This window comes from Natrinema sp. H-ect4 (assembly GCF_041894845.1).
Lineage (GTDB): Archaea > Halobacteriota > Halobacteria > Halobacteriales > Natrialbaceae > Natrinema.
Genome location: NZ_JBHDYC010000018.1, coordinates 1 through 83,484 on the forward strand (window position 1 = coordinate 1; position 83,484 = coordinate 83,484).

An 83,484-nucleotide genomic window follows, 5' to 3' on the forward strand; every position below is an offset into this window, starting at 1 on the left:
CCGCCCGCGCGTCCCATCCCACTCGGTCTCGTACTCGAGGTCGATCCGCCGATCCATGTGCGGTCCGTCCACAACCAGCGTCTCGAACTCGCCGCCCTCTCCCAGAATGTGGACGCCGTACTCTTCGTGGAGATCCTCGAGATCGGCGATCGCCTCGCGGTCGAGTGTTCGACCCAGCCACGACTCGTCGAGTCCGTGGGCCGCGACCTGAATGATCGCAATTTCGAAGCCCGCCTCGAGCATCGCGTCGGCCAGTTCGCGGGGATCTTCCTGCCACAGCGGTGCGAAGAGGTCGCAGTCGAGGCGGTCGCACATCCCCCGAATGCGGCTCGTCTGGTACTCGCTCTCGACGGCTCCTGCCGTGACGCCGGCGATGCCGTCCGCGAGTTCGCGGTCGAGTTGCTCGAGGGCGGCCTCGAGGGGTTCGAGTTCGTCGTCGCCCTGCACGCTCGAGTCGGTCGCCGCGTCGGCCGCGAAGTCGTCGGGTTCGACATCGACCAGTTCGATCCCGATGCTTTCCGCCGCCTGCGCGGCAAGCTCCGTCGCGGGGACGTGATACATGTACGAGTCGCCCGCGGGATGGACGGTGACGAGCCGTTCGACGGGTAAGTCGTCCTCGAGGGCCCGATACAGCGCCCACGAGGAGTCTTTGCCGCCGGAGAAGAGGCTCACCCACGCGCCGTCTGCGTCGCTCATGGTCGGTGATGGGCAAGAGCGGGTAAATGAATACCGAGTCCGGACGATCAGGGGTCCCGACCGCCGGCGTCGGATCCCGTACTCGGGTCAGTACCGGCATCGGGACTCGCGTTCGAGTCGGCCCCGCCGTCGGTGCGCTCGGGATCGAACCGCTCCGGCGTCGGATCGGCCTCGCGATCGGCGATCGCCTCGGTACCGGCCGGCGCGTCGTACTCGGGACCGTCCGGCGACGGTGGGTCACCGTCCGCGGGTTCCGTCTCTGGACCGCCGTCGCCGCGTTCGGCGTCCTCGCGCGAGCCGCTGACGGACGAGGCGATCCGTGCCCCGACGAGGCTGATCACGATCGCGGTGACGACGAACAGCGCGAGCCGTTCCCCGGCTACCATCACGAACTGCTCGTTCGAGAAGATCCCGAACTCGTTTTCGGGGACGACGAACGGATCGATCACGTCCTGTTCCTCGAGGAAGTACGCGGAGAAGCCCCGAACCACCAGCCCAACGGCGACGACGATAAACGGCAGGTTGAGAAAGGACCGGCGGATCGGATCCTCGCCGATCGCCTCGTCGAGCAGTCGGCCGGCGCTGGCGGTCAGTGCGGCCATCGCTAGCCAGGGGACGCTGTCGAACGCGAAGCGCGTTGCCGGGATGACTACCCCTGGCGTGTCTCCGAGATTCGAGACGCCGAGCGCACCGACGAACAGACCGATGAACGTCAGTCCGGCCGCAACCACGTAGGTGACGACCGACACCTGGCCGGAGTACAGTGACTCTCGCGTCTGGTGGGCGAATCTCGCCAGAATCTCGTCGACGTTGAACCCCTTGTAGAGCAAGAAGAGTCCGATGACGGTGGTGATCGCGGCCGCTCCCTCCGCGGGACCGACGGTGGTCGCGAGCAGCGGAAAGACGAGCAGGGTCAACCCGATCGGAACGAGGACGGTCTGGCGCAGTTCCTCGTCCGCGAGGAACTGCTTGAGCAGGTAGTACGTCGACTCGATGTCGCGGGCCTGCCGGACGACGACACGGTCGACGGAGTCGACCCGAACGCGGCTCTCGACGATCGGAATCAGCCGTTCGTCGTCCGCGCTGTCGGTCACCACGACCGCCGAGTCAGGGTCGTAGTCGGCGATGAGATCGTCGAGTTGCTCGGCGACCGCCCGATCGGCCGACACCATCGACTCGCGGTCGCCCGAGACGACCGCGACGACGACCTCTTCGTTCTCGTCGCGCAGGTCCTGGGCGACCCGCAGCGACTCGAGCAAGGTATTCACTCCCGAGTCCTCCGGATCCGCGAGGCCGACGTCGGTCACGAGCGCGCGGACTGCCTCCCAGCCGACGACGGGCGAGCGGAGGCCAGTCTTCCGGCCGACATCGTCGGTCCGGTCGAGGCAGACGACCAGCGTTGTCACGGTAGGCGATGCATTCCGTGCAACGATAAAACCACTTACTCGTTCGAGCGCGGCCACGCCGCCGTCGCGCGAGGCGACCCCGCTGTGGGCGGTTGCAGTACCAGTTCTGGGCTGGACTGCCGCCCAAACACGCAGCGGTGACCGGCAGTCACCGTCGCTCCGCAACGGAGACCGACTACCGCCTCAGCTTCGCAGCCGGAACCCGCGCCCATCACCGAGGCCTGCGATCCCGGCACCGAAGGCGTACGCGACCTGCTGCGCTCCCGCGCCGACGCGGGCCATCAGCGGCCGATCGGGTTCGAACTCCTCGACGGTCACTTCGTCCGTGTCGAGGCGGTCTGCCAGTTCGGTCTCGATTTCGCGCCGCGTGCCGAGGTGATCGACCAGGTCGAGGTCGTGCGCCTGCTCGCCGAGGTAGATCCGTGCTTCCGTGTCGCGGACGAACTCGGGCTCGAGGTCCCGCCCGTCGCTGACCCGCTCGACGAAGGTGTCGTAGTAGTCGTCGATTATTCCCTGCAAGTACTCGCGTTCCTCGTCCTCGAGGTCCTTCAGCGGGGTGCCGGCGTCCTTGTAGTCGCCGGCGGCAAATCGCTCGTAAGAGAGGCCGACCTTCTCGGCGAGGGCGCTGGCGTTGACCCGCGAGCCGATGACACCGATCGAGCCGACGATGGAGCCCTCTCGTGCCCAGAGCTCGTCGCAGCCGCTGGCGATCCAGTAGCCGCCGCTGGCACAGACGTCCGTCGCGTAGGCGACCGTGGGTCCGTCGAACCGCTCGGCCGCGAGGCGGATGTCGTCACTCGGCACCACTTCGCCGCCGGGCGTGTTCAGCTTCAGGAGCAGCGCCCGAACGTTGTCGTCGTCGTTCGCGCGGTCGATCTGGTCGACGACGTCGTCTGCCGGTGTCGCGCCCGGACTCGTGGGAAGCGGGCCGCCACCGCCGTCCCGGCTGATCGGCCCCTCGACGGCGACCTCGGCGACATCGTAGGCCGGAAACAGCGAGCCGGCGATATTGCTCGCGAACCGTAACCCGACGAGAACGGACGCGAGAGCGACCAACACGCCGAACAGATCCGTCAGCGTCTCCGGATAGACGACGAACAGGGCGACTGCGACGGCGGCGGACGCGAGTCCGCCGAGAGCGACCGTCGCGAGTCGATCGATCCCGCCACTACTGACCACGGACAGCACCTCGAGTCATACCGATATCTGGGGGCGGTTCCCGTTAAGCGTTGGCGGTCATCACCGACGGCCGGACCCACGCCAATCGGGGCTACGGCCGCCGGGAGTCGGATGGCGACCCGCCGTCAGTCTGGGCCGACCGCGTCGAGTCCCCCTCCGCGGTCGGACTCGTGTCGGCTGACTCCGTCCCGTCTTCGTCCGCGAGTTCGGTCTCGATGCTCGCCTCGGTCTCTGCGGGCGGCTCCGCGTCGGACCGACTGTCGAGCCACGCCCGGACGAGGTTCACGCCGTCCTGAAAGAACGGCACCGGATCGTCGGGGACCGCGTAATCGAATCGAGGGTGGCGAACGAGCGACGTGGCGACCTCGCGCGCGGCCGTCCGGAGCGACGGGCGTTCGACGAGCGGGTATTCTTCGGTCACCACGCTGTGGAGATAGCTGAGTTCGCCCCGGAGGAGGTGGCCGCCCATCCCGACCTCGTAGGTCGGCTCCGACGCGATCGGCTCGTCGTGCGCCAGCTGCCAGTAGTAGTAGGGGAAATCCGCGCCCGCCCGGACCGAAAAGGGCAGCGACGACCAGAACCGCGGGTTGATCTCCATCAGCTTGAACTCGCCGTCCGCGGGGTCGCGCAGGAACTCGACCATCGCGAGCCCGTGCCACTCGAGTTCGTCGAGCAGGGCGCGGCCGGCAGTCTCGAGTTCGGGAATGTGGACCGACTCCCGGTACGCGCTGGGGCCGCCGCAGTACTTCCAGGCCCGCCGCTGACAGTGCTGGAAGGTCGCGACCGGCTCGCCGTGATCGTAGAGCGCGAAGAAGCCGAACTCGCGGACGTTAGGGATCCGCTCCTGGACGATCGGGATGTGGCCGCGTCGCTCGAGTTCGGCCTGCGGGTCCGGTCGTGTGCCCGGTTGCTGGAACTCCGTCGAGCCGATATCCGCGTCGTCAAACCGCGCGCCGAGATAGTCGGACGAAGCGACGGTGTAGCGCGGTTTCACGATCGTCTCCCGGTCCCAGTCGTCCCACTGATCGAGGAGCGCGGTGTCGGGAGCTGCAACGCCGGCCTTGGCGGCGGCCGCGAACAGTTCGACGCGATCCTGTACCTGTCGGAGGGTTTCGAAGTCCGGCCACGGGGTCGCGACCTCGTCGGCGAACGCATCCTTGCGCTCGGCGAGCACGTACACATCCTCCTCGCGGACCGGAACGATCGTCTCGACATCCGAGCGCTCGGCAAGCGAGAGAAGGGCGTCTCCGTACGCAGCGAGATCCGAGTTCGGGTCCGGCAGGCCGACGAACTCGTCGCGGTACGCCGAGGCGGCCGCCGGGGTCGACCGCGACTCGGAACCGACGATCGTGCGGACGCCGCGCGGTCGGAGCGAGCGGAGACAGGCGACGGTACTCGGGGCATCGATCCCCGGCACGACCACGCCTGCGTCGTCCACGATATCCCTATATCGTTGCATGAGCAGTGACTGTGGGTCCCGTTCCATTGTTATGGATTGTATACTTCATCCCGCAGTGGGACACGCCGCGTTAGCCCCCGCAGGCCAGTGTTAGGCATCGAATACCCGTTGCTCGAGGGCGGTATCCCTGTAGGCGGTACACGTCCGTATCCGTCCGTCGTCCAGGTCGAATACGTGGGCGAACGCGACGTCGAAATTCCGCCCGTCGATCGTGCCGACATAGGCACCCGTTACGACCGTCGTTTCGTCCGCCTCGATGACCCGTTCCGGCAGCGCCTGGAGGTGATCGGCCCGCCGGCCCGGCCCCTCGATTACGTTCTCGAGGACGGCCTCGATTCCCGTATAGGTTCGATCGGCGTGACTGCCGGTCGTGGCGTCGGTCCAGCAAACGTCGTCCGCCAGCGTTGTGGCTAACTCGTCCGTTTCCCCGCTGTTCGCCGCGGCGTGATTGAACCCGGCGTAGAACTCGGTCACCCGTTCTCGAGCGGTCGGACTTGCGACCGACCGGTGCTCGTTCGATGTCATGACTCTGCTAGCTTCTGGTGAAAACGTGCGCGGACAAAAGAACAGTACCTGCGTCACACGTTCTGAGAACGTCACATCAGCTGGTACGGTGCTCGTGAGGACTACCGTGCGATGTCGACCGATTCCGAGAGTCGCTACTGGTGCGTTCCGGTTCGGAACTGATCGCTACTGGAAGCGTACAGCCCAGCGGCGGTTGCCACGAAGGTGGAGCAGTCGGACAGTCACGGACGTCGTCCTGTCGGAACGAAAAACGAGTCAAAACCGCTCGAGAGATCCGAAAATCGGGAGAGAGATCGCGGTAGACGGAATCGACTTAGAGCAGTCCCGTCTTCTGGAGTTTCATCAGGTCCTCGGTGTCGAGGGTCTCGCCTTCCTTGAACTTCTGATAGATTTCCTCGGCCTCCTCCTTGGCCTCCTCTTTCTTCTTGTCGCGCTCGGACTTGCGCTCCTCTTCTTCCTCCTTGTCCAGTTCGCGCAGGCGCTTCTGGACGCGGACGAAGTCCTCGTGGTGCTGGTCGGCAGCCTCCTGAGCCTCGACGAACTTCTCGTGCATCTCGTCGGCCTCGTCACGGATGTCGTCAGCCTCGCGATAGGCCTCGATCATCTGGTTGTGGTGTTCCTGGGCCTTGTCCGCCAGCTCCGTCACTTTCTGGTGGTGCTGGGAGGCGTCCGATCGCACTTCCTCGGCCTCATCGACGAGTTCCTCGAGGTCCTCGTTCTGATCGAGCTTCTGCTTGCGCTCCTCGTACTCCTCGCGCTTTCCCTCGATCTTCTCGATGAGCTCCTTTTCCTCCTCGCTCGAGAGGACCTCGGTCTGCTGTTTGAACTCGAGTTGCTCGATCTCTTCTTCGAGTTCGTCGAGATCCTTCCCCTCGTTGAGCTCCATATCCGATTTGAGCTGCTCGACCTTGTCGAACAGCTCGTTGGCTTCGGCGTTGAGCTCGTTGCGGCTTTCCTTGTGTTCTTGGACCTGTTCGTTGAGCTCGTCGCGCTGCTCGCGGTGCTCTTGGGCTTCGTCGACCTTCTCGCGAGTCTTCGCGTTGAGATCGTCGCGTTTGGAAGCGCGCTCGGAAGCCATCTGGTTCAGCTCGTTTCGCCGGTCTCGCAGTTGACCGGCCATCTTGATGAGCTGCCCTTTCGATTTGTTTGCTAGGTCGTCCTCTGTCAGTTCGATGTTTTTCGATTCGTCTACCATGTTACTCAAACCTCTGTGCCATACCCGCACCGGAGAACCGGTCTGACGGCCGCCTGAGCCGTTCGCCGACGATTCGGCGAGTGACTCAGCAGTGGCCGTCTCCCTGTTCGAAGCGACTGCTCACGATCTGCGAAACCTCGGTGAATAAGATTTCCTGTCATCGATCGTCGAGCGATACGCGCCCCGGTGGCGTTCTGGTATCTGTGAATACTGGCCCTTGTAATTTAAATGTACCGGTCACAACACCCCTGGAAACCGTTAGCAGGGCCCTCGTTCCGCCGTGTTAGACGGTACCATTGAGTGAGCCCCGTACTTATATCCGATACCCGTTTCGAACCGTCTGATTACCGACGGCGATTTCGAGGTCGACCCGGTCTGCCTCCGGCGGAATCCGCGCCGATCCGGCGGACGTCGTCTCGAGCGGCCCGACGCTGACCCGTTCCGTCTCCGTGCGGTCGCCGGCCCGCCAGCCGACGATCGGCTCGAGTGCCTCGTGCGTGTCGTTACAGATGGTAATGCCGACCGTCCCGGGAGCTGGTGGTCTATCGAGGACGGCCTGGACGGGCTCGTAGGACTGCGCGATCGCCTCGGCGGCCCGCTTCGGGTCGCCGTCGACGGTATGGACCCCCATCCCACCGCCTGGCGCGCTATCCCGGAGCGTCGACGCGGCGACGACGCCACAGCCCCGCCGCCGGAGCGCCTCCGCGACCGTCTTCAGCGTTCGTGCCTGCTCGCGCTGTGACCCCTCGACGCCGGTCGCGCCGCGCTCGAGCAGCGCCGACTCGAGGCCCGGAACCGCAGTCGGATCGGCGTCGTCGTCCGCCAGTGCGCCCGCGCCGAACCCGCCGACGATCTCGCCGAGTTCGGGATAGGTCTCGCAGAGCCAGTCGATATCCGCGGCCTCGAGGTACTGCCAGCCGGGAAAGAGGTGGGCTGCGTCGGGATCGGTTCCCGGCGGCCCCGTCACGGGAACGACCGGCAGCCCGTCGGGGAGGGCCGCGGCGATCTCGGTCGCGGAACCGTGATCAACCGCCGTCCGCCACGCCCGATACCGAACGGCGAGTTTCGCGAGTAGTCCGCTTCCCAGCGGCGGTTCGTACGGATCCGTCGGCTGATCGTGCACGCCGACCATCGCGAGGCTCGGATGGTGCCCGTACGTCTCGACGAGCGCGGACGCCAGCTCTGTCCCCCGGTCAACGGGAAGCTCGGCTCCGCTGGCGGGCAGATCCTGCCAGACGAGAACCCCGGCCTCGTCGCAGGCCTCGTAGAACGATTGTCGCGGGACGTGCGCGCGAGCACGAAGCAGCGTCGCGTTCGCGTCGACGGCCCGGCGGACGTCCTCGCGCGGGTCACCGCCGGGGAGTCGCGTGAACCCGCGGGCGCGGACGTGCCTCCCGTTGACCAGCAGGCCGTCGTCGTCGCGTTTGACGTGGCGGAGCCCGACGGTCCGTTCGACGGCGTCACCGCCCAGTTTCGCCCGCACCGTGTACCGGTGTTGCGGGCCGTATCCGCGGGGCCACCACAGCGACGGCTCCCGGATCGACAGCGTCCTGGAGACCGTCGTTCGCTCGCCCGCCTCGGTCTCGATCGGAATTCGCTCCATCGACGCACCCCCGCGAAACCCCTCCGGTCGCAGCGACAGCGTCACCGCGTCGTCGATCGTCACGTCGGTATCGACCGCGAATGAGACATCGATCGCCGCGCCACCGCCGTCAGTGGTTGCGTTCGTGACCCCGGTCGCGGCGGCCTCCGCGCTCGCGGACGCTTCCCGAGCCGCGCCCAGTCGCGGTCGCGCCTCGAACTGCCGGAGAATCGTCCGGGGCCGCGATTCGACCTCGAGGCCCCACCAGATACCGGGCGTTCCGAGCCGGTCGGGAACCGCGTCGGTCCCGTAGATGCCCGCGAACGACTCGGGGCGCTCGCAGACGACGATCAGTTCGTTTGCGGGTCGGGGATCGAACTCGAGGCTGGCTGGCACGAAGTGGGGCTCGTGAGTGGCCAAACGCGTGCCGTTCAGCCAGATTTCCGCGCGGTCGTAGGCTCCGCGGAGTTCGAGCATCGCGCGTTCGGTCTCGTCGTCTCGAGGGTCCGGAAACCGCGTTCGATAGGCGATTGGTCCCGCTCCGGCGAACGACGGGGGTCGTCCGGGGACCAAAACCGGTTCCCACTCCGCGACGGTCGGCGGGCCGTCACCACCGCGGTCCGTGACGATCCCGCCGGTCCACTCCTCGGTCATTGTGACTGTCAGTGAACCCGAAGTAAAAAGCCCTTCCGACGGTTCAGAACCGTCTAGAAGAGGTTCTCGAGCCGATCGTCGGCGAACTGATCGGCGTGGTCCGTCGATTCCGTCTCCTGGGCTTCCGTCGCCTCCCGGGCCCGTTCCATGAACGCCTCGATTCGATCGGATCGCTCCGCGCCGCCGAGTAAGACCAGCGCGCCGAGGCGATCGCTGTCAAGCGGGAAGTCCCCGCCGCGGACCTGCATGCTGCCGGTCTCGTCCTCGAGCCAGCGCCGGGACTTCTCGACGCCCTTGCGGGGGATCGCGTCGGGGCGACCCGCGATGACGAGCAGTGCCGAGTCGGCCGTCGTCGCGTCCGGCAGGCTCGTCCCCGTCAACAGCGCCTGTCTCGAGACGCTCATCGCGGTGGTGATGTTCTCGCCGCTGTCCTCGCTCGCGATCTCGGTCGCGTAGCCGAGCACCGCGACGCCGCCCGCGCGGAGGGTGTTGATGACCTCGCTCGAGTCGACGACGCTTTCGCCGACTCCTTCGACGGCCTCGCCGGAGGCGAAGAGCAGGCCGACCCGCTGGGCGATCTTCTCGTTGATCGTCTCGAAGGCACCCTCGACGCTCTCGCCCTGTTCGTGCCACGAGTCGTTGTCGATCAGCAGCGTCGAATCGGCCTCTCGGAGGAGGGTCTTCAGCGAGCGGCCCGCGTTGGCCTGGTAGAGCGCCCCTTCGTTGCGTCCGGGCAGAACGCCGAGCGCGTAGATCGGGACGTCGTAGACCTGCTGGAGGTGGTGGACGAGCACGGGCGCGCCGCCGCTTCCGGTGCCCCCGCCGAGGCCGGCGACCACGAAGATCGCTTCCGCCGTCGAGGTGACGCGGCCGTCGAGCGAGCCCAGCACCTGCTGGATGTCCGACTGCATGACTTCCGTGCCGAGTTCGTTGTCACCGCCGACGCCGTGGCCGTTGACGCGGTCGGCACCGATCAGTTGCGTGTCGACGATGTCGAGCGACTGGAGGTCTGCGTCCGCGGAGTTGATGGCCAGCGCACCCTGAACGGCTCCAAAACCCATGTCCGCGTCGAACCGGGCGAGCCGTTCGGTGATCTTCCCACCGGCCTGACCGACTCCGATCAGGGCAACTTTCATATCACTCTCATGAGAGTGAGTCCTGTTGAACGTTCCGGTCAGTCTAGGTGTCGGTCATATCGACTCGCTCGAGCGGGCGGCCGACCGTCGACCACCGACCGCCGACTGCCGACCACCGACCGCCGATTTCCGAGCGAAGACGAGAGGACCCCCCGCACCGATCAGTGGAGGTCACAACACCTTTTTGCCGTATTCCCGTCGTGTTCGGTATGTTCTACGAACAGCGGATGACCGTCCCCGACTCGGCCGCCGAGCTCCGGGCCGAGTACGAGGACGACCTCGCAGCGATCGTCGACGATCGCGGCCCCGCGGCCGTCGCGAGCGAAACCAGCCTCGAGGCAGAGACGCTCGAGGCGCTGACCGCCGGCAAATCGCCCGAACTGACCCTCGAGGAAGCGGCCGAGATTCAGTCCCTCGCCGAGGGGACGCCGGATCCGGAGACGATCGTCACGATGGCGCTCGAGCACCTTCTACTGGGGATGTCGACAGCGGTGCTCGACGTGGACGCGGTGGAGAGTCACCTCGATATCGAACTGGACGCAAAGGAGGTCCACCAGAAGATCGAGGGGCGAGCGCCGATGTCGTTCGGCGAGTTCGTCCACATCCAGTACGTGATCGCGGACGGTGCGTCGTAGGCGAGTTCGGCACGACCTGTCTCGATATCGGGAGCGCCACCGATTCCTGTGTGAATCGGCAACACCACACAGATTTATCGCAGTCGATGATGTGGGACGGCCATGTCGAATTCGGAGCGGAGCGAGAACCGTCGACGGGAGGTCGACGCAATCTTGAATCGGAAACCCGGCACCGAGGCCGTCACCGATCTCGAGGACCGGTATCGGGTCGTCGGCGCGGCCGATCGATCGACGTACGCGAACTGGCTCACGCCGATCGAGGACCACTACGTCTGCCACCGCAACGAGACGCTGGACCCAGCGGCCGACGAATGGACGATCGCGCTCGAAGGGGGCCTCGAGCGCGAGGCCGAACTGGGGATGGCCGAGCTTCGGGAGGACTACCCCACGGTCGCGGTCGCGCACACGATGGAGTGTGCGGGCAACGGCCGGGGCTACTTCGACCCCGAGACGGGGAGCGTCCAGTGGGAGTACGGAGCCGTCAGCACCGCGATCTGGACGGGTGCGCCGCTGAGCGCGATTCTGGCAGACCACGGTGCGACGACCGACGACGGACTGTGGCTCACCGCAGTCGGCGGCGACCACCCCGAAGTCGACGGCGAGAACGACCGGTTCGCCCGCTCGATCCCGATGGAAAAGGCGCTCGAGGACTGTATCCTCGCCTACGAGGTAAACGGCGAGGCGCTGCCGCCCGAACACGGCCATCCCATCAGATTGCTCGTTCCCGGCTGGTACGGCGTCAACAGCGTCAAGTGGGTCACCGAGCTCCACGTCACGGAGACGATGGTCCACGGCGAGGAGTGGGCCGACCGCGACGGCGACGATTTTACCCAGTGGCAGCAGTCGTCCTACCGGATCCATCCCGAGGGCGTCGAGCCCGAGTCCAACGCGACGATCTCGACGTTCGACACCTGGGACCAACTCGAGTCCGACGAGATCGACCACCCCTACACCTTCGACGAGAACGTCAAGTCCACGATCGGTCGTCCCGCGGACGGCGCGACCGTCACCCCGCGCGAGGACGGGGTCGTCGAGATCGTCGGCGTCGCCTGGGCCGGCGACGACGAGGTGACGGCGATCGAGGTCTCGACCGACGGCGGCGACAGCTGGCGGGAGGGGGAGTTTGTCGGCCCGAACTACGACTGCGCGTGGCGGCTGTTTCGCGACGCGTGGGAGCCGTCGCCCGGCACGTATGAACTCGTCTCTCGAGCCACGGACGAACGCGGCCGCCGCCAACCCGCGCGGATCGCCGGGCCGGACGAGGACGCCGACGGCGAATATCCGTGGAACGAGGGCGGCTACGCCGAAAACGCGTCGCTTCCCCACGCGGTCGAAGTCACCGTCGAGTGAGTGACAACCCGCCGCTGACCTCGAGTGGCCGATTGAAAAGGCGCGGAAATAGCGGTGCAATCGACCGGAACCCCGCGCTCGAGCGGTGAAATTATGTGCAGTCGGCCACGAGTCCGGCTATGAAGGTCGCAATTCTGGGTTGCGGACACGTCGGCATCGAGCTGGGTCGACAGCTCGCGGCTCGAGACCATGAGCCGATCGGCGTTCGCCGGTCGGACGAGGGCCTCGAGCGGATCGAATCGGCCGGGTTCGAGGGGGTGCAGGCAGACATTACCGACCGCGAGGCGCTCGCAGCGGTGCCGGACGTCGACGCGATCGTCTTCGCCGCCAGCAGCGGGGGTCGCGGTGCCGAGGCCGCCCGCGAGGTGTACGTCGACGGATTGCGGACGGCGATCGAGGAGTTCGGCGAGCGCGAGCACGCCCCCGAGCGACTGGTCTACACCTCGTCGACGGGGGTCCACGGCGACCACGACGGCGACTGGGTCAACGAGGAGACGCCGCTCGAGCCCACCACCGACAAGACCGAGGTGCTCGCCGAGGCCGAGCGGATCGCACTCGAGCACCCACCGGAGTACGGCTACGAGGGCACCGTCGCGCGCTACGCCGGCCTCTACGGGCCCGACCGGTACCGGCTCGAGCGCTACCTCGAGGGGCCCGTCACCGAGGGCTACCTGAACATGATCCACCGGGACGACGCCGCTGGGGCGGTCCGCTACCTGCTCGAGGAAGACCTCGCGCGCGGCGAGGTCGTGCAGGTAGTCGACAACGAGCCGGCGTCCAAGTGGGCGTTCGCCGACTGGCTGGCCGGCGAATGCGGCGTCGAAACCCCGCCGAAGCGAACGAAGGCCGAGCGGCTCGCGGACGACGACGTCTCCGCGGCGGGCCGCCGGCGAATCCTGACGAGCAAGCGCTGCTCGAACGAGAAGCTGCGCGATCTCGGCTACGAGTTCGTCTATCCGACCTTTCGAGAGGGATATCGCGACGCGATCGAGCGCTATCGGGCTGACGATACTGACTGCTATAGTAGCCACTGAAACGATTTACACGCTGATCGTAACGTACTCGTGCGATCAGGTGTGCAACGACTTTCAGTGGCTACTATAGTCCATATGACCCAGGGCCAGCCGTACCGAGGCCGAGGCCACTGACTCGCTCGAGACCGACTGAGACGGATCCATCGGTAACAATGTACTCCGAATCGGGAGAAATCGGGGGAAATTTCATGGTGGTTCGATCTGAGTTTCTGATATGAGCTTACGGAGCGCCCCGACAGCCGCGACGTTCGTCGGGGCGAACCCGCTGGTGTCCGAGTCGGTCGGCGACTCGATCCGGTCCCTCGATCCGCTCGTTCTTTCGTTGCTGGTTCTGGCCGTCGTTGCGCTCGTCCTGGGTGGCTGGTGGGTGATTCGGTGGTTTCGGCGACCGCCGGGCGTTCGGCTCCAGCGCGTGTTAGCGACGCACGACGACGTGACAGTCCTGATGCATCCAAACCCCGATCCCGACGCCATGTCCTGTGCGATGGGCGTCGCGAAGATCGCCGAGTCGGTCGACACCGACGCAGCCCTGCAGTTCTCCGGCGAGATCCGCCACCAGGAAAACCGCGCGTTCCGGACCGTCCTCGATCTGGACATCGAGTCCGTCGACGCGAGTTCGCAACTCGAGTCGGACGCGGTGGTGCTGGTCGATCACAACACGCCGCGGGGATTTACCGGTGCCCAGACCGTCGAACCGGTCGCGGTCGTCGACCACCATCCCGGCAACGGGGCCGGCACGAAGTTCACCGACGTGCGGACGGACTACGGTGCGGCGTCGACGATCCTCGTCGAGTACCTACACGACATCGGCGCGACGATGGCCGACGAGGAGGACTCGAGCGAGTTCGAGATCTCGCCGGAGCTGGCGACCGGACTACTCTACGGTATCCTGTCCGATACGAACCACCTGACGAACGGCTGTTCGCGGGCGGAGTTCGACGCCTGCGCCGCCCTGTTTTCCGGGATCGACGAGGACCTGCTCGACCGGGTCGCTAACCCGCAGGTCAGCGACGACGTGTTGCAGGTCAAGGCGACGGCGATTACCCAAAAGCGCGTCGAGGGCCCCTTCGCCGTCTGCGACGTCGGCGAGATCGGCAACGTCGACGCGATTCCCCAGGCCGCGGACGAACTCATGCATCTCGAGGGAGTCACGGCGGTCGTCGTCTACGGTGAACACGACGGGACGCTCCACCTCTCCGGCCGATCGCGAGACGACCGGGTCCACATGGGCGAGACGCTGCGCCACGCCATCAGCGACATTCCGATGGCCAGCGCGGGCGGCCACGCGCGGATGGGCGGCGGGCAGCTCTCGGTCGACCACATGAACGGAATCGGCCCCTCCGACGGGATCAGTCGCGACGAGTTCGAGGAACGGCTCTTTTCCGCGATGTCGGGCGAACGATAGCGTCAGCGGTCGGCGCGTTCGCACACCGAACGCAGCGCTCCCGGATCGGCGGTCTCACCGGTCGCGACGAAGTGTGCCGCACACGCGTTTCCCAGTGCCAAGGCCGTCTCGAGGGGCCATTCGCGGGCCAGTGCGCAGGCCAGACCGGCCGAAAACCGGTCGCCAGCGCCGGTCGTTCGCCGCGGGTCGCCGAGGTCGACCATCTCGACGGCGGCAGCATCGTCGCGTGTCGTCCCGACGGCCGCGTCCGACCCATGAGAGACGACCGCGGTGATGTCGATCGCCGAGCGCAGCGCCGCGGTCCGACTTCGGATCCGCGCGTCGCTCGTCTCGTCAGCGCCGCGAGTGCGAGCCGACGCGTCGGCGGTCCTCACGGCGGCCGCGAGTTCCGTCGGGTTGACGCTCAGAACTACCTCGAGTGACGCGGCGGCCGAGTCAGCTCGCGAGAGGGCGTTGAACAGCCCCTCGAGCGCCGCCGGATCGACGGTGTCGATCGGACCAGGGTCGACCACAATCGGGAGCCGCGTATCGGGGGAGGCCGTCGCCAGCCGATCGAAGACCGATGTCAGTCCCCGCACGGAGATCCAGTTCGTGCAACAGAGCGCGTCCGCGCCGACGATTCGATCCCAGTCGATGACCGCGAGGAGATCCTCGAGTCGCCAGTTCTCGGTCGGCCCCGGCTCCGAAAACTGGATTTCGTCGGGGCCGACGTCGACCACGCGAACCGTGGCCGGCGTCCCCATCGAGCGCGTTTCGAAGGGGAGGTCTGCGAGTACCGGATGGTCGAGGTGACCGACGAGCGTCGCCGTCTCGCCGAGCGCGTGAACCTGCGTCGCCGCGTTGACCGCCTGCCCGCCGGGCCGGACGTCGATCGGCTCGAGCGCGAACGAGCGAGTCCCCGAGGCGAGTTGGTCGGTAAACGCGTCGATCTCCTCGAGGCGATCGCCGCCCGCCCCTGCGATCGCGTACCAGCGGTCGACGCTACCGTCGGGGAGCGCGACGATACGGCAGGTGTCGCCAGTTTCGAGGCGATCGAGCCGATCGCAAAGCTCGTCGTAGCTCACGGTCGAAACTGTGTCGCTCGGGGGCAAAACGGTACGGCCGGCACGTCGGTACGGCCGGCACGTCGGTACGGCCGACACATCGGTACGGCCGGCACGTCGGTACGCCTGGCGTGTCGACCGGCCGGTCTGTCGACCGCCCGCAAACTGGTCTCGAGTCGACGATACCACTGCAACCGTTGGTGGCCACTCGCTGGGGTGGCGCGCCGCGATCCGAGTGGACGGGTCGGCTGCCGGTCCCTATCGAATCTCCTTCCACTCCGCCTCGCAGTCGGGGCAGATCCGGACCGTCTTGATCTCGTCCGGGTCGTTTTCGGTCTTCAGCGGCTTCTCGCACTCGGCGCAGACGAGCCGATCGTAGGTGTCCTTCTCGAGTTCGTCTTCGCGGAGAGCCTTCCGGACTGATTTCATATTCGGCCTGTAAGCAGGAGGGGAAGAAAAAGACCGGTGCTCTTTCGGACCCCGAGTCGGTCCTCGTTCCCGAAGCAGACGGCCGTCAGCGAGAGCGTTTCGGCCGCCCTCGAGACCGCTCTCGGCCCCGTCCGTAATCGCGTCTCTCCCATGATCGTTCCCGGGTACCGATTCGGCGGTGCCCCTTCGTATACTCACCGGGCTGATATGTCTGCTGACAGCCGACAGTATATCTGGCCGGAGTCGTGGCCGTTTTACCGGCTCGCCCGAACAACTCACCGATGGAGTACGTCCAGGAGCGGATCGCGACGCTCCACGAGTTCGGCGAGGGCGACGGGATGAGTGATGCCCTCGCCCGCGACGCCGCGACCGCGGTCGGCGAGACGGCCATCGTCGTCCCGATGACCGCCCGCGAGTACGAGAGCCCCGCCGCCGAACGCGTCCTCGGCGAACTCGAGCGCCTCGAGCCGGCGCCAGCGGCGGTCTTCGTTCCCGTCCGCGCCGACGACGACGAGATCGGGGCGTTCCGCGAGTGGCTCGATTCCTTCGCGCTGCCGACGCGCGTCCTCTGGTGCAACTCGCCCGGCGTCGACGCACTGCTCGCCGAGGCGGGACTGGCGGGCGACTTCGGAAAGGGCCGTGATGTCTGGCTCGCACTTGGACCCGCCGCCAATGAAGGCGACACCGTCGTCGTCCACGACGCCGACGCTCGAAGTTACGAGGCCGAGCACGTCCGCCGGCTGCTCGCGCCGCTGACGATGGACTATGAGTTTTCGAAGGGGTACTACGCTCGCGTCGAACGCGACCGGCTCTACGGTCGGCTCTTCCGCCTGTTTTACGAACCGCTCGTTCGAACGCTCGCGGACGCCCACGACGCGCCGATCGTCGACTACCTCGGCGCGTTCCGGTACGCGCTGGCCGGCGAGTTCGCCGCGACCGACGAGCTCGCCCGACGGCTCCGCCCACCGCGCGCGTGGGGCCTCGAGGTCGGCACGCTCGGCGACGCCTACGAGATCGCCGGCTTCGGCGGGACCGCCCAGGTCGACCTCGGCCGCCACGAGCACGACCACCGCGCGGTCGCCGGCGACGCCGGTCTCGAGGGAATGAGCCGCGAAGTCGCCGCCGCGCTCTTGCGGGTGCTCGAGGAACACGGGGTTGACCCAGACTACGAGACGCTGCCGGAGCGGTATCGCGCCGTCGGCGGCGAGCTGATCGAGGGCTATCGCGCCGACGCGGCGTTCAACGGCCTCGAGTACGATCCCGCGGACGAACGAGACCAGCTGGCACGCTACGCTGGATCGATCGCACCACCGGAATCGGACGCGCGCCTGCCGCGGTGGACCGAGGCCCCGTTCGCGCCGTCCGACGTGCTCGCGACGGCCCGGCCGTGGCGGGATCGGCGCATCGGCTCGCGCTCGCAAGACTAATCCACTCACCGGCCGTTGGATCGTGTATGGATGCGACCGCCGACGAACTGGCCGGCGTGGTCGATCTCTTTGGCGGGCTGACCCGCGAGGAACTGGCGCGGGCGCTCGCCGAAGCGGCCTACCGCGCCGACGGGCAGTCCGTCGACGATGGGGCCCTCGAGACGGCGATCGACGAGGCGCTCGAGTCGTTCGCGCTCGTTCGGTACGAGCTCGCCGGTCGGGACGAGACGTCGACGACCGCGGACGACGAAGCGCTATTGGTTCCCGGTCCGACGGCGTTTCCGACGGTGCCGGAGCACGCGGAAGATCTCCCACACATTCTCGACGTCGAGCGGCGTCGGCCCGCTCGCGAGCCGCTGGGTGAAGCGGCCCGGGAGCGCTTCGTTGCGGCCGCCGACGAGGCCGTCACCGAGGGGGACGCAGCGCGACTCCGAACCCTGCTCGACGTCAGCTACGACATCGAGGCGTGGGCCCCCGTCGATCTCGCGGACGAACGGACGCGACTGGAGGACACCCTCGAGGAATGACGACGAGACTGACCCTCGATCCGATCGCGGCGTACGAGCCCACCGAGATCACCGATCAGGAGTACGACGCAGCCGTCCTCGCGCCAATCGTCGACCGCGACGGCGAGGACCACCTGCTCTTCACCCGCCGGGCCGACCACCTCGGCGAACACCCCGGACAGATGAGTTTTCCCGGCGGCGGGGCCGAGTCGATCGACGAGACGATTCTCGAGACGGCGCTCAGAGAGGCCAACGAGGAGATCGGCCTCGAGCGCAGCGAAGCCGAGGTCGTCGGCCAGCTCGACGACATCCGGACGGTCACCGAGTACGCCGTGACGCCCTTCGTCGCGCACGTGCCCGATCGGGAGTACGTCCGCGAAGAGAGTGAGGTCGCCGAAATCGTCGTCCTCCCCCTCTCGGGGCTGCTCGATCCGGACAACTACGAGTACGAGCGCCGGAGCCACCCCTACTACGGCGAGATAGTGATTCACTACTTCCACGTGAACGGCTACACCGTCTGGGGTGCGACGGGCCGGATTCTGGTGCAGTTGCTCGAGTTGGCGACGGCGTTCGAAGCGCCCGAGAAAGTCGATCGGTCTGATTTCTAATAGAAATACATTGTCTACTGTTCTTACTAGAGGCGGAGTGTATCAGCAACAATCAGATCCGCTCGAGATCACGTTCGAGGTCCGCAATCGTGTATCCCGTATCGATAGCGTCATCGGCGGCGAGCGAAAGCATCTCGACAGACGGTATATCAGCGATTTCTGCTGCTTTTCGTAACATCGCCTCACGATTTCGAAAGGCTTCGAGTCCTGTTTCCGTCCGATCCATCGCTGTACTATTCGATATGTGATCGAGACATAGCTTCGTTCTGCCCGCAGGCAATCTGTCAATGGGTACCGATAATGAGTACGAAGGTATCGAAGAACAGAGTACGGCAGCCGGCTGCTTACAGCCCCTCGAGCGACCGAAGCTTCTGTTCGATATCCGGCGGGGCGGCGCTGGGACCGTCGCGCACACGATGATCCGGAATGAGGAGCGGGGCAGGATTCTCGTCGAGGGCAGTTCGGACGAGAATAATGTCGTCGTCGTTCTCGTGATCGAGGCCCGATGTCATCCGCGCGAGCGTCTCGACGGTGACCTGATCGCCGTAGGGGATCTCCTGAACTCCCTCGAGGACCGCCCGCTGATCGGTCGGCATGGTCATCGCGACCTGCACGTCGTCGAAGGTGATTGGCTCGAGGCCGTCGAGGTACTCGAAGATCCGATCGAGAACGGCGTGGTCGTCCTCGGCACCGTCGTCGGGAATCTCCGGGAACGAGACGCTCAGGACTCGCCCGCTGGCGGCTCCAATCTGGACGTACCGATCGAGGTACGGCGATTCCCGCGCGTAGATTCCAGCGTCCGTAACGTCCTCCATACCCGCCGGTAAGCGATCCGGACATGAATAGCCGCCGGTCCTCGCGTTTCGGCCGCGGCCGGTATCGGAACCGTCTCGGCCAGCGGCCGACGGGGTCGCTCACGCAAGGCTCACTCGACGGCCCGTCTCGGCCGACTCGTAGGCGGCCTCGATGGCGCGAAGATCGGCAAGTCCGTCTTCGCCGTCGGGTTCGGGATCGGTCCCGGTGAGCACGCAGTAGCCGAAGTAGTCGAACTCCTCGCGGACCTCGTCGACCGACGGACCGGTGTACTCCATGCGCATATCGCCGCTCTCGATGACCATCTCCTGGAGGACGCGGCCGCCGAACGGCGACTCGATGTCGATCATCCCCCCGGTGCCGACCAGTTCGAGGGCACTCCGGGCGTGAGCGTCGAAACTCGCCGTACACGAGGCCGTCGCGCCGGATTCGTACTCGAGTTGAAACGCGACGTGTTCGTCGACGTCCGCGAAGGGGCCGCCCTCCGAGCGGGTCGTTGCGTAGACGCTGTTGAGTTCGGATTCGAGGATGAATCGGATCGTATTGAGCGAGTAGATACCGAGATCGACCAGCGCGCCGCCGCCGGCGACCTCGGGATCGAGCCGCCACGTATCGGGGTCCACGGTGGCCAACAGCGGATGCGAGAAGCCGCCGTGAACTTGCACGACATCGCCGATGACGCCTTCGCGGACGAGTTCCCGGGTGCGACGAACGGTCGGCTCGGTCTGGAGTCGGTAGGCCGTCATCAGCGTGACGCCGGCGTCGTTGCAGGCGTCGACGACCGCTTGGGCGCGGTCGACGGTGATCTCGAGGGGTTTCTCACAGAGGACGTGTTTTCCGAACTCAGCGGCTGTAGTCGCATACTCTCCGTGGACGTCGTTCGGTGCCGCGACGTAGATCGCGTCGTAGGCGTCGACGCACTCGCCCGCGAGGAAGTCGTCGTAGTCGACGATATGGTCGACGCCGTACGTCTCTGCGATGTCGGTCACGCGTTCGGGCGGCCTGGCCACCAGCACCGTCGTTTCGCAGCGATTGCTGTCGGCGATCCCCGGAAGCGCCCGCTGTCGTGCGAAGCCGCCGACCCCGATGACGGCGAGGCGAACCGTTCCCGCCGTTGATTCGCATTCCCAGTCCCGTCGCGTGAAGTTCGCGAACGCGTCCTCGAGTGCCATACATGACGTACGCACGCCGCCGAAAAGGACCTCAGTGACCGAACTGCCGACAGTCACCGCTTCCGATCGGTCAATGGCGACGAACAACCGACGAATGGATTTCTATCGCCGTACCCGTCGGTGGTATTCCGTCAGTAGGTTGTATCGAAGGAAAAAGTTATTCAATAGCGCCCACTGAGTTGTAATCACTCACAGGTGACGGAAGATGACTAAAATGGAAACGGCGGAGCTGGAGACCGACCTGAGTCTGTTCAAATACGACAACCTCGAGCAGTTGCCACCCCAGTACCGGGATCTCGAGGAATCGGAACGAACGGACCGCATCGAGGCGGCGCTCGAAGAACTCGGCGACGACGTGGTGATCCTTGGGCACAACTACCAGCGACGCGAGATCGTCGAGCACGCGGACTTCATCGGGGACTCCTACCAGCTCTCGAAGGAGGCGGCGAACGCTGACGCCGAGTACGTGATCTTCGGCGGCGTGACGTTCATGGCCGAGAGCGCGGACATCATCACGGACGACGACCAGTCGGTGATCCTTCCGAGCATGGAGGCGTCGTGTCCGATGGCAGGGATGGCCGAGGCCCTGCAGGTCGACAGCGCGTGGGCCGAGATCACGGCCGCCGCGCCCGACGCAAACATCATCCCGATCACGTACATGAACTCCTACGCGGATCTGAAGGCCTTCTGTGCGAGTCATGGCGGGCTCGTCTGCACCTCATCGAACGCACACGAGGCGTTCGAATACGCCTTCGAACGGGGCGACAAGGTGCTGTTCCTCCCCGACAAGCACCTCGGAGAGAACACCGCCCACCGGCTCGGCATGGAAGACGAAATCGCCGAGTGGGACCCGTGGGATCCCGAAGGGAAAGATGCCGAGGAAGTCGCGGAGAGCGATATCATCCTCTGGGACGGCTACTGCCAGGTCCACGAGCGGTTCCGCGAGGACCATATCGAACAGGTCCGCGAGGAAAATCCCGGTGCGAAGGTCATCGTTCACCCCGAGTGTCGCCGCGAGGTCGTCGAAGCCGCGGACGTGGCCGGCTCGACGGCGACGATCTGCGAGACCGTCGCGAACGCCGATCCCGGCGACACGTGGGCCATCGGCACCGAAATCCACCTCACGAATCACCTCCAGCGCTGGCACCCCGAGGTGAACGTCCTCCCGCTCTGTGGCGACGCCTGCATGGACTGCAACGCCATGCGCCAGATCGACCCCAACTACCTCGCGTGGGTGCTCGAGGAACTCGTCGAGGGTCGCGAACACAACGTGATCGAGGTCGCGCCCGAGGAGAAGGAACTCGCGGGCGTCGCGCTCGATCGGATGCTCGAGATCTGATCATGACCGAGACGAACACCGGGACGGAGACGACGACCGACGGCGAGACCGCGGACGTGCTCGTCGTCGGCAGCGGCATCGCTGGTTGTTCGGCCGCACTCGCGGCCGCACGCGAGGGCGCGGAGGTCCTTCTCCTGACGAAAGCGACGAAACCCGACGGCGCCAGTACCGACTGGGCACAGGGCGGTATCTCGACGACTCGAGGGGATCCCGAGAGCCTCAAACGGGACATCATCGACGCCAGCGACGGCACCGCCGATCCCGACGCCGTCGATGTACTCGTCGAAGCCGCCGACGACGCCGTCGAGGACGTGCTCGTCGACACCCTCGAGGTGGGGTTCGACGAGAGCGACGACGGGTCGTTCGACTACACGCGCGAGGCCGCCCACTCCGACTACCGCATCCTCCACGTCGACGCCGCGACGGGCACGCACATCCTGCGGCCGTTCCTGAACCATCTCGACGACCACGAGCGAATCGAGGTGCGCCAGGACACCGCCGCGCTCGAGTTGATCACCGCCGAGGGGCGCGTCCACGGCGTCGTCAGTGACGCGGAATCCGACGGGCACCCGATCTACGCGGGTGCGACCGTCCTCGCGACCGGTGGCATCGGCGCGCTCTACGGTCGGTCGACCAACCCCGACGACGCGACTGGCGACGGCATCGCGATGGCCGCGCTCGCCGGCGCTGACGTCGAGGACATGGAGTACGTGCAGTTCCATCCGACGGCCTATGCAGGCGAGGATCCGTTCTTGCTCTCCGAAGCGCTGCGGGGCGAGGGCGCGGTGTTGCGAAACGGCGACGGCGAACGGTTCATGGACGAGTACCATCCGCAGGGCGACCTCGCGCCGCGGGACGTCGTCGCCCGCGCCGTCGAGACCGAACGCGCGGAAACTGGCGAGGTCGTCCTCGACGTGGGGCCGCTCGAGTTCGAAGCCGACTACCCCGGTATCGCGGCAAAGTGTCGCGACCGCGGCATCGAGGGCGAGGAAATTCCCATCGCTCCGTGCGAACACTTCCTGTGTGGCGGCGTCAATGTCGACAAGGAGGGCCGAACCTCGCTCGATCGGCTCTACGCCGTCGGCGAGTGCGCTCGCACCGGCGTCCACGGCGCGAACCGGCTGGCGAGTACCAGCTTGCTCGAGGGGCTGGTCTGGGGCCTGCGGGCCGGCGAAGATGCGACCGGATTCGATCCGGAGCCGGTCGAAGCGCCCGAACTCCGGAACCGGGATCCCGACCTCCCCGAGCGCTTCGCTGCCGAGAAGTTCACGCGGCTTACGCAGACGATGGACGAGTATCTTGGCCTCGAGCGCGATCCCGAAGAGATCGCCCGCGCGAGCGCCGTCCTCCGGCGGCTCAAAGGAGAGGTCGACGCCTACATCCGGACCCGAACGGCGCGGGACCTCTACGAACTCCGGAATGCCAGTATCACCGCGCTGTTGATCGCGCGGGCGGCTGGCGAAAATACGGAATCGACGGGCTGTCACTACGTCGCGACCGACCCCGACGAGTCAACAGCCGAACCGCCGGTGGACGACTGAGAGACTCATGATCACCGACGCACAAATCGAACGCTGGCTGCGCGAGGACGTCGGCCACCACGACGTGACGAATCAGGTCCCCGGCGAGACGACCGGTCGTCTCGTCGCGAAAGAGTCCGGCGTCGCCGCCGGCCTCGAGGCAGCAGCGGCCGTCTTCGACTACCTCGACGTGGCAGTGACCGATCGGCTCGAGGACGGAACCGAGGTCGAATCCGGCGACGAACTGCTCCAAGTCGAGGGGGCCGCACGCGAGGTGCTCCGCGGCGAGCGGGTCGCCGTCAATCTCGCGGGCCACGCGTCGGGAATCGCGACGCGGACGCGCGAGGCGGTCGAACGCGCTCGAACCGAGGCCGAAGCGGTGGCGATCGCCGCGACCCGCAAGACGACGCCCGGCCTGCGCGGCCTCGAGAAACGCGCCGTCGTCGCGGGCGGCGGCGACACCCACCGCCTCGACCTCTCGCACATGGTGATGGTCAAGGACAACCACATCGCCGAGATGGGGCTCGAGGAGGCGGTGGCGCACTTTCAGGCACGGACCTCGTTCGCGACGAAGATCGACGTCGAGGTCGAGACCGTCGACGACGCGCCCCGTGCGGCCGACGCGGGGGCAGACATCGTCTTACTCGATAACATGACGCCGGCGGAGACGCGGACGGCCGTCGAGACGCTCGCCGATCACGAGGGCGTGCTCGCCGAGGCCAGCGGCGGGATCACCCTCGCAGACGTGCCCGATTACGCCGCGACGGGCGTCGACGTGATCTCGATGGGATCGCTTACCCACTCGGCGTCGTCGCTGGACCTGTCGTTCCGAACGAGAGGGTAGCTCCCGCCGCCGATCACTCCGCGCTCCACTGTCGAACGTCCACCTCCTCGAGGAACAGGGACGGATCGTCGTGGGAGAAACTTACCCACCCGACCTCGGGGTCCGCCGTCACGTGAATCAGTAACTGCTCCTCGACGAGCGCCGTCTCGAAGACCGATCTGCAGTCTTCGATGTCGTAGGAGAGGGGGACGAAGATGGCCGTCTCGCTCTCCTCGTCGCGCTCGACGGCGAGTGCGACTCGCCGGTCGCTTTCCGCCGCCAGCGGTCGGTAATAGACGTCGGCCGCGGAAATCGTGACGTCCCCGTCCTCGATGAGTTCCGCGACGAGTTCGTACTCCTCGGCGGTGACGTCGACGTCGAGCCCGGTTCGCTCGGCCTCCTCGACCGGGAATGTCCCGACCGGCTCGAGGACAATAGCGTCCCAGCCGTCCTCGCGGTACTCCTCGGCGATAGCTCGCGCGTCCTCGAGCAGGTCGTTCCACAGGGGATCTGCCGAATTCGACCCGTTGGTGGCCGTCGAACGGGTCGATGGTTCCGAATCGTCCCCCGTCATCTGCTTCCCTCCGGTCGCGGTCGGTTCGTCATGTTCGACTCCGACGACCGCGAGGGGAAAAACGTTACCTGACGCGGGCTCGCGTCGGGGCGGCGCAGCGCAGAATTCACAGGAAAAATTATTTTTGATCGCGCGATTACCCCTGGGTATGAGCGAGGAGCCACTCGACGATCTCGACAGGACCATCATCTACTGTCTGCAGGAGGACGCGCGCAAGACGTCGGCGAGCGAGATCGCGGACAAAGCGGGCGTCTCGGCCAGCACGGTCCGCAACCGGATACGGAACCTCGAGGAGAGTGGCATCCTCACCGGCTACCGACCGGAGGTGAACTACGAGGCGGCCAGCTATCAGCTGCAGACGCTCATCGTCTGTACCGCGCCGATCCCCGACCGAGAGGCACTCGCGCAGAAGGCCCTGGAAGTGCCCGGCGTCGTCGCCGTCAGGGAGGTTATGACCGGCACCGAGAACGTCCACGTCGAAGCGATCGGGTCGGACAGCGACGACCTCAGTCGGATCGGCCGAGACCTCGACGAACTCGGCCTCGAGGTCGTCGACGAGGACCTCATCCGGAACGAGTACGAGCGCGCCTTCCACGGGTTCGACGTGGATGAGTTGTCGTAGCGGTCCCGCTTGTCAGTCGTCAGTTTGAGCGCGGTCGTCCAGACGACGAGCAACGGGTTCGCGTCGTCCTGCCCTTCCGCTCTCTTGCTCGCTTGTACACCTTCTCTCCGGACGGGTCCGCAACACGACGTGGTACTGATTGCCGAATCCCGAATTTATCGGCGCTTTTATGCGGATCCGGAGGTCACACACCGATACAGAACCAAATATGCGTCAGAGCACACCCCCATCCCCCCATCTCCTGTTGGTCGGCAGCACACGGGCCTCGAGCCCCGTACCGACGCGGTCGCCGAACGACTGACGGACTTCCTATCCAATGCCAAAAGAACTCGAACGAGACCTCGGCTTATTTGCGGTCGTCGCGATCAGTATCGGCGCGATGGTCGGCAGTGGAATCTTCATCCTTCCCGGCCTCGCCCTGAAGACGGCGGGCCCGGCGGTTATTCTGGCCTACTTACTCGCGGGCGTACTCGTCTTACCGGCCGCCCTGAGCAAGGCCGAAATGGCGACTGCGATGCCGGAGGCCGGTGGCACGTACATCTACATCGAGCGCGGCATGGGACCGCTACTCGGAACGATCGCCGGCGTCGGAACCTGGTTTTCGCTGTCGTTCAAGGGCGCGCTGGCGCTGGTCGGTGGCGTCCCGTACGTGCTGTATCTGTTCGACCTGCCGGTGAAGCCGGTCGCGCTCGCGCTGGCGGTCGTGCTCGTCCTCGTCAATCTCGTCGGCGCGAAACAGACTGGTCGCCTGCAGGTCGCCATCGTCGCGGTGATGCTCGCGGCGATGGTGTGGTTCGTCGTCGGGGGGCTCCCGTCGACGGACAGCACCTACTACGGCGGATTCTTCGACGAGGGATCCGGCGGTCTCCTCGCCGCGACCGGCCTCGTGTTCGTCTCGTACGCCGGCGTGACCAAGATCGCGAGCGTGGCCGAAGAGGTGGAGAACCCGGATCGGAACATCCCGCTCGGTATCCTCGGATCGCTCTGTTTCACGACGCTCCTCTACGTCCTCATCGTCGTCGTCATGGTCGGCGTGACGCCGCCCGATCTGTTGAGCGACTCCGCGGTGCCGATGATCCACGCGGCCGAGGCGACGCTCGGCCGATTGGGCGTGATCGCCATCATTATCGCGGCCGTCCTCGCGCTGATCAGTACCGCTAACGCCGGGATCCTGTCGTCGTCCCGATATCCCTTTGCGATGGCTCGAGACCAGCTCGCGCCGCCGTCCCTGACGGAGATCCACGACAAGTGGGGAACGCCCGTGCGGGCGATCACACTCACCGGTGCCGTTATGTTGGTACTCATCGCGTTCGTCCCGATCCTCCAGATCGCGAAACTGGCGAGCGCGTTCCAGATCATCGTCTTCGCACTGGTCAACGGCGCGGTCATCGCCTTTCGCGAGGGGGACGTCGGGGAGTACGACCCGAGTTTCGAGTCGCCGCTCTACCCGTGGACCCAGCTCGTCGGCATCGCCGGCGGCTTCCTGCTCATCGGCTACATGGGAACGATACCGCTCGTCGGCGCCGTCGTCATCACGGCGGCGTCAGTGCTGTGGTATCTCTACTACGCGCGCGGCCGCGTCCAGCGCGAGGGCGCTGCCACGGACGTCGTCAGGCGGAGCGTCGGTCGCAAGGCTGTCGAACAGACGAAAGCGACCGTCGAGACGGTCGACGGCTACGAGGTACTCGTCGCGATTACCGAGGAGACGAGCGAGCAACGTGAGCAAACGTTGGTTCGAATCGCCGCCGATGTCGCCCGCGAGAACGACGGCAGCGTCACCGTCGTTCAGTTCGACGAGGTGGCCGATCAGGTGCCGCTCCAGCAGGCGTCGGAAACGCAGTCACCGGCGGACGTCGAGTTCGAGGAGCGGACGGAGCCGCTGACCGAGGCGTTCGACGTGCCGGTCACCTACGGCGAGATCGTCAGCCACGACACGAAGCGGGCGATCGCTAACTTCGCCGCCCACGAGGACGCGGACTTCCTCTTGCTCGAGCGAAGCGACGATCCGCTGTACGCGCCGATATTCGGGACAACCGTCGAGTGGATCACCCGCAAGGCACCGTGTGACGTCTTGCTCGTCGAGGACCGCGACCTGGAACGGATCGACTCCGTCACGGTCGTCACCGATCGCGGCCCCTTCGATCCGCAGAAGATTACCGTCGCGAACGCGCTGGCGACCGAGGCCGGGGGCAGTATCACCTTGCTGTACCCGCTCGATGACGCGGCGACCGAGACGCAACGCGAGACGATAGACGAGTACCTCGCGGAACTCGAGTCGCTGTGTTCGGTTCCCGTAAATCGTTCGATCATCGAGACCGACGACCCCGAACGGGATTTCGTTTCGGTGACGAACGCGGGCGACATCCTCGTCATCGGGACGGACGGCGGACGGATACGTGGGTCCCTGTTCGGCCGGCCGGCCGACAGAATCATCGACAGCGTCGACTGCACGGCGGTTCAGGTGAAATCGAAGCGAGGCACGTCCGGCCCGGTTCGTCGACTCGTCGAGCGCATGGTGTTCTAACGGCTCGGCTCCACTGCTCCGATTTTCCCCGCCGCGGGTCTCGTTCGGAGCGGCAGCGTCGGATCCCGAGTGACTCGCGGTGTTCCAGCGCGCGCCACCGCTCACGCTGCGAAGTTCTTTCCGACACCACAACGTGAGGTGCGACTGTTCGACCGACGATGCCACCCGACTCAGACGCCAATCCGTCCGTCGAGATCCGCCGCGCGACCCACGACGATTACGAGGCCGTCGCCGACTTCACGAGCGACATCTGGCCCGAACGCGGCGGCGACTATATCCCGCGGATCTATCACGACTGGCTCGAGGACGACGACGAGACCGACAGGAAGACCTTCCTCGCGGAAATCGACGGTGAGGCCGCGGGGATCGTCCAGGCCGTTATGCTCTCGCCCGACGAGGCCTGGTTTCAGGGAATGCGCGTGGCGGCAGACTATCGCCGGCGGGGCGTGAGCCACCGGCTGAACGAGACGACTTTCGAGTGGGCCCGCGAGCGGGGCGCGACCGTCGGGCGAGTCATGGTCTTCTCGTGGAACGCGGTCTCGCTCGGCGCGGCGCGGGCCAGCGGGTACGAGCCGATCACCGAGTTTCGGTTCGCGCATCCCGAGCCCAATCCGGCGGCCGAGGGTCCGTTTCGCGTCTCGCACGATCCGACGGCGGCCTGGCGCTACTGGACCCACAGCGATGCGCGCGAACACCTGACGGGACTCGGCCTCGCACCGGGGGAGTCGTGGGCCGTCCGAGAACTCACGCGCGATGATTTCGAGCGATTGGCCAACGAGACCGCCGTTTTCGCGGTCGAGGGCGAGAACGCACTCGCCGGAGTGGCCTATCGATCGCGAACGTACGACCGCCCAGTCGAGAGCGACGGGTCGGCCGACTCGAGCGATGTAGACCCCACTACCGAGATGTGGGCCGAATACGGCCTCGGCGCGTGGGAAAATATCGACGCCGCGCGATCGCTGTTCGCCGCGATCGCCCGCGACGCCGCCGACTGCGGTGCCGACGAGACGCGCATTCTGATTCCCGAAACTGCCCGGTACGTCACGGACGCCGCCGCGACGGGGGTCGATATCTCCGAGGAACCGGACTTCGTATTGGGGATCGACCTGACGACCGACTGAGCGGCGCAGTTGCCGAGAGTAGCCGCCGCTGTGGCGTCGCCAGCGACCTACCCGCCGCTGACCGGCGGGAACAGCGCCAGTTCGTCGCCCTCTTCGAGGACCGTCTCCAGCCCGTCCTCTTCGACCAGCACGTTCGTACCGTTGCGAAGCACGTTGATCTGCGATCGCAGGTCGCCGTCCTCGAGCACGCGGCTCTCGAGTTCGGGCGCCTTCGCGAGCAGCGCCTCGAGTGCGTCCCCGACGGTGTCGCCGGCCGCGGTATCGACGGTCACGTGTTTGTCGCCCGCGCGTTCGGCGAGATCAGCGAACAGTTTCCACTCCGTGGGCATACGTGGCGCTATCGGTGCCGGCGGCAAGTAGCTACCGCTCTGACGGCCGTTCCTGTGCCCGCTCGGTCGCGGCGTCCGGGCTCCGGGCTGCGTCGTCCTCGTGCCCCCGGTCTCGGTCTGTCGATGGAGCCACCGTTCGCTCGGTCACCCGCCGGAGCGCGTCCGGACGGCCGAGGACGTAGGCGACGTCCCCGGCCGCGAGTCGAACGTCGCCGGTCGGGAGCGGGAGGTGCTCGTCCTCGTCCCCGGTCTCGCGATCGAGCACCAGTACCAGCACTGGCAGCGAGCCGATCCGGACGCCCGCGAGCGGGTCGTCCGACCCGACGGAGACGGTCGTCACCGTCTCGTCGGCCGCCCGGAGCAGGGAGACGAGGTCCCGTTCGGCATCGGGGCTGCCCGGCAGGGTCACGAGTCGATAGGACCGATCGGGCTCGAGGTCAGGGGCATCCTCGGCGTCGAGAGCGACGGTCGCGACGTCGTCGGCGGTCGCGCGCAACTCGCCGCCGGCGACGCGCCGAGCGGCGCCGCCGTCGTCGTCACGGGTCCAGATCCGGACGGCGTCGCCCGGGCTGGCGTCGGCCGCGGGATCGCCGGCCAGTGCGACGGCGACGGTCCCCGGCGCGAGCGTCGGGCCGATTCCCGCGGGTCGGCTCCCGACCGCGAGGTAGTCGACCGTCCCGTCCGCGGTGAGGTCGACGTCGACGTGGCCGATCCCGAAGTCGCGCTCGAGGCGGGCGATCAGCCGCTCGCGGAGCTGGTCGACGGTGAGGCGGCGCGGAAAGAGGAGCGTCTGTCCCGCGAGTTCGTCCTTGCTCGTCTCCTCGACGGGGTCGTAGCCGTCGATATCGCCGATCTCCTCGGGCAGTTCGACCGTGACGACGCGACCGGCCGAGCGAACGAGCTGCGTGACTTCGGTGATCGTCCGCGGCGTCGCGACCATGAACACGTCCCGTGCGAGGTAGTCGCCCAGCCGTCGCCCGGCGTCGGCGGCGATCGCGCTGGCGACGAACGCGGCGACGGTGTAGATCGCGGTTCCGGGCTCGAGCAGCCCCGTGTTACCGATGATCGCCTGGGACAGCGCGGTCTGGGTGTTCAGCCAGAGCGCGACGAGCGCGACGCCGACGAGGACCGCGACGCCCTCGGGAATTTCGTCGGCGCTGTACCAGCGGTAGGTAAACGCCACGCCGGCTCCCGCTCCGGCCGCGAGCAGGGCGAAGCCGAGGATGCGAACGAGCGCTTCCACGAGCGTCTCGGTGGGGACCGCCTGGGCGACGACGGGATCAATCACGACCGGTCACCGCCGTCATGACCGTCGCCGTCGGTCGGGAAACGGCGCTCGGTCGCGGGAGGGCGCTCGGTCGGGCCAACGGGACGCCGAATCATCGGGCGATCGCCTCCACGAACGCCTCGGTCGCGTCGTCCGGCCCCGCGACGAACGCCTCGTCGCCGGCCTCGAGTCGCCGTTCGATGCCGGGGCCGAAGACCCAGCCGTGGCGACGACCGCCGGTCTCGCTGCCCTGTCGTCGCACCGCCAGAATCGTCACGTCCGCCGTTGACGCGGTCGTGTCGAAATCGGTAGCCTCGTCGTCCGAGCCGGTCGCACCGACCGTGAACCGTCGGATGGCGTACCCCTCGCGTTTGACCAGCGCGAGCGCCTCGAACTCGCGGCTCGTTCCCCGCGACCGTACGACGAGTCGGGGCGACTCGACCTCGAGAATTGGTTTCACGTCCCGTCGAGCAACGGCGATGGTCACCCGTCCCGGGCCGCCGGCGGCCGACGCGTTCGGTTTCGGATCGGCTATCGCGGACTCGGCGTCTTCCCCGCCGTCGGTCGCCACCTCATCGAGAGGGGTATCGAGCGCGGCGCCCGCGGCGCGTTCATCGTCGATCTCGGACCGAGCGCTCAGTACCGTGCCGGTGATCGAGCGCTCGCCGGCGCGAACGGTCACTTCGTCGCCTCGAGCGATCCCCGTCGGGACGAGCGTCGCGATCGAGACGGCGCGTTGGCCCGCCGGCACGCGTCGCGAGAGGCTTCCGGACGGCGGTGCCGCGACGATCGTCGCCCGGGCCTGTTCGTCCATGGTGACGTCGACGTCCGCGAGGTCGTGGTCCGTTCGCAGCCGTTCCTCGATCCGGGCCTCGAGCTCCGAGAGGGGAAGATCGGCCGGGAGTTTCCACGAGCCGGCTTTGAGGGACTGTCGGAGGGCGGGCGACAGCGGTGGGTAGCCTTCCATGTCGCGGATCTCCCCGGTGGGGCGGACCGACACCTGACCGACCGAGCCGACGAGTTCGACGACATCGGCCGAGAGTGTTCGCTGTCGAAGGCGGGTAAAGGAGAGCCGGCGCGGGAGTTCCGCGCCGAGTTTGTCGCCCTGGTTGTGGGCGTAGAGCGCGAGCATGAGGACGACCAGCACGGCTATCAGCAGCCGCGGTGACTGGGCGATAGTCGGTTCGACGAGTCCCAGCAGGCCGCCCTGCACGCTGGCGATCGAGAGCGCGAGGACGACGACACCGAACCCGGGCAGGGTCACACCGGTAAAATACCGCACGAGAAAGCCGAGCGAGCCGGCGACGAACGCGGGGACGATGCCGGTCAGGAGACCGAGGTAGAGACCGAGCAGCACTTCGACCAGCAGATTGCTCGGAATCGATTGCATTGTGGGGGAGTGGGACGGGATCGTTAAATTTGCACCGACAGGAGCATCCGTATCCGTTTCGGGTTCGGTACACGGCCCTGGCCGGACGTGAGACGGGGACGTTTAACTAACACCACCGCCGACCGGTGTGTATGGTCGACGGCTGGTCGCCTCGAGCGCGACTCCCCGAAAACTGGCGGCGAGTCTTCACGACGCGGGCAACCGTGGGTCTCGTCTTGCTGATCGCGCTGCTCTCTGTCGCAACCGCAGTCGTCAACATCGGGACCACGGACGTGAGCGGGCCGCTCGAGACGTACGTCCCCGCCGCCGTTCAGGCGGCTGCCGGCTTTACTGGCGCACTCACCGGATTCCTGATGGTCGGCAGCGCACTCGCACTCCGGCGCGGACTCCGGTCTGGCTGGTGGGCGACGCTGTTTCTCCTGCCGCTGACCGCGGCGCAGGGACTGCTCCAGTCGAGCAAGTACTCGTTCCCGCTGATCGTCCTCTCGCTGGTCGCGATTCCGATCCTCCTGCTGACTCGGAGGCGATTCACCAAACCGCTCTCGCTCTCGACGACGCAGATCGCGGCCGGCTCGGCGCTCGTCGGCGTTCAGCTGTACGGGACCATCGGCGGCTACGCACTCCGGGAGCACTTCGACGGTATCAGCAACATCCTCGACGCGTTCTACTTCACGCTGATCACCTCGAGTACGGTCGGCTACGGCGACGTGACACCGCAACCGGAGTCGGTTCAGGGGATGCTGTTTACGATGTCCGTACTCGTCCTCGGCGTCTCCAGTTTCGGTATCGCGATTGGGGCGCTGGTCGGCCCGCTCATTCAGGACCGCATCTCGAAGACACTTGGAAAAATGACCGAATCACAACTCCAACTACTCGACAAGCACATCCTCGTGCTCGGCTACGGCGAACTGACGGAACCGATCGTCGACGAACTCGCGGACAACGGCCGGCAGTTCGTCGTCGTCACCAGCGACCGGGAGGTCGCGACGGCGCTCACTGACCGAAACATTCCGGTGGTCAACGGCGACCCCAGCGACGAGGAACCGCTCCAGCGTGCGAAGATCGACCGTGCGGCCGCGATCCTCGTCGCCACGAACCACGACGCCGAGGACGCGCTGACCGTCCTCACCGCCCGCGAACTTGCCCCGAACACCCGCATCGTCGCCGCCGCGACCGACCGCGAGAACGTCAAGAAACTCGAGCGCGCCGGCGCGGACGCCGTGATCAGTCCCTCGCAACTCGGCGGCCACCTACTGGTGCGCTCGGCGCTGGGAAGCGACGAGAGCGGACTGATTGACCGGATTCTCGAGCGGGAGTGAGCACCCACAAGAGAGCCGAACGAGGGTCCTTCGGAGTGAATCGTACGGGAGACGTTCAGTACAGGGGAGAGACGTGTCACTCCGGACTAGGCACCGACACGCGGTGGCGCGCGCCGTGCCGCGGTGAATGTCAATGAACCGCGGCCCGAAATCGTGCGAGGTCTTCGCGAGCTTTGTGAGTGACGGCTTGGAAGACGCTCGCGTCTTCCAGTGGATGAGCGAGGGAAGCATGACCGAGCGTTAGCGCGGAACCGGAGGTTCCGCGAACCATGCGAACGGGCAGTGCGCGGCGCGTTGCGCCGCGACTGTCGGGACGGTGAAACCGTCCCGCAGCGCCCGTGAGCAGAAATCGGCTGGGGAGGGTGTGGCGATTCCCTGCTGCCACGATAGCAGGACGCTTCGTCTCACGCAATTCTATCGCAACTCATGCAATTCCTTCAGAATACAGTAGTACAGACGCAAACGTCTGCTAGCGGTGGCGTCCGCGGTGGACGATCGCCACGTCCGCCTCGAGATCACTGAGTTTTCGAAACGTCGGCGGCGAGACGAACCGCGAGGCGGCCGACCGGTCGGTGCTCGAGCCGACGAAACAGACGTCATACCGGGGCGCGACCCGGGTCAGGTAGGACTCGACCGACGCGTTGGCGACGTGGGTCTCGAAGCGGCCCGAGAACGCGTCGACGAGGTCCGCGAGCGTTCCCTCGGCCGCGCGGCGGCGCGACTCGCGGTCGATGCAGGTGCAGACGCTGATCGGTCGGCCGGACCCGGTCACCCGGATCGCGAAGTCCAGCATCGCTCGAGCGGTGTCGCCGGCACCGCGGACCGCGACCAGACTGTTCTCCCACCGCCGTCGCGGGGTACCGTTCGAGCGGAACGCGATCACGTCGATCTCGCTGTCGAACAGGCCCGTGAGAAACGACGAGAGCCCCCCGCTCTCGCGTTCGGCGTACGGTGCGACGATGAGATCGCAGTTCTGCTGGCGGGCGGTCTGCAGGGTAAGCCCGGCGGACTGCCCGCCCCCGGCCGCGACGACCACCTCGCAGGGGACGTCGTACGCGTCCGCGAGCTCGGTCGCGAACGACTCGAGGCGCTGCCCGGCGTCGCTGGCCGCGCGTTCGGCCGGGGCCAGTTCCTCGCTCCCGTCGGTCCCGGCGGCCTCGGTGCCGACGGGATCGTCGCGCTGCTCGGCGTCCTCGTCGACCACGTCGAAGAGGACCACCTTCCCCGCGTCGTGTGCGCCGGCGATCGACGCGGCGAAGCGGGCGACCGTCTCCCCGCCGTCAGCCATCGGAACGAGGACGTGATCGTCGCCGCTGGTCGTCCCGTAGAGGTACTGCGCACGCTGCTCGTAGAAGTGACTCCGCCAGAGGACGAACGCACTCGCGACGAACGCACTCGAGACGACGATGCCCAGCACGTAGGCGAACTGCGCGTTTCCGGTCACGAGCACGAGCAGCGCGGTCGAAAACGCCGTCGGTTCCTCGAGGTCGAGCCCCCACGTACAGAGCCCGGTGAAGAAGATGGCGAGGGCGGCACCGGCCGCGCTGACACCGCCGCCGGTCAGTCCAGCCGCGGCCGTGAGTTCGATCGCGAGCCAGCCACAGAGCGCCCCGACGGTCATCCCACCGACGAACTTCCACGGCGTGGCGTACTTCCCCTCCGGATCGGCGAAGAGCGTGTACGTGCCGGACGCCAGCGGCGGAAACAGCAGGAAGGAGATCACCGCCGTCATGTTCGTCAGCCACGTCACCGCCGCGATCAACAGCGGGACGAACACCAGTACCGAGAGGTGGAGGAGGTTCCCGGTGTGCTCGATCCACCGGACGAAGGAATCGAGTTCGCGTCGCTCCAGCCGTCGCAATCGACTCGCGAGCGCGTGCAGTCGCGCTCGCACCCCCTCGAGCATAGGAATCCGTTGCTCGCGGATCGACCAAAACTGTTCGGCTTCGCTCGGGAGTGACACCGTGTTCGAGGGTTCCTCGGTGATCGGTACACGGATCCCGAACTCCGTTCGTCGGGTGAGGACCGCGCTTCGTGTCTCGGCTACTCCGGCGCGCCCTCGAGAATCTCGACCCCGCTCGAGGCCCCGATGCGTTCGGCGCCGGCCTCGAGCATCGCCACGGCCTCGTCGTAGCTACCGATACCGCCGCTGGCCTTGACGGGGAGGAACTCGCTCATGAGTTCGACATCGTCGATGGTGGCACCGGCGCTCACAGCTTCGCCGTTCGCACGTTGCTTCTCCGACGCAACGCTCGCGAAGCCGGTCGAGGTTTTCACCATCGCCGCGTCGGCCGCTCGAGCGGCCTCGCAGGCCCGACGTTTCTCCGCGTCGGAGAGGAGCGCGGTCTCGAGGATCACCTTGACCGGGATCGGCACCGCAGCGACCAGTTCCGCGAGTTCGGCCTCGACGGCCTCGTCGTCGCCGGCCCGCAAGCGACCGACGTTGACGACGACGTCGAGTTCATCGGCTCCGTCCTGCCAGGCCGTCACGCCCTCGCGTCGTTTCACGTCGGGCGCGTGCTGGCCATGGGGGAAGCCGACCACCGTCGCGAGGGTGACGTTCGGGGCGTACTCGGCGGCCAACTCGACGGCGTAAGGCGGGATACAGGCGTTCATGCCGTGCTCCCGAGCGTCATCGAGGACGGCTCGAACGTCGGCGGGCGTCGTCTCGGGACCAAGGATGGTGTGGTCGATCAGGGGGGCGAGCTCGCTGCGATCCATAGGTGGGTCGACTCGTCGGACCGGCAAAAAGGCGTCCGATTACGCAGTCGACCGCCGTCCGGCGCATAGCGTCACTGTCCCGCGGCCGACAGTATCCTTTTTAGCCGCGATATGCAACTGACTCGCATGGCCGACGCAGATCCCAGCACCGTTCCGGCCGTCGAATCCACCGCCGACGACATCGCCGCGATGCGGATCCGCGGCGCGGCGACCATCGCCGACGCGGCCGCCGCGGCGCTGGCGACGCAGGCCGAACGCTCCGCGGCCGAGAGCCCCGCGGAATTCCGGAGACAGCTCCGGACCGCCGCGCGGACGCTCTACGAGACGCGGCCGACGGCGGTCAGCCTCCCGAACGCCCTCCGGTACGTGCTTCGGGGGATGACCGGCGACACCGTCGCCGACCTCCGAGAATCGACGATTACCTGCGCCGAGGCCTTCCAACGCGACCTCGCGCAGGCGCAGGATCGACTCGGTGAGATCGGCGCAAACCGGCTGCGAGACGGCGACGTCGTCATGACCCACTGCCACTCGACGGACGCCCTCTCGTGTCTCGAGGCCACGCTCGAGGACGGAACGGAGCTCGAGGCGATCGTCAAGGAAACGCGGCCGAGAAAGCAGGGCCACATCACCGCGCGACAGCTGCGCGAGTGGGGCGTGCCGGTGACGCTGATCGCGGACAACGCGGCTCGGCGATACCTCGATCGGGCGGATCACGTGCTCGTCGGGGCCGACAGCATCGCGGCTGACGGCAGCGTGATCAACAAGATCGGAACGAGCGGCCTGGCGGTCAACGCCCGCGAGCGGGGCGTGCCGGTGGTGGTCGCGGCCCAGACGATCAAGCTCCATCCGGACACGATGACGGGCCACACCGTCGAGATCGAAATGCGAGACGAAACGGAGATCCTGTCGGACGAGGAACGGGCGGCGATCACCGGCACGGACGCGAGCGACGAGGCCGGGCTGACCGTCGAGAACCCAGCATTCGACGTCACGCCGCCGCGGTACGTCGACGCCATCGTCACCGAACGCGGCCAGTTCCCACCGGAGAGCATCGTGACGCTCATGCGGGAACTGTTCGGCGAACCGACCGACAACCCGTGGGACGCCTGAGACGGACTCCTGTCAGTCAGATCCGGTGAACCCGCGGCCCACCTTCGACTGTGCCGGGAGACAGGTACAACAGACCGTATACCGCGTCGACGACGTGCCGAACCCGTTTTATCAGCCAAATTACCGGCAATAATGGCCGTCCATGATCGTGCGAAAGCCACAGTAAATCTCTGTCACTACTATTCGACAATCGGAAAGTGTTAGTCACTGGTGTGAGCTATGCCCACTATGGTATTACCCGAGGGGTTCGTCGTCCCGCCGTGGTACCTCCTGGTCCCGGTCATCGTTTTCCTCGGTAGTGTCCTCGCGCTGTTGTGGGCGCTCGAGCCGCCGGTGACCGATCGCACGGTTCTGGCGTTCGCGCCGTGGATGATGTTCGGCGCGAGTCTACACGTCCTCTACAAGATAAATGCGTTCCAGATCAACGCGTTCCCGGCGAGTATCGAGTCCCTGTTCAGCGCCCCGATAGTCTACGCGGTAACGGCGATCATCGCGGGGATCGTCTGGATCATCGCGATCTTTCTCCACGTCGGCGGTCTCCAGCCGACGATCTCGCGGTTTGTCGGGATCGCCGGAACGGCGTTTTTCACCGTCTTCGCGATGTTCGCGGTCCTTCGGAGCATCGAGGCGGGGGTCTTCGAACCGTTCTGGCCCGTCATCGCCGTCGTCGTCGCCGGTATCGTCACCGCCATCGCCTGGATCGCGCTGAGCCTCTGGTTTACCGACGTCGCGACGACCACGAGCACGACGGGCGCGCTCGTCGTCTTCGGACACACGCTCGACGGCGTCACGACCGCGATCGGCTACGACGTCCTCGGGGCTGCCGAGAGCGTGCCGCTCTCGCTGGTGCTCCTCGAGGCCGGGGAGGCGCTACCGACTGCCGAGTACATCGGTTCAGGCTGGCTGTTCGTCCTCGTGAAAGTCTCGCTCGCGATGGTCATCCTCGGGTTGTTCCGGGAGTACGTCGAGGAGGCACCGCGACAGGCCCGCACACTGCTCGCGCTGGTCGCCGCAGTCGGGCTCGGCCCGGCGACCCACAACACGCTGCTGTTCATGGTCTCCTGATCGCTCGAGGAGCCGATCATCGACTCCTCAGATCGATAGTTTGCGGCGGTGCACCCCGCCACCGCGCTCACCTAGGTTTTTGCCGGCGGACACCGTCTTCTCGTTTCATCGAATGGATCCGATACCGGTGCTCACGGCCGGCCACGTCAACTGGGACGTGACCCTTCGCGTCGACAGGCTTCCCCAACCCGACGGCGAGGCTTCGATCCGCTCGCAACGCCAGTCCGGCGGCGGCAGCGCCGCCAACGTCGCCGCCGCGCTCGCGGGACTCGACGTCGACACCGGGTTGATCGGGAGCGTCGGCAACGACGACAACGGCCTGCTCGCCCGCCGCGAACTCGAGGCCGCGGGCATCTCGCTCGCGGGCGTCCGGGTGGTCGAGGGGGCCGAAACGGCCGTCAAGTATCTCCTCGTCGACGACGCGGGCGAGGTCGCGATCCTCGGCAACGACGGCGTCAACGAAGCGGTCACGCCGGACGATCTCGAGCCGGATCGAATTCGGGCGGCCGAACACGTCCACCTCACGGGACAACGACCCGACACCGCCGCCGCGATCGCTCGGGTCGCCAGCGAGGCCGGCAGTTCGGTCAGTTTCGATCCCGGCCGCCGACTCGCCGACCGGGAGTACGGCGAGGCCCTGGCGCTGGCCGACGTCGTCTTCGTGACCGATCGGGAGGCCACGGCGCTGCTCGAGACCGATTCGGTAGACGTCGCCGGCGACGGTCGAATCGTCGTCGTCACCTGCGGGGCCGACGGGGCGGAAGCGTACACGCCGAGCGGTTCCGTCGTTCACCCCGGGTTCGACGTCGACCCCGTCGACACCGCCGGTTCCGGCGATGCCTTCGCCGCGGGGTTTCTCGCAACGTGGCTCGAGGGTGCTGACATCGACCGCGCGCTCGCGTACGGGAACGCCTGCGGAGCGCTGACCGCGAGTCGCGACGGTGCACGGAGCGCGCCGACGGCCGAGGCGGTCGAAGACGTTCTGGCGCGACACTCCTGAACCCGCTCTCCGCCCGTCAGCCCGATCGCCGAAAATCACTGTAGTTGATGGGTTCTCACCGGGTGTTGTCTGACGGTAGTTATATGGGCGGAGACGTTGCCTCCTCGAGTAGACAGTCACGATACCGTGACTGAGAGACATGACGGAAGGAAGGGTTAACGAGTCTAACGGATGCAGCCTCGACCGGCGCATCCAGTACGAGCGAGACGCGAACGAATCGCCGAGTATTGCCGCTGCGACGGCACTGGCCCAGTATTACGGTGACGACGTCACTGCGACCAGTATGCAGCTGTACGACTACATCGATCCGGACGCGCTCGACAGCCTCTTCACCGAAACGAACCGCGGTGACGCGCGGGCGAGGGGAACTGTCGAGTTCCAGATCGACGACGCAATGGTCACGGTTGGGCCCGACCGCGTCGACGTTCGTCCGACCGGCTGATACGGATTACTGTAACGGTTTACCGGCGCAACCGCGGCTGTCCTGCGGTTGCGCCGGAAACGACTTACAGCAGTCCGTATGAGCGACGAGCGATCGAGTGCCGAGAACGGATGCTGGGGAACTGGGTGGCGTCGAGGATCGCCGTGACGAGTTGACCGCTCCTCGGCCCTTCCTCGAACCTTTTTTCTCACCGCCGCCGGTATCCGACGGTATGACGACGCAGCCACACCTGCTGGTCGACGAGGGTGATCTGACGGACATCGCACTTATCCCGGGCGATCCCGGACGGGTCGATCGCATCGCCGACCACTGCGACGAGTCGGAGACGATCACCCAGAACCGCGAATACAAGGTCGTCAACGCCACCTACGGGGGGCGCGAGCTCACGATCTGCTCGACGGGGATCGGCTGTCCCTCCGCCGCGATCGCCATCGAAGAGCTGGCGAACGTCGGCGTCGAGACGTTCATCCGCGTCGGAACGACCGGCGCGCTCCAGTCGGGGATCGAGATCGGCGACATGATCGTCGCGACCGGCGCGGCGAAAAACGAGGGTACCTCGAAGCGCTACGAGGCCGTCGAGTACCCCGCGGTGCCCGATTACGACGCGCTGTCGGCGCTGGTCGATTCCGCGGAGGCGCGCGCGGCCCAACGGGCCGCGAATAGCGCGAACGGTGAAACCGTGAGCGGAGACGAGGACGTCCACGTCGGTCCCATTGCCACCGACGACGCCTACTACGCCGAGACCGACGACGCCGTCGACGACTGGGAGGCCGCCGGCCTGCTCGCCGTCGAGATGGAGGCCGCCGCCGTCTTCTCGCTGGCCCGCCGCAAGGGACTCGCCGCCGGTGCGATCTGTACCGTCGACGGAAACCTCGTCGAGGGCACGCAGAAAGGAACCGACACCGAGGACGACGAACTGCCGGACAAAGCCAAGAACAACGTCGGGCGCGCGATCGACATCGCGCTCGAGGCCGCGACCGAGCTATAACAGCCTCGAACCAGCCGAGTTTACTCTTTCGAGCGACCGAACAGCCGTTCGCGGAGCGACCGCTTCGTCGGCCGCTCGGCGAGCAACACGGAACACTCGAGGTCGTCGACGACGTCGAAGACGAGCGAGCCGCGGACGAGTCGGGAGAGCAGGCCGCGTTCCGTCGCACCGATGATCACGAGCGTTTCGTCTGCAGCCTCGCGGGCGATCGCGCTCTCGACATCGCCAGAGGTGTCGACCGTCAGTACGGCGTCGCCGATATCGTGGTCGGCCGCCCACTCCGTCAGGAACGCCTCGCCGGCCTCGCGCTCGCTCTCGTCGTCGACGACGTGGAGGAGATCGATCGAGGCCCCGGTCGTCGAGCGCAGCGTTCTCGCAATCTCCGCACTGAGTTCGGAGTCCGGACCGCCGGCGGTCGGCAGGAGGATCCGGCTGGGATCGTAGCCCCGGTCTTTCAACACGAGGAAGTCACACGGGAGATCGTGGGCGAGTTCGTCGAGCGGCTGTTCTGCGCGTCCCGTCGCCCACGGCCGGTCCGCACCCCAGCCCATCACGACCTGATCGGCGTCGTACTGGCGAGCGGCGTCGAACACCTCCTCGAACGAGCGATGGGAGACGATCGTCGTCGTCTCGATCGTCGCACCCCGCTCTTCGGCGTGTTCGCGTGCTTGCTCGAGCAGTTTCGCGGATTCGGCGTCGATCCGATCGATCTGCTCGGCACCGCGGTCCAGCGGCGTTTGATCGGGGACCTGCACGATGTGGACCGCGTGAACCACGCCGTCGCGTTCGGCGGCGAGCGCGCTGGCGAGCGAGATGAGCTGTCGTTCGGTCCGGGGGTTTGACAGCGGCACCAGCACGCGGTATTCGTCTGCCGCGTCGGGACTGGCCGCAGTGGCCGCCGAGACCGCGACGTCGGGCATCGCCTCGGACCGATCGAGGATGTACTGCCCGAGGACACCCCGCCGGGGCGTCTTCGAGCGTGCGTACAGCGCGTACCACAGCACCGCGACGGCGACGAAGGCGAGACTCAATCCGATCTCGATCGGATCCATGAAGGCGATGAGCCCGAAGGAAAATACCGTGCCGAGGATCGGCGTCACCGGGTAGAACGGCACCCGGAAGTCCGGCTCGTACTCGGGTACGTCGGCCTGCCGGAACGCGATCAACGCGAGGTTCATCAGGCCGTAGACGATCAGGTGGAGCACGCTCGCGGCCTTGGCCAGGATCTCGAGGTCCTGGCCGAGCGCGACGATAAACACGATGATGACGCTGCCGGTCAGCAGGATCGATCGATACGGCGTCGCATACTGGGGGTGGATTTCGTTGAGTTTGTCAGTGACGATCTTGTCCCGTCCCATCGCGAAGTTGATGCGAGCCGACGAGAGGATCGACGCGTTGGCACTCGAGGCCGTCGCCAGCATCGCCGCCAGCGAGATCAGGGTGACACCGATCGCGTCGAGGACGGGGATCCCCGCGAACGTGATTTCGGCGACCTGTGAGACGGGGACGCTGTCGTCAAGCGAGTGCCAGGGGACGATGCCGACCATCGTGGCGACGAGAACGGCGTAGATCATCGTCACGACGGCGACGCTGCCGATGACCGCGATGGGGAGGTTCCGGCCGGGATTCTTCAGTTCCTCCGCGACGGTCGCGATCTTCGCGTAGCCGAGGAAGGAGACGAAGACGAGCGCGGTTCCCGGCAGAATCGCGCCGTAGCCCGCGTCGGTCGGCGCGAGGCCGTCGGTGGTCAGCGTCGTCCAGTCGAAGTGGAGGAAGCCCGTCGCAGCGAACACGGTGAGAATCCCGAGCAGGACCGTGACGATCACCGTCTGGACGCCGCCGGTCTCCTTCGCACCGATGTAGTTGATGCCGACGAACAGCAGGCCGGCGACCAGGGCACCCAGCTGGATGTCCGACACCGCAAACAGGCCGAACTCGAGCGTCGGCAGCGCGAGCGCCGTGCCGGTCAGTAACTCGGTGAGATAGCCGCCGAAGCCGATACAGTAAAACGCCGAGGCGAACGCCAGTCCCATCCAGTCGCCCATTCCGGAGATCGAGCCGAACAGGGGCCCGAGCCCGCGATTGATATAGTAGTAACCGCCGCCGGCCTTCGGCATCGCCGTCCCGAGTTCGCTCACCGCCAGCGCGTTGACCATCGCGATCGCCCCGCCGATCACGAACGAGACGACGACGACGGGGCCGGCTTCCTGTGCCGCGACGCCGGGCAGAACGAAGATCCCCGCACCGATCATCGTCCCCATGCCGATCGCGAGCGCGGAGAGGAGCCCGAGGTCCTTTGCGAGTTCGTCGTCACTCATGGCTCTCCGTCCGCGGAAGGACCACCAGCGGCCGATCGGTGTTGGCGAGGAGTTTCTGTGCGACGTCCCCGGTAAGCAGCTTTATCCACCGACTCGCTCCGCGGGGAGTGAAGACGATCGACGTCGCGTCGAGTCGTTTCGCTCGCTCCAGAATCGCCTCCGCAACGTCGGTTCCGTACAGAATTTCGGTCTCGAGGGGAACGTCTTCGTCGGCCAGTTCCGTTTCGACGCGGTTGAAGATGCGTTCGGCCCGCTCTTTGCGCTGTTCGACGCCGGCTTTGTCGGGAGCACCGCCGGCTTTCTCGATTACGTGGACGACATGAAGGGTCGGTGGCCCGTCGTGAATCTCCCGCAAAATCGCCCGACACGTTTCTTCGGCATCTTCCTCGCTGGCAATCGGGACGAGAACGGTCTCGAAAAGGGAGTCAACCATCGGTTCGACCTCCCAGCCGACCGGTCTCGGACTGCCTCGTTTCGCGCTGAAACGGGAGACACTCCGCAATCGAGGCCCTTCGCTCGAACGGATACTCGGTCATTAGCCCGGCTGTTTCCTCGTTGCGGATATAAATCTCCCGATAGAATTGTGCATTACTTATTTTTCCCAGGGTTAGATTACTGATAGCTGAAAAAGAGTCCGTTGTTGATACGATGAGCGAAGTAGAGTAGCATATAGTGGAGGAGACGCTACAACGGGGTATGGATACTCGGCTCGACGAAATCGATCGTCGAATCATTCACGCGTTGATGGACGACGCCCGGACTATCTCGGCGCCGACGATCGCGGAGGAACTGAACGTTTCTCCCGGAACGATCCGAAACCGAATCGCGCAACTCGAGGAAAACGGCGTAATCACCGGCTATCACGCGAGCATCGATTTCGAACGGGCAGAGGGGCATCTCACGAATCTGTTTATGTGTAACGCTCCGGTCTCCGAGCGCGAATCGGTGGCCCAGCGGGCGCAGATAATTCCCGGCGTGATCAACATTCGGGAACTGCTGACCGGTCGCCGAAATTTGCACGTGCTCGCGGTCGGGACCGACACCGAGGACCTGCGTCGGATAGCCCGGTCGCTCTCCGATCTCGGGATCGAGATCGAAGACGAGGTACTCGTCCAGAACGAAACGACGCAATCGTACGCACCGTTTGGCCCGGCTACCGAAACGCAAGAGGCGCTGCTCACGGATTTCGTCAGCCTCTCGGGTGACGCAGAGGTCGCCGAGGTGACGGTCGATCGAGACGCCACGATCGCCGGCATGAGTCTACAGGAAGCGGCTCGCCGCGAGACGTTCACCGACGATACGCTCGTCATCGCCATCGAACGGGACGACACCGTCTTGACCCCCCACGGTGACACGAAAATTCGACCGGACGACATCGTCACGGTCTTCTCGCGCAACGGTGTGACCGAGGAAACGATCGCGACCTTCCGCTCGAGGGAGACCGCCGATTCCGAATGACGACGTGACGAGGGCGTTCTCCCACTCAACCCGTCTCGAAGGCTGCTGTCGATCGCGTTCGACCGTGTGTTTCACTGCGCCGTCGTGAGTTGCTCCGCGAGTGCCATCGTTCGATCGGTGAGCGTCTCGGTCGTCTCGGATGCCCCCTGCAGCGTCTCGTTGATCGCGGCGAAGAGTTGGTCGAACGCGAGCGTCCCGTCCTCGTCCCGCCAGTCGTCCGTCTCGCGGACGGTGAGTCCGCAGGTCGGACACGTCACGCCCGCGCTCGCTCGAATCCCATCCGCTCGAGTCCCATCGAAACAGCCCTGACACCGCTCGAGGGCCGCCGCGACCGTCTCCCCCAGTGCGACGACCTCGCGGAGCGTCGACTGCAGGTCCCTCGCCGTCTCGGCGAAGGCCTCGAGGGATGACCGAACCTCGGAGCCGACGGTCGGTTCGAGGGCGGCGAGGCGCTCGAGGCGGGCATCGACGATCGCGAGCGCAAGTAGCACGTCGCGTCGGGCACGGCGGTACTCCGAGACGGTGTCGTCGACGGCGGTCTCAGTTTCCTCGTCCAGCGCGGACTCGAGGGTCGCGGGTAGCGACGTCGCCAGCGACGCGAAGGCGGCGACGTCCGAGATGGTCGCGCCCTGGAGGCCGGTTGTCTCACGGACGAGTTCGAACAGTTCGGCGCTCTCGACGCCGTCCGTCGAGGGGGCGGACTCGAGCGTCCCGAAGCAGTCCTCACAGACGGTAACGAGCGTGCTCTCGTGGACCTCGCCCTCGAGCGGCACGTCGCCGATGGGGTAGGGCCGGAGCGTCGTCGGTTCGTCGTCGCCGCCGACCGCGTCGCAGTGGCGACACGTGTACGCGTCGCGCTCGAACACGGCATCCCGGTCGGCGTGCCAGTCGCGTGCAGTCACGGGCGAGCGAAGACAGCGCGGCGACAAAAGCGCTCCGACGGGAGACGCGACCGACGGCCGGCTCGATGCGGTGGTAGCGCGAAACACTAACCCGCAGGCTCTCGTAACACCGGTATGGCCGACGAACCGGACGACGCGGACCGACCGGACGAATCGGAAACGGGCGGGGCAGCGATATTCGAACTCGAGCAGGCGTACGACCGCGCGGACCTCGCCGCCGTCTTCCGCGAGTTCGCGACCGCCTTCGAGTCGGGGCGATCGCTCCGGCTGGACGGCGACGAGCGGAGCGTCGATATCGCGGTTCCACAGCGCGTCGTTGCCGCATTCGAAACCGAACGCGAGTCCAACGTGGAGCCGCCGATCGCCGAACTGGAACTCGAGATCGAGTGGGACGACCCCAACGACTCGAGCCTTCGGATTACCGACCGCGACGCCCGCGATACCGCCGAGGGTCGCGATCGACCGGCGGCTGCGGACGCCGATCCGGGGACGGCGGTGATGCCCCTCGAGGGAGTCGCCGACCGGGACGGAGCCAGTTCGGAAGATGGCGACGCCGAGGGAGCAACGGCGACAGCGGAGACGGACGTAACGGCGGAGACAGACATGACGTCGGAGACGAACGCGACGACCGAAGGGGCGGGACCTGCCGAGGAGACAGTGGCTACCGATCGGACGGGGAGCTCCGAGCGGACCAGTCGGTTCGAGATCTACGAGGACAAGGCGGGCCAGTGGCGCTGGCGGCTCGTCCACTGGAACGGCAACATCGTCGCCGACAGCGGCGAAGGCTACTTCTCCCGGTCCAACGCCGAACGGGCGGCCCGAAGCGTCATGCGCAGCGCACCGTCCGCCACGATCCAGCGGCGTGATTGAGACGGTCTGGTGTAACGGTTTGCCGGAGACCGCAGAACGGTTCGCGGTTGCTCCGGAACTGACTGACAGCAGTCCGTATGAGGCGAGGAACTACCGCCGGACGTCGTCGCTGTCGCCGTCCATGTCGACGTCGAGGTCCGCCGACCAGTCGATGCGCTCGTACTCGAGCGACGGGGTCACATCGGGCGGGACGGCGTTGTATTCTCGGAGGAACGCGACGATACCGCTGGTCCCCCCGAAATCACCTCGATACCGCCGGAAGAGCCGCGGGACCGTCGCAGTAGCGTCCTCGGAATCGTAGGTGGCGTTCTCCTCGAGGAACCACTCGATGGCGATATCGAGTTCCTCGTCGACGTCTCGTGGCGAGTAGATTGCGATCGGGGGGCAGTGATCGTCGCCGTGGCTCAGCGCGAAGTGGATCCGCGGATCGCACTCCGCAAGGCGGAACTGGCGCTCGAATGCCGTGGGAAACGGCCGCGGGACGTAGCCGAGGCCCCACGGCAGCTTTGAACTCCGGAGCAGCCCGTGTTCGATGTCGTTGAGACTCAGCCAGACCCCGCTGACGGGGACCTGATCGCGCGCGAAGAACTTCCACTGATCGAGCAACCCGCCCTCGAACAGGTCGTCGTCCGCCTCTTCCTCCAGCAGGAGCTGGGCGTACGCGTTGTAACAGTTGAGCCAGAAGGCCAGTTTGCCCTCGCGATTGGACAGCGCTCGGTCCAGTTGCGACCGCTCGAGTGTTGCGAGGCGCTCCCGAAACGGATCGGCGTCGCCCTCCGTTTTGACCGCATAGAGGAGATCGGCCGAGAGCGAGAGGGGATCGAGCTGAGTCGGCATTCGTGCGGGGGTTCACCAACCAGGCCCTTGAAGCCGTGTGACGGCTCTATGCGACAGTCCTGACTGAAGATACGTTCAAGCCGTGGTTTTATTTCGATAACGGTCGAAATAATGACCGTGAATCTCAGCAAGGGATTTCTCCTGGTCATCGTCGGGCTCTTCGCGTACCTCTCGCTGTTGCTCGCGCTACCGTTCCTCCAGTACATCCTCGGGGCCCTTCTCGTCGCCTACATCCTCTATCCGGTTCAGGGACGCCTCGAGCGGCGGGTCTCGCCGCCGGTCGCCGCCTTCGCGCTCGTCCTGCTGGCGGTCGCAGTCGTCATCGTCCCGCTCGTCATCATCGTCGTGGTCGTCGCCAGCGACGCCCGGCGGCTCATCGAAAACACCGATTCCGACTCGTTCCAGACGGCCGAACTCGAGCGACTCATCGAGGAACAAACGGGCGTGAGCGTCGATATCACGTCCACGCTGGCCGACTCCGCGCAGAGCATCGGCGGGATAGCCCTCGAGCAGTCGACCGCGTGGTTCAGTGCGCTGACGCACACCCTCGTCGGGCTCGGACTCGCGATTTTCCTGCTTTACTACCTGCTCAAGGACGGGGGCAGCCTACTCGCCTGGATCCGGGAGTTGACGCCGCTCCCGGACGAGGCCCAAGACGACTTCTACCGAGAGCTGGACGCGGTGATGTGGGCTGTCCTCGCGGGCCACGTCCTGATCGCGATCATTCAGGGGTCCATCGCCGGGCTGGGGCTGTTCGCGACCGGTGTGCCAAACGCCGTGTTCTGGACGGTCGTCATGATCATCCTCTCGTTGATCCCGCTGGTCGGGTCGTTCCTGGTGTGGGGGCCGGCCGTGCTCTTCCTCTTCCTGACGGGCGAGCCGTTGCTCGCCGTGGCGCTTTTCGCCTACAGCACGGTCGTCGTCGGCCTCTCGGACGACTACCTCCGTCCGCTCCTCGTCGACCGCTACGCCGATCTCAACCCCGCCGTCATCATCCTCGGCGTCCTCGGCGGCGTCTACGCCTTCGGCATCATGGGGCTGTTCTACGGTCCTGTCGTCCTCGGCGCGCTGATGGCGACACTGGACGTGATGAGGGACCACTACAACTCACTCGAGGGCGCCCACGGAATGCAGTGACTGTCGAAACGACAGCTCTAGGAACCACTGACAGTCCTGTACACCCGATCGCACGACGCGAGCGCGGTTCGGAGCGAGCGCGGTTCGGAGCGAGCGCGGTTCGGAGCGAGCGCGGTTCGGAGCGAACGAAGTGAGCGAGAACCGCGGGGATGCGAACGGCGAGCAAAGCGAGCCGTGAGCGAACGGAGTGAGCGAGAACCGCGGACTGTGCGATCGGTGTGGAAACCGTTTCAGTTTAGACTATAACCGCGGTAGCAGCCGGAGCGGCGGCTACTGTGTCTCATCGGTGCCCGCAAGTAACTCGTCGACGAGCCGCGTGAACCGATCGATGAGCCGATCGGGTACCGTCGGCGTCACCGTCGTCAATAGCCGGCCGGTCGTATCGGGATCTGCGAGCGTGAGGACGACGCGATTTTGCTCGTCGTATCGCTTGTCGACGATCTCGTGGTCGACCAGCCGATCGAGGTGATACTCGAGCGTACTGCGGGCGACACCGAGTGCATCGGCGACATCGGCGGGCGCGGCGGGTTCGCGTTCGATCAGGTGGGTGACGATCTCGCGGGTGGTTTCCCGGCGGAACAGCGCCAGCGCGGTCCGCTCCCACGCGTCGTACGACGGCGGGTAGTAGTGCGTCCGGCCGTACCACTCCTCGCGAACGAGTCGGTCGTCCTCGAGCAGTCGACGGACGTGGTACTGGACCTGCCCCGGCGCGAACGCCGACTCCCTGACGAGTTCGTTGAAGTGAACGCCAGCGTTGGCGCGGACGTGGGCGTGGATTTCCTGTCGTGTCTCTGTCATCGGTGCTGTGATTTCCCTCCTGTCGGCCGTACCATCGCCTAGCGCCACGGTCGACATAACGGGCCTCCCGCGTTCCCATTCCTCGAGAACCGATCGCTCGCGGCCTCGAAAGCGCAACGATGGTCGAGAACGGGTCCGACGACTCGAGCGAGGAGGGGCTACTATAGTACCAACTGCAGCTATTCACACACTGGTCGCACAGTCCGCGGTTCTCGCTTACGGTGGTCGCTCACTGTGTTCGCTCACGGCTCGCTTTGCTCGCCGTTCGCATTCCCGCGGTTCTCGCTCACTTCGTTCGCTCACGGCTCGCTTTGCTCGCCGTTCGCGTTCCCGCGGTTCTCGCTCACTCCGTTCGCTCCGAACCGCGTTCGCTCCGAACCGCGCTCCCATCGTGCGATCAGGTGTGCAGTGACTTGCAGTGGCTACTAGATCGGGACAGGGACCGAAGCGAATAGGTGGGTGTCCGCCCGATTACAGGTATCGATCGCATGGTGCTCGCAATGTCGTTCGCCGACGAGTGGCTCGATCCACAGCTCGCGCCCGTCCTGGTCGCCGTCATCGTCCTCGCGGTGATCGGTACGACGGCGCTGTTCGTCGTTGGGCTCGTCGCCTATTCTCGGCGCCGGACGACCCGATACTCCCTGATCACCGTCGTGCTCGGCGTGCTGGTCGTTCGGTCGGTGACCGGACTGGGAACCGTCCTCGGACTCGTCCCCATGACGGTCCACCACCTCGTCGAACACGGCTTCGATTTCCTGATAGCCGTGCTGGTCCTCTACGCGGTCTATCGAAGCGGCCCGACGACCGAAACCGATTCTCGAGCGCCCGACGAGTGACGCCGGTTCGCCGTCGCTGCGAGCGGTCGGGATCCGTCGGGCTTTTGGCGTCCCGCACCCGACGATGTGACGAGACGAATGGCCCGGTATCACATCGAAACGTACGGGTGTACGTCGAACCGCGGGGAGAGTCGCGAGATCGAGCGACGTCTCCGCGACGCGGGCCATTACCAGGTCGACGGTCCGGGCGAAGCCGATGTCGCCATCCTCAACACCTGCACCGTCGTCGAAAAGACCGAGCGCAATATGCTCCGGCGGGCCGAAGAACTGGCCGACGAGACGGCCGACCTCTTCATCACGGGCTGTATGGCCCTCGCGCAGGGTGAGGAGTTCGCACAGGCCGGCGTCGACGGTCAGGTCCTCCACTGGGACGAGGTACCCGAGGCCGTCACCAACGGCGAGTGCCCGACGACGACCCCCGACGCAGAACCCATCCTCGACGGCGTCGTCGGTATCCTCCCCATCGCGCGCGGGTGCATGTCCGACTGCTCGTACTGTATCACCAAGCAGGCCACTGGCAAGATCGACTCGCCGCCGATCGAGGAAAACGTCGAAAAAGCCCGTGCGCTGATCCACGCCGGCGCAAAGGAGATCAGAATTACGGGCCAGGACACCGGCGTCTACGGCTGGGACGAGGGCGAGCGAAAGCTCCACCGCCTGCTCGAGGAGATCTGCGAGATCGAGGGTGACTTCCGCGTCCGCGTGGGGATGGCCAATCCGAAGGGCGTCCACGGCATCCGCGAGGAGTTGGCCGACGTCTTCGCCGCGAACGAGGAGCTGTACGATTTCCTCCACGCGCCCGTTCAGTCCGGGAGCGACGACGTGCTGGGAGACATGCGACGCCAGCACCAGGTCGAAGAGTATCTGGAGGTCGTCGAAACCTTCGACGAAACTCTCGACTACTGGACGCTGTCGACGGACTTCATCGTCGGCTTCCCGACCGAGACCGACCACGACCACGCACAGTCGATGGCACTGCTCCGCGAGACGCGTCCGGAGAAGATCAACGTCACCCGCTTCTCGAAGCGGCCCGGCACCGACGCCGCCGAATTGAAGGGACTGGGCGGCACGGTCAAAAAGGAGCGCTCGAAGGAGATGAGTGCGGTCAAGCGCGACATCGTCGCCGACGCCTACGCCGACATGGTCGGCGAGACGCGCGAAGACGTTCTCGTCGTCGAGCAGGGCACCGCCGACTCCGTCAAGTGTCGCGACTCGGCCTACCGGCAGCTCATCGTGCAGCACGCGAGCGACTACGGCCTCGAACCCGGCGATTTCGTCGACCTCGAGGTAACGGCACACGAGACGATGTACGCCTTCGGGACGCCGATCTAGGCGTCGGCCGCCCGCTCCCGGCCGGGCGGGTTCGACTCGCTCTCGAGGGTCTTCAAACGCACGGCGGAAACCAGTTTTCGGGAATCAACGGACGACTCTACTCCCATTCGGGCTGAATTGTAAGGTATGAGCAACACAGTCGAGGAGCCAACGCTGTGTCCGCGCGCCGAACGGGACGGAGAACTCGGATGTAATCCGACCAGAATCATCGAGTTACTCTCCGAAGATGACGCTCGAGCGGTGTACCTGGCCGTCGAGGAGCCGACGACGGTGTCCGAGATCGCCGACGCGCTCGAACTCCCCCAATCGACGGCCTACCGGAAGGTCGAAAACCTCCACGAGGCGGGACTGATCCGGCAGCTCAACGAGCGATCGAAGGGCGGGCTACCCGCCCATTACGTCCAGGCGATCGACCACGTGTCGGTAACGTACGACGATCCGCTGCGGATCGAGTGCGCCCAACACGGGAAGACCCTCTACTGTGAGCCCTGACCGCTGCGATGTGTGGCAGTCGGACACTCAGAGGTTCGTGACCGCGGTCTCGATTTCCTCGCGGGGGAGCGGCGAGATCCAGTCGTCCGCAACAAAGGCGTACTGTACCTCGCGCTCCGGATCGAGGACGAACGCAGAGCGCCACGGGGTCGAGACGTTCGCCATGTGATCGCGGTCGGCGAGCAAATCGAGCGAGTCGCCGATCTCACCGTTTACGTCGGCGAAAAAGCGAAAGTCCGGCTCGTCCAGCCAGCGGAGAAACTCGTTTTGCGCGTAGGGGCCGTCGCGGCTCACGCCGAGGACCGACACGTCGTCGAATTCGCCCCAGCCGGCGCGAACGAACTGTTTCCACCAGTTCTGTGCGATGGCGCTGAACGCGAAGCCGGTCGAGACCAAGACGCCGCCGCGATCGTCGAGCGCGTCGGCAAGCGTCGTCGAGCGGAACGTTTCACCGTCGCAGAGAAGCGCCTCGAAGTCCGGAGCGGTCTCGCCCTCGATCGGTGGCATACCCGAGTACTCTCGCGCGGGGAGAAAAAACTCCGCTCCGAGAGCGACCCGAGCGGGGGAGCGTCACCGCTGTTCGGCGTACCCTTATCAGTGATCGGGTACAATTGGTACCCATGCTCACGCTCTACCAGTTGGAAGGCTGCCCGTACTGCGAACTGGTCACCGACCGCCTCGAGGAACTCGAGATTGACTACGACAGCGTCTGGGTCGAGGGGCTGCACTCGAAGCGCGATGAGGTCAAGCGCATCTCGGGCCAGCGCCAGGTCCCCGTCGTCGTCGACGAGGAGTACGGCGTGACGATGGCCGAATCGGAGCGGATTCTCGACTACCTCGAGACGACCCACGCCTGAGACGGACTCGCGTCTATGTCGGTTCTCGCGCACCCGCGAACAGCCATGCGGGTGCGCCCAAACACAGATAGCGACGGACCGCCCGAGTCCGGACCCGCTCCGCTCGGTACTCTCGAGGCCCTCTGAAGCGTCCGTTCGGTGCCTCGATACCGCAACGCGGTACTCACGAGTGGCTGAACGGCGAACCGACCGATCACGTACACCAGCGCAACCGTCACCAAAACGGTCACAACGTTGTCGAGCAGGGAGAGAGACACCGCGATCAGTTCCTCGAGCCGGGTCAGTTCGGACACGCGTCCGGCGTTCGACGGGAACTCGCACAAGGATTGGGACGGCAGTCGCACCGGCGGCCGGGATCGGGCGACGCGACGGTACTAACGGCGACAACCACTACTCGAAGACGACGGCGCTGTCCTCGCCGGCAACGGTCGCCCCGTCCTGGGCGGCGAACGCGTCGTGGACGTGCTCGTAGGTAGCCTCGAGCGCTTCGACGATCACCGTGGTATCGCTCAGGACCGGCATGAAGTTGGTGTCTCCCTGCCACCGCGGAACGATGTGGGTGTGCAGGTGGTCGTCGATCGAGCCGCCAGCTCCGTCGCCGAGGTTCAAGCCGGCGTTGAACCCGTCCGGCTCGAGTGCGGCCTCGAGTGCGTCGAACGTGCGCTGTTTCAGGCGAGCGTGATCGAGCAGGACATCGTCGTCGAGAGCGGTGTAATCGCCGGTGTGGACGTATGGGATGACCATCAGGTGTCCCGGATTGTACGGATAGTTGTTCAGCATGACGAACGCGTGCTCGCTTCGCGCGACGAGCAGGTTCTCCCGATCGGATTCCCACTCGGGCAGTTCACAGAACACGCAATCCTCGATATCGGGGTTCTTGTCGTCGCGTCTGATCCACTCGATCCGCCACGGTGCAAACACCTGTTCCATATTCGATGCCACTCGAGGCGCGCCTAAAGCGTTTCAGTCCGCGCTCTCGCGTCGATCGCATCGGGAGACACCCCCGTTGCTGTATGGTACAATAGGGCATAATACCGCTATAACGAGGTGAGAAACGATTCTAAACGATATCGGGACGTCTGAGTCGTTCATTCAAAGAAGTTAATGCCGTCTTGCGATTTTTACGACTCAGACTTCAAAATGAAGGATGGGTTTAAGACGGGGCTACGACAACTAATCCGATAATGGCAACGACTAACGACTCCTTCAACGGGATGACCGAGCACTGCGACGCCTGTGAGCTAGAAACCCTCCACGAAGTGTCCGTCCAGATCAGGACCGAGAGCCTCAAGAAAGAGAACGCCCAGTTCTCCCGCGAACCGTACCGCGTCCGCGAATGCCAGCGGTGCGGGAATCGATCGAGTCAACGGATGAACAACGCCTGAGACGGCGTACTGTCACCGACGACACCCGTCGTATCTCGAGCAGACGATCCGATCTCGTTACCCGGTCTCCTGCGTTCTCTATTCATCCGACGCGGCGTTTTCGGTCGGGGTTCAGATTACCGATCGGAATTCCCGATGCCGTGGTAGAACGGAATTACTCTGCCGTCGTGACTTCGCAGCCGTCTTCGGTGACGATGATCGTGTGCTCCTTCTGGCTGACGAGGTACCCGTCGTCTTCCTTGAGAACGGGGTAACCGTGGACGATGTCGTTGCGTTTGAGTCGGCGCAGCGCCATCTCCGCGCGATCCGTCTCGAGCCACCGCGTCGCGAACGGCAGCGTTCGGAACTCCTCCGTGATCTGTTCGAGCGCATCGCGCGCCTGCCGGTTTCGGACGGTCCCCTCGCGCTCGAGCGAGAAGATTTCCTCGCTTCCACCTTCGGTGACCTTGCCGCCGCCGTCGGTCGCGAACGGCTCGATCGCGACGACATCGCCGACTTCGAGCGTCGTTCCCTGCGAGACGGCGCGATTCGGAATGTTCGGGCTGGTGTGTTGTTCCCAGTGGCCGAGTCCGTGACCGGTCAGGTTGACGACGGGGTTGTAGCCGTAGCCGTCGATCACGTCTTCGATCTCCGCCCCGATCTCGCCGGTATCGACGCCGGGCTCGACGATGTCGAGGGCGGCCTCGAGGGCCTGCTCGGAGGCCTCGGCCAGTTCGGGGTTGCCCGAGAGGTCGACGGTGATCGCGGTGTCGGCCAACCAGCCGTCAATATGAACGCCGATATCGAGGTTGATCATCTCCTCGCCGAAGGTCGTCTCGTCGTCGATCGACGGCGTCGCGTGGGCCGCCTCCTCGTCGACGGAGATGTTGACGGGGAACGCGGGTTGACCGCCGAGTTCCCGGATCCGCTCCTCTGCCCACTCGGCGACCTCGAGGTGGCTCGCGCCGACCTCGACGCGTTCTGCTGTTTCTTCGCGCACCTGCGCGAGGATCGCCCCCGCTTCGCGGTGTTTCTCGTACTGCTCGGACTCGAGGTCCACCTCGGATTCGGCCATGCACCGGGGTTGTACCGGTCGACAAAAAGAGGTTCCGTCTCTCCGTCGCCCGACGGCGTTCACTGACTCGTCCGCTCGCGGAAGCGGTGGTGCCCACGGTCGATATCGACCCACTGGCAATCGGAACAGGTGACGACGCCCTGGACGTTCGACAGTGTCGCGGTACAGCTTGGACACCGGCGCGCAGCGTACTGTGGCGGTCGGAGCATACGTCGACCCACGAGTACGTCAATAATAAATCCACCTCACGACGATCGTCGAAATACGGCGCGAACTGCGTCGGTCAGAATCGGACTGCGAGCGAACGTCTCCCTGTCCCAACCGTTTGCGGAAGAAATCACGCGTATCGCCAGCGGGGACCGTGAAACGGTCGCCACGGGTTATGCCCGCGCGGGTCTCGAGTCTATCTGGCGTGAGAGACGCCACGAACCGAGCGGGTCGTCACTGGCACGCCGCGACCGGCTCGGAGCCCGTGATCACCGCCGCGAGACCGACGGCACGAACGAGTTCCCCGGCGGGTGGATCCACCGGTCTCGCGGCGGCGATCACAGGCAGTTTCCGCGGACTGTCCCGCGACGGACGCACGCACTGGAAAGTGTTGGTTTTACGCCGAACGTCCCCTTCATTTGATTGGTTTTTGGATAGTACGCGACAGCGAATTTTAACAGCTGTAGCCGTTTCCCGCCGCTCTATTACCAGTATCGGAGTGGGAAGACGAATGGGTATCGTTCAATTTTTGCCGGCCCGCGATGGAAATGGTAGACCTTTTACCCCCATCGGAGAACCGTATAGACGAAATGAGCTACGACAAGATCGAGGTCCCCGACGAGGGGGAGCAGATTACGCTGAAGGAGGGTACCGAGGGCGAGATCGAGGTGCCCGACAATCCGATTATCCCGATTATCCACGGCGACGGCATCGGGAAAGACGTCGGACCCGCCGCACAGAAGGTTCTTGAAGCCGCCGCGGAAGCGACCGGTCGGAGCATCAGCTGGATGCGCGTCTACGCCGGCGAGAGCGCCCAGGAAAAGTACAGCGAGAACCTGCCCGACGAGACCGTCGAGGCGATCAGAGAACACCGCGTCGCGATCAAGGGGCCGCTGACGACGCCCGTCGGTTCCGGCTTCCGATCGCTCAACGTCGCCCTTCGACAGACGCTGGACCTGTACGCGAACGTTCGGCCGACCTACTACCTCGACGGCGTCCCGTCACCGATGAAGGCGCCCGAGGAGATGGACATGGTGACGTTCCGGGAGAACACCGAAGACGTCTACGCCGGCATCGAGTGGGAGGCCGGCACCGACGACTCCGAAAAAGTTCGGGATTTCGTCGAAGAAGAGATGGACTTCGACGGCATCATGCACGAGGGAGACATCGGCCTCGGTCTGAAGCCGATCTCCGAGAAGGGGAGCAAGCGCCTCGTCCGCGAGGCCATCGACTACGCCATCGAGAACGACCGCGACAAGGTCACGCTCGTCCACAAGGGGAACATCATGAAGTTCACCGAGGGACAGTTCGGTGACTGGGGGATGGAAGTCGCCGAGGAGGAGTACCCCGACGAGGAGGTCTTCGCCGCGCCCGACTCCCTGTGGGAGACCCAGGACGAGGTCGACATCCCCGAGGACGCCGTCATGGTCGAGGAGCGCCTCGCCGACGCGATGCTCCAGTGGATGCAGCTGCGCACCGACGAGTTCGACATCCTCGCGATGCCGAACCTCAACGGTGACTACCTCTCCGACGCCGCCGGCGCCCAGATCGGCGGTCTCGGTATCGCACCCGGCGGTAACTTCGGCACGGGTCGCATGCTCGCGGAACCGGTCCACGGCTCCGCGCCCAAGCGCGCCGGCCAGGACATGGCAAACCCGACCGCGATGATCCTCTCCGGCCGTCTCATGTTCGACTACCTCGGCTGGGACGACGCTTCGGACCTGATTCGCGACGCCGTCGAGGAGACCATCTCCTCGGGCAAGGTCACCTACGACCTCGAGCGCCAGCTCGAGGACGCCGAGAAACTCGCCACCAGCGAGTACACCGACGAGATCGTCGACACCATCGAGCAGCTCTCGTAGAGCGTTTGCCGGGCGCACAGAACGCGCAGCGTTCTGACGCTCTCACGAACGCTTTGGAGGGCAGTTCTCGCATTCTCGCGGTTCTCCGGTCGCAGATATGGCCAGCACTGTTTTATTCACGTGAGAGTATCCGTCGGGCGACGACGGATGGACGGTCGATTTGGTGTCCGCAACCGTCGCGGTTTCCGGGGTCCTCGAATGCGAATGGCACACAATCCCGCTTCGAGCCCTCACCGCGGACTAATTTGCGTTTTTACCCGTATACTCCCGTTTATGTAAAATTCAAATAGTATGAATAATCAGCGAATCTTTTGTATACTGGGTTCGATCAGGTGTGCATGCCACCCACACCATCACCCCACGACACGGTTCCGGACTTCATCGTCGAACGGTTTGCCGACCACTCGATCGAGGAACTGCGAGAGATCGCCAGGTACGCCGAAACGCTCGACCAATCGGAGAACGTTCCCGACTACATCGTCCGAGCGTTTGCGATTCAGGACGACGAAACCCGTACAGTCGTCGCCATCTACGCGGACGAACTCGCGGATTCCCTCGAGGCGAGCGAACGGGCGGTCGACGAGGACGAATCGGACGGCAGCGACGACGACACGAGACCCGGCAGAACGGGAGGGATGTTTTTCGGCTGAGTCGGGCAATCACCGGCTGATCGCTCGAGAGCGCGATCGCCATCCCCGGAGAGGTGGAACGGCAACAGCCGTCCGTAAGTGGGCTCCGCCGGCGCGAACGGGGACTGGGAACGCACTGGCCGGTTCGTCGCGTGGCGCTTAGCGATGTCGACGGCCCCGGCGAAGAATCCGACCGGGAACGGATCCGGCTCGACGGAGCGTAATAGTTTCACTGTCGGAGCGGCTACGTCCGCCTCATGGAGGATCTCGACGTGCACGTCGTCGACACCGATCACGAGCGCGAGGACGCCTTCGCGGTCCGTCGCGAGGTGTTCGTCGCGGAGCAGGGCGTCGACGAAGAACTGGAGTACGACGAGCACGACGAGACGGCCACTCACTTCGTCGCCTACGACGGCGACGAACCGATCGGCGCAGCGCGACTGCGCGAGTACGAGGCGGACGTCGGCAAGGTCGAACGCGTCGCTGTCCTCGAGTCGCGACGGGAGGAAGGCGTCGGCCGTGCGCTGCTGCAGGTCCTCGAGGAGCGAGCCGACGCGCTTGGCTTCACGACGCTGAAATTGCACTCGCAGACGCGAGCCGCCGCCTTCTATCGGAGTCTTGGCTACGACCGACGCGGGGACGAGTTCGAGGAAGCCGGAATCCCCCACGTCGAGATGCGAAAGTCGCTAGTGTGATTAGTCGTCGAACCCCTCGAGACCGTCACTCGAGTCGGGACAGTTCGCCGGTCCGCTCCTTGCGGACGAGATCGCGAACGAATAGTCGGAGCTGCCGACACAGGAGTATAGCGCGTGAGCGCCACCCGTGGTCGGCTGAACTGATCACCGTCGAAATCGGTGTCTTTCGAGCGTCTGACTGAGCTTCAAGGGCCAGCGTGTGGCCATCGATGCTATGGTCCAGGTCATTCATCGCCCCCTGAACGCGGTCGCGTCGACGGTACCGATGGTACAGAAAGCGGGTCGTCTCCTCTTCCCGCTTGCAATCGCGCTCGCCGTTACCGGCAGCGGACTGCTCGTCTTCTTCGCGCTAGTTTCTGCCCTCTTGCTGTAACGGCTCGCGTCTATCGGTTTCGCCGGTCGACCGTTCCCATTTCAAGTGCTATCGGTCCGATCTCGGACGAATCGCCCGGCCAGTCCGACGAGTACCAGCACCATCGCCGCGGCGAACGCGACGACGAACGCCGACGCCGGTTCCGTGACCGTCTCGAGTTCCGCGAGGACGAACTCGCCGGCGAGGACGATCGCGACGACGAACAGCGCGAGGCCGCCGAGGTTCGCCGGCAGCGAGTTCGTTTCGGGGACGACCGCGGGATCGTTCAGCAAGTAGAGGATCACCGCGATGGCGAAGGGCGTGCCGACGAGTCCAAACGCCAGCGTGAGGACGAGCAACTGGAAGAACGCTCCCTCGAGGAACGCGCCGACGGCCGAAGCGAGCGCAACGGCGACGATGGCGGCCCGGTATCGGCCGTCGGTGACGGACTGCTCCCAGCCGAGTTTGTCGGCAAGGAGGTACGGCGGGACGATCGTGTTGCCGCCGAGGGTCGAGACCGCCGCACCGAGGAGGCCGGCGAGGAACAGCCACGTGGCGTACTCGCCGGCGATCGGACCGAGCGTCTGGGCGGCTCCCACCCCATCGATCGTCGCCGGATCGACGCCGGCCGAGGGGAGGACGCTCGCCGCGACGAGAAAGACGCCGAGGCTGAAGATCCCGAAGGCGACAAGCATCGAACTGACGACGTCGAACGTCGCGATGTCAGCGTCGCGGGCGGTCCAGCCGCGGGCGCGCATCGTATAGCTCTGCATCGTCAGCAGCGTGATGTGGACCGCGCCACCGAGGATCCCCGCGGCGACGAGCGCCCCGTCGACGCCGGCCGGAATCGCGGGTTTCAGGCCGTTCGCTGCCGCGACCGGATCGATCGGGACGACGAACGCGCTCGCGACGAACGCGACGACGACGATCGAGACGAGGAGCTTGGCTCCGACCTCCGCGAGCCGATAGCCACCGCCCGCGAGCCCCAGTGCGAGGATCACCGCCCAGAGCACGCCCCAGAATCGCGGATCGGTCAGCGCGGCGGTACCGACTCCCGCGCTTCCGACGATCGTCGCGCTCACGCCCGCCAGCGTCTTCATGATAACGAGCTGGGCGAGCCCCGCGGCCAGCACGACGTCGACTACGAGCACCCAGGCCCACGACGAGCCGAGGTGGCGCTCGACGACCGCGACGACCCCCGCTTCGGTGAGCAGCCCCAGCCGCATCGCGAGATACTGTCCGACGGTGCCCAAGACGGCCGATAGAACGACGACCCATAGCAGCGCGTACCCGAAGCTCGCACCCGCAACGAGCAGACTGGCCATCGTCGCCGGTCCCGCCGCGATCGCGCCGGCGAGCCACGTCGGGCCCAATCGATCGAGTACCATTCTGATTCGCCCCACTCCGGCCGTCTGCTGCTCCGTTGCCATCGGCCTCTCTTGCGAACTGAGATATATAACTCCGTGGTATTCATCGGTGGCGGCCAGCCGAATTCACTTTCTCTGCGTCGCGTACTCACTCCGCCTGCCAGCTCGGGTTCTCCCGCGGCGGACTGAAGATGTCGACGCCGCGGACCGTCTCGTCGCCGCGATTCTCGGCCGCGTGGGGCTGCTCGCCCGGAATCGCGTAGGAGTCGCCGGGACCGCAGACGACCTCCTCGCCGTCGGTGACGAACGTCAACTCTCCCTCGTACAGGAAGCCGGTCTGTTCGTGGGGATGGCTGTGCTCCTCGACAACTGCACCGGGCTCGATCTCGAAGTGCTGGACGTTCATCGAGTCGGTGCCGGCCATCAGCGCCAGGTGGACGCCGTCGGCGGCTTCCGATGGCTCGAGATCGGTCAGGGAAACGCGTTCCATACGCCTCAAGCGGGGCCCGAGTGCCTAATAGTTCCGCCGGTGCCCCGGCCGTTCACTTCCGCTCCGGTTGCCGAACGTTGAACTGTCGGGGCGGCCCACTGTCTGCTATGTACGCCGTCGTCGGCTGTAGCGAGTGTTCGAACCTCTGGATCATCGAGGGGCGCTCCGAGACGACCCAGTGTCCCCGCTGTGGCTCGCGGAAAGCCTACGAAAAGCGCAAGAAGTTCGTCGAAACCGACGACGCCGCCCACGCCCGCGATGTCCGGGCCTCGATGCTCGCGAACCGGCAGGGGGAGGGCGAAGCCTTCGCGAAACTCGACTCCTTCGCCGACCTCGAGGACGACGTGGCGGACGGCGTCGTCGACGACGAGGAGTACCTCGAGGGATCAGGACTGGATGTGGAGGAAGTCGAGGCGGCCGGCGACCGTGATCCGCGCGGGTCCACCCGCAGCGGCAGCAAGCAGGAGATCGTCAAGGGGGCGCTCGAGGACCTCGAACAGCCGACCGAGGAAGAGGTCGTCGCGTACGCGGGTGAGCGCGGCGTTTCGGCCGAGTACGTTCGAGAGGCGCTCGAGAAACTCGCCCGACGCGGAGTCGTCAGCGAGAGTCGCGGTCAGTATCGCCTGCTGTAGGCTCGCAGCGGCCGTTTTTCCCGTCGTACGCGCCGCGACCGTACCGCCACGGCTTTCCCCGTCCGGCGACGCAAGTCGGTATGACAGCGACGACCGGTCTCCAGGGGCGCATCATCGGTGCGGGACTCCTGGCTGCGATCGGGCTACTCATTTACGGAACGATCGTCAACGAAACGATCGTCGGGGTCGACGCGACGGTCGCGACGACGTGGGTCTTCGCGGCGACGTTCGCCGTTCTCGCCGTCGTCCACGCGAGCGTCGGACGATACGATCTCACCCTCGGGCACGGGGGTGCCGCCGTCGGCTGGCTGCTCGTTCTGCTAGGGACGACGGGGATACAGATCGTCCTTGGACTGGTGTTACTCGGTCTATCCGGGTGCTACATCGCGATCAGGACGGTTCGACACGGTCCGGACGAGGGCGACACCGAGACGGGTGCGACGCAGGATTCCGTATAGTCGACGGCGAATGAGTGACTTCAGTACTCGATCCCCGGCCGACTCCGTACTCGATCGAGCATTCCTTCGGTGACCCGTCCCCGCTCGAGCGCTATCGACCCAGATCCTCGTGCGCGCTCGCGAGGTGTCGCGAAGCGAGCGCCGCCAGCAGTGAGAGTTCCCCGGCCAGCGCGCCGACGGCGATGATCTCGGCGAGCGCGTCGGCGTTCGACCCCGCTGGATCGCCGCCACCCCGGAGGCCGAGGATGTCGAGCGCTTCGGCCTGGGTGGGGAGTTTCGTGCCCCCGCCGACGGTTCCGACCTCGAGGGAAGCCAGCGAGACGCTGGCGTAGAGATCGGTGGTACCGTCCTCGCGCTCGCGGGCGTCCATCGTGGTGATCGTGTTCGCGGCTTCGACGACCTGGGCCTCGTCCTGGCCGGTCGCGAGGAAGGCCGCGCCGACCACGTTGGCGGCGTGGGCGTTGAACCCCAGGCTGCCCGCTTTGGCGCTGCCGATCAGGTTCTTGCGGGTGTTGGCCTCGGCGATGGCGTCCGCGGTCGTGTGGAGGCGCTCCTCGACGAGTTCGCCGGGGACGACGACGTCGGCGGTCACGGAGCGGCCTCTGCCCTCGACGGCGTTGATGGCGGCGGGTTTCTTGTCCGAGCAGAGGTTTCCCGAGAGCGCGACGAGCGAGGCGGGCGTCTCGCTCTCGACGACTTCGCAGGCCTCGCCGGTGGCGATCGTGGCCATGTTCATTCCCATCGCGTCCTTGGTGTCGTAGGCAAAGCGCAGAAAGACCGAGTCGCCGACGACGTAGGGCTCGACGTCGAGCAACTCGCCGTGGCTCGTCGTGGACTCGGCAGCCTCCCGGAGCACCTCGAAATTGGCCTCAACCCACTCGACGGTCTCGGCGGCCTCGGCAACGCCGGTCACGCGAAAGACCGGTGCTCGAGTCATCCCGTTTTTCGTGACGCGCGCGTCGGCCCCGCCGGCGGAGCGGATCACGCCCAGCCCGCGGTTGACCGACGCCAGCAGCGCGCCCTCGGTCGTCGCGAGCGGCAGGTAGTGTTCGCCGTCGGCCGCGCCACCGTCGTTCGCAGAACTCGGGGAGTTCTGCGAGCTCGGTGAGGTTTCCTCACCGTTGACGGCCACGGGACCCACGACGCCCATCGGCACCTGCGCCGCGCCGATCATGTTCTCGATGTTCGGGTCGGCCTGTTCGGCGGGGAACGCGTAGTCCCCGATCGCCTCGAGTTCGGTTCCCGTCTCGCGTTCGATGAGCAATCGGCGCGCGTGAGCCGCGGTGTCGTAGTCGGCGTGGTCCTCGAGTTCGTGAATGCGAAGGTCGCCGTCGCGCACTCGCTCGGCGAGGTCCTCGGGATCGGTCATGGGTGGGTCGAGACGGTCGGACGCCCTAACAGTTGCTGATTCCCGCGGTCGTGACTCACCGATCGCGCAGGTCGAACGTGACCTCGTCGCTGACGGCGCGATACCCCTCGAGGGCCTCGTAGCAGAGTACCCCGAGGATCGATCCGGTGCCGGTCGCTGCGATCAACAGATAGCGCGCTCCCGACGCGTCGTCGGCGAACGCGACCGCGAAGACGGCCGTCGCGACGGCGGCAAAGCGAAGTCTGCTCCGCGAATGGGGGCCGGTTTCCGTGACCGCAAGATACAGTTGTGGGAGCGCGACGCCGATGCCGGCAAACACCAGGAATGCGAGCAGCGGTCGATCGCGGAGCGCGACGCCGGTCTGTTGCTCCACGACGATCGAGCCCGCAACGGCGACGACGAACACCAGGAGTGAGCCGAAGACGACACGCCCTTCCCGATCGATCATAGGAATCGATCACCGGCCGGACAGGTCAACCTTGCGCTCGATTGCAGTTTCGGCGTCCGTCCCGTTCGATTCACTCCCGCTCCTCGAATTTCGACCGGTCCCGTATCGCGATGGGGCATCAATTTTTGCTGCTGGGTGTTCATCGGACGGGCATGAACGTTGGACTCATGGTAACGGCATTCGGCGACGACGACCTCGCTGACGTCGCCGTTCGTGCCGAGAACAGCGGCTACGACGCCGTCTGGGTCGGCGAGCTCTGGGGGGCCAGCGGCGTCGTGCAGGCGACCGAGATGGCCTGTCGCACCGACGAGATTCGGATTGGTACCGCGATCTTGAACGTCTACTCCCGATCGCCCGCCGTCCTCGCGATGACCGCGGCCTCGCTCGAGGAGGCCTCGGACGGCCGCTTCACGCTCGGTCTCGGGACGAGCACGGCCACGGCGATCGAGGGGCTCCACGGAACGGCGTTCGATCGACCGGTCCGGCGCGCCCACGAGACGATCGAACTGATCCGCGAGTTTACCGCGGGGACCGGCGAGCCGGTCGACTACGAGGGGGAACTGCTCGAGGCGGCGGATTTCCCGTCGATCGAAGCGTCGGTGCCGATCTATCACGCCGGCCTCGGTTCGGCGAATCGCCGCGTCGTCGGTCGGCTCGCCGACGGCTGGATCCCGCACAACATTCCCTTTTCACGGCTCGACGAGGCCTTCGAGGAGGTCGCGGACGCCGCCCGGGAACGCGACCGCGAGCCCGACGAGATCACGATCGCGCCGTACGTCCCGTCGGCGGTCAGCGACGATCCGAGCGAGGCTCGGGACACCCTCAGCCGACACATCGCCTACTACGTCGGGAGCGGCGAGGGCTACCGCCGGGCGGTCGCGACGAAGTTCTCCGAGGAGGCAGACCGAATCGCCGACGCCTGGCGCGGCGGCGACAAACGGGCCGCCGCGAACGCGGTGACGGACGAGATGATCGCCGATCTCGGGGTTGCCGGGACGCCCGACGAGGCGCGCGACCAACTCCGGACGCTCGTCGCTGAGACGAGAATCGACCACCCAATCGTCGTCATTCCCGCACCGGCCTCGAACGAGATGGCCGAAACGACGATCGACGCGCTCGCACCCGAGCGGCTGTAGTCCGTTGCTCGGTAGGGTCCGGTACGCAGCGGGATCATCGCTGGTAGTCTCCGCTCCCGCACGGCCGACGCCGTGTGCCCGAACTACGGCCGACGCTTGCGAATCCGCGGTTAGCGCTTTTGCGTCGAACAGTCCACAGCCTCGAGCAGACGGGGCAACTACAATGAGTACGAGCTACACCGATTTCGTCGGTGAGGTACAGCACAGGATCGAAGCCGGTCGGCAGGCCGAAGCCGTCCGAACCATCCGTGCAGTCCTCGAGACGCTCGGCGAGCGCGTCGACGAGGGCGGCGCGACGGATATCGCAAGTCCGCTACCGATGGAGATCGACCGTCACCTTCTGGACGCCGACCACGGCCAGACCTACGACTACAACGAGTTCGTCGACGTCGAGACCAAGCCCTGGGAAGCAGCCTGAGGATTGCGATTATCGCGCCAGGTCCTGCTTCGCCCGTCTAATCTCGTCGTGGGCCTCGTCCGCACCGTCAACGCGGGCGAGTCCCTCGGCGGCCTCGAGGGTCCGGACGGCGTTGTCGAGAAACGAGAGCACGTCGCCGGAGTAGGCATAAACCATGTAGTCGTCGGTCATCACGTCGACGATCGCGTCCGGTCCCAGCCCCTGAGCGCGCAACTCGAGGAGGTACTGGAGGAACTTCCGCTCGGGACAGCCACAGTAAGGGTTGTTGTCACAGCCACAATCGAGGAAATCCTGCGTGAAATCGAGGACGCGATCGCGGGTCGCGTCGTCGAGTTTCTCGAGGCCCTCGCCCTGAAAGAGCATGTCGAGTGTCGCCCCCTTGAACGCTCCTTTGGGGATGTTCGTCTCGAGTTGGGAACTGAGCTGGCGGTGATTCTTGACGTAGATCTTGTCGGTGATGGCCACGCGTTGGCCGTTCTTGGGGCTACGGGTCGAAAAACGTCTCGGTCGCGAACCGACTCGAGTGTGACGAGCTATCAGGGACCACTCACGCGGGGCGAAATTGCACGGTACGGAGTTCCACACTCCATCGCAGAGTCGTAACGTATTTTAGTCCAACCGGCTGTAGGTTGAGATGCAAGCGTGTCCGGGTTGGGGTAGTGGTTATCCTTCAGCCTTGTGGAGGCTGAGACGCGGGTTCGATTCTCGCACCCGGACTTTTTCGCGACGAGTAACACGAGGAGCGGAAAAGCCGGAAGGCGAAATCGAACCCTGCCAGTCGCAGCGGCCGAGCGAAGTGAGGCCGACCGTCTGGCTACGGTTCGATTCTCGCACCCGGACCTTCTGTGGCGTCATCGCGAACGGAGTGAGCGATGGCTCGGAGCAGTCTCGCTGCTCCGGCGAACAAACTCGTGAGCCGCGGCAGTCGTCAGCAAATCGAACCCAGACCGCCTGCGATCGCATCGTGACCGGCCGCAGTTCGATCACCCCCGGGCAACGCGCCGCCCAGAAGAAGCCGGCCCCGGTCCCAAAGCGGGACTTTTTGTCGTCCGACTCCGACAGTGAACGATATGAGCCACGGACTGGAGCCGACGGAGGAGTACGACGGCTCCATCGCCGTCCACCTGCTGGACGACCAGTCGGGACGGGAGGAGATCCGCTGTGTGTCGTACCAGGAGGCAATCGACGTCGTCAAAGCCAATCACCGCTCGGTCACGGTCGCGAAGATCGTCGACCGGGACGGTAACGTCGTCTTCACCTCCGCGGAGATGGCGATCGACGACTGGGAGTCCGAATGGGAGCGCGCGAAACGTCGCCTCTCCGTCGACATCGAGGAGTACGATTGCCCCCACGACAACATCGCCTGTTTCGCCGACGATCTCTGCATCGACTGCCAGATCGACAGGGTCAAAGAACAGTACTGAACGCGAGGTCGCCACCGGCTCGAGGATCGGTCACGCGGCGTCGTCGAGAAACGCCGTCAGCCGATCGACGAAGTACGCCGGCCGTTCCTCGGGAATCCAGTGACCGGCCCGGTCGATGACCTCGCCCTCGACGTCGGTCGCGACAGCCTCCATGTCCCGGATCGGAAGGTCCCGAAACGAGGCCGCACCGCCGAGCGCGAGGACCGGCACCTCGAGCGGGTCCTCGGCGTGGGTACGGTTGTGTTCGGCGTCGGTCTCGTAGGCGCGATAGTACTCGAACCCGCCCCGCAGTCCGCCGGCCTGCGAGTAACAGCGGACGTACTCGTCGCGGGCCTCGTCGTCGATCGCCGACGGATCGTACGCCCCTTCTTTGTAGAACCAGTCGAGATACAGTCGCTCCCGGCCGGCGACCAGCCGCTCGGGCAGGTCTCGAACGCCGTGAAAGCGGGTGTGCCAGAGGTGGCGTTTCTCGTCCTCGTTGATCCCCGGCAGGCCGGCCTCGAGGACACAGAGTGCGCGGATTTCGTCGCGATACTGGGCGGCGTAGGCGTAGGCCGTCGGCATCCCCCAGTCGTGGCCGACAAGCGCGATCTGGTCGTCGCCGAACCCGAGCTCGTGGACCAGTTCGCGAACGTCGGTCGCGACGGTGTCTTTGTCGTAGCCTGAGACGGGTGTCTCGGAGTCGCCCAGTCCGCGGAGGTCCGGTGCGATGACAGTGTACTCGTCTGCCAAGTCCGGAATCACGTCTCGCCACTCGTACCACGTCTGTGGCCACCCGTGGAGCAGTACCAGCGGTGGACCCTCGCCAGCGGTCACATAATGCAGTTTGACGCCGTTGACACGGGCCCGTCTATGCTCGAGAGTATCACGCGCAACCATACAGCTACGTAACCATACTGATGTATCAGTCTTTGGTCGAGCCGGTGACTCACCGTGATTAGTATCGGTGGCGAGATGATGGCTCGGAGTCGCGTCGCTGCTCCGGCGAACAATACCGAGAATCGCGGGACTGAACCGTGAAGAAAGAGCAACGGTGTCACGACAACAATACTGGTTCCTCAGGGCAAATATCATATCCCTACCTTTCATATCGAGAGACTTCCTGCGTGAGCGTACCTGTCTCAACGAATTCACCGGCGACGGGTATTGCAACTGAGTGGCGCGACGCTGGCCGCGACCGCGGCCGGCTGTCTCGGTAGCGATTCGGGGAACGGTAACGGGAACGGCGAAAACACGGCTGGCACGCCGCATATGCCGAGTGGGTGGCGACCGTCGACGGCGAGGTTACCGTCAGCTACGTCGATATGATGGCGCTCAACGACCTCGACAGCGAAGAGGACGATTCGAGCGACGACTCGGGGAACCTCGAGGATATCGAAGACCCGATGATCGGAGTCCCGCTGAGCGGGATGTTTGTCGCCATGTTCACGGCCGGATTCGGCCTGGCGGGCCCGCGGCTGAGCAACCTCATCACCTTCGATGAGGAACAGACGAACGAGGACGAATTCGACACCTCGATCGACGACCTTCTCATCACGAACGAGACGACCGTCATGACCGGCGACGTGGTCACCGACGAAATCGACAGCACGGTGACGGCCGCCACCGAAAACGACTACGGGGCGGAAGTCCAGTTCGAACAGACGAGCGAAGTAAGCGGCTACACCCTTTACGAGCCCGCGGGAGACGGACAGCAGGAGACGGTACTGGGGGTCTCCGGCAACGCGATCATCCAGGGTGAGAGTAAAGCGGACGTCGAGCGAGTCATCGAGACGAAACAGGGCGACGGAACCCGCGCTGTCGACGAATTCGAGACCTTCAAGCGACTGCTGTCGACCGGTGGTAACGGACACGTCGTGTTCGGCGGCTACAGCCCGGACGGGTTCGACATCGAGAACGAGCAGTCGTCGGACGGCTCGGAACAGGATACCCAATTCGAGGAACTCGAGGATACAAACGGCGTCGTCGGCTCGCTCACGATCTCCGACTCGGAAAGCACGGCCGACATGGGGCTCGATTTCGACGACATCGACGATGCAAAACGCGACGAACTCGAGTCGGTTCTCGGCAGTCTTGGATCCGACGTTTCCGTCGACATCGACGGCGGTTTCGTCTCCGCCTCGGCGACGTACTCCGACAACGCCCTCGAGGACATCTGAGCGGACGACCGATCGATCGTCGATCACGTCTACGACGCCGTCGGAGCCGCCGTCGTTGCTATCCGTGGCTCGTTCTCCCTCACCGACCTCTCCCAGCGGATCGCCGTCCGACTCGAGAGATCGTAGCCGGCCCGTGTCAACTGGAGGGATACTGGCCGGTCCGAGTCAACTCGAGCCGCTTTCACTCCAGTCCGTTCGATCCGGTTCCAGTCGAAAAACGGGTGTGGGGACTCATACGGACTGCTGTAAGTCAGTTCCGGTGCGACCGCAGGCCGTATCGCGGTCGCACCGGTAAATCGTTACAGCAGACCGTATCAGTCGGCCGCTTCGGTCAACCGCTGTACCTCGTCATCGCTGAGTGAGAGGTGAGACGCGGCAACGTTCGACTCGAGGTGGTCCGGATCCGAGGTGCCCGGGATGGGGAGCATCACGTCCGAGCGCTCGAGCAGCCACGCCAGCCCGACCTGTCGTCGCGTGGCATCGTGTGCGTCGGCGATTTCGTCGAGGAGGTCGCCGTGTTCGTCCAGATCGTCGCCGTTGATCGGGGCCCACGGGATGAAGCCGATGCCCTCGTCGTCACAGATCTCGAGGACCTCCCGACTCCCGCGGTCGTTCAGGTTGTACCGGTTCTGGACGGTCTCGATTTCGACCTGTTCGCGGGCCTGATCGAGGAGTTCGGCGGAGACGTTGCTGACGCCGACCGAGTCGACGAGTCCCTCGTCTTTGAGTTCCGCGAAGGTCGCGACGGAGTCTGCGTACGGCGTGTCGTCGTCGGGTCGGTGGAACTGGAAGAGATCGATGGTGTCCGTCTGGAGCCGATCGAGCGAGGTCAGGACCTGATTGCGGATGTAGTCCGGATCGCCGTGTGCGATCCAGTCGCCCTCGCTGTTGCGCAGCAGGCCGGCCTTGGTCGCGACCAGTACGTCGTCGGGGTCGCCGATTGCCTCGCCGATGAGTCGCTCGCTCGCGGCGGGGCCGTAGGAGTCGGCCGTGTCGATGAGGTCGACGCCGCAGTCGACGGCGTGTTTGACGACCTCTCGTGCGGTCTCCTCGTCCGCCGGCGCGCCGATGATGTTCTCGCCGGTGAGGCGCATCGCACCGAAACCCAGCCGGTGAACGGTCGAATCGCCGATTTCGAACGTGTCGCTCTCGTTTGTGATCGAGTTACTGCTCACGGCTGTACTGACAGTCTCCGCCCTCTTGAGAAGTGGGCTTCCCGAACGGAATGCCGGTTACGCCTCATTCGGCGTTCGGATCACTGTTCAACGTGATCGTCAGCGGAACCGACCGTCTCAAAACTCGTGCCACGTTCGCAGTGTCTCGGCCAATCGACGACGCGAATCTCTCCCGATCCGGCGTCCGTTCTTCCGGTCATTGTGGTGCGGTTCGGAGACGTCCCTTCTCACGCGACTCCGAAAGCGATCGCGGCCACTCACTCGAGGGACGGGAGTATTTCGTCGCGAATATACTCGAGAAAGTCCGCCGAGTCGAACGAAGCGGGGCGATAGAGTTCCACGTAGCCGCTTCGGGTGGCCGTCATCTTCACGTCGTCCCCGTCGTGTTCATAGGAGAGCCCGATCTGGTTGAGCGACGACGTCTCGAGTACGTCGCCCATCTCGTCGCGAAGGTCTGCGCCGTGAAAGACTCCGTTGACGTCGGTTTCGGCGGGCCCGTAGAACCCAGCTTTCCACGGCGTCGCTCCCTCCCGGGCCGCGACGAACGCGTCGAGATCGACCGTCGCCCGCTCGATGCTCGAGTTCGTCTCCCTCCCGATGAAATCGAACGCGAAGGCCCCGTCACCGCTGTCGACGACGACGAACTCCCCCGGAATGCCGACGAACTCGGCGAACCGCGTGACGGTCCGCTCTCGCTCGTCGACGTGAATATCGCCGGTTTCGATCGTCGTCGCGGTTTCGGTCGCGATCGCGTCGGCGGCCGCCCGTCCCTCGAAGGCCATCTCACCCGACGGAAGCGAGAACACGCGGTCGATCGTGAGACACCGCTCGAGTTCGTGTCCGTCCTCGGTGACCGCCTCCGTGAACGAGTCGACGACCGTGAACGTGCCGTCGACGACGCCGAGCACACCTGCTTTCATGCGTAGCGCCACGCAATCCGTTCTGATAAACTATATGATACGGCGGTAACAGAAACCGCGACGCTGCGCCGCTCAGCGCGGATATTCGGAGTTTTTCAGTGGGCCGTCTCCGAACTCGCTCGAGTCGACTCGGCGCAGTGCCGACCGAAGTCGACCCTCGTCGGACGGGACTGCGAATACTCGTCTCCCCCGTCGCCCCCCGGAGGTTTAACTATAGTAGCCACTGGAAGTCATTGCATACCTGATCGAACGATAGCTGTACGATCTGTATGTGAATCGTTTCAGTGGTTACTATAGTCGACTGGACTCAGGTTTTGAGAGACGCATGACTGACGACGATTCGGTCGAACCGCCGTTCATCGACGGTTGGTCAATCGATTACACCTCGGAGTACGACCCCGCCGCAGTCGAGGAAACGCTCGCGACTGACTGGAAACGAGAGCTACTCCTCGAGGACTACAAGAGCGCCGGTGACGATGCGCGAAACAAAGAGACGTTGCTGATTCAATCGTTCTACGTGTCGCTAGTGCTGTTCGGTCTGCTCCTAGACATCGGGTATCGGCTCGGTCAGCGAACCCAACTGCTCGAACTGTTCGGGCTTTCGATGTTCGGAGTCGCACTATTTGGGCTGCTTGCGAACTGGTCGCTCAGATACAGACAAGGCCGGGACGCCTCCTGGGATCGGCGAAGCGAGATTGAGGACTTCGTGAAACGGGCAGACAATGCGCTCTTGCGGAGTAACGACTCGAAATTCAAGCGACTGTCGCGAACGGGGGAGGGAAAGTATCGTATCGCCGAACAACCGTGGTACGAAACGGGGTCGATCGCGACGCTGGTAGTGTACGCGGAACTGGGAATCGGTGTCATCTGGCTTGCCATCGCCGTCTGGGCCGGCGTAGCTCTGATCTGAGTACGAGCAGTTCTATGTAGCGATCTCACGTCGCACCCCCAATATCCGCGCGTTTTCTATCACGTCCGGCCTGACGAACAGATGCATCGAGCTCACAGAAACGGTACATCGTCTCCCGGAGTTGACGTTCGGAAAGACTTGCGACGCTCGCGGGAACGGGGACAGCTCGGTTTCAGTCGAGTGCGAAAGCTACTCGAATGGAAATCGGATAGAATCGGGAGACCACCTCCCGGCAGTTGGACCACGCTCTGTGCGTTCCTGAACCCGTTCGTCGTCCGATCTAACGGAACGATCCACCTCACTCGGCGTCTGCACTCGGCACGATGTCGCAGGGCGTGAAGAGTGAAACGTCGTCACGGTTCGCAGCCGTCTGCTGCAAATCGTCGGAAAAGCCGGAGCGACAGAAACAACAGTAGTGCTCCTCGCGGTCGGTTCCGTTGGGGGGTGTCCACCGAACCCGTGACGCAGTCCGTTCGAGGTCAGCCAAATCCCCCTCGGTCATCTCTCTGCTGGTGTACTTGCACTCACCCGCCACGAGCGTTCCGTCACTTGCAAGCCCGACGACATCGAGTTCGTGCTGCTGGTGCCACCAATAGCCGATCCCCTGATACGTGTTGGGAATCAGCGATGGAAGTGCGTTCTGGCAGACCTGCTCGAACATCGTCCCCATGTAGTCCGTAACAGTCGGCTCGATCAACTGCTCGTAGGCGTCCTCACCGAGCTGGGCGAGTTTTCCTTGCTGGCCGTAGACGTAGCGGAACCAGAACCGGAACAGGGGCTCTTTCAGCCGGTAGCGACTCTTTCGGGTCGCGTTCGGGTTCGCAGTCACTGGAATATCGCGTTCAACGAGTCGGAGCCGTCGGAGCTTCGAGAGATACGAACCAAGCGCGTTTGAGTCAGTGCCGGCGAAGTCAGCGATCTCGTTTGCTGCACGCTTGCCGGTCGCAATCGCCCGGAGGATCGTGTAGTACGTCTGCGGTTCACGAATCCCGAACTCCGTTCGCAACAGGAACTCGGGTTCGTTGTGGAGGACGCCGTGTTCCGAGAGAACGTGCGACTGGATGTTCTCGGCGAGCGAACGAGACGGAGTAAGTGCCTGGAGATAGTACGGCGTTCCCCCGAAGACACCCCAGGCCTGAATGACCCTATCTGGATCGTCGTCGGGGTAGAACTGCTGTGCATCCATCAAGTCGAGCGGCGGGAGGTCGATCATCGCGGTCCGGCGGCCGTACAGCGGACTACCGCCGCTGAGGACTTTGTCTTCCATGATACTGATCGACGAGCCGACCAGCACCAGCGTCATACTCGTCTCTTCGAGGTGCATATCCCAAACGCGCTGGATCTTCGAGGGAAGCGCGTCGTCCGACTCAGCGAGATAGGGGAACTCGTCGAGGACGACCACCGCTTCCTCTCGACCCAGTGCCCGAAGTAAGGCTTCCCAGTCACGCTGTATGTCGTCCAAGATCGGAACCGTCTCGCTGGCAGTGTCGACGAAATTCGCAAGTTGTACATCAGACGTCTCTTCCGCTGCCTGCCAGTAGACAGCATCCTGGCGGCCACGGATCGCTTCACGGACGAGTGCACTCTTGCCGAGTCGTCGACGCCCGTAGATCACAACCAGTTCTGCGGTATCGTTCTCGAACCGCGATTGTAGCAGATCGAGTTCGTCGACGCGGTCGACGAAACGCGGAGGGGTCATACCCCCTGTTCCGCTCCGACGGCGATAATGCTTCCGATTATCTAAATCGCGATTTTACTAATCTTGTTTTTACTATTTTCGCGCTTCGTCGATCCTTTCCCGATCGACGCCGAGTCGATACTGTAGCCTATTATCTCGGTGATAAACAGGTCTAAAATTGCGGAGAATCGAGCAGTTGCTCGAGAGCACTTGCACAGAGAGTATGATGCCGTCTCCTGGATTTGAACCGAAACCAGACGTGCTCGTGGATCGAGAGAGCTCGCTCTCTCGTCATCAAGCGAAACCTTCGGTTTCGCGGACCTCGCGAATCGGAGATTCGCTCAGTCACGGAAGACGCCAAGCGTCTTCCGATCGACTTCGCTGTGCGCGACTGGTAGGGTTCAGAATCCGCTCGGCGTCGTTTCTGTGCCTCCTCACTTCGTTCGTCGCCGCAGAATATGCCGCCTCCCGGATTTGAACCGGGGACAGCTCGATCTTCAGTCGAGTGCTCTCCCAGTCTGAGCTAAGGCGGCCTACTTCACTCTCCGGTCAAGGTATAAAAAAGGATTTCGAATCAGGATCGGTGTTCCGCCTCGCTTACAGGAGACGGCAGCGTGGTCCGGCGACTCGAGTAAGTCACCGAAAAACGAGTAACGGAGACAATACGGGCACATCTATGCGTGATTACCCGCCGTCTGTTGGAATATCGGATATTCAAGACACCCTTTTGCCCATCGGTGGGTAATATCTTGTTATGGAAGCCCTTACCTCGAGCCAAGCGGAACGGGAGCTCTCCGCGGACACCATCCTCGAGCTGCTGGCAAACCGTCGGCGGCGATACCTGCTGTACGCACTACGGGGCCGAGAAGATCCGATCGAACTCTCGACGCTGGCCGAGACGGTGGCGGGGTGGGAACACGACGTCCCGCCGGACGAGGTCGCGAAAAACGAGTACAAGAGCGTCTACGTCTCGTCGGTCCAGTGCCACGTCCCGAAACTCGACGATGCGGGCGTCGTCGATCACGACGAGGACAACCACACTGTCGTCCTCGCGGACAACTTCGATCAACTCGAGCCCTACCTCCGGATCGTCGTCAAGGACGAACCGGAGAACTCGACGCTCCACGCCGCGCTCCAGACCGAGTCGGGCGACGGCCTGCTCGGACAGATCCGGGAGAACGTCGCCCGCCTCAAACAGTAACGATCGCGGCGCGTGTCGTGCCGTTCGGTCCGTCGTTCAGTCGGCCGGCTCGGGGCCTCTTGTTCGTGTTCGGAGACCGCGAACCCGCTTATCGGTTTTCTGTTTATCTCTGCTAGTGCTCGATCCCGTCTCGGGGTTCGAGTCGCTATCCGAAACGAGGTCCGCCACTCGCCAGATGTGGCACCTGCCTGATCCGATAGGAACTACCAATACTTCGCAGGCACCGGATACCTCGGCAACGTGCTCCGAACTGACCAGTAATTCTGAAGACGGGACGAAATCCAAATAGTATCTCGTTTCGTAACAGTAGTTTAGATATTACAACATCAACCAGTAGTGATTACCGGATATGGATTACAGTCCAACCAGAAGAACAGTCATCACATCGAGCGGGCTGCTCACAGCTGGTCTCGCCGGCTGTATGGGCGCCGTCCAGGAAGATAGCGATCCGGAAGGGACGTCCACGAACGCGCTTCAAGTCCAACAAGTGGACGGCCCAGCACCGGTCGATCTCGGGACGGCCTGTGACTTTTCGATCCTGGCAAAATCCGGGATATCGAGCGTTCCCAATTCCGACGTAGCAGGGGACATCGGCGTGAGTCCGATCGGATCGACTGCGGTAACCGGGTTCGATCTAACGCTGGACGCATCCGGTGTCTATTCGACGTCGACGCAAGTGGACGGACGGGTGTACGCAGCCGATTACGCGGAGCCGACCCCGTCCAGATTGACCACGGCCGTGAGCGATATGGAAGCCGCGTTCACCGATGCGTACGGTCGCGTCCCGCCGGACGTTACGGAGTTAGGCGGCGGCAATATCGGCGGGGAGACGCTTACCCCGGGCGTCTACAACTGGAGTACAGACGTCCTGATCGACGACGATATCACCATCGACGGTGGCCCGGACGACACCTGGATCCTTCAGATTGCGGGGGATCTCACCGCGACGAGCGGGGTGACAGTTAATCTGGCGGGTGGCGCGCAGGCCGAAAACATCGTCTGGGTGGTCGCCGGCGGTGCCGGTGTCGAGATCGGGACGGACGCGACCTTTGCGGGGGTCGTGCTGGCCCAGACGGGGATCAACGTACTCACCAACGCAACGGTGGACGGCTGTTTGTACGCCCAGACCGATGTCAATCTCCAGATGGCGACGGTTACCGGGTGCGACTGCGATCTCGTCGACCTGCAAGTGGACTCGGCGTGTGAAGCTGAGGACGGGGAGATCACGGTAACGAATCCCAACGACGTCTCGGTGATGGTAACCGTCACGGGTCCCGATGCGTACGAGGAGACGATGGAGGTTCCCGCCGGCGGTTCGGCGACGTGGGGGACTCTCGCGGACGGAACGTATTCGCTCGAGACCGACAATATTGCAATCGGTCTCGATATCACGACGCTCGACATCAGTTGCGATCCGGCCGTCCCCGATGTCGTCACGTCGCCGGCGACGGAAGTCAACGGCTCGACGGCCACGCTCAACGGTGAGTTGACCGACCTCGGCGACTTCGACGCGGTCGACATCTTCTTCGAGTGGCGTGAGCTCGGCACGGATGAGTGGATCGCCACCGCGCCCCAGACGCTCGACGCGCCCGGCGACTTCAGCGCCGGGATCGCAGGCCTCGAGCCCGGCACCACGTACGAATTCCGGGCGGTCGGGCTGGCGAACGGCGAGCGGGTCGAAGGGGCCACGCTTCGCGTCATCAAGACGGTGCCAGGTGTTCCGGAGGTCGTCACGTCGCCGGCGACGGACGTTAACGGATCGACGGCGACGCTCAACGGTGAACTGACCGATCTCGGTGACTCCGACACCGTCGACGTCTTCTTCGAGTGGCGCGAGCTCGGCACGGATGAGTGGACTGCCACCGCGCCCCAGACGCTCGACGCGTCCGGCGACTTCAGCGCCGGAATCGCAGGCCTCGAGCCCGGTGGCACGTACGAATTCCGTGCGGTCGTGGTGAGCGATGGCGTGCGCGACGAAGGGGCTACTCTCTCGTTCACCAAAGACGAACCCGGCGCACCCATCGTCGAAACCCAGACGGCGACGGAGATCAACGGCTCGACCGCGACGCTCAACGGAGAATTGATCGGTCTCGGGGACTCCGATTCCGTCGATGTCTTCTTCGAATGGCGTGCGCTCGGCGAGGAAGACTGGACCGCCACCGAGTCCCAGACGCTCGACGCGCCCGGCGACTTCAGCGCCGGGATCGCAGGCCTCGAGCCCGGCACCACGTACGAATTCCGGGCGGTCGTCGTGGCCGATGGCACGCGTGAGGAAGGAACCATCGTCTCGTTCACCAAAGCTGAGGCCGGCGTCCCCGACGTCGAGACACAGCTGGCGACGGAGATCAACGGCTCGACCGCGACGCTCAACGGAGAACTGCTCGATCTCGGCGACTTTGACACCGTCGACGTCTTCTTCGAGTGGCGTGAGCTCGGTGCGGACGAGTGGATCGCCACCGAGTCACAGACGCTCGACGAACCCGGCGACTTCAGCGCCGGAATCGAAGGCCTCGAACTCGGTTCCACGTACGAATTCCGGGCAGTCATGGTCGCGAACGGCGAACGGTTCCTCGGAGCCACACTCTCGTTCACCAAATTCGGGCCGGACGAGTTGAACGTCGAGACGGAGCCAGCGACGGAGGTCAACGGCTCGACGGCGACGCTCAACGGCGAACTGCTCGAACTCGAGGGTGCAGCGGAGGTGACCGTCTACTTCCTGTACCGGGTCAAGGGAACGACGGTGTGGATGTTCACCGACGAGCAGGTCCTCACCGAACCCGGACCGTTCAGCGCGACGGCGACGAACCTCGAGACGGGAACGACCTACGAGTTCCAAGCGGTCGCCCAGGTGGGCGACACAGTGGTGTACGGCGAGATTCTGGAGTTCACGAAGGAACCCGATGACGGAGACAACGGAGATGATGGGAAGAACAAGAAGAAGAAAAAGCGCGAATACAAGCGCGCAAAACGCGAGTACGAGGAGTACAAAAAGAAATACGAGAAAGGGAAGGTGAACAAGAAGCAACTGAAAAAGAAGCGCCACGCCTACGAGCGCGCAAAACGCGAGTACGAGGAGTACGTAGAGGACTGTTAGAACGCGTCCTGATCCGGTCGACCGATCGATTTCGGATCACATTCGATCGCGCTGGTCGTGACGTCGCTTCGGCCGTTTTCGTTAGCGTCCGATATGGAGAGCGGTGTTGGATGACGTTCGTACAGAATGTGGATTGGCTCGAGCGGGTTCGAACCGAAGCAAGACAGTCCAAATCAGTCTTGCCGTCTGTATCGTGATAGACTGTCGACTGATAGCGGAAGTTGGCTCGGGCGGGTTCGAACCGAAGCAAGACGGTCGCTCACTTCGTTCGCGCTGCGACTTGCAGGGTTCGAACCGCCCTCGTATACATTTCTGTAACTCACTGTCGTTCGTTCCAGAAATGGGCTCGGGCGGGTTCGAACCACCGATCTCGGCCTTGTAAAGGCCGCGTCATAACCAGCTAGACTACGAGCCCGTATCCGGGACGAGTCGCCCCGTCCGAATAACCTTTACTCTCTCGCGTTGCGGGTATCATACATGGCTCTCGAGCGCGTATGGAAAGGTCTTCTCGTCCTCGCCGTCGTCGCAGCTGCTGGTATCGTCCTCGTACAAGCTGGCCTCGTCTCCGTCCCCTGGGGCCCTGACGATGGCGAGGTTCGGATCCTCGACGATGGATCCGACGACGACCCGAGCGCTGACGCGGATCCCGAACCGGGTAACGGAACTGCCGCCGAGGGTGAAGAGACGAACGGGAGCGATGGATCGACGAATGACAGCGATGGCGACGCTGAACGCGAACCCAAGGCCGTCGTTGATGTTGAAGTCGCAGACGATTCAAACGAACGCCGTACCGGATTAAGCGATCACGAGTCCCTCGAGCCGGGTAATGGGATGTTGTTCGTCCACAACCAAGAGCGAGACCTGACCTATGTGATGCGTGAGATGGACTTCGACATCGACATCATCTTCATCAACGCCGATCGCGAGATTACGACGATTCATCACGCTCGCGCGCCCGGACCCGACGAGGACGGGAACGATCTGGAGTACTCCGGGCGCGGCAAGTGGGTGCTCGAGGTGCCCCGCGGCTACGCGAACGAGACGGGTATCGAAGTCGGCGACGAAGTCGAAATCGACCTCGAGTCGAACCAGACGACCATTACCAGTGCCGGATCCGGTTCACTCGAGCGCGTCGCCGCGACTGTCGATCGCGAGCCGACCACGCCAGCAGCGGTCGACGCCCACCGTATTCCTGCTCGTCGGTAATTCTTATTGCCGGCGGCCCCCGAGCCCCGGTGAATGAGTAACGCCGACTGGGACGATGACGATCCCTTCGAGGAACAGCGGGCGGAGATCGAGAATCCGATGAAGCGGCTGTTCCTCGAATACGGGTCGAACTACACGGGCGCCGCCATCATCGGCGTTATCGCGAGCTTCTTCGCTCGGGTCCTGGACCTGCTCCCGGCGCTCATGCTGGGGGTCGCGATCGACGCCGTGATCCGCCAGGAGATCCCGTACGCCGAGGCGTTTCCGATCGGCGGGGGGCTCGTCGGCCCCTACGTCCCGGAGGGGCGGCTGGCGCAGTTCTGGCTGACGATCGGGATCATCGCGGGTGCCTTTCTCTGTTCGGCCGTGTTCCACTGGACCCGAAATTGGGGGTTCAACACCTTCGCCCAGAACGTCCAGCACGATATCCGGACCGACACCTACGACGAGATGCAGCGCCTGGACATGGGCTTTTTCGCCGACAAACAGACCGGCGAGATGATGTCGATCCTCTCGAACGACGTCAACCGCCTCGAGAAGTTTCTGAACGACGGGATGAACTCCCTCTTTCGACTGCTCGTGATGGTGCTGGGAATCGGGGGCCTGCTGTTCGCGATCAACTGGCAGCTAGCCCTGATCGCGCTCCTCCCGGTGCCGCTGATCGCCGTCTTCACCTACCTGTTCATCCAGACCATCCAGCCCAAGTACGCCCAGGTCCGCTCGACCGTCGGGAAGGTCAACTCCCGACTCGAGAACAACCTCGGGGGCATTCAGGTCATCAAGTCCAGTACGACCGAGGAGTACGAATCCGAGCGGGTCGAAGACGTCTCTCGAGACTACTTCGACGCCAACTGGGGCGCGATTCGGACCCGGATCAAGTTCTTCCCCGGCCTGCGCGTGCTCGCGGGAATCGGCTTCGTTATTACCTTCCTCGTCGGCGGTCTCTGGGTCATCTCGGGCCCGCCCGGACCATTCTCGGGCGAACTCAGTACCGGGATGTTCGTCGTCTTCATCCTCTACACCCAGCGCTTCATCTGGCCGATGGCGCAGTTCGGGCAGATCATCAACATGTACCAGCGCGCTCGCGCCTCGAGCGAGCGCATCTTCGGACTGATGGACGAGCCAAACCGGGTCGGCGAGGAACCGAACGCGCCAGACCTCGAGGTGACCGAGGGCCGCGTCGAGTACGACGACGTTTCGTTCAGCTACGGCAATCGCGAGGCGGAACGAACCATGGGCGAGCCGACCGAGGAGCGCCCGGACCCGGGAGACGCGGAGACGATCCTCGAGAATATTGACTTCACCGTCGACGGCGGCGAGACGCTCGCGCTGGTCGGCCCCACGGGAGCCGGCAAATCGACAGTGCTCAAACTCCTCTTGCGGATGTACGATGTCGACGAGGGGGCGATCCGTATCGACGGACAGAACGTCGAAAACGTCACGCTCCGCAGCCTCCGCGAGTCGCTGGGCTACGTCAGTCAGGACACCTTCCTCTTCTACGGTAGCGTCGAGGAGAACATCACGTACGGCACGTTCGACGCCTCTCGCGAGGACGTGATCGAAGCCGCGAAGATGGCCGAGGCCCACGAGTTCATCGAGAACCTTCCCGAGGGGTACGACACCGAAGTCGGCGAACGCGGGGTCAAACTCTCCGGCGGCCAGCGCCAGCGGCTCTCGATCGCCCGCGCGATCCTCAAAGACCCCGACATCCTCGTGCTAGACGAGGCGACCAGCGACGTCGACACTGAGACGGAAATGCTCATCCAGCGCTCGATCGACGAACTCGCGGCGGATCGGACCACCTTCGCCATCGCCCACCGCCTCTCGACGATCAAGGACGCCGATCAGATCCTCGTCCTCGAGGGCGGCGAGATCGTCGAGCGAGGGACGCACGACGAACTGCTCGCGAACGGCGGACTCTACTCGCACCTCTGGGGCGTCCAGGCCGGCGAGATCGACGAACTACCCGAGGAGTTCATCGAGCGGGCTCAGCGCCGACAGGCGCGAACGGAAGTAGAGCAAACGGACGATTGAACGCGAGCGTCGTAGGTCTGGCGACGCAATTGTCGAGCCGCGCTATTCGCACACGGCCCTATACAGCACTCATATGGGGTGAAAGTTATTTCATATAAGTTTGAAATATCTGGCATGGGTCCACGCACACCGCTCCTGAAACCGGGCGACTATTTCTCGGATCGCGAGGATGTACATCTTCCGAGCCTCGCCGTGTTTACACTCTTCGTCGTTGCGAGCGTCGTGATGACGGTCGTGATGGTCCAGTTGCTGTTCGACCAGATAACGGGCGTTCCGAAGGGAACTCGGTGGGGAGTGCTCTTCCTCGCGATCCCTGGACTGGTGGTTGGTCTCGTCGTCGGCTGGTTCGTCGTCGCTGCGATTATGCATTTTCTGGGCGGGAACGCGTCGAACACGGGGACGTTCGCCGACGCCCTCGCCGTCGCCGGCTGGGCGTACGCGCCGAATCTCCTCGCAATTCCGTTCCGAGTATTTCAGTTCCGTTCGAAAATCGAGTCCAAAACGATCACCGCGACAGATCCAGAGCAGCTCGAGGCCCAACTCGAGGTAATGCAATGGGGGTCCGGACGAGTAGAAGTTCTCATCTATCTGGTCGTGATCGGTTGGAGTGTCTACATCCTCGCACACGGCATCTCGAAGACCCACAACGCCTCCTACGGGAGTGCAATAAGTGCCGCCGTACTCGTCGGTATCGGCTCGTTTCTGCTCGGACTGCTGTAAGCAGGTCGGTACCCCTGACTGCGGTTCAGCCTGGCCAACAACGCCGATCAGAACGACTCCTGTCCTTCCTGCCCCTCTTGATCCGGTCCCCCCTCGTCCTGCCTGTCCTCGCCCGTCGCGGGCGGCGTCCGGTCGCTGTAATTCTTCCGACCGATCGCCTCGTCGCTGACCATGTTCATGATCGCCTGTTCGACCTCACCGTAATCCCTGTACTCGTCCTCGTTCAGCGGCCCGATGAGTTCCTCGAGCGTCGTCGTATTCCCGCTCATCTCGACGGTCTCGTCGCCGTGTTCCTCAAGGAGTTCGTCGTGACCGATCGGGTACTCCTGGTTCTCGAGCGTCTCCTGTAGCTCGCCGAGTTCGACGCCGAGTTCGCGACTGTCTTCGGGCATACACGGCAGTTAGTCACGGTGCGGAAACGGGTTCGCCCTGCGTGCGCCACGGGGGCATGGGTGGGACGGGTCATCCGCCGCTGTCGGTCCACCACAACCGATCTACCGTACCCGGTCCACCGCAGCCACCGAGACCACGAGAACGACGGGCAGGGGTCATCACCGGGAGTTTCATGGCCACGCAGTCGGAGTTCCTTCCTATGGACCTCTCTACCGCGACGTGGACGGATATCCGGGACCTCGAGACGGACCTCGCGGTCGTCCCCGTCGGCAGCACGGAACAACACGGCCCCCACGCCCCCCTCGGGACGGACGTGATGACCGCCGAGGCGGTTGCCGACGCCGGTCTCGAGCGTGTCGACCAGGATGTCGTCCGCGCGCCAGCGATTCCGGTCGGGATCGCCGAGGAACACCGCCAGTTTCCCGGGACGATGTGGGTCTCCGAAGACACGTTCCGGAACTACGTCGGCGAGGCCGTCGAAAGTCTGGCCCACCACGGCTTCGATCGCATCGTCATTGTCAACGGCCACGGCGGCAACGTCGACGCCCTTCGAGAGGTCGGCGGCCGACTCACCAGGAACGGCGACGCCTACGTCGTTCCCTTCACCTGGTTCGAGGGCGTCGGCGAGCACACCGCCGACATGGGCCACGGCGGCCCCCTCGAAACGGGACTCCTGCGCCACCTCGAGCCGGACCGCATTCGAGAGGAGCGGATCGACGAGGCCCGGGCCGGCGCGGCCGACGGCTGGGGCGACTGGACGAGTGACGTCAACCTGGCCTACGACGCGGCGGAGTTTACGGAAAACGGAGTCGTCGGCGATCCGGACGACGGCGACGCCCAGCGAGGCGAAGCACTGCTCGAGTTAGCCGCCGACGCGCTGGCTCGGCTGCTCGAGGCGGTCGACGAGCGTGACGTTTCGCGGCCCGAGCGACGATAGGGATTCAGACAGTTCGATCGGTGGTGGATCGATTACTCTTCGTCTTCGTCCTCGTCCGCGGCCTCCGATTCATCGTCGTCGACATCCGCGGGACCGGCATCCTGCAGCGTCCCGCGCAGTGCCGGAATCGTCGACGTGAGTTCGCCGACCTGTTCGCCGGCCTCGGAGATGTCCGTGATGGCCTCCTCGAGGGCTTCGATCTCTTCCTCGAGGTCGTCTGCGTCGTCGAAGGCGTCGGCGCGCTGGCCCATCGTGAACCACTTTTTCGCATCGCGGAGGCTATCCTCGGCGTCGCCGGCGTCAAGCGCCGAATTGAGGCCGTTGAGGACGCCCAGCACGTTGTCGGCATCTGTCTTCCAGATGTCGTCGGCGGCGGGCAGCGTCGCCCAGGCCTCCTCGAGCGATGCTTCGACGTCCTCGCGCATCTCGTTGGCCGCTTCCCCGAACAGTTCCTCGTCGTCGCCGAGCGTAGCTTGGCTCATGGCATCGTCTTTGCGACCGGCGGGGTTAAAAGATAGCCCGAAAGTGAAAGTGAAATCGGTCGGGAGCGCATCGATATCGGTCAAACGGCGTCGGGATTTCGAAAGGAACGTCATCGAGCTTCGATCGAGGTGGAACCATTCAATTAGGAGAACGACATCTCACTCCAGACTGACCATCCGGTGTGCGGTGGCGCGCGCTGGGCCGCGGTGAACTGCGAGGCCTGAACGAAGTGAGGGCCTCGATGGGGTGAGCGGCGACCGGAGGGAGCCGCGAACCAACGGTGAACCGCGGTCCGAAGCCGTGCGGGGTCTTCGTGAACGGAGTGAACGAAGGCTTGGAAGACGCGAAGCGTCTTCATGTGGATGAGCAAGCGGTGCGAGGGATGAACGCAGTGAATCCCTCA

Annotated in this window: 80 protein-coding genes, 3 tRNA genes and 1 pseudogene; 45 read left to right on the forward strand and 39 right to left on the reverse strand. The window is 64.9% G+C overall.

The features are described 5' to 3' along the window. The 8 genes from ACEWFR_RS19195 to ACEWFR_RS19230 form a co-directional block, all read right to left on the reverse strand. Window positions 1-696: diphthine--ammonia ligase (locus ACEWFR_RS19195; protein WP_374062564.1), on the reverse strand; the 696-nt coding region annotated here is incomplete at its 3' end. Window positions 697-743: 47 nt separating this feature from the next. Beyond that, on the reverse strand, window positions 744-2,102 hold the full coding sequence (locus tag ACEWFR_RS19200) for a DUF373 family protein (RefSeq protein ID WP_374062565.1): 1,359 nt from the start codon (window positions 2,100-2,102) through the stop codon (window positions 744-746). A gap of 183 nt (window positions 2,103-2,285) precedes the next feature. Then, entirely contained in the window at window positions 2,286-3,281 is a 996-nt protein-coding gene (gene sppA / locus ACEWFR_RS19205) for a signal peptide peptidase SppA (RefSeq protein WP_374062566.1), read from the reverse strand. A 91-nt stretch (window positions 3,282-3,372) separates the two neighbouring features. After that, the gene (locus tag ACEWFR_RS19210) at window positions 3,373-4,740 is read right to left on the reverse strand and encodes a carboxylate--amine ligase (protein WP_374062567.1); all 1,368 of its coding nucleotides are present in this window, start codon (window positions 4,738-4,740) and stop codon (window positions 3,373-3,375) included. A 90-nt stretch (window positions 4,741-4,830) separates the two neighbouring features. Continuing rightward, window positions 4,831-5,265, reverse strand: coding sequence for a nuclear transport factor 2 family protein (locus ACEWFR_RS19215; RefSeq protein WP_374062568.1), 435 nt, complete (start codon window positions 5,263-5,265; stop codon window positions 4,831-4,833). A gap of 313 nt (window positions 5,266-5,578) precedes the next feature. Further along, complete coding sequence (locus tag ACEWFR_RS19220; RefSeq protein ID WP_098724513.1) at window positions 5,579-6,460, reverse strand: coiled-coil protein; 882 nt, start codon at window positions 6,458-6,460, stop codon at window positions 5,579-5,581. A gap of 313 nt (window positions 6,461-6,773) precedes the next feature. Beyond that, window positions 6,774-8,696 (reverse strand): glycoside hydrolase family 2, encoded by a 1,923-nt coding sequence (locus ACEWFR_RS19225; RefSeq protein WP_374062569.1) that lies wholly within the window; start codon window positions 8,694-8,696, stop codon window positions 6,774-6,776. 53 nt (window positions 8,697-8,749) lie between these two features. Then, window positions 8,750-9,832 carry a tubulin/FtsZ family protein gene (locus ACEWFR_RS19230; RefSeq protein ID WP_374062570.1) on the reverse strand — a complete coding sequence of 361 codons (1,083 nt, stop codon included), beginning with the start codon at window positions 9,830-9,832 and terminating at the stop codon, window positions 8,750-8,752. Window positions 9,833-10,041: 209 nt separating this feature from the next. Between ACEWFR_RS19230 and ACEWFR_RS19235 the strand changes: the two genes are divergently transcribed. The 4 genes from ACEWFR_RS19235 to ACEWFR_RS19250 all read left to right on the forward strand — a co-directional run bounded on the left by ACEWFR_RS19235 (window position 10,042) and on the right by ACEWFR_RS19250 (window position 14,256). Then, window positions 10,042-10,467: a DUF5791 family protein gene (locus ACEWFR_RS19235; RefSeq protein WP_374062571.1), complete on the forward strand. Its 426-nt coding sequence runs from the start codon at window positions 10,042-10,044 to the stop codon at window positions 10,465-10,467. A 102-nt stretch (window positions 10,468-10,569) separates the two neighbouring features. Beyond that, window positions 10,570-11,817 (forward strand): sulfite oxidase, encoded by a 1,248-nt coding sequence (locus tag ACEWFR_RS19240; protein ID WP_374062572.1) that lies wholly within the window; start codon window positions 10,570-10,572, stop codon window positions 11,815-11,817. A 119-nt stretch (window positions 11,818-11,936) separates the two neighbouring features. After that, window positions 11,937-12,851 carry an NAD(P)H-binding protein gene (locus tag ACEWFR_RS19245; RefSeq protein WP_374062573.1) on the forward strand — a complete coding sequence of 305 codons (915 nt, stop codon included), beginning with the start codon at window positions 11,937-11,939 and terminating at the stop codon, window positions 12,849-12,851. Window positions 12,852-13,065: 214 nt separating this feature from the next. Next, a complete protein-coding gene (locus ACEWFR_RS19250; RefSeq protein WP_374062574.1) occupies window positions 13,066-14,256 on the forward strand; it encodes a bifunctional oligoribonuclease/PAP phosphatase NrnA in 1,191 nt (396 codons plus the stop codon). Between the two features lie 2 nt (window positions 14,257-14,258). Here the strand turns inward: ACEWFR_RS19250 and ACEWFR_RS19255 are convergent, their stop codons facing one another. Together ACEWFR_RS19255 and ACEWFR_RS19260 are read right to left on the reverse strand one after the other, a co-directional pair. After that, complete coding sequence (locus tag ACEWFR_RS19255) at window positions 14,259-15,320, reverse strand: carbohydrate kinase family protein (RefSeq protein WP_374062575.1); 1,062 nt, start codon at window positions 15,318-15,320, stop codon at window positions 14,259-14,261. Window positions 15,321-15,557: 237 nt separating this feature from the next. Beyond that, window positions 15,558-15,728: an HVO_0758 family zinc finger protein gene (locus ACEWFR_RS19260; RefSeq protein WP_176548119.1), complete on the reverse strand. Its 171-nt coding sequence runs from the start codon at window positions 15,726-15,728 to the stop codon at window positions 15,558-15,560. A 281-nt stretch (window positions 15,729-16,009) separates the two neighbouring features. On the opposite strand from ACEWFR_RS19260, the gene ACEWFR_RS19265 reads away from it, so the two are divergent. Genes ACEWFR_RS19265 through ACEWFR_RS19275 form a run of 3 tightly spaced genes read left to right on the forward strand, consistent with a single transcriptional unit; the run spans window position 16,010 to window position 18,269 of the window. After that, complete coding sequence (locus tag ACEWFR_RS19265) at window positions 16,010-17,155, forward strand: glycosyl transferase family 2 (RefSeq protein ID WP_374062576.1); 1,146 nt, start codon at window positions 16,010-16,012, stop codon at window positions 17,153-17,155. A 26-nt stretch (window positions 17,156-17,181) separates the two neighbouring features. After that, complete coding sequence (locus ACEWFR_RS19270) at window positions 17,182-17,682, forward strand: hypothetical protein (protein ID WP_374062577.1); 501 nt, start codon at window positions 17,182-17,184, stop codon at window positions 17,680-17,682. Beyond that, window positions 17,679-18,269 carry a CoA pyrophosphatase gene (locus ACEWFR_RS19275; RefSeq protein WP_374062578.1) on the forward strand — a complete coding sequence of 197 codons (591 nt, stop codon included), beginning with the start codon at window positions 17,679-17,681 and terminating at the stop codon, window positions 18,267-18,269. The genes ACEWFR_RS19270 and ACEWFR_RS19275 overlap by 4 nt, the downstream gene beginning before the upstream one ends. Before the next feature lie 344 nt (window positions 18,270-18,613). Here ACEWFR_RS19275 and ACEWFR_RS19280 read toward each other — a convergent pair whose 3' ends face one another. Both ACEWFR_RS19280 and gfo6 read right to left on the reverse strand, forming a co-directional pair. Beyond that, window positions 18,614-19,084 carry an MGMT family protein gene (locus ACEWFR_RS19280; protein WP_098724523.1) on the reverse strand — a complete coding sequence of 157 codons (471 nt, stop codon included), beginning with the start codon at window positions 19,082-19,084 and terminating at the stop codon, window positions 18,614-18,616. A gap of 99 nt (window positions 19,085-19,183) precedes the next feature. Next, a complete protein-coding gene (gene gfo6, locus ACEWFR_RS19285; RefSeq protein WP_374062579.1) occupies window positions 19,184-20,254 on the reverse strand; it encodes a D-xylose 1-dehydrogenase Gfo6 in 1,071 nt (356 codons plus the stop codon). Window positions 20,255-20,459: 205 nt separating this feature from the next. Here gfo6 and nadA point away from each other — a divergent pair, with 205 nt between their 5' ends. The 3 genes from nadA to nadC are packed head-to-tail and all read left to right on the forward strand — an operon-like array spanning window position 20,460 to window position 23,957. Further along, the gene (gene nadA, locus ACEWFR_RS19290) at window positions 20,460-21,593 is read left to right on the forward strand and encodes a quinolinate synthase NadA (RefSeq protein WP_374062580.1); all 1,134 of its coding nucleotides are present in this window, start codon (window positions 20,460-20,462) and stop codon (window positions 21,591-21,593) included. Window positions 21,594-21,595: 2 nt separating this feature from the next. Further along, window positions 21,596-23,134, forward strand: a complete 1,539-nt coding sequence (locus tag ACEWFR_RS19295; protein WP_374062581.1) for an L-aspartate oxidase — start codon at window positions 21,596-21,598, stop codon at window positions 23,132-23,134. Window positions 23,135-23,141: 7 nt separating this feature from the next. After that, the gene (gene nadC / locus ACEWFR_RS19300) at window positions 23,142-23,957 is read left to right on the forward strand and encodes a carboxylating nicotinate-nucleotide diphosphorylase (protein ID WP_374062582.1); all 816 of its coding nucleotides are present in this window, start codon (window positions 23,142-23,144) and stop codon (window positions 23,955-23,957) included. 13 nt (window positions 23,958-23,970) lie between these two features. Here nadC and ACEWFR_RS19305 read toward each other — a convergent pair whose 3' ends face one another. Continuing rightward, complete coding sequence (locus ACEWFR_RS19305) at window positions 23,971-24,510, reverse strand: hypothetical protein (protein ID WP_374062583.1); 540 nt, start codon at window positions 24,508-24,510, stop codon at window positions 23,971-23,973. 148 nt (window positions 24,511-24,658) lie between these two features. Between ACEWFR_RS19305 and ACEWFR_RS19310 the strand changes: the two genes are divergently transcribed. The 3 genes from ACEWFR_RS19310 to ACEWFR_RS19320 all read left to right on the forward strand — a co-directional run bounded on the left by ACEWFR_RS19310 (window position 24,659) and on the right by ACEWFR_RS19320 (window position 28,777). Continuing rightward, window positions 24,659-25,132 carry an Lrp/AsnC family transcriptional regulator gene (locus tag ACEWFR_RS19310; RefSeq protein WP_098727281.1) on the forward strand — a complete coding sequence of 158 codons (474 nt, stop codon included), beginning with the start codon at window positions 24,659-24,661 and terminating at the stop codon, window positions 25,130-25,132. 316 nt (window positions 25,133-25,448) lie between these two features. Further along, a complete protein-coding gene (locus ACEWFR_RS19315; RefSeq protein WP_374062584.1) occupies window positions 25,449-27,656 on the forward strand; it encodes an amino acid permease in 2,208 nt (735 codons plus the stop codon). A gap of 158 nt (window positions 27,657-27,814) precedes the next feature. Next, window positions 27,815-28,777, forward strand: coding sequence for an N-acetyltransferase family protein (locus ACEWFR_RS19320; protein WP_374062585.1), 963 nt, complete (start codon window positions 27,815-27,817; stop codon window positions 28,775-28,777). A gap of 47 nt (window positions 28,778-28,824) precedes the next feature. Here ACEWFR_RS19320 and ACEWFR_RS19325 read toward each other — a convergent pair whose 3' ends face one another. From ACEWFR_RS19325 to ACEWFR_RS19335, 3 genes are all read right to left on the reverse strand, one after another. Further along, the gene (locus ACEWFR_RS19325; protein WP_374062586.1) at window positions 28,825-29,106 is read right to left on the reverse strand and encodes a ubiquitin-like small modifier protein 1; all 282 of its coding nucleotides are present in this window, start codon (window positions 29,104-29,106) and stop codon (window positions 28,825-28,827) included. 31 nt (window positions 29,107-29,137) lie between these two features. Then, window positions 29,138-30,394, reverse strand: coding sequence for a TrkA C-terminal domain-containing protein (locus ACEWFR_RS19330; protein WP_374062587.1), 1,257 nt, complete (start codon window positions 30,392-30,394; stop codon window positions 29,138-29,140). A gap of 91 nt (window positions 30,395-30,485) precedes the next feature. Beyond that, on the reverse strand, window positions 30,486-31,763 hold the full coding sequence (locus ACEWFR_RS19335; RefSeq protein ID WP_374062588.1) for a potassium transporter TrkA: 1,278 nt from the start codon (window positions 31,761-31,763) through the stop codon (window positions 30,486-30,488). A gap of 131 nt (window positions 31,764-31,894) precedes the next feature. Here ACEWFR_RS19335 and ACEWFR_RS19340 point away from each other — a divergent pair, with 131 nt between their 5' ends. Beyond that, a complete protein-coding gene (locus ACEWFR_RS19340) occupies window positions 31,895-33,082 on the forward strand; it encodes an NAD-binding protein (RefSeq protein WP_374062589.1) in 1,188 nt (395 codons plus the stop codon). A gap of 469 nt (window positions 33,083-33,551) precedes the next feature. Here the strand turns inward: ACEWFR_RS19340 and ACEWFR_RS19345 are convergent, their stop codons facing one another. Beyond that, window positions 33,552-34,988: an HPP family protein gene (locus tag ACEWFR_RS19345; protein ID WP_374062590.1), complete on the reverse strand. Its 1,437-nt coding sequence runs from the start codon at window positions 34,986-34,988 to the stop codon at window positions 33,552-33,554. 137 nt (window positions 34,989-35,125) lie between these two features. Next, window positions 35,126-35,803, reverse strand: a complete 678-nt coding sequence (gene deoC / locus ACEWFR_RS19350; protein ID WP_374062591.1) for a deoxyribose-phosphate aldolase — start codon at window positions 35,801-35,803, stop codon at window positions 35,126-35,128. Between the two features lie 126 nt (window positions 35,804-35,929). On the opposite strand from deoC, the gene ACEWFR_RS19355 reads away from it, so the two are divergent. From ACEWFR_RS19355 to ACEWFR_RS19375, 5 genes are all read left to right on the forward strand, one after another. Beyond that, window positions 35,930-36,913 carry a ribose 1,5-bisphosphate isomerase gene (locus ACEWFR_RS19355; RefSeq protein ID WP_374062592.1) on the forward strand — a complete coding sequence of 328 codons (984 nt, stop codon included), beginning with the start codon at window positions 35,930-35,932 and terminating at the stop codon, window positions 36,911-36,913. 228 nt (window positions 36,914-37,141) lie between these two features. Next, window positions 37,142-37,978, forward strand: coding sequence for a DUF63 family protein (locus tag ACEWFR_RS19360; protein ID WP_098724536.1), 837 nt, complete (start codon window positions 37,142-37,144; stop codon window positions 37,976-37,978). A gap of 112 nt (window positions 37,979-38,090) precedes the next feature. After that, window positions 38,091-38,978 (forward strand): carbohydrate kinase family protein, encoded by an 888-nt coding sequence (locus ACEWFR_RS19365; protein ID WP_374062593.1) that lies wholly within the window; start codon window positions 38,091-38,093, stop codon window positions 38,976-38,978. A 139-nt stretch (window positions 38,979-39,117) separates the two neighbouring features. Next, entirely contained in the window at window positions 39,118-39,420 is a 303-nt protein-coding gene (locus ACEWFR_RS19370) for a HalOD1 output domain-containing protein (protein WP_374062594.1), read from the forward strand. Between the two features lie 211 nt (window positions 39,421-39,631). Beyond that, window positions 39,632-40,408 carry a nucleoside phosphorylase gene (locus ACEWFR_RS19375; protein ID WP_374062595.1) on the forward strand — a complete coding sequence of 259 codons (777 nt, stop codon included), beginning with the start codon at window positions 39,632-39,634 and terminating at the stop codon, window positions 40,406-40,408. A gap of 20 nt (window positions 40,409-40,428) precedes the next feature. On the opposite strand, the gene ACEWFR_RS19380 is transcribed toward ACEWFR_RS19375, so the two are convergent. Next, window positions 40,429-42,726 carry an amino acid permease gene (locus tag ACEWFR_RS19380; RefSeq protein ID WP_374062596.1) on the reverse strand — a complete coding sequence of 766 codons (2,298 nt, stop codon included), beginning with the start codon at window positions 42,724-42,726 and terminating at the stop codon, window positions 40,429-40,431. Next, on the reverse strand, window positions 42,719-43,159 hold the full coding sequence (locus ACEWFR_RS19385) for a universal stress protein (RefSeq protein WP_374062597.1): 441 nt from the start codon (window positions 43,157-43,159) through the stop codon (window positions 42,719-42,721). The genes ACEWFR_RS19380 and ACEWFR_RS19385 overlap by 8 nt, the downstream gene beginning before the upstream one ends. Window positions 43,160-43,422: 263 nt before the next feature. Here ACEWFR_RS19385 and ACEWFR_RS19390 point away from each other — a divergent pair, with 263 nt between their 5' ends. Further along, on the forward strand, window positions 43,423-44,184 hold the full coding sequence (locus ACEWFR_RS19390) for a winged helix-turn-helix transcriptional regulator (RefSeq protein WP_374062598.1): 762 nt from the start codon (window positions 43,423-43,425) through the stop codon (window positions 44,182-44,184). A gap of 71 nt (window positions 44,185-44,255) precedes the next feature. On the opposite strand, the gene ACEWFR_RS19395 is transcribed toward ACEWFR_RS19390, so the two are convergent. Then, complete coding sequence (locus ACEWFR_RS19395) at window positions 44,256-45,086, reverse strand: HNH endonuclease (protein ID WP_374062599.1); 831 nt, start codon at window positions 45,084-45,086, stop codon at window positions 44,256-44,258. A gap of 114 nt (window positions 45,087-45,200) precedes the next feature. On the opposite strand from ACEWFR_RS19395, the gene ACEWFR_RS19400 reads away from it, so the two are divergent. Next, entirely contained in the window at window positions 45,201-45,956 is a 756-nt protein-coding gene (locus tag ACEWFR_RS19400; protein WP_374062600.1) for an amphi-Trp domain-containing protein, read from the forward strand. 90 nt (window positions 45,957-46,046) lie between these two features. Here ACEWFR_RS19400 and ACEWFR_RS19405 read toward each other — a convergent pair whose 3' ends face one another. After that, on the reverse strand, window positions 46,047-46,793 hold the full coding sequence (locus ACEWFR_RS19405; protein ID WP_374062601.1) for a DUF547 domain-containing protein: 747 nt from the start codon (window positions 46,791-46,793) through the stop codon (window positions 46,047-46,049). A gap of 111 nt (window positions 46,794-46,904) precedes the next feature. Between ACEWFR_RS19405 and ACEWFR_RS19410 the strand changes: the two genes are divergently transcribed. Then, the gene (locus ACEWFR_RS19410) at window positions 46,905-47,930 is read left to right on the forward strand and encodes an AI-2E family transporter (RefSeq protein WP_374062602.1); all 1,026 of its coding nucleotides are present in this window, start codon (window positions 46,905-46,907) and stop codon (window positions 47,928-47,930) included. Between the two features lie 270 nt (window positions 47,931-48,200). Here ACEWFR_RS19410 and ACEWFR_RS19415 read toward each other — a convergent pair whose 3' ends face one another. Beyond that, complete coding sequence (locus tag ACEWFR_RS19415; RefSeq protein WP_374062603.1) at window positions 48,201-48,728, reverse strand: winged helix-turn-helix transcriptional regulator; 528 nt, start codon at window positions 48,726-48,728, stop codon at window positions 48,201-48,203. A 488-nt stretch (window positions 48,729-49,216) separates the two neighbouring features. On the opposite strand from ACEWFR_RS19415, the gene ACEWFR_RS19420 reads away from it, so the two are divergent. The 3 genes from ACEWFR_RS19420 (at window position 49,217) to ACEWFR_RS19430 (ending at window position 51,388) form a co-directional block, all read left to right on the forward strand. Beyond that, window positions 49,217-49,564: a hypothetical protein gene (locus tag ACEWFR_RS19420; protein WP_374062604.1), complete on the forward strand. Its 348-nt coding sequence runs from the start codon at window positions 49,217-49,219 to the stop codon at window positions 49,562-49,564. A 78-nt stretch (window positions 49,565-49,642) separates the two neighbouring features. Then, window positions 49,643-50,896, forward strand: coding sequence for a tRNA (N(6)-L-threonylcarbamoyladenosine(37)-C(2))-methylthiotransferase (locus ACEWFR_RS19425; RefSeq protein WP_374062605.1), 1,254 nt, complete (start codon window positions 49,643-49,645; stop codon window positions 50,894-50,896). Window positions 50,897-51,022: 126 nt separating this feature from the next. Next, the gene (locus tag ACEWFR_RS19430) at window positions 51,023-51,388 is read left to right on the forward strand and encodes a helix-turn-helix domain-containing protein (RefSeq protein WP_374062606.1); all 366 of its coding nucleotides are present in this window, start codon (window positions 51,023-51,025) and stop codon (window positions 51,386-51,388) included. 27 nt (window positions 51,389-51,415) lie between these two features. Here the strand turns inward: ACEWFR_RS19430 and ACEWFR_RS19435 are convergent, their stop codons facing one another. Then, window positions 51,416-51,895, reverse strand: coding sequence for a redoxin domain-containing protein (locus ACEWFR_RS19435; RefSeq protein ID WP_374062607.1), 480 nt, complete (start codon window positions 51,893-51,895; stop codon window positions 51,416-51,418). Window positions 51,896-52,008: 113 nt separating this feature from the next. Between ACEWFR_RS19435 and ACEWFR_RS19440 the strand changes: the two genes are divergently transcribed. Beyond that, complete coding sequence (locus ACEWFR_RS19440; RefSeq protein WP_374062608.1) at window positions 52,009-52,245, forward strand: glutathione S-transferase N-terminal domain-containing protein; 237 nt, start codon at window positions 52,009-52,011, stop codon at window positions 52,243-52,245. 390 nt (window positions 52,246-52,635) lie between these two features. Here ACEWFR_RS19440 and ACEWFR_RS19445 read toward each other — a convergent pair whose 3' ends face one another. Next, window positions 52,636-53,175 carry an HIT domain-containing protein gene (locus ACEWFR_RS19445; protein ID WP_374062609.1) on the reverse strand — a complete coding sequence of 180 codons (540 nt, stop codon included), beginning with the start codon at window positions 53,173-53,175 and terminating at the stop codon, window positions 52,636-52,638. A 254-nt stretch (window positions 53,176-53,429) separates the two neighbouring features. Here ACEWFR_RS19445 and ACEWFR_RS19450 point away from each other — a divergent pair, with 254 nt between their 5' ends. Further along, window positions 53,430-53,630: a hypothetical protein gene (locus ACEWFR_RS19450; RefSeq protein WP_098724550.1), complete on the forward strand. Its 201-nt coding sequence runs from the start codon at window positions 53,430-53,432 to the stop codon at window positions 53,628-53,630. Window positions 53,631-53,784: 154 nt separating this feature from the next. Here ACEWFR_RS19450 and map read toward each other — a convergent pair whose 3' ends face one another. Then, on the reverse strand, window positions 53,785-54,684 hold the full coding sequence (map, locus tag ACEWFR_RS19455) for a type II methionyl aminopeptidase (protein WP_374062610.1): 900 nt from the start codon (window positions 54,682-54,684) through the stop codon (window positions 53,785-53,787). A 797-nt stretch (window positions 54,685-55,481) separates the two neighbouring features. On the opposite strand from map, the gene icd reads away from it, so the two are divergent. From icd to ACEWFR_RS19475, 4 genes are all read left to right on the forward strand, one after another. Continuing rightward, window positions 55,482-56,753: an isocitrate dehydrogenase (NADP(+)) gene (gene icd / locus ACEWFR_RS19460; protein WP_374062611.1), complete on the forward strand. Its 1,272-nt coding sequence runs from the start codon at window positions 55,482-55,484 to the stop codon at window positions 56,751-56,753. Window positions 56,754-57,091: 338 nt separating this feature from the next. Then, the gene (locus ACEWFR_RS19465; protein ID WP_374062612.1) at window positions 57,092-57,403 is read left to right on the forward strand and encodes a hypothetical protein; all 312 of its coding nucleotides are present in this window, start codon (window positions 57,092-57,094) and stop codon (window positions 57,401-57,403) included. 236 nt (window positions 57,404-57,639) lie between these two features. Next, a complete protein-coding gene (locus ACEWFR_RS19470; protein ID WP_374062613.1) occupies window positions 57,640-58,077 on the forward strand; it encodes a GNAT family N-acetyltransferase in 438 nt (145 codons plus the stop codon). A gap of 214 nt (window positions 58,078-58,291) precedes the next feature. Continuing rightward, window positions 58,292-58,450 (forward strand): hypothetical protein, encoded by a 159-nt coding sequence (locus ACEWFR_RS19475; protein WP_374062614.1) that lies wholly within the window; start codon window positions 58,292-58,294, stop codon window positions 58,448-58,450. A gap of 41 nt (window positions 58,451-58,491) precedes the next feature. Here the strand turns inward: ACEWFR_RS19475 and ACEWFR_RS19480 are convergent, their stop codons facing one another. Together ACEWFR_RS19480 and ACEWFR_RS19485 are read right to left on the reverse strand one after the other, a co-directional pair. Next, on the reverse strand, window positions 58,492-59,859 hold the full coding sequence (locus ACEWFR_RS19480; RefSeq protein ID WP_374062615.1) for an NRAMP family divalent metal transporter: 1,368 nt from the start codon (window positions 59,857-59,859) through the stop codon (window positions 58,492-58,494). 85 nt (window positions 59,860-59,944) lie between these two features. Beyond that, window positions 59,945-60,286 (reverse strand): cupin domain-containing protein, encoded by a 342-nt coding sequence (locus ACEWFR_RS19485; RefSeq protein ID WP_374062616.1) that lies wholly within the window; start codon window positions 60,284-60,286, stop codon window positions 59,945-59,947. A gap of 107 nt (window positions 60,287-60,393) precedes the next feature. Between ACEWFR_RS19485 and ACEWFR_RS19490 the strand changes: the two genes are divergently transcribed. Both ACEWFR_RS19490 and ACEWFR_RS19495 read left to right on the forward strand, forming a co-directional pair. Continuing rightward, window positions 60,394-60,918, forward strand: a complete 525-nt coding sequence (locus tag ACEWFR_RS19490; protein WP_374062617.1) for a DUF5817 domain-containing protein — start codon at window positions 60,394-60,396, stop codon at window positions 60,916-60,918. Between the two features lie 80 nt (window positions 60,919-60,998). Beyond that, a complete protein-coding gene (locus ACEWFR_RS19495; protein ID WP_374062618.1) occupies window positions 60,999-61,376 on the forward strand; it encodes a hypothetical protein in 378 nt (125 codons plus the stop codon). 91 nt (window positions 61,377-61,467) lie between these two features. Here the strand turns inward: ACEWFR_RS19495 and hmgA are convergent, their stop codons facing one another. Together hmgA and ACEWFR_RS19505 are read right to left on the reverse strand one after the other, a co-directional pair. Continuing rightward, complete coding sequence (gene hmgA, locus ACEWFR_RS19500; protein WP_374062619.1) at window positions 61,468-62,745, reverse strand: hydroxymethylglutaryl-CoA reductase (NADPH); 1,278 nt, start codon at window positions 62,743-62,745, stop codon at window positions 61,468-61,470. 55 nt (window positions 62,746-62,800) lie between these two features. After that, window positions 62,801-63,193, reverse strand: a complete 393-nt coding sequence (locus ACEWFR_RS19505) for a hypothetical protein (RefSeq protein WP_374062620.1) — start codon at window positions 63,191-63,193, stop codon at window positions 62,801-62,803. 152 nt (window positions 63,194-63,345) lie between these two features. On the opposite strand from ACEWFR_RS19505, the gene ACEWFR_RS19510 reads away from it, so the two are divergent. Both ACEWFR_RS19510 and ACEWFR_RS19515 read left to right on the forward strand, forming a co-directional pair. Continuing rightward, a complete protein-coding gene (locus ACEWFR_RS19510) occupies window positions 63,346-64,329 on the forward strand; it encodes an LLM class flavin-dependent oxidoreductase (RefSeq protein ID WP_374062621.1) in 984 nt (327 codons plus the stop codon). A 163-nt stretch (window positions 64,330-64,492) separates the two neighbouring features. Further along, window positions 64,493-64,717: pseudogene (locus ACEWFR_RS19515) on the forward strand (DUF2267 domain-containing protein); the annotation flags it as partial. Between the two features lie 39 nt (window positions 64,718-64,756). On the opposite strand, the gene ACEWFR_RS19520 reads toward ACEWFR_RS19515, so the two are convergent. Beyond that, window positions 64,757-65,212 (reverse strand): DUF5814 domain-containing protein, encoded by a 456-nt coding sequence (locus tag ACEWFR_RS19520; protein WP_180840169.1) that lies wholly within the window; start codon window positions 65,210-65,212, stop codon window positions 64,757-64,759. A gap of 180 nt (window positions 65,213-65,392) precedes the next feature. Between ACEWFR_RS19520 and ACEWFR_RS19525 the strand changes: the two genes are divergently transcribed. Beyond that, window positions 65,393-65,464 (forward strand) — tRNA-His (locus tag ACEWFR_RS19525). 353 nt (window positions 65,465-65,817) lie between these two features. After that, entirely contained in the window at window positions 65,818-66,171 is a 354-nt protein-coding gene (locus tag ACEWFR_RS19530; protein ID WP_374062622.1) for a hypothetical protein, read from the forward strand. A 30-nt stretch (window positions 66,172-66,201) separates the two neighbouring features. Here ACEWFR_RS19530 and ACEWFR_RS19535 read toward each other — a convergent pair whose 3' ends face one another. Continuing rightward, window positions 66,202-67,050: an alpha/beta fold hydrolase gene (locus ACEWFR_RS19535; RefSeq protein WP_374062623.1), complete on the reverse strand. Its 849-nt coding sequence runs from the start codon at window positions 67,048-67,050 to the stop codon at window positions 66,202-66,204. A gap of 383 nt (window positions 67,051-67,433) precedes the next feature. On the opposite strand from ACEWFR_RS19535, the gene ACEWFR_RS19540 reads away from it, so the two are divergent. Beyond that, a complete protein-coding gene (locus tag ACEWFR_RS19540; RefSeq protein WP_374062624.1) occupies window positions 67,434-68,330 on the forward strand; it encodes a hypothetical protein in 897 nt (298 codons plus the stop codon). Between the two features lie 314 nt (window positions 68,331-68,644). Here the strand turns inward: ACEWFR_RS19540 and ACEWFR_RS19545 are convergent, their stop codons facing one another. Beyond that, window positions 68,645-69,505, reverse strand: coding sequence for an aldo/keto reductase (locus ACEWFR_RS19545; protein WP_374062625.1), 861 nt, complete (start codon window positions 69,503-69,505; stop codon window positions 68,645-68,647). Window positions 69,506-69,762: 257 nt separating this feature from the next. Further along, a complete protein-coding gene (locus ACEWFR_RS19550; protein WP_374062626.1) occupies window positions 69,763-70,425 on the reverse strand; it encodes a hypothetical protein in 663 nt (220 codons plus the stop codon). A gap of 325 nt (window positions 70,426-70,750) precedes the next feature. On the opposite strand from ACEWFR_RS19550, the gene ACEWFR_RS19555 reads away from it, so the two are divergent. Further along, window positions 70,751-71,335, forward strand: coding sequence for a hypothetical protein (locus tag ACEWFR_RS19555; protein WP_374062627.1), 585 nt, complete (start codon window positions 70,751-70,753; stop codon window positions 71,333-71,335). Between the two features lie 298 nt (window positions 71,336-71,633). Here ACEWFR_RS19555 and ACEWFR_RS19560 read toward each other — a convergent pair whose 3' ends face one another. Beyond that, complete coding sequence (locus ACEWFR_RS19560) at window positions 71,634-73,034, reverse strand: ATP-binding protein (protein WP_374062628.1); 1,401 nt, start codon at window positions 73,032-73,034, stop codon at window positions 71,634-71,636. 438 nt (window positions 73,035-73,472) lie between these two features. Continuing rightward, a tRNA-Phe gene (locus ACEWFR_RS19565) sits at window positions 73,473-73,546 on the reverse strand. Between the two features lie 221 nt (window positions 73,547-73,767). Here ACEWFR_RS19565 and ACEWFR_RS19570 point away from each other — a divergent pair. Both ACEWFR_RS19570 and ACEWFR_RS19575 read left to right on the forward strand, forming a co-directional pair. After that, window positions 73,768-74,214 (forward strand): hypothetical protein, encoded by a 447-nt coding sequence (locus tag ACEWFR_RS19570; RefSeq protein ID WP_098724571.1) that lies wholly within the window; start codon window positions 73,768-73,770, stop codon window positions 74,212-74,214. 349 nt (window positions 74,215-74,563) lie between these two features. Next, window positions 74,564-77,308, forward strand: a complete 2,745-nt coding sequence (locus ACEWFR_RS19575; RefSeq protein ID WP_374062629.1) for an ice-binding family protein — start codon at window positions 74,564-74,566, stop codon at window positions 77,306-77,308. A 341-nt stretch (window positions 77,309-77,649) separates the two neighbouring features. Here the strand turns inward: ACEWFR_RS19575 and ACEWFR_RS19580 are convergent. Next, a tRNA-Val gene (locus ACEWFR_RS19580) sits at window positions 77,650-77,723 on the reverse strand. Between the two features lie 62 nt (window positions 77,724-77,785). Here ACEWFR_RS19580 and ACEWFR_RS19585 point away from each other — a divergent pair. The 3 genes from ACEWFR_RS19585 to ACEWFR_RS19595 all read left to right on the forward strand — a co-directional run bounded on the left by ACEWFR_RS19585 (window position 77,786) and on the right by ACEWFR_RS19595 (window position 81,268). After that, the gene (locus tag ACEWFR_RS19585) at window positions 77,786-78,514 is read left to right on the forward strand and encodes a DUF192 domain-containing protein (protein WP_374062630.1); all 729 of its coding nucleotides are present in this window, start codon (window positions 77,786-77,788) and stop codon (window positions 78,512-78,514) included. 33 nt (window positions 78,515-78,547) lie between these two features. Then, window positions 78,548-80,548, forward strand: a complete 2,001-nt coding sequence (locus tag ACEWFR_RS19590; RefSeq protein ID WP_374062631.1) for an ABC transporter ATP-binding protein — start codon at window positions 78,548-78,550, stop codon at window positions 80,546-80,548. Between the two features lie 114 nt (window positions 80,549-80,662). Next, window positions 80,663-81,268: a Yip1 family protein gene (locus ACEWFR_RS19595; protein WP_374062632.1), complete on the forward strand. Its 606-nt coding sequence runs from the start codon at window positions 80,663-80,665 to the stop codon at window positions 81,266-81,268. 47 nt (window positions 81,269-81,315) lie between these two features. Here ACEWFR_RS19595 and ACEWFR_RS19600 read toward each other — a convergent pair whose 3' ends face one another. Then, window positions 81,316-81,660, reverse strand: coding sequence for a hypothetical protein (locus tag ACEWFR_RS19600; RefSeq protein WP_374062633.1), 345 nt, complete (start codon window positions 81,658-81,660; stop codon window positions 81,316-81,318). A 200-nt stretch (window positions 81,661-81,860) separates the two neighbouring features. On the opposite strand from ACEWFR_RS19600, the gene ACEWFR_RS19605 reads away from it, so the two are divergent. After that, window positions 81,861-82,598, forward strand: coding sequence for a creatininase family protein (locus ACEWFR_RS19605; protein WP_374062634.1), 738 nt, complete (start codon window positions 81,861-81,863; stop codon window positions 82,596-82,598). Between the two features lie 32 nt (window positions 82,599-82,630). Here the strand turns inward: ACEWFR_RS19605 and ACEWFR_RS19610 are convergent, their stop codons facing one another. After that, window positions 82,631-83,080 (reverse strand): DUF5790 family protein, encoded by a 450-nt coding sequence (locus ACEWFR_RS19610; protein ID WP_374062635.1) that lies wholly within the window; start codon window positions 83,078-83,080, stop codon window positions 82,631-82,633. Window positions 83,081-83,484 lie beyond the last annotated feature (404 nt).

Coding starts and splice junctions, on each gene's coding strand:
- ACEWFR_RS19210 (WP_374062567.1), bottom strand. CDS start 4,740: ATGCAACGATATAGGGATATCGTGGACGACGCAGGCGTGGTCGTGCCG.
- ACEWFR_RS19215 (WP_374062568.1), bottom strand. CDS start 5,265: ATGACATCGAACGAGCACCGGTCGGTCGCAAGTCCGACCGCTCGAGAA.
- ACEWFR_RS19220 (WP_098724513.1), bottom strand. CDS start 6,460: ATGGTAGACGAATCGAAAAACATCGAACTGACAGAGGACGACCTAGCA.
- ACEWFR_RS19225 (WP_374062569.1), bottom strand. CDS start 8,696: ATGACCGAGGAGTGGACCGGCGGGATCGTCACGGACCGCGGTGGTGAC.
- ACEWFR_RS19230 (WP_374062570.1), bottom strand. CDS start 9,832: ATGAAAGTTGCCCTGATCGGAGTCGGTCAGGCCGGTGGGAAGATCACC.
- ACEWFR_RS19235 (WP_374062571.1), top strand. CDS start 10,042: ATGTTCTACGAACAGCGGATGACCGTCCCCGACTCGGCCGCCGAGCTC.
- ACEWFR_RS19240 (WP_374062572.1), top strand. CDS start 10,570: ATGTCGAATTCGGAGCGGAGCGAGAACCGTCGACGGGAGGTCGACGCA.
- ACEWFR_RS19245 (WP_374062573.1), top strand. CDS start 11,937: ATGAAGGTCGCAATTCTGGGTTGCGGACACGTCGGCATCGAGCTGGGT.
- ACEWFR_RS19250 (WP_374062574.1), top strand. CDS start 13,066: ATGAGCTTACGGAGCGCCCCGACAGCCGCGACGTTCGTCGGGGCGAAC.
- ACEWFR_RS19260 (WP_176548119.1), bottom strand. CDS start 15,728: ATGAAATCAGTCCGGAAGGCTCTCCGCGAAGACGAACTCGAGAAGGAC.
- ACEWFR_RS19265 (WP_374062576.1), top strand. CDS start 16,010: ATGGAGTACGTCCAGGAGCGGATCGCGACGCTCCACGAGTTCGGCGAG.
- ACEWFR_RS19270 (WP_374062577.1), top strand. CDS start 17,182: ATGGATGCGACCGCCGACGAACTGGCCGGCGTGGTCGATCTCTTTGGC.
- ACEWFR_RS19275 (WP_374062578.1), top strand. CDS start 17,679: ATGACGACGAGACTGACCCTCGATCCGATCGCGGCGTACGAGCCCACC.
- ACEWFR_RS19280 (WP_098724523.1), bottom strand. CDS start 19,084: ATGGAGGACGTTACGGACGCTGGAATCTACGCGCGGGAATCGCCGTAC.
- gfo6 (WP_374062579.1), bottom strand. CDS start 20,254: ATGGCACTCGAGGACGCGTTCGCGAACTTCACGCGACGGGACTGGGAA.
- nadA (WP_374062580.1), top strand. CDS start 20,460: ATGACTAAAATGGAAACGGCGGAGCTGGAGACCGACCTGAGTCTGTTC.
- ACEWFR_RS19295 (WP_374062581.1), top strand. CDS start 21,596: ATGACCGAGACGAACACCGGGACGGAGACGACGACCGACGGCGAGACC.
- nadC (WP_374062582.1), top strand. CDS start 23,142: ATGATCACCGACGCACAAATCGAACGCTGGCTGCGCGAGGACGTCGGC.
- ACEWFR_RS19305 (WP_374062583.1), bottom strand. CDS start 24,510: ATGACGGGGGACGATTCGGAACCATCGACCCGTTCGACGGCCACCAAC.
- ACEWFR_RS19310 (WP_098727281.1), top strand. CDS start 24,659: ATGAGCGAGGAGCCACTCGACGATCTCGACAGGACCATCATCTACTGT.
- ACEWFR_RS19315 (WP_374062584.1), top strand. CDS start 25,449: ATGCCAAAAGAACTCGAACGAGACCTCGGCTTATTTGCGGTCGTCGCG.
- ACEWFR_RS19320 (WP_374062585.1), top strand. CDS start 27,815: ATGCCACCCGACTCAGACGCCAATCCGTCCGTCGAGATCCGCCGCGCG.
- ACEWFR_RS19325 (WP_374062586.1), bottom strand. CDS start 29,106: ATGCCCACGGAGTGGAAACTGTTCGCTGATCTCGCCGAACGCGCGGGC.
- ACEWFR_RS19335 (WP_374062588.1), bottom strand. CDS start 31,763: ATGCAATCGATTCCGAGCAATCTGCTGGTCGAAGTGCTGCTCGGTCTC.
- ACEWFR_RS19340 (WP_374062589.1), top strand. CDS start 31,895: ATGGTCGACGGCTGGTCGCCTCGAGCGCGACTCCCCGAAAACTGGCGG.
- ACEWFR_RS19345 (WP_374062590.1), bottom strand. CDS start 34,988: ATGCTCGAGGGGGTGCGAGCGCGACTGCACGCGCTCGCGAGTCGATTG.
- deoC (WP_374062591.1), bottom strand. CDS start 35,803: ATGGATCGCAGCGAGCTCGCCCCCCTGATCGACCACACCATCCTTGGT.
- ACEWFR_RS19355 (WP_374062592.1), top strand. CDS start 35,930: ATGGCCGACGCAGATCCCAGCACCGTTCCGGCCGTCGAATCCACCGCC.
- ACEWFR_RS19360 (WP_098724536.1), top strand. CDS start 37,142: ATGGTATTACCCGAGGGGTTCGTCGTCCCGCCGTGGTACCTCCTGGTC.
- ACEWFR_RS19365 (WP_374062593.1), top strand. CDS start 38,091: ATGGATCCGATACCGGTGCTCACGGCCGGCCACGTCAACTGGGACGTG.
- ACEWFR_RS19370 (WP_374062594.1), top strand. CDS start 39,118: ATGACGGAAGGAAGGGTTAACGAGTCTAACGGATGCAGCCTCGACCGG.
- ACEWFR_RS19375 (WP_374062595.1), top strand. CDS start 39,632: ATGACGACGCAGCCACACCTGCTGGTCGACGAGGGTGATCTGACGGAC.
- ACEWFR_RS19380 (WP_374062596.1), bottom strand. CDS start 42,726: ATGAGTGACGACGAACTCGCAAAGGACCTCGGGCTCCTCTCCGCGCTC.
- ACEWFR_RS19385 (WP_374062597.1), bottom strand. CDS start 43,159: ATGGTTGACTCCCTTTTCGAGACCGTTCTCGTCCCGATTGCCAGCGAG.
- ACEWFR_RS19390 (WP_374062598.1), top strand. CDS start 43,423: ATGGATACTCGGCTCGACGAAATCGATCGTCGAATCATTCACGCGTTG.
- ACEWFR_RS19400 (WP_374062600.1), top strand. CDS start 45,201: ATGGCCGACGAACCGGACGACGCGGACCGACCGGACGAATCGGAAACG.
- ACEWFR_RS19405 (WP_374062601.1), bottom strand. CDS start 46,793: ATGCCGACTCAGCTCGATCCCCTCTCGCTCTCGGCCGATCTCCTCTAT.
- ACEWFR_RS19410 (WP_374062602.1), top strand. CDS start 46,905: ATGACCGTGAATCTCAGCAAGGGATTTCTCCTGGTCATCGTCGGGCTC.
- ACEWFR_RS19415 (WP_374062603.1), bottom strand. CDS start 48,728: ATGACAGAGACACGACAGGAAATCCACGCCCACGTCCGCGCCAACGCT.
- ACEWFR_RS19420 (WP_374062604.1), top strand. CDS start 49,217: ATGGTGCTCGCAATGTCGTTCGCCGACGAGTGGCTCGATCCACAGCTC.
- ACEWFR_RS19425 (WP_374062605.1), top strand. CDS start 49,643: ATGGCCCGGTATCACATCGAAACGTACGGGTGTACGTCGAACCGCGGG.
- ACEWFR_RS19430 (WP_374062606.1), top strand. CDS start 51,023: ATGAGCAACACAGTCGAGGAGCCAACGCTGTGTCCGCGCGCCGAACGG.
- ACEWFR_RS19435 (WP_374062607.1), bottom strand. CDS start 51,895: ATGCCACCGATCGAGGGCGAGACCGCTCCGGACTTCGAGGCGCTTCTC.
- ACEWFR_RS19440 (WP_374062608.1), top strand. CDS start 52,009: ATGCTCACGCTCTACCAGTTGGAAGGCTGCCCGTACTGCGAACTGGTC.
- ACEWFR_RS19445 (WP_374062609.1), bottom strand. CDS start 53,175: ATGGAACAGGTGTTTGCACCGTGGCGGATCGAGTGGATCAGACGCGAC.
- ACEWFR_RS19450 (WP_098724550.1), top strand. CDS start 53,430: ATGGCAACGACTAACGACTCCTTCAACGGGATGACCGAGCACTGCGAC.
- map (WP_374062610.1), bottom strand. CDS start 54,684: ATGGCCGAATCCGAGGTGGACCTCGAGTCCGAGCAGTACGAGAAACAC.
- icd (WP_374062611.1), top strand. CDS start 55,482: ATGAGCTACGACAAGATCGAGGTCCCCGACGAGGGGGAGCAGATTACG.
- ACEWFR_RS19465 (WP_374062612.1), top strand. CDS start 57,092: ATGCCACCCACACCATCACCCCACGACACGGTTCCGGACTTCATCGTC.
- ACEWFR_RS19470 (WP_374062613.1), top strand. CDS start 57,640: ATGGAGGATCTCGACGTGCACGTCGTCGACACCGATCACGAGCGCGAG.
- ACEWFR_RS19475 (WP_374062614.1), top strand. CDS start 58,292: ATGGTCCAGGTCATTCATCGCCCCCTGAACGCGGTCGCGTCGACGGTA.
- ACEWFR_RS19480 (WP_374062615.1), bottom strand. CDS start 59,859: ATGGCAACGGAGCAGCAGACGGCCGGAGTGGGGCGAATCAGAATGGTA.
- ACEWFR_RS19485 (WP_374062616.1), bottom strand. CDS start 60,286: ATGGAACGCGTTTCCCTGACCGATCTCGAGCCATCGGAAGCCGCCGAC.
- ACEWFR_RS19490 (WP_374062617.1), top strand. CDS start 60,394: ATGTACGCCGTCGTCGGCTGTAGCGAGTGTTCGAACCTCTGGATCATC.
- ACEWFR_RS19495 (WP_374062618.1), top strand. CDS start 60,999: ATGACAGCGACGACCGGTCTCCAGGGGCGCATCATCGGTGCGGGACTC.
- hmgA (WP_374062619.1), bottom strand. CDS start 62,745: ATGACCGATCCCGAGGACCTCGCCGAGCGAGTGCGCGACGGCGACCTT.
- ACEWFR_RS19505 (WP_374062620.1), bottom strand. CDS start 63,193: ATGATCGATCGGGAAGGGCGTGTCGTCTTCGGCTCACTCCTGGTGTTC.
- ACEWFR_RS19510 (WP_374062621.1), top strand. CDS start 63,346: ATGAACGTTGGACTCATGGTAACGGCATTCGGCGACGACGACCTCGCT.
- ACEWFR_RS19530 (WP_374062622.1), top strand. CDS start 65,818: ATGAGCCACGGACTGGAGCCGACGGAGGAGTACGACGGCTCCATCGCC.
- ACEWFR_RS19535 (WP_374062623.1), bottom strand. CDS start 67,050: ATGGTTGCGCGTGATACTCTCGAGCATAGACGGGCCCGTGTCAACGGC.
- ACEWFR_RS19550 (WP_374062626.1), bottom strand. CDS start 70,425: ATGAAAGCAGGTGTGCTCGGCGTCGTCGACGGCACGTTCACGGTCGTC.
- ACEWFR_RS19555 (WP_374062627.1), top strand. CDS start 70,751: ATGACTGACGACGATTCGGTCGAACCGCCGTTCATCGACGGTTGGTCA.
- ACEWFR_RS19560 (WP_374062628.1), bottom strand. CDS start 73,034: ATGACCCCTCCGCGTTTCGTCGACCGCGTCGACGAACTCGATCTGCTA.
- ACEWFR_RS19570 (WP_098724571.1), top strand. CDS start 73,768: ATGGAAGCCCTTACCTCGAGCCAAGCGGAACGGGAGCTCTCCGCGGAC.
- ACEWFR_RS19575 (WP_374062629.1), top strand. CDS start 74,564: ATGGATTACAGTCCAACCAGAAGAACAGTCATCACATCGAGCGGGCTG.
- ACEWFR_RS19585 (WP_374062630.1), top strand. CDS start 77,786: ATGGCTCTCGAGCGCGTATGGAAAGGTCTTCTCGTCCTCGCCGTCGTC.
- ACEWFR_RS19590 (WP_374062631.1), top strand. CDS start 78,548: ATGAGTAACGCCGACTGGGACGATGACGATCCCTTCGAGGAACAGCGG.
- ACEWFR_RS19595 (WP_374062632.1), top strand. CDS start 80,663: ATGGGTCCACGCACACCGCTCCTGAAACCGGGCGACTATTTCTCGGAT.
- ACEWFR_RS19600 (WP_374062633.1), bottom strand. CDS start 81,660: ATGCCCGAAGACAGTCGCGAACTCGGCGTCGAACTCGGCGAGCTACAG.
- ACEWFR_RS19605 (WP_374062634.1), top strand. CDS start 81,861: ATGGACCTCTCTACCGCGACGTGGACGGATATCCGGGACCTCGAGACG.
- ACEWFR_RS19610 (WP_374062635.1), bottom strand. CDS start 83,080: ATGAGCCAAGCTACGCTCGGCGACGACGAGGAACTGTTCGGGGAAGCG.